Source organism: Roseateles sp. P1_C1_2, assembly GCF_056406535.1.
In genome coordinates, this window is record NZ_JBFUAB010000010.1 from 109,298 (window position 1) to 214,091 (window position 104,794).

99 protein-coding genes and 1 tRNA gene (1 of these 100 only partly in view) are annotated in these 104,794 nt (G+C 69.1%); 44 read left to right on the plus strand and 56 right to left on the minus strand.

Annotated features, from left to right (window positions below; translation table 11 throughout):
- Positions 1 to 215 carry the 5' portion of a protocatechuate 3,4-dioxygenase subunit beta gene (gene pcaH / locus AC1D2H_RS11635; protein WP_477932134.1) on the minus strand. Its footprint begins 478 nt before the window's first position, so 215 of the gene's 693 nt are visible here — the first part of the coding sequence; it begins with the start codon at positions 213 to 215; its stop codon lies beyond the left edge, outside the window.
- 26 nt (positions 216 to 241) lie between these two features.
- Positions 242 to 1,408: a 4-hydroxybenzoate 3-monooxygenase gene (gene pobA / locus AC1D2H_RS11640; RefSeq protein WP_477932136.1), complete on the minus strand. Its 1,167-nt coding sequence runs from the start codon at positions 1,406 to 1,408 to the stop codon at positions 242 to 244.
- Positions 1,409 to 1,516: 108 nt separating this feature from the next.
- Between pobA and AC1D2H_RS11645 the strand changes: the two genes are divergently transcribed.
- Entirely contained in the window at positions 1,517 to 2,398 is an 882-nt protein-coding gene (locus AC1D2H_RS11645) for a helix-turn-helix domain-containing protein (RefSeq protein ID WP_477932138.1), read from the plus strand.
- Positions 2,399 to 2,628: 230 nt separating this feature from the next.
- Positions 2,629 to 3,981, plus strand: a complete 1,353-nt coding sequence (locus tag AC1D2H_RS11650) for an amidohydrolase family protein (RefSeq protein WP_478011040.1) — start codon at positions 2,629 to 2,631, stop codon at positions 3,979 to 3,981.
- Positions 3,982 to 4,068: 87 nt separating this feature from the next.
- Here the strand turns inward: AC1D2H_RS11650 and AC1D2H_RS11655 are convergent, their stop codons facing one another.
- The 6 genes from AC1D2H_RS11655 to rsmB all read right to left on the minus strand — a co-directional run bounded on the left by AC1D2H_RS11655 (position 4,069) and on the right by rsmB (position 9,761).
- The gene (locus AC1D2H_RS11655) at positions 4,069 to 4,464 is read right to left on the minus strand and encodes a hypothetical protein (RefSeq protein WP_478011041.1); all 396 of its coding nucleotides are present in this window, start codon (positions 4,462 to 4,464) and stop codon (positions 4,069 to 4,071) included.
- A 274-nt stretch (positions 4,465 to 4,738) separates the two neighbouring features.
- A tRNA-Phe gene (locus AC1D2H_RS11660) sits at positions 4,739 to 4,814 on the minus strand.
- A 66-nt stretch (positions 4,815 to 4,880) separates the two neighbouring features.
- On the minus strand, positions 4,881 to 5,579 hold the full coding sequence (locus tag AC1D2H_RS11665; RefSeq protein ID WP_478011042.1) for a response regulator: 699 nt from the start codon (positions 5,577 to 5,579) through the stop codon (positions 4,881 to 4,883).
- Positions 5,580 to 5,585: 6 nt separating this feature from the next.
- The gene (locus AC1D2H_RS11670; RefSeq protein WP_478011043.1) at positions 5,586 to 7,874 is read right to left on the minus strand and encodes a sensor histidine kinase; all 2,289 of its coding nucleotides are present in this window, start codon (positions 7,872 to 7,874) and stop codon (positions 5,586 to 5,588) included.
- Complete coding sequence (locus tag AC1D2H_RS11675) at positions 7,871 to 8,431, minus strand: DUF4390 domain-containing protein (protein ID WP_477935255.1); 561 nt, start codon at positions 8,429 to 8,431, stop codon at positions 7,871 to 7,873. Before AC1D2H_RS11675 ends, AC1D2H_RS11670 begins: the two co-directional genes overlap by 4 nt.
- Before the next feature lies 1 nt (position 8,432).
- The gene (gene rsmB, locus AC1D2H_RS11680) at positions 8,433 to 9,761 is read right to left on the minus strand and encodes a 16S rRNA (cytosine(967)-C(5))-methyltransferase RsmB (RefSeq protein ID WP_478011044.1); all 1,329 of its coding nucleotides are present in this window, start codon (positions 9,759 to 9,761) and stop codon (positions 8,433 to 8,435) included.
- A 43-nt stretch (positions 9,762 to 9,804) separates the two neighbouring features.
- Between rsmB and folE the strand changes: the two genes are divergently transcribed.
- Positions 9,805 to 10,500 (plus strand): GTP cyclohydrolase I, encoded by a 696-nt coding sequence (folE, locus tag AC1D2H_RS11685; protein WP_477935259.1) that lies wholly within the window; start codon positions 9,805 to 9,807, stop codon positions 10,498 to 10,500.
- Between the two features lie 223 nt (positions 10,501 to 10,723).
- Here folE and AC1D2H_RS11690 read toward each other — a convergent pair whose 3' ends face one another.
- The 12 genes from AC1D2H_RS11690 to AC1D2H_RS11745 form a co-directional block, all read right to left on the minus strand.
- Positions 10,724 to 11,200, minus strand: coding sequence for a TlpA family protein disulfide reductase (locus AC1D2H_RS11690; protein ID WP_478011045.1), 477 nt, complete (start codon positions 11,198 to 11,200; stop codon positions 10,724 to 10,726).
- Positions 11,201 to 11,230: 30 nt separating this feature from the next.
- A complete protein-coding gene (locus tag AC1D2H_RS11695; protein ID WP_477935263.1) occupies positions 11,231 to 11,776 on the minus strand; it encodes a LemA family protein in 546 nt (181 codons plus the stop codon).
- Positions 11,773 to 12,477, minus strand: coding sequence for a 7-cyano-7-deazaguanine synthase QueC (queC, locus tag AC1D2H_RS11700; RefSeq protein WP_478011046.1), 705 nt, complete (start codon positions 12,475 to 12,477; stop codon positions 11,773 to 11,775). The genes AC1D2H_RS11695 and queC overlap by 4 nt, the downstream gene beginning before the upstream one ends.
- 44 nt (positions 12,478 to 12,521) lie before the next feature.
- On the minus strand, positions 12,522 to 12,983 hold the full coding sequence (locus tag AC1D2H_RS11705; RefSeq protein ID WP_478011047.1) for an N-acetyltransferase family protein: 462 nt from the start codon (positions 12,981 to 12,983) through the stop codon (positions 12,522 to 12,524).
- Positions 12,980 to 13,450: an MOSC domain-containing protein gene (locus tag AC1D2H_RS11710; protein WP_478011048.1), complete on the minus strand. Its 471-nt coding sequence runs from the start codon at positions 13,448 to 13,450 to the stop codon at positions 12,980 to 12,982. Before AC1D2H_RS11710 ends, AC1D2H_RS11705 begins: the two co-directional genes overlap by 4 nt.
- Positions 13,451 to 13,818: 368 nt before the next feature.
- Positions 13,819 to 14,196, minus strand: coding sequence for a DUF7674 family protein (locus AC1D2H_RS11715; protein WP_478011049.1), 378 nt, complete (start codon positions 14,194 to 14,196; stop codon positions 13,819 to 13,821).
- Between the two features lie 15 nt (positions 14,197 to 14,211).
- A complete protein-coding gene (locus tag AC1D2H_RS11720) occupies positions 14,212 to 15,462 on the minus strand; it encodes a glutamate-5-semialdehyde dehydrogenase (protein WP_478011050.1) in 1,251 nt (416 codons plus the stop codon).
- 29 nt (positions 15,463 to 15,491) lie between these two features.
- Positions 15,492 to 17,297 (minus strand): hypothetical protein, encoded by a 1,806-nt coding sequence (locus tag AC1D2H_RS11725; RefSeq protein WP_478011051.1) that lies wholly within the window; start codon positions 17,295 to 17,297, stop codon positions 15,492 to 15,494.
- A gap of 82 nt (positions 17,298 to 17,379) precedes the next feature.
- Positions 17,380 to 20,205 carry a M16 family metallopeptidase gene (locus tag AC1D2H_RS11730; protein ID WP_478011052.1) on the minus strand — a complete coding sequence of 942 codons (2,826 nt, stop codon included), beginning with the start codon at positions 20,203 to 20,205 and terminating at the stop codon, positions 17,380 to 17,382.
- Between the two features lie 333 nt (positions 20,206 to 20,538).
- Positions 20,539 to 21,522 (minus strand): AEC family transporter, encoded by a 984-nt coding sequence (locus AC1D2H_RS11735; protein WP_478011053.1) that lies wholly within the window; start codon positions 21,520 to 21,522, stop codon positions 20,539 to 20,541.
- Between the two features lie 6 nt (positions 21,523 to 21,528).
- Positions 21,529 to 23,397, minus strand: a complete 1,869-nt coding sequence (locus AC1D2H_RS11740) for an ATP-binding protein (protein ID WP_477935274.1) — start codon at positions 23,395 to 23,397, stop codon at positions 21,529 to 21,531.
- An 89-nt stretch (positions 23,398 to 23,486) separates the two neighbouring features.
- A complete protein-coding gene (locus tag AC1D2H_RS11745) occupies positions 23,487 to 26,078 on the minus strand; it encodes a DNA topoisomerase III (RefSeq protein WP_477935276.1) in 2,592 nt (863 codons plus the stop codon).
- Positions 26,079 to 26,196: 118 nt separating this feature from the next.
- Here AC1D2H_RS11745 and AC1D2H_RS11750 point away from each other — a divergent pair, with 118 nt between their 5' ends.
- The 3 genes from AC1D2H_RS11750 to AC1D2H_RS11760 are packed head-to-tail and all read left to right on the plus strand — an operon-like array spanning position 26,197 to position 28,068.
- Complete coding sequence (locus AC1D2H_RS11750) at positions 26,197 to 26,673, plus strand: SET domain-containing protein (RefSeq protein WP_477935278.1); 477 nt, start codon at positions 26,197 to 26,199, stop codon at positions 26,671 to 26,673.
- 4 nt (positions 26,674 to 26,677) lie between these two features.
- Positions 26,678 to 27,397 carry a biotin--[acetyl-CoA-carboxylase] ligase gene (locus AC1D2H_RS11755; protein WP_478011054.1) on the plus strand — a complete coding sequence of 240 codons (720 nt, stop codon included), beginning with the start codon at positions 26,678 to 26,680 and terminating at the stop codon, positions 27,395 to 27,397.
- Complete coding sequence (locus AC1D2H_RS11760; RefSeq protein ID WP_478011055.1) at positions 27,397 to 28,068, plus strand: hypothetical protein; 672 nt, start codon at positions 27,397 to 27,399, stop codon at positions 28,066 to 28,068. The genes AC1D2H_RS11755 and AC1D2H_RS11760 overlap by 1 nt, the downstream gene beginning before the upstream one ends.
- Here the strand turns inward: AC1D2H_RS11760 and AC1D2H_RS11765 are convergent.
- From AC1D2H_RS11765 to tkt, 4 genes are all read right to left on the minus strand, one after another.
- Complete coding sequence (locus AC1D2H_RS11765; protein ID WP_478011056.1) at positions 28,051 to 30,078, minus strand: S8 family peptidase; 2,028 nt, start codon at positions 30,076 to 30,078, stop codon at positions 28,051 to 28,053. The genes AC1D2H_RS11760 and AC1D2H_RS11765 overlap by 18 nt on opposite strands.
- A 132-nt stretch (positions 30,079 to 30,210) precedes the next feature.
- On the minus strand, positions 30,211 to 31,209 hold the full coding sequence (gene gap, locus AC1D2H_RS11770) for a type I glyceraldehyde-3-phosphate dehydrogenase (RefSeq protein ID WP_477935283.1): 999 nt from the start codon (positions 31,207 to 31,209) through the stop codon (positions 30,211 to 30,213).
- 80 nt (positions 31,210 to 31,289) lie between these two features.
- On the minus strand, positions 31,290 to 32,291 hold the full coding sequence (locus AC1D2H_RS11775; RefSeq protein WP_478011057.1) for a hypothetical protein: 1,002 nt from the start codon (positions 32,289 to 32,291) through the stop codon (positions 31,290 to 31,292).
- Positions 32,292 to 32,511: 220 nt separating this feature from the next.
- Positions 32,512 to 34,527, minus strand: a complete 2,016-nt coding sequence (gene tkt, locus AC1D2H_RS11780) for a transketolase (RefSeq protein ID WP_478011058.1) — start codon at positions 34,525 to 34,527, stop codon at positions 32,512 to 32,514.
- Between the two features lie 124 nt (positions 34,528 to 34,651).
- Between tkt and AC1D2H_RS11785 the strand changes: the two genes are divergently transcribed.
- Positions 34,652 to 35,263 (plus strand): hemerythrin domain-containing protein, encoded by a 612-nt coding sequence (locus tag AC1D2H_RS11785; protein ID WP_478011059.1) that lies wholly within the window; start codon positions 34,652 to 34,654, stop codon positions 35,261 to 35,263.
- Here AC1D2H_RS11785 and AC1D2H_RS11790 read toward each other — a convergent pair.
- The 3 genes from AC1D2H_RS11790 to AC1D2H_RS11800 form a co-directional block, all read right to left on the minus strand.
- On the minus strand, positions 35,260 to 38,331 hold the full coding sequence (locus AC1D2H_RS11790) for a P-loop NTPase fold protein (protein WP_478011060.1): 3,072 nt from the start codon (positions 38,329 to 38,331) through the stop codon (positions 35,260 to 35,262). The two genes, AC1D2H_RS11785 and AC1D2H_RS11790, sit on opposite strands and share 4 nt — an antisense overlap.
- 40 nt (positions 38,332 to 38,371) lie before the next feature.
- Positions 38,372 to 41,518, minus strand: coding sequence for a diguanylate cyclase (locus tag AC1D2H_RS11795; protein WP_478011061.1), 3,147 nt, complete (start codon positions 41,516 to 41,518; stop codon positions 38,372 to 38,374).
- A gap of 65 nt (positions 41,519 to 41,583) precedes the next feature.
- Entirely contained in the window at positions 41,584 to 42,564 is a 981-nt protein-coding gene (locus tag AC1D2H_RS11800; RefSeq protein WP_478011062.1) for a potassium channel beta subunit family protein, read from the minus strand.
- A 69-nt stretch (positions 42,565 to 42,633) separates the two neighbouring features.
- On the opposite strand from AC1D2H_RS11800, the gene AC1D2H_RS11805 reads away from it, so the two are divergent.
- The 9 genes from AC1D2H_RS11805 to AC1D2H_RS11845 all read left to right on the plus strand — a co-directional run bounded on the left by AC1D2H_RS11805 (position 42,634) and on the right by AC1D2H_RS11845 (position 48,388).
- Complete coding sequence (locus tag AC1D2H_RS11805) at positions 42,634 to 43,431, plus strand: substrate-binding periplasmic protein (RefSeq protein WP_478011063.1); 798 nt, start codon at positions 42,634 to 42,636, stop codon at positions 43,429 to 43,431.
- 7 nt (positions 43,432 to 43,438) lie between these two features.
- Positions 43,439 to 44,167, plus strand: a complete 729-nt coding sequence (locus AC1D2H_RS11810; RefSeq protein WP_477935292.1) for a substrate-binding periplasmic protein — start codon at positions 43,439 to 43,441, stop codon at positions 44,165 to 44,167.
- 15 nt (positions 44,168 to 44,182) lie between these two features.
- Positions 44,183 to 45,364 (plus strand): FAD-dependent monooxygenase, encoded by a 1,182-nt coding sequence (locus tag AC1D2H_RS11815; protein WP_478011064.1) that lies wholly within the window; start codon positions 44,183 to 44,185, stop codon positions 45,362 to 45,364.
- On the plus strand, positions 45,365 to 45,760 hold the full coding sequence (locus AC1D2H_RS11820) for a GNAT family N-acetyltransferase (RefSeq protein ID WP_478011065.1): 396 nt from the start codon (positions 45,365 to 45,367) through the stop codon (positions 45,758 to 45,760).
- A gap of 10 nt (positions 45,761 to 45,770) precedes the next feature.
- Complete coding sequence (locus AC1D2H_RS11825; protein WP_477935300.1) at positions 45,771 to 46,379, plus strand: hypothetical protein; 609 nt, start codon at positions 45,771 to 45,773, stop codon at positions 46,377 to 46,379.
- Entirely contained in the window at positions 46,376 to 46,837 is a 462-nt protein-coding gene (locus AC1D2H_RS11830; RefSeq protein ID WP_477935302.1) for a metallophosphoesterase family protein, read from the plus strand. Before AC1D2H_RS11825 ends, AC1D2H_RS11830 begins: the two co-directional genes overlap by 4 nt.
- Positions 46,838 to 46,864: 27 nt before the next feature.
- A complete protein-coding gene (locus tag AC1D2H_RS11835) occupies positions 46,865 to 47,362 on the plus strand; it encodes a GAF domain-containing protein (RefSeq protein WP_478011066.1) in 498 nt (165 codons plus the stop codon).
- Positions 47,359 to 47,766, plus strand: a complete 408-nt coding sequence (locus AC1D2H_RS11840) for a response regulator (RefSeq protein WP_478011067.1) — start codon at positions 47,359 to 47,361, stop codon at positions 47,764 to 47,766. Before AC1D2H_RS11835 ends, AC1D2H_RS11840 begins: the two co-directional genes overlap by 4 nt.
- 67 nt (positions 47,767 to 47,833) lie before the next feature.
- Positions 47,834 to 48,388, plus strand: coding sequence for a hypothetical protein (locus AC1D2H_RS11845; protein WP_478011068.1), 555 nt, complete (start codon positions 47,834 to 47,836; stop codon positions 48,386 to 48,388).
- Positions 48,389 to 48,408: 20 nt separating this feature from the next.
- Here AC1D2H_RS11845 and AC1D2H_RS11850 read toward each other — a convergent pair whose 3' ends face one another.
- The 7 genes from AC1D2H_RS11850 to AC1D2H_RS11880 form a co-directional block, all read right to left on the minus strand.
- Positions 48,409 to 48,966, minus strand: a complete 558-nt coding sequence (locus AC1D2H_RS11850) for a dihydrofolate reductase family protein (protein WP_478011069.1) — start codon at positions 48,964 to 48,966, stop codon at positions 48,409 to 48,411.
- A gap of 18 nt (positions 48,967 to 48,984) precedes the next feature.
- On the minus strand, positions 48,985 to 50,259 hold the full coding sequence (locus tag AC1D2H_RS11855) for an MFS transporter (RefSeq protein WP_478011070.1): 1,275 nt from the start codon (positions 50,257 to 50,259) through the stop codon (positions 48,985 to 48,987).
- Positions 50,256 to 53,612, minus strand: coding sequence for a S41 family peptidase (locus AC1D2H_RS11860; protein WP_478011071.1), 3,357 nt, complete (start codon positions 53,610 to 53,612; stop codon positions 50,256 to 50,258). The genes AC1D2H_RS11855 and AC1D2H_RS11860 overlap by 4 nt, the downstream gene beginning before the upstream one ends.
- Before the next feature lie 79 nt (positions 53,613 to 53,691).
- On the minus strand, positions 53,692 to 54,489 hold the full coding sequence (locus tag AC1D2H_RS11865; RefSeq protein WP_478011072.1) for a carbon-nitrogen hydrolase family protein: 798 nt from the start codon (positions 54,487 to 54,489) through the stop codon (positions 53,692 to 53,694).
- The gene (locus tag AC1D2H_RS11870; protein ID WP_478011111.1) at positions 54,486 to 55,562 is read right to left on the minus strand and encodes an aminotransferase class V-fold PLP-dependent enzyme; all 1,077 of its coding nucleotides are present in this window, start codon (positions 55,560 to 55,562) and stop codon (positions 54,486 to 54,488) included. The genes AC1D2H_RS11865 and AC1D2H_RS11870 overlap by 4 nt, the downstream gene beginning before the upstream one ends.
- Complete coding sequence (locus tag AC1D2H_RS11875; protein ID WP_478011073.1) at positions 55,562 to 56,002, minus strand: RidA family protein; 441 nt, start codon at positions 56,000 to 56,002, stop codon at positions 55,562 to 55,564. Before AC1D2H_RS11875 ends, AC1D2H_RS11870 begins: the two co-directional genes overlap by 1 nt.
- Positions 55,999 to 56,949: a quinone oxidoreductase family protein gene (locus tag AC1D2H_RS11880; RefSeq protein ID WP_478011074.1), complete on the minus strand. Its 951-nt coding sequence runs from the start codon at positions 56,947 to 56,949 to the stop codon at positions 55,999 to 56,001. The genes AC1D2H_RS11875 and AC1D2H_RS11880 overlap by 4 nt, the downstream gene beginning before the upstream one ends.
- A 31-nt stretch (positions 56,950 to 56,980) precedes the next feature.
- Here AC1D2H_RS11880 and AC1D2H_RS11885 point away from each other — a divergent pair, with 31 nt between their 5' ends.
- From AC1D2H_RS11885 to AC1D2H_RS11895, 3 genes are read left to right on the plus strand one after another with little or no spacing between them, the layout of a single operon-like run.
- Entirely contained in the window at positions 56,981 to 57,940 is a 960-nt protein-coding gene (locus AC1D2H_RS11885) for a LysR family transcriptional regulator (protein WP_478011075.1), read from the plus strand.
- 10 nt (positions 57,941 to 57,950) lie between these two features.
- Complete coding sequence (locus tag AC1D2H_RS11890) at positions 57,951 to 58,553, plus strand: alpha-ketoglutarate-dependent dioxygenase AlkB (RefSeq protein WP_478011076.1); 603 nt, start codon at positions 57,951 to 57,953, stop codon at positions 58,551 to 58,553.
- Between the two features lie 34 nt (positions 58,554 to 58,587).
- Complete coding sequence (locus tag AC1D2H_RS11895; protein ID WP_478011077.1) at positions 58,588 to 59,433, plus strand: substrate-binding periplasmic protein; 846 nt, start codon at positions 58,588 to 58,590, stop codon at positions 59,431 to 59,433.
- Positions 59,434 to 59,677: 244 nt separating this feature from the next.
- Here AC1D2H_RS11895 and AC1D2H_RS11900 read toward each other — a convergent pair whose 3' ends face one another.
- Positions 59,678 to 63,730, minus strand: coding sequence for a YhdP family protein (locus tag AC1D2H_RS11900; RefSeq protein ID WP_478011078.1), 4,053 nt, complete (start codon positions 63,728 to 63,730; stop codon positions 59,678 to 59,680).
- 37 nt (positions 63,731 to 63,767) lie between these two features.
- Here AC1D2H_RS11900 and glnE point away from each other — a divergent pair, with 37 nt between their 5' ends.
- The 3 genes from glnE to AC1D2H_RS11915 are packed head-to-tail and all read left to right on the plus strand — an operon-like array spanning position 63,768 to position 67,679.
- Positions 63,768 to 66,488, plus strand: a complete 2,721-nt coding sequence (glnE, locus tag AC1D2H_RS11905) for a bifunctional [glutamate--ammonia ligase]-adenylyl-L-tyrosine phosphorylase/[glutamate--ammonia-ligase] adenylyltransferase (RefSeq protein ID WP_478011079.1) — start codon at positions 63,768 to 63,770, stop codon at positions 66,486 to 66,488.
- Positions 66,467 to 67,054, plus strand: a complete 588-nt coding sequence (rrtA, locus tag AC1D2H_RS11910; RefSeq protein WP_478011080.1) for a rhombosortase — start codon at positions 66,467 to 66,469, stop codon at positions 67,052 to 67,054. Before glnE ends, rrtA begins: the two co-directional genes overlap by 22 nt.
- Positions 67,044 to 67,679: a hypothetical protein gene (locus AC1D2H_RS11915; RefSeq protein WP_477935337.1), complete on the plus strand. Its 636-nt coding sequence runs from the start codon at positions 67,044 to 67,046 to the stop codon at positions 67,677 to 67,679. The genes rrtA and AC1D2H_RS11915 overlap by 11 nt, the downstream gene beginning before the upstream one ends.
- On the opposite strand, the gene AC1D2H_RS11920 is transcribed toward AC1D2H_RS11915, so the two are convergent.
- On the minus strand, positions 67,676 to 68,833 hold the full coding sequence (locus tag AC1D2H_RS11920) for an NAD(P)/FAD-dependent oxidoreductase (RefSeq protein WP_477935339.1): 1,158 nt from the start codon (positions 68,831 to 68,833) through the stop codon (positions 67,676 to 67,678). The two genes, AC1D2H_RS11915 and AC1D2H_RS11920, sit on opposite strands and share 4 nt — an antisense overlap.
- Positions 68,834 to 68,851: 18 nt before the next feature.
- On the opposite strand from AC1D2H_RS11920, the gene AC1D2H_RS11925 reads away from it, so the two are divergent.
- Complete coding sequence (locus AC1D2H_RS11925) at positions 68,852 to 69,733, plus strand: DMT family transporter (protein ID WP_477935341.1); 882 nt, start codon at positions 68,852 to 68,854, stop codon at positions 69,731 to 69,733.
- A 16-nt stretch (positions 69,734 to 69,749) separates the two neighbouring features.
- On the opposite strand, the gene AC1D2H_RS11930 is transcribed toward AC1D2H_RS11925, so the two are convergent.
- Complete coding sequence (locus tag AC1D2H_RS11930) at positions 69,750 to 71,804, minus strand: hypothetical protein (RefSeq protein WP_478011081.1); 2,055 nt, start codon at positions 71,802 to 71,804, stop codon at positions 69,750 to 69,752.
- Positions 71,805 to 71,956: 152 nt separating this feature from the next.
- Here AC1D2H_RS11930 and AC1D2H_RS11935 point away from each other — a divergent pair, with 152 nt between their 5' ends.
- Together AC1D2H_RS11935 and AC1D2H_RS11940 are read left to right on the plus strand one after the other, a co-directional pair.
- Entirely contained in the window at positions 71,957 to 72,619 is a 663-nt protein-coding gene (locus AC1D2H_RS11935; protein ID WP_478011082.1) for a glutathione S-transferase family protein, read from the plus strand.
- A gap of 218 nt (positions 72,620 to 72,837) precedes the next feature.
- Complete coding sequence (locus AC1D2H_RS11940) at positions 72,838 to 74,313, plus strand: CYTH and CHAD domain-containing protein (RefSeq protein WP_478011083.1); 1,476 nt, start codon at positions 72,838 to 72,840, stop codon at positions 74,311 to 74,313.
- On the opposite strand, the gene AC1D2H_RS11945 is transcribed toward AC1D2H_RS11940, so the two are convergent.
- Positions 74,302 to 74,889, minus strand: a complete 588-nt coding sequence (locus AC1D2H_RS11945; protein WP_478011084.1) for a GNAT family N-acetyltransferase — start codon at positions 74,887 to 74,889, stop codon at positions 74,302 to 74,304. The genes AC1D2H_RS11940 and AC1D2H_RS11945 overlap by 12 nt on opposite strands.
- A 7-nt stretch (positions 74,890 to 74,896) precedes the next feature.
- Positions 74,897 to 75,217, minus strand: a complete 321-nt coding sequence (sugE, locus tag AC1D2H_RS11950; RefSeq protein WP_477934830.1) for a quaternary ammonium compound efflux SMR transporter SugE — start codon at positions 75,215 to 75,217, stop codon at positions 74,897 to 74,899.
- A gap of 177 nt (positions 75,218 to 75,394) precedes the next feature.
- On the opposite strand from sugE, the gene AC1D2H_RS11955 reads away from it, so the two are divergent.
- From AC1D2H_RS11955 to AC1D2H_RS11965, 3 genes are read left to right on the plus strand one after another with little or no spacing between them, the layout of a single operon-like run.
- On the plus strand, positions 75,395 to 75,601 hold the full coding sequence (locus AC1D2H_RS11955; RefSeq protein WP_477934832.1) for a hypothetical protein: 207 nt from the start codon (positions 75,395 to 75,397) through the stop codon (positions 75,599 to 75,601).
- Between the two features lie 40 nt (positions 75,602 to 75,641).
- Positions 75,642 to 76,172 (plus strand): CbrC family protein, encoded by a 531-nt coding sequence (locus AC1D2H_RS11960; protein WP_478011085.1) that lies wholly within the window; start codon positions 75,642 to 75,644, stop codon positions 76,170 to 76,172.
- Positions 76,173 to 76,217: 45 nt separating this feature from the next.
- Positions 76,218 to 76,961, plus strand: a complete 744-nt coding sequence (locus AC1D2H_RS11965) for a tRNA-uridine aminocarboxypropyltransferase (protein ID WP_478011086.1) — start codon at positions 76,218 to 76,220, stop codon at positions 76,959 to 76,961.
- Positions 76,962 to 76,972: 11 nt separating this feature from the next.
- Here AC1D2H_RS11965 and AC1D2H_RS11970 read toward each other — a convergent pair whose 3' ends face one another.
- Positions 76,973 to 77,326, minus strand: coding sequence for a DUF1428 domain-containing protein (locus AC1D2H_RS11970; RefSeq protein WP_478011087.1), 354 nt, complete (start codon positions 77,324 to 77,326; stop codon positions 76,973 to 76,975).
- 157 nt (positions 77,327 to 77,483) lie between these two features.
- On the opposite strand from AC1D2H_RS11970, the gene AC1D2H_RS11975 reads away from it, so the two are divergent.
- Entirely contained in the window at positions 77,484 to 78,542 is a 1,059-nt protein-coding gene (locus AC1D2H_RS11975; protein ID WP_478011088.1) for a DMT family transporter, read from the plus strand.
- Positions 78,543 to 78,545: 3 nt separating this feature from the next.
- On the opposite strand, the gene AC1D2H_RS11980 is transcribed toward AC1D2H_RS11975, so the two are convergent.
- Complete coding sequence (locus AC1D2H_RS11980; RefSeq protein WP_478011089.1) at positions 78,546 to 79,559, minus strand: Cj0069 family protein; 1,014 nt, start codon at positions 79,557 to 79,559, stop codon at positions 78,546 to 78,548.
- A 276-nt stretch (positions 79,560 to 79,835) separates the two neighbouring features.
- Between AC1D2H_RS11980 and AC1D2H_RS11985 the strand changes: the two genes are divergently transcribed.
- The 6 genes from AC1D2H_RS11985 to AC1D2H_RS12010 all read left to right on the plus strand — a co-directional run bounded on the left by AC1D2H_RS11985 (position 79,836) and on the right by AC1D2H_RS12010 (position 85,927).
- Positions 79,836 to 80,267: a hypothetical protein gene (locus AC1D2H_RS11985; RefSeq protein WP_478011090.1), complete on the plus strand. Its 432-nt coding sequence runs from the start codon at positions 79,836 to 79,838 to the stop codon at positions 80,265 to 80,267.
- Positions 80,264 to 81,730 carry an ATPase domain-containing protein gene (locus AC1D2H_RS11990; protein ID WP_478011091.1) on the plus strand — a complete coding sequence of 489 codons (1,467 nt, stop codon included), beginning with the start codon at positions 80,264 to 80,266 and terminating at the stop codon, positions 81,728 to 81,730. Before AC1D2H_RS11985 ends, AC1D2H_RS11990 begins: the two co-directional genes overlap by 4 nt.
- 44 nt (positions 81,731 to 81,774) lie before the next feature.
- Entirely contained in the window at positions 81,775 to 82,545 is a 771-nt protein-coding gene (locus tag AC1D2H_RS11995) for a diguanylate cyclase domain-containing protein (protein WP_478011092.1), read from the plus strand.
- A gap of 207 nt (positions 82,546 to 82,752) precedes the next feature.
- Positions 82,753 to 83,022, plus strand: a complete 270-nt coding sequence (locus AC1D2H_RS12000) for a hypothetical protein (RefSeq protein ID WP_478011093.1) — start codon at positions 82,753 to 82,755, stop codon at positions 83,020 to 83,022.
- A gap of 109 nt (positions 83,023 to 83,131) precedes the next feature.
- Complete coding sequence (locus AC1D2H_RS12005) at positions 83,132 to 85,519, plus strand: catalase (RefSeq protein WP_478011094.1); 2,388 nt, start codon at positions 83,132 to 83,134, stop codon at positions 85,517 to 85,519.
- Positions 85,520 to 85,609: 90 nt separating this feature from the next.
- Positions 85,610 to 85,927, plus strand: a complete 318-nt coding sequence (locus AC1D2H_RS12010) for a hypothetical protein (protein ID WP_478011095.1) — start codon at positions 85,610 to 85,612, stop codon at positions 85,925 to 85,927.
- A gap of 15 nt (positions 85,928 to 85,942) precedes the next feature.
- Here AC1D2H_RS12010 and AC1D2H_RS12015 read toward each other — a convergent pair whose 3' ends face one another.
- Entirely contained in the window at positions 85,943 to 87,253 is a 1,311-nt protein-coding gene (locus AC1D2H_RS12015; RefSeq protein WP_478011096.1) for an ATP-binding protein, read from the minus strand.
- A 152-nt stretch (positions 87,254 to 87,405) separates the two neighbouring features.
- Between AC1D2H_RS12015 and AC1D2H_RS12020 the strand changes: the two genes are divergently transcribed.
- The gene (locus AC1D2H_RS12020; protein ID WP_478011097.1) at positions 87,406 to 88,158 is read left to right on the plus strand and encodes a PRC-barrel domain-containing protein; all 753 of its coding nucleotides are present in this window, start codon (positions 87,406 to 87,408) and stop codon (positions 88,156 to 88,158) included.
- Positions 88,159 to 88,186: 28 nt separating this feature from the next.
- On the plus strand, positions 88,187 to 88,471 hold the full coding sequence (locus AC1D2H_RS12025) for a sll1863 family stress response protein (protein ID WP_478011098.1): 285 nt from the start codon (positions 88,187 to 88,189) through the stop codon (positions 88,469 to 88,471).
- On the opposite strand, the gene AC1D2H_RS12030 is transcribed toward AC1D2H_RS12025, so the two are convergent.
- Positions 88,455 to 88,745 (minus strand): BON domain-containing protein, encoded by a 291-nt coding sequence (locus tag AC1D2H_RS12030; protein WP_477934859.1) that lies wholly within the window; start codon positions 88,743 to 88,745, stop codon positions 88,455 to 88,457. The two genes, AC1D2H_RS12025 and AC1D2H_RS12030, sit on opposite strands and share 17 nt — an antisense overlap.
- A gap of 186 nt (positions 88,746 to 88,931) precedes the next feature.
- Between AC1D2H_RS12030 and AC1D2H_RS12035 the strand changes: the two genes are divergently transcribed.
- Entirely contained in the window at positions 88,932 to 89,084 is a 153-nt protein-coding gene (locus tag AC1D2H_RS12035) for a hypothetical protein (RefSeq protein ID WP_478011099.1), read from the plus strand.
- A gap of 6 nt (positions 89,085 to 89,090) precedes the next feature.
- On the opposite strand, the gene AC1D2H_RS12040 is transcribed toward AC1D2H_RS12035, so the two are convergent.
- Positions 89,091 to 89,951: a DUF6920 family protein gene (locus AC1D2H_RS12040; protein WP_477934863.1), complete on the minus strand. Its 861-nt coding sequence runs from the start codon at positions 89,949 to 89,951 to the stop codon at positions 89,091 to 89,093.
- Positions 89,952 to 90,097: 146 nt separating this feature from the next.
- Between AC1D2H_RS12040 and AC1D2H_RS12045 the strand changes: the two genes are divergently transcribed.
- Positions 90,098 to 90,601: a fasciclin domain-containing protein gene (locus AC1D2H_RS12045; RefSeq protein ID WP_478011100.1), complete on the plus strand. Its 504-nt coding sequence runs from the start codon at positions 90,098 to 90,100 to the stop codon at positions 90,599 to 90,601.
- 21 nt (positions 90,602 to 90,622) lie between these two features.
- Here AC1D2H_RS12045 and AC1D2H_RS12050 read toward each other — a convergent pair whose 3' ends face one another.
- The 3 genes from AC1D2H_RS12050 to AC1D2H_RS12060 form a co-directional block, all read right to left on the minus strand.
- The gene (locus AC1D2H_RS12050) at positions 90,623 to 91,345 is read right to left on the minus strand and encodes a Crp/Fnr family transcriptional regulator (protein ID WP_477934867.1); all 723 of its coding nucleotides are present in this window, start codon (positions 91,343 to 91,345) and stop codon (positions 90,623 to 90,625) included.
- Positions 91,346 to 91,397: 52 nt separating this feature from the next.
- Positions 91,398 to 92,129 (minus strand): Crp/Fnr family transcriptional regulator, encoded by a 732-nt coding sequence (locus AC1D2H_RS12055; RefSeq protein WP_478011101.1) that lies wholly within the window; start codon positions 92,127 to 92,129, stop codon positions 91,398 to 91,400.
- Between the two features lie 100 nt (positions 92,130 to 92,229).
- Positions 92,230 to 92,976 carry a trypsin-like peptidase domain-containing protein gene (locus AC1D2H_RS12060; RefSeq protein ID WP_477934870.1) on the minus strand — a complete coding sequence of 249 codons (747 nt, stop codon included), beginning with the start codon at positions 92,974 to 92,976 and terminating at the stop codon, positions 92,230 to 92,232.
- Positions 92,977 to 93,236: 260 nt separating this feature from the next.
- On the opposite strand from AC1D2H_RS12060, the gene AC1D2H_RS12065 reads away from it, so the two are divergent.
- Together AC1D2H_RS12065 and AC1D2H_RS12070 are read left to right on the plus strand one after the other, a co-directional pair.
- Positions 93,237 to 93,800, plus strand: coding sequence for a hypothetical protein (locus tag AC1D2H_RS12065; protein ID WP_478011102.1), 564 nt, complete (start codon positions 93,237 to 93,239; stop codon positions 93,798 to 93,800).
- Positions 93,801 to 93,805: 5 nt separating this feature from the next.
- Entirely contained in the window at positions 93,806 to 94,678 is an 873-nt protein-coding gene (locus tag AC1D2H_RS12070) for a transglutaminase-like domain-containing protein (protein ID WP_478011103.1), read from the plus strand.
- 59 nt (positions 94,679 to 94,737) lie between these two features.
- On the opposite strand, the gene AC1D2H_RS12075 is transcribed toward AC1D2H_RS12070, so the two are convergent.
- The 7 genes from AC1D2H_RS12075 to AC1D2H_RS12105 form a co-directional block, all read right to left on the minus strand.
- A complete protein-coding gene (locus AC1D2H_RS12075) occupies positions 94,738 to 95,022 on the minus strand; it encodes a hypothetical protein (RefSeq protein ID WP_477934876.1) in 285 nt (94 codons plus the stop codon).
- 89 nt (positions 95,023 to 95,111) lie between these two features.
- Complete coding sequence (locus AC1D2H_RS12080) at positions 95,112 to 95,258, minus strand: PEP-CTERM sorting domain-containing protein (protein ID WP_478011104.1); 147 nt, start codon at positions 95,256 to 95,258, stop codon at positions 95,112 to 95,114.
- Complete coding sequence (locus tag AC1D2H_RS12085; RefSeq protein ID WP_478011105.1) at positions 95,255 to 96,844, minus strand: SCO family protein; 1,590 nt, start codon at positions 96,842 to 96,844, stop codon at positions 95,255 to 95,257. Before AC1D2H_RS12085 ends, AC1D2H_RS12080 begins: the two co-directional genes overlap by 4 nt.
- A 7-nt stretch (positions 96,845 to 96,851) precedes the next feature.
- Entirely contained in the window at positions 96,852 to 97,868 is a 1,017-nt protein-coding gene (locus tag AC1D2H_RS12090) for a hypothetical protein (RefSeq protein ID WP_478011106.1), read from the minus strand.
- A 27-nt stretch (positions 97,869 to 97,895) separates the two neighbouring features.
- Complete coding sequence (locus tag AC1D2H_RS12095) at positions 97,896 to 99,137, minus strand: tyrosinase family protein (RefSeq protein ID WP_478011112.1); 1,242 nt, start codon at positions 99,135 to 99,137, stop codon at positions 97,896 to 97,898.
- A gap of 202 nt (positions 99,138 to 99,339) precedes the next feature.
- Positions 99,340 to 100,062 (minus strand): proteasome-type protease, encoded by a 723-nt coding sequence (locus AC1D2H_RS12100; RefSeq protein ID WP_477934884.1) that lies wholly within the window; start codon positions 100,060 to 100,062, stop codon positions 99,340 to 99,342.
- Positions 100,059 to 100,886, minus strand: coding sequence for a transglutaminase-like domain-containing protein (locus tag AC1D2H_RS12105; RefSeq protein ID WP_477934886.1), 828 nt, complete (start codon positions 100,884 to 100,886; stop codon positions 100,059 to 100,061). Before AC1D2H_RS12105 ends, AC1D2H_RS12100 begins: the two co-directional genes overlap by 4 nt.
- Before the next feature lie 190 nt (positions 100,887 to 101,076).
- Between AC1D2H_RS12105 and AC1D2H_RS12110 the strand changes: the two genes are divergently transcribed.
- From AC1D2H_RS12110 to AC1D2H_RS12120, 3 genes are read left to right on the plus strand one after another with little or no spacing between them, the layout of a single operon-like run.
- On the plus strand, positions 101,077 to 101,430 hold the full coding sequence (locus AC1D2H_RS12110) for a GntR family transcriptional regulator (protein WP_477934896.1): 354 nt from the start codon (positions 101,077 to 101,079) through the stop codon (positions 101,428 to 101,430).
- Positions 101,427 to 102,296 carry an ABC transporter ATP-binding protein gene (locus tag AC1D2H_RS12115; RefSeq protein ID WP_478011107.1) on the plus strand — a complete coding sequence of 290 codons (870 nt, stop codon included), beginning with the start codon at positions 101,427 to 101,429 and terminating at the stop codon, positions 102,294 to 102,296. Before AC1D2H_RS12110 ends, AC1D2H_RS12115 begins: the two co-directional genes overlap by 4 nt.
- 10 nt (positions 102,297 to 102,306) lie before the next feature.
- A complete protein-coding gene (locus tag AC1D2H_RS12120; protein ID WP_478011108.1) occupies positions 102,307 to 103,173 on the plus strand; it encodes a hypothetical protein in 867 nt (288 codons plus the stop codon).
- A 10-nt stretch (positions 103,174 to 103,183) separates the two neighbouring features.
- Here AC1D2H_RS12120 and AC1D2H_RS12125 read toward each other — a convergent pair whose 3' ends face one another.
- Together AC1D2H_RS12125 and AC1D2H_RS12130 are read right to left on the minus strand one after the other, a co-directional pair.
- Complete coding sequence (locus AC1D2H_RS12125) at positions 103,184 to 104,053, minus strand: ferritin family protein (RefSeq protein ID WP_477934901.1); 870 nt, start codon at positions 104,051 to 104,053, stop codon at positions 103,184 to 103,186.
- A gap of 528 nt (positions 104,054 to 104,581) precedes the next feature.
- On the minus strand, positions 104,582 to 104,794 hold a 213-nt coding region (locus AC1D2H_RS12130; RefSeq protein WP_478011109.1), incomplete at its 5' end, for a CorA family divalent cation transporter.

A 104,794-nucleotide genomic window follows, 5' to 3' on the forward strand; every position in this document is an offset into this window, starting at 1 on the left:
ACGATCTTTTCCCCCAGCGGCTCGGACTGCCCGTGCTGCGTCAGATCGGCATCGGCAGCCCTCAGCAGGCCCGGCGCCAGCGCAAGGCCGCCACCGGTGACGGCCGGCGCCCTCACCCGCACGGCGGGCTGGGAAGGGCCGCGGGAACGGGTCGATTTGTACGGCGGGTAGATCAGGCGGGGGTGAGTCCCCTCGGTGACGCCGGGAAATTCCATGGATGTCTCCGTTTGATTCTTGACGCTCAGGTCGGCAGCCCGACGTAGTTCTCTGCAATGGACTTGCGCCCCGCCTCGGAGCCGAGCAGGTAGTCCAGCTCGGACTCCTGCATGCGGACGTCGAAAGGGCTGTGGTCGGGGAATTTGTGCAGCAGCCCGGTCATCCACCAGGAGAAGCGTTCGGCCTTCCAGACCCGCTGCAGGCAACGGGCGGAGTAAGCCTCGACACCGGCCACGTCGCCCTTGTAAAAATCGCACAGCGCCTGCCACAGGTAGCCGACGTCGGAGGCGGCCAGGTTGAGGCCCTTGGCTCCCGTCGGCGGCACGATGTGCGCCGCGTCGCCGGCCAGGAACATGCGGCCGCAGCGCATGGGCTCGGCGACGAAGCTGCGCAGCGGCGCGATGCTCTTCTCGATGGCGGGGCCGCACCTCAGCGCGGCGGCCGTCTCGACCGGCAGGCGGCGCTTGAGTTCGGCCCAGAAGGCATCGTCCGACCAGGCTTCAGCGCGATCGGTGCTGGGCACCTGCACGTAGTAGCGGCTGCGCGTCAGGCTGCGCTGGCTGCACAGCGCAAAGCCGCGCTCGTGCCGGACATAGATCAGCTCGTGGGCCACCGGCGGGACGTCGGCAAGGACGCCCAGCCAGCCAAACGGATAGACGCGCTCGAAGGTGCGCAGCTTCTCCGCCGGGATGCTGGCCCGGCAGACGCCGTGATAGCCGTCGCAACCGGCGATGAAGTCGCACTCGATCTCGCGCAGCTCGCCTTGGACGCGGTATTGCACGCGGGGCTCGTCGGATTCCAGATCCAGCACCTGCACCTCTTCAGCTTCGTAGATCGTGGGCCGGCCGGCGTCGGCGCGCGCCTGCATCAGGTCGCGCGTGACCTCGGTCTGCCCGTAGACCGTCACATGCTTGCCGGTCAGCGCCTGCAGATCGATGCGATGGCAACTGCCGCCCGTGCACAGCTCGAAGCCGTGATGCGGCAGGCCTTCGCGGTGCAAGCGCCCGGCGGCGCCACAGGCTTCCAGCAGGCTGACCGTGATGGGCTCCAACACACCTGCCCGAATGCGGCCCAGGACGTGGTCGGCGCTCCGCTGCTCGACGATGACGCTGTCGATGCCCGAAGCGCTCAGCAACTGCCCCAAAAGCAGCCCTGCCGGGCCGGCGCCGACGATGGCAACCTGAGTTCTCATGGTCTGCCTCCTGATCGCCCGAAGATTAAGGGTTCGCGGCCTCCGGGCTCAATGCACTGAGCAGGCATAGACTTGCATATTTCGAACATCGCCACCCCCTCGTTCGCGATGAAATCCCCGCTTCCGACCTATTCCATCTACGGCGAGCATGGCCGCGCGATGGACGTGGACTGGTTGCACTGCGAATCCATCGCGGAGCGCAGCCGGCTGCACGAGTGGGAGATTCGCCCGCATCGGCACGAGCTGCTGTATCAGCTCTTCTGGATCGAGAAGGGCCGGGTCGTGGTGAGCTTGGACGGCAGCGACCAGCAGCTGAAGGGGCCTGGCGTGTTGCTCGTTCCACCGCTGGTGGTGCACGGCTTTCACTTCGAGCCGAATCTGCGTGGCCATGTCGTCACCGTGCTGGCCCAGCATCTGACGAAGTTGCTGGCCGAGGAGCCGGTGCTGGAGCAGCGGCTTTCGCAGCCGCGCGTCCAGCAGCTCGACGCCGCTCAGGCTGCACTGGTCGCGGCCGCCATGCGGTCGCTGCGCGAGGAGTTCGGCGATGCGCAGGACTGGCGGTCACTGAGCGTCGACAGCGCCCTGATCCGGTTGCTGGTGACTTTGGGACGCTGCCTGACGGCACCGGCCGATGCGGCTTCGCCGCAAGGGGCGCGCAGCCTGCAGCATGTCCAGCGCTACCGCGCGCTGATCGAGGAGCGCTACCGGCAGCAGCCGGCGGTATCGGTGCTGGCGGCGGAGATCGGCATCACGCCCACGCAGCTGAATCGCGTCTGTCAGTCGACGCTGGGCTGCTCCTCGGTGGCCGTGCTGCACGCCCGGCTGCTGCTGGAAGCGCAGCGGGAGCTGGCCTACACGACGATGAACGTGAAGCAGATCGCCGATCACCTGGGCTTTGCCGATGCGGCCTATTTCACGCGCTTCTACCAGCGCAAGACCGGACTCGCGCCCACGCAATGGCGGGCCGCCTGCGGCAAGGTCAATGCCTGACCGAACCGCGTGCCGTGGCGAAGGCAACTCGACGCGCTGAAGATCGGGCGCACCGAGCCGTGCGACGGCGCGCTGTGGATCGGGGCCCATCGCCACTCCGACGGCTTTGAGGCCGCATTTCGGGCCCCGAATCCCGCACGGTGTCGCGCCGCCGTTGTGGTTGTGGCAGCCCTGGCTAGCATCGTTTCTCACCGCATTCCACACCGCGCACCACGCCCGTCTCCTCGACCATGCGTCATCTCATCGCCACCCTCGCGTTCTGCCTCGCCACGCTGGCCAGCTTTGCACAGGCCGCGCCGCCCATCGCCTTCGTCCACGTCAATGTCGTGCCCCTCGCGACCGACGGTGTCCTGCCCGACCAGACCGTCCTCATCGTCGATGGGCGCATCCAGGCCGTCGGCAAGGATGTCGCCCTCCCTGCGGGCGCAACGGTCATCGACGGCCATGGCACGGCTTATCTGTCGCCCGGCCTTGCGGACATGCACGTGCACTCCGACACGCGCGCCGACATGGCCGTCTACCTGGCCCATGGCGTGACCTCGGTGCTCAATATGGGCGAGGCCTCGAACGGCTTCGTTGGCCGCACCAAGGTGCGAGCCAATCGCGCCGAGATCCCCTCGCCGCACGTCTACACGGCCTTTCGCATCGACGGCACCCCGAGCTATGGCAGCTTCGTGGTCACCACGCCCGACGAGGTGCGCGCGTCCGTGCGTCTGGCCAAGACCAATGGCCACGACTTCATCAAGGTCTACAACGACCTCACGCCCGAAGTGTTCAGCGCCCTTGTGGACGAGACCCGGCTGCAAGGGCTGCCCATCGTGGGCCACGGCGTCACCCGCGTGGGCCTGCGCAAGCAGCTCGCCGCGGGCCAGCTCATGGTGGCGCACGCCGAGGAGTTCCTCTACACCGTCTTCGACATCGACACGTCCAAGGACGACAACGCCGCGCCCGACGACGCGCAGATCCCTGCGGTCGTCGAGATGGTCAAGCGCAGCCAGGCCTTTGTCACCGCCGACCTCGCCACCTACGGGGCAATAGCCCGCCAATGGGGCAAGCCGGCCGTCGTGGAGTCGTATCTGAGGGCGCCCGAATCGCGTTACGTCTCGCCGCAGGATCGCATCGGCTGGAAGCTCGCAGGCTATGACAGCCGCACGGGCAGCCTCGACAAGCGTCTCGCCTTCCTCGCGCGCTTCGTCAAGGCTCTGAGCGACGCCGGCGTGCCGCTGATCACGGGCACCGACGCGCCTTCGATACCGGGCATGGCACCGGGCTTTTCCCTGCACGATGACATGGACCGCCTCGTCGCGGCTGGCCTGTCGCGCCAGCAGGTCCTCGCCGTCGCGTCACGCGCGCCGGGCGAGATGGTGTCCCGAGCTTTTCCGGCTCAGACGCGTTTCGGCACCGTGGTGCCTGGATCGCGCGCCGACCTGGTGCTGAGTGCGGGCAATCCGCTGGACGGCTTGGCGACGCTGCGCCAGCCGCTGGGGGTGATGGCGGGCGGGCGGTGGTACAGCCAGGAGGAATTGCAGGGCCTGCTGCTGGGGGTTGCGCGGCGCTACAAGGAGGCGGGGTTTCCGGAGTGAGTGAATCACGGCTGGCCTTGCTCGCCGGGCCTGCCAGGCACCCATGGTGCGCCGATGATTTCAGCTGTTGGGGCGAGGTGGGCCCGTTCAGCTCGCCGCTTCAACTTCGGCATGCGTCCTGTGCTCATGCCGAGCGCACAGCATCGCTGCCAATTGTTCGGGCACGTCGTTGTCAAAGCTCATCAGCAGTTCGGAAGACTGGCCCGCGGCAACGGCCTTCAGGACTTCAGCCACGCAGGTCTTTTGCGCGTCGGTGGCCGGCTGCTTGAGCTTGGCCTCCAGCAGCGCCAAGGTCTCGTCGCGCATGCGGGCTGAGCCCAGGACATGCCAGGCGTAGTCGACTTCGTAGCGCTCGACGGCGTCCTTCAGGCTCTCGCCATCCAACCGGGACTCTTGCGCAAAGAGGTTCAGCGTGCGGGTGCAGAGGGTCTTGGCGACGAGCGCCAGCAGTTCGTCGTGCATGGGGGTGTTTGCAGCGGCCATGGGTGGGTCCTTGATAGAGCACTCAACCCACGGGATCTGGAGTTGCCGAAGGTCCATGGGCGGACCTGCGCAGAGGTTGGCGTCTGGGCACCAGGGGCGGAATGCTCGGGATCGGTCGGACCGATCCCTCGGCCTGCGCGCAAAGCGCTCCGGCCCGTGGCTGGCGCCACGTCCAAGGCAGTCCACTGGACTGCCTTGAGCGAACCACTCGGTGGTTCTCATCCGCCCCAAACCCCCAAACGCAAACGGCACCCCGAAGGGTGCCGTTCTTGTCTGGTGGCCTGGGGCGGAATCGAACCACCGACACGCGGATTTTCAATCCGCTGCTCTACCAACTGAGCTACCAGGCCTTGATCTGTTCGTGAACGGCTAGCGCCGCTCAGCGAAGTCCATGACTATAGCACAGCGTTTTTGGCTCAGGCGCCGCTGCCGCGCTTGTTGCGGCTCAGGTCGACGCCCAGTTGCTTGAGCTTGCGGTAGAGGTGGGTGCGCTCCAGGCCGGTCTTTTCGGCGACGCGGGTCATGGAGCCGTTTTCCTTGGCGAGGTGGAACTCGAAGTAGCTCTTCTCGAAGGCGTCGCGAGCCTCGCGCAGAGGCCGGTCGAGCTCGAAGCTCTGCTCGGACGCCAGCGAGTTGCCGGGCATGTGGCTGTTGCCGGCGAGGCTGGCCGGCGCCGCCTGCAGCCCGGGGTTCATCTCGGGGCGGGCATAGCTGGGCAGGCCGGCGACGGCGGGCGCGGGGCGCGGCGGGGCCGTCTTGACCAGCGCCTGCTCGACGGCGCGCAGCAGCTTCTGCAGCGTGATGGGCTTCTCGAGGAAGGCGATGGCGCCGAACTTGGTCGCCTCCACCGCCGTGTCGATGGTGCCGTGGCCGCTCATCATGATGACGGGCATGGTGAGCAGGCCGGCGCTGCCCCATTCCTTGAGCAGCGTCACGCCGTCGACGTCGGGCATCCAGATGTCGAGCAGCACGAGATCCGGGCGCATGCGTTCACGCACTGCCCGCGCCTGAGTGGCGTTCTCGGCAAGCTCAATGGTGTGTCCCTCGTCGCTGAGGATTTCGGACAGCAGAGCACGAATGCCCAGCTCGTCGTCGACAACAAGAATCGTGGCCATGAATCCTTAGGTCTTGGCGGCCTGCCCACCGGGCTCGGTGGCAGGCGCCAGATTCGAAAATGATAGCGAAACTTGCGCCCCGATCACGACAGCCTCCTGTCCGCTTTCAAGGGGAGAACCCGCATCGGAAGCCGGATGCAGGTTGCGCAAGGAGATCCGGGCGCCGTGTTCATCGGCAATTTTCTTCACGACGGCCAGGCCCAGGCCGGTGCCTTTGGCCTTGGTCGTCACATAGGGTTCGAAGGCGCGCTTGAGCACTTTCTCGGCAAAGCCGGGGCCGTTGTCGATGATGTGCAGGCGCACCGAGCGGGGCGTGCCAGTGTCGTTCATCGACAGCGAGGAGCGCACGGTGACATGGCCGTCGACGCGGTCATGCACGGCGTCCAGCGCGTTCTGCACGAGGTTGTGGATGACCTGGCGCAGCTGGCTGGCATCGCCCTTGATGAGCGGCAGGCGGGGTGCCATCTCGGCGGTCAGGCGGCCTTTCTCCTGCGGCTCGGCGTAGAGGCTGAGCACCTCGTGGATGAGGGCGTTGAGGTCCAGCGGGTGCAGCTGCGCGGAGGGCAGGCGGGCGTAGTCGCGGAACTCGTTGACGAGCTGCTTCATCGCCTGCACCTGGTTGACGATGGTGGCCACGGAGCGCACCAGCATGGCCTGGTCGGCGCCTTCGAGCTTGGCTTCGAGCTTGTGCTGCATGCGCTCGGCCGAGAGCTGGATGGGCGTCAGCGGGTTCTTGATCTCGTGGGCGAGGCGGCGCGCGACCTCGCTCCAGGCAGCGGAACGCTGGGCCGACACGACCTCGGAGATGTCATCGAAGACGAGCAGGCGGGCGTCGTGCGGCAGCGGCGCGCCGCGCACCAGCAGGGTCAGCGGGTCCTGCTTGGGGTCGAGCTGGAGCTCGAAGGAGTCCTGCCAGAGCTCGCGGTCCATGTCGCGCTCGCCGCTGTCGCGGCCGATGTGCTGCTCGAAGCGCTGGTCCAGCGACGCGGCGAACTCGGCGAGGCCGGGCACGTCGGCCAGCGGCCGGCCCACGTAGGCGGACAGCGGCAGGCGCAGGATGCGCGTCGCGCCGGGGTTGACGGTTTCGAGGCTGCCGTCGGCGTCGATGACGAGCACGCCGGCGGTCAGGTTGTCGAGGATGGTCTGCAGATGGGTGCGGGCGGCGTCGAGCTCGGCCACGGTGCGCGAGACCTGGGCGCGCGCGTCGGCGAGCTGGCCGGTCATGTCGGCGAAGGAGCGCGTCAGACCGCCGAGTTCGTCGCGCGAGGCGAGCACCGGGCGCACGGAGAGGTCGCCCAGGGCGACCTGGCGCACGCCGTCGGCCAGCATCAGCAGCGGCCGCGCGAGCTGGTTGCCGAGCGTGACAGCCAGCAGCAAGGCCGCGAAGGTGGCCAGAATGAGCACCAGCGTCAGCGTGCCGAGGTACATGCGGCGCAAGCCGACGCGCTCCAGCGAGCGCTGCTGGTATTCGCTATTGGCCGTCTGCACCGCCAGCGCATTGGTCAGCATGCTGGGCGGGATGCGCTGGATGACCATCAGGTAGCGCTCCCCCAGCCCCAGGCGCAGCTCGGAGTTGGGCAGCAGCGCCAGCGTGCGGATCTGGGCGCTGCCTTGCAGGGCCGCGGCCTCGTCCTCCAGGCCTTCGAGCTGGCTGGCCACGTTGCCGCCACGGGCCTGGCGCAGCATGGTGCCGCTGGGGCGGTCGGGCGTCAGCTGGCGGGTGTCGCCGCCGCTTTCCAGCAGGATCTGGCCGTTGCCGCCCACCAGCGCGACGGTGCGGGCGCCGAGCTTGTCGCGCACCCGCTCCAGGCCGATCAGCTGGGGCGTGCTGCTCTCGGAAAGCTGGTCGGCGGCATCACGCGTCTTGGTGCCGAGGTCGGCCACCATGGCGTCCAGCGTGCCGCGGCCGAGGTTGAGGCCGGCCTCCAGCGCGCTGGCCAACCTGACGTCGAACCAGTTCTCGATGCTGCGGTTCACGAACTGGTAGGAGACGGCGTAGATCATGACGCCGGGCACGATGCCCACCAGCGCAAAGATGGCGGCCAGCTTGAACAGCAGCCGGCTGCCGAAGCGGCCCTGGCGCACGCGCACGACCAGGCGCACCGCGGCCGTCAGGATGACCAGGGTCAGCACCGCGGCCACACCGACGTTGACCCAGTAGAGCCAGTGGTAATGGCGCTCGAAGAAGCCGCGTTCTGAGGTGGTGCCGACGATCAGCACGAAGGCCAGCACGCCGATGACGCCCGTGAGGGTCACCAGGGTGATGACCCAGCCCCAACGCGCAACCTTCGTCATTTAAGGGAGAAATCGGGCGCGAAATTGCGCTTTTGATCGATGTTGAGCGCAAAACCCGACTGCAGGCCGATCTGCATGGGGCGCGGCAACTGGGTCACGTCGAGCTTGTAGCTGAACTCGAGGTAGTAGCTGCCGCTGTCCTCGATGTCCTTGGGCTCGGCGATGCGCCAGGCGCTCTGGCCGCGCAGCACGGTGAGGGCTTCGTCCAGCGTCGCGAAGCTCTGGTGCAGGCCGCCATTGGAGACGCGGTACTGCCGGGTCAGGGACTGCCAGGCCAGCCGCCAGGTGCGCTCGGCGCGGGCGACGCGGGCGTCGCGCCAGTACCAGCGGTTGCGCAGCACGGTGGCTTCGACGACGAAATACAGCGGCACGCCCTTGTGCAACGCGTCTTCGGCGGCGTGGCTGAGCTCGAAATGAGTCGTGAAGCTCAGGTCCAGGCCGTCATCGGCACGGCGCGTGGCCAGCTGGGACAGCTCTATGCCCTCGGCCTGCGCCGGCCCGGGGGTCAGGGCGAGCAGCGCGGCGAAGAAGGCGGCGATGGCGATCCGGGCGAACAAATCAGGGTTTGGTCAGCAGGGCGTAGAAGAAGCCGTCCAAGGGCGGCAAGGGTTGCAGGGCATTGTCAGCCAGGGGGAGCAGGTGCCCCGTGAACCCGGCCACGGCGTGGGACTTCGCGTCAGTCTGGCGTTGCAAAAACGCGTCGAGCTGGGCCTGGCCCTCGGCGCGGAAGACGGAACAGGTCGCGTAGACCAGCCGGCCGCCCGGCGCCAGCAGCGGCCACAGGGCGTCCAGCAGCTCGGCCTGGATGCGGGCCAGCGCGGTGATGTCGTCGGGCCGGCGCAGCCAGCGCACGTCGGGGTGGCGGCGCACGATGCCCGAGGCGCTGCAGGGGGCGTCGAGCAGGATGGCGTCGAAAGGCTGGCCGTCCCACCAGGTGGCGGTCTGGCGGGCATCGGCGGCCTTCAGCGTGGCGGCCTGGCCGAGGCGGTTCAGCGTGTCCTGCACGCGGGTCAGGCGGGTGGCGTCGGCGTCCAGCGCGGTGAGCTGGAGGTCGGGCTGCAGTTCCAGCAGGTGGGCCGTCTTGCCACCGGGTGCCGAGCAGGCGTCCAGCACCCGGGCGCCGGATTTGAGGCCGGCGCCGACGACGAGTGGAGCGGCAAGCTGGGCAGCGGCGTCCTGCACCGACACCAGGCCCTCGGCAAACCCGGGCAGGGCCGACACGGGCACGGGCTTGTCGAGCACGACGGCCTGGGGCGTGGGGGCGCCCAGGGCTCGCGCGGCAATGCCGGCGGCGGCCAGGCGCTCGACGTACTCGGCGGCACTGGCGCGCTGGGCGTGCACGCGCAGCGTCATCGGCGGCGGGCGGTTGTTGGCGGCCAGGATGGCCTGCCACTGCGCCGGCCAGTCCTGGCGCAGCTTCTCGACCCACCAGGCGGGGTGGTTGAAGGCGCCCAGCGGGCTGCGCTCGGCGGCGACGACGACGGCCTCGCGCTCGCGCAGGAAGCGGCGCAGCACGGCGTTGATGAAGGCCGCGCTGGCGGGCGCGCGCTGCTTGGCGGCCTTGACGGCCTGGTCGACCAGCGTGTGGTCGGTGTAGGCGGGATCGGGGTCGGGCCAGAGCAGGGCCAGGGCGGTCAGCAGCAGCGCGTCGACGCGCGCCGGCGGCGCCTTGGGCGCCAGCTGCTGGCGGGCCGCCTCGGCGCCCCCCAGGCGGCGCAGCGCCGTGAAGGCCAGGGCCTGGGTGCCGGGGCGCAGGTCGGCCGGCACGCGGGCCAGCAGTTCGGTCAGGGACTTGCCCTCGCGCACGCCCTGCACCGCGTCGGCGGCCTGGGACAGCAGCCGGTGCAGCGGGGCGCTCAGACCGGCCGATTGGGGGCTTTGGGACATGGGCGGAGTGTAGAAGTGGGCTTTCGGCCGAGAATCCGCGCCCATGAATGCACCTGCCGCCGACGCCCCCGTCTCCGAACGCATCCGCTACCGCCTCGTGTCGGCCGGCTGCCGCCACCACGCCAACGACAACATCGCCGCCTATGTCGAACCCGGTGAGCTGGACGCGCTGCAGGCCGAGGTGCAGGCGCGCATGCAGGACGTGCTGAAGAGCCTGGTCATCGACACCGACAGCGACCACAACACCCAGGAGACGGCCAAGCGCGTCGCCAAGATGTTCGTGCGCGAGGTCTTCGCCGGCCGCTATGTCCAGGCGCCCACGGTGACCGAGTTCCCCAACATCAGCCGCCTCAACGAGCTGATGATCGTCGGGCCCATCACGGTGCGCAGCGCCTGCTCCCACCACCTCTGCCCCATCATCGGCAAGGTGTGGATAGGCATCATGCCCAACGAGCATTCCAACCTGATCGGCCTGTCCAAGTACGTACGCCTGACCGACTGGGTCATGAACCGCCCGCAGATCCAGGAAGAGGCCGTCATCATGCTGGCCAATGAGCTGGAGGGCCGCGTCAAGCCCGACGGCCTGGCCGTCGTCATGGAGGCCGACCACTTCTGCATGCACTGGCGCGGCGTCAAGGACATCGAGGCGGCCATGACCAACAGCGTCATGCGCGGCGCCTTCCTGACCGACCCGAACCTGCGGCGCGAGTTCCTGTCGCTGATGCCGAAGAAGTCGTGAGCCCCTCGTCCAGCCTCGCTCTGCTGAACGCAGGCGAGCCTGACCGGGACCACGCTGCGGCCGGAGTCCGCAGCGCTTCGGCAGGCACGGCGAGTCCTCAGGACTCACCATGTCCGGCCTCAGCCCCCGAGGGGACGGCGATGCTCGCGGCGTCGAGCCGCGAGCACATCGCCCGCCGGGCCGGCTAGGGGCGGCCCGGCGCTCGGCCCGAAATCATTCAGGACTACGGCAGGAGCCCGGCCACGTCGTCCCAGGCCTCGGGCGCGATGCGCCCGGCATGCCGCGCGACGATGGCCCCTTTGGTGTCGATGACAAGGGTCAGCGGCACGGCGGCAGGTGCCGCCAATGGCGCGCCGAAGATCAAGTCACCCGACCACAACGCCGGCATCGCCGGGCCGTTCTTCTCGATGGCCTTGAGCGTCTGCAGATAGGCCAACGCATTGGCGCGATCGCGGTCGGTGCTGATCAGCACCAGCTCAAAAGGCTTGCCGCGCCAGCCCGCCGCGTTGGCGCGCAGTTCCGGCATCTTCTGTATGCAGGGCGTGCAGTCGGTGTTCCAGAAGAACAGCATGACGACCTTGCCGCGCAGGGCGTCCAGGCTGAAGCGCTGGCCATCCAGCGTGTTGCCGTTCAGCCGCGCCGGTTGGGCGGCGGCGGACAGGCTGACGAAGAGCAGGAGGGCGGTGATGAGCGGACGCATGCCGCTCAGTCACGCTGGCGACGTTCAACCTTACAGTGAACGCGCCTCGCTGAAGCCGTAGAGATTCGCCAGCACGCGCGTCGGGAACTGGTGCAGCGCCTCGTTGTACTGGGCCACGGCCTGGTTGAAGACCTGGCGGGCAAAGGCGCGCTGGCGCTCGATGAGCTTCAACTCGCTGACAAGGCCGTCAATCTCGGTCTCGCTGCGCAGTTCGGGCTGGTGGTCCAGCAGGGAAAGCAGCCGGGTCAGCGCCGCGGCGTGCAGCGCGCTGGCCACGGCCAGGCTGCCGACCGGGTCGGGTGCCCAGGGCTTGGTGCGCGAGGCCTGGGCCGCGGCCTGGGATTCCGCCTGAGCGCTGGCCAGCGCGTCGAAGGTGGCCTGCTCGCTGGCCAGGCGGGGTGCGACGGCCGCCAGCAGCTTGTCGCAGACCTCGCTGCGGTCCTTCAGGTGGGCATCGAGCTGCACAAAGGCTTCACCGATGACATTGCGCAGCGACATCAGCCGGTTGTAGGCGCCCACGCCCCAGAAGAACAGCAGCGCCGCCCCGGCGACGCCGGCCCAACCCCAGATCGTCATGCCGCCGCCCGGTAAGCAGCGAAGCCATTGGCCCGCAGCGTGCAGGCCGGGCAATGGCCGCAACCATGGCCCCAGTCATGCAGCTCGCCGCGCTCGCCGAGGTAGCAGGTGTGGGTGTCCTCGACGATGAGCTTCACGAGAGCCGCACCGCCCAGGCTCTCGGCCATGCGCCAGGTGGCGGCCTTGTCGATGAACATCAGTGGCGTGTCCAGCGTCATCGGCGTGTCCAGGCCCAGGCTGAGCGCCACCTGCATCGCCTTCATCGTGTTGTCGCGGCAGTCCGGGTAGCCGGAGAAATCGGTCTCGCACATGCCACCCACCAGCACCGAGGCGCCGCGGCGATAGGCCAGCGTCGCGGCAAAGGTCAGGAAGAGCAGGTTGCGGCCGGGAACGAAGGTGTTGGGCAGGCCATTGGCCTGCAGCTCGATGGCCCGCTCGCTGGTCAGCGCCGTGTCGCTGATCTGGCCAAGCAGGGAAAGGTCGAGCAGATGGTCGGCGCCCAGCTTGCCGGCCCAGTGCGGGAACTGGCGCGCGATCTCGGCGCGGACCGTGTTGCGGCAATCGAGTTCGATGCGGTGGCGCTGGCCGTAGTCGAAGGCCAGGGTCTCGACTTCGGCGAAGCGGTCCAGGGCCCAGGCCAGACAGGTGGTGGAGTCCTGGCCGCCGGAAAACAGCACCAGCGCTTTGCGGTTGTCGATCATGGACGGAATGCTACCCGGGCAGGCCTTGCCGACGAGGCGCGTTGCTAGGGGCTGGCAACCAGAAGCTCCAGCACCTCGTCACCGTTGTCGTCAAAGCTGCCGGTCGACACCCAACCCTGCTGGCGATAGAAGCTGTAGGAGCGCACCGCGGGGTCAGGCGAGCAGCCGAGAAAGAGGCGCTGGTGGCCGGCTTGGACAAGGACGTTCACAACCAGCGCCAACAGGCGTTTGCCGATGCCCCGACCTTCGTAGGCGGGCAGCAGCGCCAGCACCACCACCTCGCCGGTGGACTTGTCGCCAAAGCAGTAGCCGACGATGGCGGCTTCATCGGTGCAGACAAAGCCAGGCAGCTCGCCCGCAGCCACAGCACCCGCCCAGGACTCGGCCGTGATGCCCATGGCCTCCAACTGCGCGACCGAGATGGCGTTCTCGCGGGTGAGGCCGCGCAGGGTCACGCAGGCGGGAGCGTCGGCGGCGGTGGCGGGGCGGAAATGCAAAGGACTCACCCGGTTGAAGCCGGAAGGCCGATCGCCGCGCCACGCTCGATGACGCCGCTCGACAGCACATCGGCGCGCAGTCCGCCGCGATGCACAAACCGCTTCACGACCTGGGCGGCAGTGATGTCGGGCGATGAAAGCGCGTTGCCCATGCCCAGGCAGGGCTCGCACAGCTCCACGCCGCGCAGCCTGACCTCGCCGATGCAGAACTCGGCACCAACAAGATCGTTGAGCTTCACGCCGCGCGTCAGCAGATTGCGGTGGGTGATGGACAGGTCGTCGCCGCTCCGCTGCTCGCGCACGAAGGCCTCGACTTCCTCGATCTCGATCAAGGTCAGGTTCTGGCCGGGCTCGTCGTGGCGGCCGAAGTAGCGGTCGCCTTCGATGCCGGAGCCGGCGACGACGCGGATAGACGCCTGCTCGAGCTGGGCGCCGCCCGGCGTGGGCGAGGTGAAGATGCGTTCGACAACGGTCATGGCTGGCTCTCCCGTCCAGGCTCGGAGCGGTGATGCTAACTTTGCCGAGGGCGCGCTAAGGGCAGTTCGGCTGTTTCATCGCTCCCCCTTTGAGTCCCGCCGAGGAGCGCAAGGAGCTTGAGGCCGCGTGCGTCAGCACGCTTCAAGCTCTGACTCCGCGCAACTGTTTGACCAGAGCGTAGCGGCGGGAGTTTTGCGCGGGGCCTCAAGTTCTGCGCACCGCAGGGAACCCCTCGCTTGCGAGGGGCGGGCGGTTCGGGGGCGACTCTTTGCCTTCTTTCTGGTCGCTCAGAAAGAAGGTCGCCCGCCGGGGCGAACTCCCGGCTGGGCCTCTCGCGCCAGCCACGTCATCGCGTGGACAAGAAAATCTACGGATCGCGTCTATGAAAGTCTGAGTAGAGCTGCTTGAGCTTTGGAGGCAGGTGTTGCCAGTAAGGAGCGCACTTCACGCTGGCAACCTGCCAGAACAGGTTCTCTACGAAGGACGTGTCGACGCAACCCTGAACAGATTCTGAGCCCTGAAAGAACGCTCGCTCCATGAAGCGAAGCAGCGGCAGATGCACGGGGCAGGGAACCTCGCGCGCGATCTCTGCGTTGAGCGCGTCGGCCAAAGCCTCGAACCACGCGTATTCGAAGTCGGCATCGAGCGAGTCGCCCCAACGCTTCTCGTGGAAACGATCGGCCGACGCCGAGATCGTCGGAAATTCCTGCCGCACCGCAAGGTACAACTCCCTGTCAGTGTCCATCGCCGATGGCCCTCGTCAGCCCCTCACCTCACCCTGCCCCAACACCACCCACTTCATCGACGTCAGCCCCTCCAGCCCCACCGGCCCGCGGGCGTGGAATTTGTCGGTGGAGATGCCGATCTCGGCGCCCAGGCCGTACTCGAATCCGTCGGCAAAGCGCGTGCTGGCGTTGACCATGACGCTGGCCGAATCGACCTCGCGCAGGAAGCGCATGGCGTTCGGGTGATTCGTCGTCAGGATCGCATCCGTGTGATGCGAGCCATAGCGGTTGATGTGGGCAATGGCCTCGTCCAGCGAATCGACGACCTTGATGCTGATGATGGGCGCGAGGTATTCGGTGGACCAATCCTCTTCGGTCGCCGGCACGGCGCCGGGCACCAGGGCCAGCGTGCGCAGGCAGCCGCGCATTTCCACGCCCTTGGCCTTGAAGATGGCCGCGATGCGCGGCAGGAACGCCGGCGCCTGGGCCGCATGCACCAGCAGCGATTCGGTGGCGTTGCAGGGGCTGTACTTCTGCGTCTTGGCGTTGTCGACGACCCTGAGCGCCTGCTCCAGATCGACCTCGGCGTCGACATAGCTGTGGCAGTTGCCGTCCAGGTGCTTGATGACGGGCACCTTGGCTTCGGCGCTGATGCGCTCGATCAGCCCCTTGCCGCCGCGCGGGATGATGACGTCCACCCATTGCGGCGAACTGATCAAGAGCCCGACGGCGGCGCGGTCCGTCGTGTTGACGAGCTGCACGGCCGCGCGCGGCAGGCCGGCTTCTTCGAGCGAGGCGCCAACGATCTCGGCCAGCGCGAGGTTGGAGTGGATGGCCTCCGAGCCGCCGCGCAGGATGCAGGCGTTGCCGCTCTTGATGGCCAGCGACGCAGCCTCGATGGTCACGTTGGGGCGGCTCTCGTAGATCATGCCGAACACGCCCAGGGGCACGCGCATCTGGCCGACGCTGATGCCGGTGGGGCGGCGCTTGACGCCGGTGATCTCGCCGATGGGGTCGGGCATGGCGGCGATCTGCTCGCAGCCTTCGGCCACCGTGGCCAGCGTCTTGGCATCGAGCTTGAGGCGGTCGCGCAGCGGGCCGCTGAGCTCGGCAGCGCGCCCCAAGTCGCGGGCATTGGCCTCGGCGAGCACTGGGCCGGCCTCGCGCAGGCGGCGGGCCAGGGCCAACAGTGCGGTGTTCTTGGCGGCCGTCGGGGCGGCGGCCATGGCGGTGGCGGCGGCGCGGGCGGCGCGGCCGAGGTCGTCCATATAGGCGGGCAGGCTCATGTCCGCCATTTTCGTCGACGACCCTTGGCCTAGAGCTTCGTAAGGTCTGGCCCGCCCTCCGTGCCGAACCAAGCCTTGCTCAATGCCTGGCGAGCGCTCTTCTCGGCCGCCGCGTCGCCACGCTTCTTGTAGACCTCGGCCAGGGCCGCCAGCGCCCAGCCGTTGTTGCGCACGCGGGCGAGGGATTCCCGCAGGGCCTTCTCGGCCTCGTCCAGCCGCCCCTGGCGCAGGCGCACGGCGCCAAGGGACTGGCGCACCGGGTAGTACCAATAGGCCGGCTCGGTGTAAGCCAGGCCTTCCTCGATGGCGACGGCTTGCTCGAAGGCGGCAGCCGCACCGGCGAGGTCGCCCTGGGCATCGGCCAGGCGGGCCGTGGCAACCAACCGGGCCGTCTGCGTGATGGCCTGGGCCGGGATGCCCCAGGCGTCGAAGGGCTTGAAGTCGGCGCCCTTCTCCAGCGCCGCGATGGCTTCGATCTCGAGCCGGGCCGCGGCGGCGTCATGGCGAGCGGCCTGGGCCAGCGCTCTGGCGTAGTGGTACATGACGCGCACCAGCACCAGGTCGTCGGGCGGCGCAGCCAGCTTCAGGATGACGTCGGGCGCGCTGAACTGGGCGTGCGTCGTGTAGGGCGCGGCCTTGACGGGCTGCATGATGGGGAAGGCCTTGACGACGTCGACGGGCATGGAAGCGTCGAGCTTGGCCGCGGCGTCGATGGCCGTCTTGGCCGCGCCTCCCATCTGCGCCGACACCATCAGGAAGTGGATGTTGTGCGGGTAGTAGGCCGAGCGGTAGAGGGGGTCGGACGGCGAGGTCTTGAAATAGGCCTCGTCGACGGCGATGGCCTGCACATTGGCCTCCAGCGACTCGCGGTACAGGCCGACGCGGTAGTAGATGTGGGCCGGCATGTGCACGATGTGGCCGGCGCCAGGCATCTGCGCGGCCAGGCGGCGCGCGGGCTCCAGCGCGCGCTCCGGCCGCGTCGAGGCCTCCACGGCATGGATGTAGAGATGGATGGCGCCGGCATGGTTGGGGCGGCGCCTGAGCACGGTCTCCAGCGCGGCCACGATGTCGGCGGTGCGGCCCTTCGGCTTCGCGCCAGCGGCTTCCCAATAGTCCCAGGGCTGGGTGTCCATGGCCGCCTCGGCATACAGCACCTGCATCAGATCCTCGCCGGGGAACTGGGCCGCGACGCGCTTCATCGCGTCGGCATAGGCGGCGTCCAGCGGCGCGCGATCCTGCGGCGGCTCGGCCGCGTAGCGCTGCTGCAGGGCCTCGATGAGGACACGCTCGCGCGGCGGCAGCTTGTCCTTCAAATTGACGGCGCGCTGCAGCGCGGCCCAGGCGGGTGCGTTGGCCTCGGCCTGCATGGGCACATTGATGTTGGGGCCCAGCACCAGGGCTTCGCCCCAGAAGCACAGGGCACAGCCGGGGTCGAGCTTCTGCGCGGCCTGGAAGGCGCGCTGGGCCTCGGCGTGATTGAAGGCGAAGGCCAGGCGCAGACCCTGGTCGAAGTAGGCCTGCACCTTGGGCGAGGCATGCTCGAGCTTGAAGCTCATGCGGCCCAGGTCCTTGTAGACCGGCACGTCGCCCGGCGCGGCCTTCATGGGCGCGGGCTGGAAGGGCGCCGTTTCGGTCTTGGGCGTGGTGGCGGCTGCCGCCAGCAGGGCTTGCAGCAGCACGGGCTGGCCAGATGCCGTTGGCGCGCAGACACCACCGGGCGCGCTCAGCAGCGGGTCGAAGCCCGCAGCCGTTTCCGCACTGCTGGCGAGGGCCCCGAGGCCCACGGCCATGAGTGCCTGCAGCAGGCGGGTGATGGGCGGTTGACGTAGACGCATGCGGCCTCCAGCCCAGGCAAGGGCCCGGAAGGGCATGCTGGCACCGGCGGGGCCGGCGCGCAATCCGCAATCCGTATTCCGGCTAGGGCTGGGGCTTGCCCTCAGCGTCACGAATCTCGGCCTTGCGGCCGATGGCCTGCAGCTGCGGCACGATCTTGGCCTTGTCGCCCACCGCCACGACGATGAGTTGAGCGGGGTCGAGATGCTGCTGCGCGGCCTTCAGCGCCGTGGCGGCGGTGACGGCGCCGTACTTCCTGGGCAGGTCGGTGATGGCGTTCAGCGGCTGGCCCGCCGACCAGTTGCCCGCATAGCCGGAGACGACGGCGAGGTTGGTGTCGAACAGGCCCGGCAGCGACAGCAGCTGGGCATTGCGCACGCGGTTCAGCTCGGCCGCGCCCATGGGCTTGGCGCGCATGGCCACGATCTCCTTCCACATGTCGACCAGGGCCGGGCCCGTCACGTCGGTGCGCACGCTGCCGCGGATGCCGAACTGGCCACGCTCGCGGCCCATGGTGTAGCCCGAGCCGACGCCATAGGTGTAGCCCTTGACCTCGCGCAGCTGGTTGTTGATGCGCGACGTGAAGAGGCCGCCCAGGGCCGCGTTCATGACCTTGATCGCGGCGGCATCGGGTGTGGCGGCGAAGGGGCCGGGCGAGACGACGGCCAGGGCCGTCTGCGGCGCACCGGGCTTGTCGACGACGACGGTACGCGCCGCCACCGGCTTGGCCGCCGGCAGGGGCGCCGCGGGCGCGGCCTCGCCGCTCGGCTTCCAGGCGCCGAACAGCGGCTCGACGAGGGCTCGCAACTCGGCCTCACTCAGGTCGCCGGCGACGACGAGAGCCGCACGCTCGGGGCGGTAGTGGCCCTGCCAGAAGCCTCGCAGCGCGGCCGCGTCGATGGCCTTGATGCTGGCCTCGGTGCCCAGCGCATTGGGGCTTAGCGGGTGGCCCTCGCCATAGACGACGCGGTTGCCGACGGCATTGGCGAGCAGCGGCGCCTGCTCGCGCGTCTGCGCCAGCGCGGCCAGCCGCTCGGCCTTCTGGCGCTCGATCTCGGGCGCGGCAAAGGCGGGGTTGAGCACAAGGTCGGCCAGCAGGGCCAAGCCCTCCTTGGCGCCGGCCTTGAGGCCCGAGAAATCGATGCGGGCCTCTTCGCTGCCGGCCTGGGCGTTCAGCGTGGCGCCCAGGGCGGCCACGCTTTCGGCGATCTGCTGGGCGCTGCGCGTCGTCGTGCCTTCGGGCAACATGGCCGCGGTGAAGCCGGCGAGGCCGGGCTTGTCCGCCGGGTTGGCGCCCTGGCCGGCGCGCACCGCCAGGCTGGCACTGACCAGCGGCAGCCCGGGCTTGGAGGAATAGATGACGGTCAACCCGTTGGCCAGCGTGAAGCTCTGCGCGGCCGGCAGCGTCAGCGCCTTGGCCTTGGCGGCACCGGGCGGCTTGTTGCGCCAGGGCTCCAGGGCGTTCAGCGATTCACGCTCGCCCTTGGCGACCTTGGTGGGCGCGGGCGGCGTGGCCACCTCGGGCGGCAGCACCTGGTCGCCCGGCAGTGCCTGCACGACGACGCGGCGGTCCTTCTTCAACCACTGCGCAACGGTGGCGCTGACGGCGGCCGGTGTCGTGGCGGCATAACGCGCCAGGTCCTTGCCGACAAAACCGGGGTCACCGGCCATCTGGTTGTAGTGGTTGACCAGGTCGGCCAGCGACGTGACCTTCTCCATGCGCTGCAGCAGCTGGGTCTGGATGGTGGCGCGGGCCTGGCCCAGCTCGGCTTCGGAAGGCGGCGTGGTGGCCAGCTTGGCGATCTCGGCATCGACCAGCTTCTCGATGTCGTCCAGCGACGCGCCAGGGCGGGCGACGATCTCGATGTTGAACAGCGAGCTCAGCGACTGCGAGTCCTGGCCCACCTGCACGCTCTGCGCGAGCTGCTTGTCGCGCACCAGCAGGCCGTAGAGGCGGCTGGCATTGCCGCCACCCAGCACATGGGCGGCCACGTCCAGCTCGGCGTCGCCGACGGCGAACATCGACGGCGTGTGCCAGGCCAGGTTCAGGCGCGACAGCTCGATGCGGTCGGTCACGACGAGGCGGCGCTCCTTCGTGATCTCGGGCGTGGCGACCTTGACCTCCGGCACCTTGGCACCGGCCTTCAGCGACCCGAAGTACTTCTGCACCAGGACCTTGGCCCGCGCGGGGTCGAAGTCGCCGGCCAGCACCAGCGTCGCGTTGTTGGGCCGGTAATAGGTGCGGGCGAAGTCCTTCACGTCCAAGAGCCGGATGCCCTGGATGTCGGCATGCGAGCCGATGACGGCGGCGCGGTAGGGGTGGCCGGCGGGGTAGAGGGCCTGGTACATCGCCTCCTCGACGATGCCATAGGGGCGGTTCTCGAAGCTCTGGCGGCGCTCGTTGCGCACCACGTCCTGCTGGTTGGCCAGGGACACCGAATCGACCTCGTCGATCATGTAGCCCAGCATGTCGGACTTCAGCCAGAGGCCGAGCTCGAGCTGGTTGGACGGCAGCGTGAAGAAGTAGTTGGTGCGGTCGAAGTTGGTCGAGCCATTGCTGTCGGTGCCGCCGGCGGCGTCGACGAACTTGTCGAACTCGCCGCGCGGGATGTGCTTGCTGCCGGCAAACATCAGGTGCTCGAACAGGTGGGCGAAGCCGGTCTGGCCATTCGCCTCATTGCGCGGGCCGGCATGCACCCACAGGTTGAAGGCCACCAGCGGCAGGCGGTGGTCCTCGACGAAGATGACCTCGAAACCATTGGCCAGCGTCAGCTTCTCCTGGCGCACGGCGAGCTGGCCGGCCTCGATGCTGACGGCGCCCAGCGGTGCCGCTTCAATGGGCAGGGCGGCCGAGAGCGCACCGGCCAGGGTCAGCAATGCAACGAGACGGCGGGGAGCGGGAGCTTTCATTCGTTGGTTCTCTCGGACACGATCAGGTGAATTGGGCTTGCGCGACACACCACGCGACAAGTGCGGTAAGTCAGTTGGCAGCGATCCTGCAGACGACCCGACGTATTTGGGCCGAGCGCTGGGCCGCTCCCGAGCCGGCCCGTCTGGCGATGTGCTTGCGGCTCAATGCCGCAAGCATCGCCGTCCCCTCGGGGGCTTCGGCCGGACCCATTGCGCCCAGTGGGCGCGATGTGCCTGCCGAAGGGCTGCGGCGCCTGCCGCAGCGCGGTCTGCAAGACCGACCAGGCGCGCCTGCGTTCAGCGGCGCGGGACTGGGCGAGGGGCACTTCATTGTTACCAAGGCGACAACCATGCCAGCAAGGCCAGCCACAGCGGCGCCGTGGCGACGTAAAGAACGGTGGAGAGGACGGTGGCGGCCGTGACCTCGGGCTCCATGGTGCGGTAGCGCTGCGCGAAGATCAGCGCGTTGGAGCCGGTCGGCAGGGCGGCCAGCATGACGATGACGGCCAGCGGCATGCCATTCAGGCCCAGGCCCCAATGCGCGACGCCGAGGACGACGGCCGGGATCAGCAGCAGCTTGGCCGTCACCAGGCCGGAGAGGCCGTGCCAGGACTTGGGCCAGCCGTAATAGGCCAGCGACATGCCGATCAGCGTCAGGCACAGCGGCACGACGGCCGTGCCGAGGTTCTGCAGCACTTCGTCCAGCACCGCGGGGATGGGCCAGCCGGTGACATGCCAGGCCAAACCCGCCAGCACCGGCAGCACGACGGGATGGATGACGGTGTTGCGCACCGTCTGGGCCAGCGTCGAGCGGAAGCTGCGCGAATCGCGCCCGCGGGCCACGTCCAGCTCGACCAAGGCCGTCAGCAGCGTCAGGATGGTCAGCGAATGCAGGCTGACGACGGCGATGTGGATGGCCAGGCCGCGCTCGCCGAACACGCCGGCCGCCACCGGCACCCCCACCTGCAGCGTGTTGCCAAAGCCGGCCGTGATGGCCTTGACGCTGGGCGCCGTCACCGCCTCGCCGGGCTTGCGGCGCCAGCGTTCGAACAGATAGATCAGCGTGACGACGACCAGCACCGGCACGAAGAAGGCAAACAGAAAGGCCCAGGGCAGCGTCGCCGTGTCCAGCCGCGCCGTGGTGCGGAACAGCAGCGCCGGCACGAAGATGTAGAAGGCCGCGTTGGCCAGCACGCGCGCCGGATCGCTGTCACTGCCGGCCTCGCCGCCGCCCAGCCAGCGCATGCGGCCGACAGCCCAGCCGATGGCAACAGCGACCAGGATAGCTACCAGCTTCGCCGCAATCGCCCAGCTCATGCTTTGTCAGGCCAACGGTAGTCGGAGTTCAAAGACAAAACTGCTGCCCTGCCCCGCCGTGCTCTGCACCAGGATCTGGCTGCCCATCAGGCGCACCAGCTGCTGGCTGATGGACAGGCCCAGGCCGGTGCCGCCGAGATGGCGCGAGGCGTCGGACACCTGCTCGAAGGCCTGGAAGAGGCGCGCCTGCTGGGCCGGCGTCATGCCGATGCCGCTGTCGCTGACCTCGAAGCGCAGGCGCGTGTGCGTGGCATCGAGTTCGACGACGCGGGCGGCGAGCTGCACGCTGCCGCTGTCGGTGAACTTGACGGCGTTGGACAGCAGGTTGAGCAGCACCTGGCGCAGGCGCTGCCCGTCGGCCACGACCGTGGTCGGCAGCCGGGTGTCGATGTCCACGCCGAAGCCCAGGCCCTTCTGCTCGGCGCGCAGGCGCACGCTGTCGCAGGCCATGTCGACGAGGGCGCGCAGGTCCACCGGTCCGGCTTTCAGCGACACCTTGCCGGCCTCGATGCTGGCCATGTCCAGCACGTCGTTGATGAGCTCCAGCAGGTGCAGGCCGGAGTCGCGCATCAGCTGCAGCTTGGCCTGCTGGCCGGCGGGGATGGCGGCGTCCATCTGCATCAGCTGCGTGAAGCCCAGGATGGCGTTCAGCGGTGTGCGGAACTCGTGGCTCATCGTCGCCAGGAAGCGGCCCTTGGCCTGGTTGGCGGCCTCGGCGCGCAGCTTGGACTCGCTGAGCTCGGCGGTGCGCTCGTTGACGAGTTCCTCGAGATGGTCGCGATGGCGGGTCAGCTCGGCCTCGGCCTGGCGGCGCAGCGAGATGTCGCTGACCATGCCTTCGATGCGGCGCTGGCCGCCCTCCCCTTCGGCTGCGACCCAGTGCGCGTTCAGCTCGACCCACAGCGGCTTGCCGCCCGCGCCGCGCAGCTGCAGCTGGCATTGCTGGATCTTGCCCTGCTCGTTCATGACGACGGCCACGCGCTCCATCTCGTGGCGGTCGATGCCGGTCAGCTCGCGCAGGCGCCGGCCCACCGGGCTTTGTGAGCCCAGGCCCAGCATCTGCGTGAAGGCGCGGTTCATGCTGAGCACGCGGCCGTCGGCATCGGCCTGGAAGACGCCCTCGGTGGCGTTCTCGAACAGGCTGCGGTAGCGCGCCTCGCTGGCGCGCAGGCCCTCGGAACTGAGCTGCACCTGGTCGGCCGCACTGCGCAGCTTCAGGCTCATGGCGTTGAAACGCATCGTCAGCTCGCCGATCTCGTCGCCGCGCTCGACCATCTCCTGGGCCCCCAGGTCGCCCTTGGCGACGCGCTGGGCCAGGCCGCCCAGCCTCAGCACGGGCCGGCGCACCAGCCAGTGCACCAGCAGTGAGCTGGCGATGACGATGCCGACGACGACGACGGCGAGCAGCTCGACGACGAAGAGGCGGGTGCGGCGGATCTGGTCATCGACCAGATCGCGCGTGAAGGTGAGGACGGCCGACGCCACCTGGGTGCCTGCCGTGTCGGCCGCGGGCTGGTAGGTGACGGCGAACTCGCGCTTGAGCGGCCCGCTGGCCGGCACGTCGCGACTGCGCTTGGCCAGGCCACCGCGCAGGCCCAGGCCCTTGAGCTCGATGGCGTGCACCTCGGGATCGGCCATGACGGCGTCGAGCAGGTTCTCGATGGCGACGTGGTCGAGGTTCCAGATCGGCCCCGCGAAGCCGCGCTCGATGAGGCCGGCCATGCGCGCCTCGCGCTGGCGCAACGAGGCCATCAGCTCGTCTTCCTCGTGCGTCGTCCAGTACCAACCGACCGCCAGCACCAGCAGGCTCGCGACCAGCGCAATGCCGGCCGTCAGGCGCGTCTGTATGCCGATGCTGATCGGTGTCAACGCCATCCCTGCCCTCCTTGTCAGGCCTATTCAGCGAGCATAAGTCCAGTCGACGGCCCCGCCGGGCGCGGCGGGGTGCGCTCGCAACAGTGGGCTCAGGCCTTGGCCGCCGCCTTCTTGGCCGGGGTCTTCTTGGCAGCCGGCGCCTTGGCCGCGCGCGGCTCGAACTCGAAGACGACCTTGCCTTCCTTCTTGTCGTAGGCCAGGAAGGCCTTGAACTTGCGCCGCGTCTTGTTGGAGACGAAGTTCTCCAGCAGGTCGGTCTTGCCGTTGGCCAGCAGCTTGTGCACCTGGGCCGGCTCGATGGGCTGCGTCAGGATGACCTTGCCGGTCTTGAAGTCGCAGGTGACGTTGGCGCCGACCGAGTGCTCGCAGACGTAGTTGGCGCCATGCTCGTAGACATGACCCTGGCACTTGGGGCAGGCGCCCAGCGACGCCTGGCCGGAGAAGTCCACCGGCTCGCCGTCGTTCTCGGCCTTCTTGGCGTCTTCGCCGAAGTCGAACTCCAGCTTCCAGTTGGCGATCTCTTCGTCGTAGACCAGCGCCAGCTCGGCCGTGAAGGGCCAGCCCGCCTTGGAGCGGAATCCCTCCAGGGGACCGATCTTCTTGTTGGCCAGGAAGGCCTCGACCTCGGCCAGCTCGAAGCTGCGGCCGCCCGGGATCTTGCCGATGGAGAAGCCGCAGGCGTCGTCGCCGCTGCCGCTCTTGCCCGTGCAGGTGAAGCGGCGGTAGTTCTCCTTCACGATGCCGCCGCACTTGGGGCAAGGCGTCTTCAGCGTCGCGTAGTCGCCGGGGATGGTGTCGCGGTCATAGCCCTTGGCCTTGGCGACCATCTTCTCGGTCATGGCCGCGATCTCGGCCATGAAGACCTCGCGCTTGAGGCGGCCCTTCTCCATTTCCGAGAGCTTGAATTCCCAGTCACCGGTCAGTTCGGGCCGGGTCAGGTCTTCCACGTCCAGGCCGCGCAGCAGCGTCATCAGCTGGAAGGCCTTGGCCGTCGGGATCAGCTCGCGGCCCTCGCGCAGCATGTATTTCTCGCTGATCAGGCCTTCGATGGTGGCCGCGCGCGTGGCCGGCGTGCCCAGGCCCTTCTCGGCCATGGCCTCGCGCAGTTCGTCGTCGTCGATGAGCTTGCCGGCGCCTTCCATGGCCGACAGCAGCGTCGCTTCCGTGTAGCGTGCCGGCGGCTTGGTCTGCAGCGCCTTCACGTCCACGCTCTCGGTGCGCACGACTTCATTCGGCTGCACCGGCACGAGATTGGCGTCCTCGTCGTCGACGTCCTTGCCGTAGACGGCCAGCCAGCCCGGCTTGACCAGCACCTTGCCATTGGTCTGGAAGTGATGCTTGTCGTCGATCTTGCTGATGCGCGTCGTGACCAGGAACTCGGCCGGCGGGAAGAACACCGCCAGGAAGCGCTTGACGACCATGTCGTAGAGCTTGGCCTCGATCTCGGTCAGCGCCTTGGGCGCCTGCAGCGTCGGGATGATGGCGAAGTGATCCGACACCTTGGCGTTGTCGAAGACCTTCTTGGTCGGCTTGATATAGCCTTCCTTCAGCGACTTGGCAGCGTGCTGGGACAGCAGGGCCAGCGGGCCGGGCAGGTCCTCGGTCGCCAGCATCTTGGCGGTGTCCTTGGCCACGGCCACATAGTCCTCGGGCAGGAAGCGCGAGTCCGTCCGCGGGTAGGTCAGCACCTTGTGCTTCTCGTACAGCGCCTGGGCGATGGACAGCGTCGTCTTGGCCGAGAAGCCAAAACGCGAGTTGGCCTCGCGCTGCAGCGTCGTCAGGTCGTAGAGGCCGCCGCAGCTGGTCGTGCTGGGCTTGCTTTCCTCGCTGACGACGGCGGGCTTGCCCAGCACGGCCTTGGCGATCTCGTCGGCTTCGGCCTGGGTCCAGAGGCGGTCCGAACGACGCTCGGCGTCGTCGTTCTTCTTCCAGGCGGGGTCGAACCACTTGCCTTCGTACTGGCCGGCCTGGGCGTCGAAGTTGGCGCGCAGCTCCCAGTAGTCGCGGGCGACGTGCTTGCGGATCTTCTCCTCACGCTCGACGACGACCGACAGCGTCGGCGTCTGCACGCGGCCCACCGTGGTCAGGAAGAAACCGCCGTCACGCGAATTGAAGGCCGTCATGGCCCGCGTGCCGTTGATGCCCACCAGCCAGTCGGCCTCGGAGCGGCAGCGCGCGGCGTCGGCCAGCGGCAGCATCTGCGCGTCGCTGCGCAGCTTCTCGAAGCCTTCGCGGATGGCCGCCGGCGTCATGGACTGCAGCCACAGCCGCTCGATGGGCTTGTTGAGCTTGCCCTTGGCGGGCTGGGCGTACTGCTCGATGAGGCGGAAGATCAGCTCGCCCTCGCGGCCCGCGTCGCAGGCGTTGATCAGCGCCGTCACGTCCTTGCGGCGGATCAGCTTGGCCAAGGCATTGAGCCGGCCCTTGTTCTTGTCGATGGGGTTGAGGTCGAAGTGCGGCGGGATGACGGGGAGGTTGTTGAAGCTCCACTTGCCACGCTTGACGTCGAACTCCTCGGGCGCCGCGATCTCCACCAGGTGGCCCACGGCCGAGCTGACGACGTACTGCTCGTTCTCGAAGTGGTCGTCGTGCTTGTCGAACTTGCCAGCCACGGGCGTCAGCGCGCGGACGATGTCCTGCGCGACGGAGGGCTTCTCGGCAATGATCAGAGTCTTGCTCATCGGTCTTTCTCTAGCACCTGTGCACACGGCGGGGGACTCGAAATCCCCTGCCTACAATCCGGGCCTCGCGCGCACCTACGCACGCGCGCACCCATGAAATCACCGTACCACAGCGCCGATGACCGCTAAAACCCCACGCCGCAAGATCGAAGTCCGTGATTCCGGCGTGCATGGCCGCGGGGTCTATGCCGTGGCGCCCATCAAGGCGGGCACGCGCATCATCGAGTACACCGGCGAGCGCATCACCTGGGAGCAGGCGGTGGAGCGCCACCCCCACGACCCGGCCCAGCCCAACCACACCTTCTACTTCCACCTCGACGGCGGCCTCGTCATCGACGCGCTGATCGGCGGCAACAACGCGCGCTGGATCAACCACGCCTGCGAACCCAACTGCGAGGCCGACGAGGTCGACGGCCGCGTCTTCATCCAGGCCCTGCGCGACCTGGCACCGGGCGAGGAACTGTTCTACGACTACGGCCTGGTGCTGGAAGACCGCCACACCGCCAAGGTCAAGAAGCAGTTCGCCTGCTGGTGCGGCGCGCTGACCTGCCGCGGCACCATGCTGGCGCCCAAGACCCGGAAATCGGGGCGCTGAGCCGATGGAGCGGCGCCATCTCGCCGAATGCGGCTCGACCAACACCGAGGCGCTGGCCCATCTGCGTGACGGCGGCGGGCCGGTGATCGTCTCGGCCGACCGCCAGACCGCCGGCCGCGGCCGCATGGGCCGGGCCTGGCTGAGTGACGACGCGGCGCTGCCCTTCTCCATCGCGCTGTCGCTGCCGGCAGCGCTCGACCTCTCGGGCCTGTCGCTGGCCGTCGGCTGCACCGTGGCCGATGTACTGGACCCGCAGGGCGAGCGCATCCGCCTCAAGTGGCCCAACGACCTCTTCCTGGACGGCGCCAAGCTCGGCGGCATCCTCATCGAGACCGTGCCTTTGGCCGGTGAACGCCGCGGTGTCGTCATCGGCATCGGCCTGAACCTGCAGCCGCTGCCGCCCGAGGCCGACCTCCGCGACTTTGCAAGCGGCCATGCCGCGCTGCGGACCCTGGACCCGCAGGCCAGCGCCGCGGCGACACTGGACCGCCTGGCCCCGGCCCTGCAGGCCCTGCTGGCCGACTTCGAAACCCTGGGCTTTGCGCCCTGGCAACCCGCCTTCACGCACCGCGACCTGGCCATGGGCCGGCGCGTGCGCGTCGGCGAGCAAACCGGCGTTGCCTGCGGTGTCAACGAGCGCGGCGAGCTGCTGCTGGAAACCGCCGCCGGCCTCTTGACCTGCAGCGGTGGTGAACTGAGCCTGAGACTGGAGACCAGCCTGTGATGCGCATCGTCGTGGTTGTGCTGCTGGCGGTGAACGCCCTCTTCTTCGTCTGGTCACGCGGTTGGCTGGACGCCGTCAGCGGCCTGCCGGCCGAAGGAGGCCGCGAGCCGCAGCGTGTCGCGGCCCAGCAGCATCCCGAACGCATCCAGCCGCTGGCCGCCAGCGCGGCCGTCGCGGCGGCCCAGCGCAGCTGCCTGGAGCTGGGCCCGCTCGAGGGCGACGCCGCCCTGGCCGCCGCCCAGGCGGCGCTGAAGACGGCCGGCGCCGAAGCCCAGGTGCGCAGCAGCGAGCTGCCCGGCGTGTGGGTGGTGGCGACCATCAAGCTTGCCGACCCCGAGTTCCGTGCCCGCAAGGAAGCCACCTACAAGGGGCTGCGCATCAACTTCGAGCCGCTGGAAGGCCTGCCCGCCGAGCAGCCGGCCTTCGTGCTGAGCAAGCACGCCAGCCAGGCCGAGGCCAATGCCCAGGCAGAGAACTTCGACAAGCGCGGCCTCAAGGGCCTGCGCGTGCTGGCGCTGAAGGCGCCGACGAACCGCCACACGCTGGTCGTGCCCCAGGCCGACGGCCTGCTGGCGGCCAGGCTCAAGGCCAGCAAGGACGCGGCGCTGGGCGCCGGCTTCAAGGCCTGCAGCGCGGCGCCCGCCGCGCCCGCGTCAGCGGCCAGCAGCTGAGCGCCGCAGCGCCAACGCCGCCAGCAGCAGACCGGCCAGCCAGGCCGCGCTCGCCGCACCGCCGCCACCGCCACCGCTGGTGGCCGGCGGCGTCACCACCGGCGCCGCCGCGACGCTGATCGTCGCCGACTGGCTGTAGACGGCACCGGTGTTGTCGGTCACATCGGCGCGCACGGTGAAATTGCCGGCTGCCGTGGGCGTGATCGTCGCCGTGGCCGTGCTGGCGCCCGAGGCAAAGGCGGTCACGATGCCGCCCCCGTCCACCAGGACCCAGGTCGTCGACGCGACCGTGCGTCCCGTCGGCAGGCCGGCCGCGGCGGTCAGCGTCAGCGTCTGGCCGGCGGTCAGGCCGCTGGCGGGGCTCTGGGTGATGGTGACCACGCCGGCGCCGTTCAGGGCGGCCGCAGCGGCAACGGCCGCGGCGGCGTCCACCATGCCGGCGCCACAGGTCGACGTCGTGCAATAGCACTCGTCCTGCACGGTGGAACTCGGTGCCTTGCACACGGGCGGATTGCCATCGGCGGCGCTGCCACCGCCCGTCGTCGGGAAGGCGCGTGCCGTGCTCCTGAGGATCTGCGTCGCCTCGGCCGAGGTCAAGGTGGGTCGCACCGAGGCCATCAGGCCGACGATGCCGCTGACGATGGGCGCCGAGAAGCTGGTGCCCACCGAGGCGCCACTGCCGGTGTAGACGTCGCTGCTGGCCACCGGCGCCGTCGTGCCCGCATTGGTCGTGCTGACCATGGGGTAGAGACAGGCCTGGTTGCTGCCGGTGTTGATGCAGTTGCCACCGGGCGCGGCGACGGTCACCTCAGTGCCCAGGCTGGAGAAGCCGACCTTGGTGCCGACGTGGCGCAGCGCCGCCACCGTGATGACGCCGGGACAGTTGCCGGGCGACCCGACGGCCTGGCCCTCGGAGTTGCCCGCCGCGATGACGATGGTGGCGCCGGCGGCGTTGACCGCCGTGATGGTGTCCCGGTAAAGGGTGCTGCAACTGCCGCTGCCCCCCAGGCTGAGGTTGAGCACCTTGGCCTTGTTCGCGTTGGCCGGCAGCCCCGGCACGGCGATGCCGACAGCCCACTTCATGCCGGCCATGATGTCGCTGTCATAGCCGCCGCATTTGCCGAGCACGCGGATGGGCATGATCTTCAGCCCCCAGCCGACGCCGGCCATGCCCAGACCGTTGTTGCTGCTGGCGGCGATCAGGCCGGACACGCGGGTGCCGTGCCAGGAACTGTTGCCGATGTCGCTGCTGTCGCAACCGCTGCCCAGGGCGCCGCCGTTGATGTCGGCCTGGCTGACCCAGTCACCCGGGTCGGAGGGGTCGGTATCGGGGCCGGTGCCGTCGTTGGCGATGGCCACCGATTGGGAACTGCTGCCGGCGCCGAAGCCGATCATGTCGTAGCCGGCGACGAACTGACCCACGAGGTCGGGGTGGTCCATGCGCACGCCGGTGTCCAGCACGGCGACTATTGTTGTGGCCGTGCCGGTCGTGGTGTCCCAGGCGGCCGGCGCGTTGATGCTGGAGACAACCTGGCCCGGCGTAGCGCTGGGCTTCTTCAGATACCACTGGTCGATGGTGCGGGCCTGGATGCCGCCGACCGTCGACTCCGGGTTCACGTCCGCGCCGCCGAACAGCGGGTCATTGGGCAGGCGCGCGTGCTTGCGGCGCTGGTCCACCGCCACCAGTTCCACTTCACCGTCCGCCGCCAGCTTCTTGGCGAGCTGGGCACCCGTCATGCCGCGGGCGATGACCACTTGCGTGCGTTCGTCCAGGCTGATGCCGGCGGCCAGCCGGTGGCCGGTGCGCAGGCCCAGGGCCGTCGCCCGCGTCTGTGCGATCTCGCGCGCCTCGGCCCGCGTGGCCCGCAACGCCATGGCCTTGGCCCGCACGCTGTCGGCCTGGGGCTTGAAGCGAACGATGACACGGGCTTCGGTGTCCGCCGTCTGCGCCAGGACGGGGGTGGCCAGCACGGCCAAGGTGGCAAGCAGCAGCGGACGCAGGGACTTCATGAGGCGAGCTCGAACGGGGCGGGCAACCAGTTTATGTGTCCGTCATGGACAAGATCGCAAACAAATGTGCCGCGCAAGAAAGCAGAAAGCCCCGCCGGAGCGGGGCTTTCATCAAGTCTGAACAGCGAAAGATCAGCCGTTCACGACGCGGACCATTTCCAGGACCTTGTTCGAATAGCCCCACTCGTTGTCGTACCAGGACACCAGCTTGACGAAGGTGCTGTCCAGCGCGATGCCGGCTTCGGCGTCGAAGATGGAGGTGCGGGCGTCACCGCGGAAGTCGGTCGCGACGACCTTGTCTTCCGTGTAACCCAGCACGCCCTTCAGCGCGCCCTGGCTCTGGGCCTTGAACTCGGCGCAGATCTCGGCGTAGGTCGCTTCGCTGTTCAGCTCGACGGTCAGGTCGACGACCGACACGTCGCTGGTGGGCACGCGGAAGGCCATGCCGGTCAGCTTCTTGTTCAGCTCGGGGATGACCTTGCCGACGGCCTTGGCGGCGCCGGTGCTGCTCGGGATGATGTTCTCGAGGATGCCGCGGCCGCCGCGCCAGTCCTTGTTGCTCGGGCCGTCAACGGTCTTCTGCGTGGCGGTGGCGGCGTGCACGGTGGTCATCAGGCCGCGCTTGATGCCCCACTTGTCGTTCAGCACCTTGGCCAGCGGGGCCAGGCAGTTGGTCGTGCAGGAGGCGTTGGAGATGATGGCTTCGCCGGCGTACTTGGTGTGGTTCACACCGAAGACGAACATCGGGGTTTCATCCTTGGAGGGGGCCGAGAAGATGACCTTCTTGGCGCCCGCGGCCAGGTGCTTCTCGCCGCCGGCCTTGTCCAGGAAGATGCCGGTGGCTTCGATGACGATGTCGGCGCCGGCCTCGGCCCACTTCAGCTCGGAGGGGTCCTTGACGGCCGTCAGGCGGATGGGCTTGCCGTTGACGATGAGGGTGTTGCCGTCAACCGAAACCTCGCCGTCGAAGCGGCCATGCACCGAGTCGTACTTCAGCATGTAGGCCAGGTAGTCGGGCTCGAGCAGGTCGTTGATCGCGACGACCTCGATGTCCTTGAAATTCGCCACGGCGGCACGGAAAACCATGCGCCCGATGCGGCCGAAGCCGTTGATGCCGATCTTGATGGTCATGCGAGAGTCTCCAGAGGATAAGAATTCTGTGCGGGCGCGATTCTCGGCGATTCGCGGTACGGGGTGGTTTCAGCGTGATTTCAGCCGGCGCCGGCCGCGCCACCGCCTTGCAGGTCGAGAGTGCCGCAGGGCACGTCGATCTGCAACTGGCTGCCGAACAGGTCGTTGGCCATGTCGTCCGACTTGAAATCGAACTGCAGGGCCTGCAACCAGCTCAGGAAACCCATCTTGTTGGGATCGACCGGGCCAGGCACGGTGGCCTTGTTGGGATATCCGCCGTCGCCCAAAACAAAGTTCACCTTGAACGGGCACGCCATGGTTTTCAGGTCGAAATGCGCGCTCAACTTGCCCGGCTCCCGCGTCATGGCAAGGAATTCCTGCAACGGGAAACGCTCGCGCTTGAAGCCGAAGCGCTTCTTGTTGTCGGGGTACATGCTGAATCGCTGCTCGATGGTCCGCGGCTTGTCCTGCGCGCCGCGGCAGGGCATGCGGTACTCGGTCACCCAGTCACGTACGGCCTGCTCAAAGCGGGTCGAGGCCTTGGCGTAGACGAATTTCACTTCAGGCGCCTGCTGCGCGTCGCCCTTGAAGGTGATTTCGGCCACCAGGTGCTCGGCCTCGGGGCGGCCGATCGCGGCGCCCATGCGGTAGTCGAGTGCCCGCCGTGGCATCACGACGCACAGCGGCGCCCGGTCCTTGGCATCCGTCGGCATCGGCGTGGGATCCCGGTCGTTGTTCTGGAAGCTGAAATCCTGAACCGCCGTGACCACCCCATCCTCGGGCGTCAGGCAGGGCAGGCGGTAGCGCGCCACATACTCAAAGACCTGATCCTGCATGTCTTCGCGCGCCGAGTTGAACAGCACCTCGACAACGGGTTTGGCGTCTGGCTTGCTGAACTTCATCAACACCCGCATGGCACCGTATTCGCGATCCAGCTTGTTGCGCACCGGATAGCGCGGCGCACTCGCCGGCTTGGCGAGGCAGCCCAGGCGCTGCGCCTCGCTGCGGATCGGCACCTCGGTTTGCGCCGACGCGCCCAATGAACACGCGCCGAGCAGCCCGGCGGCGAGAAGTCTGCGCATCGAATCCCCCTGATTTTTTGATGCAGGCGGTTTGTAGCGCAGGTTCGCTGCTGGCCGCTGCCCGTCCGGCACCAGAAATCAGTGACGCCGAACCGGGCAACCGATGTGACCGCCGTGTCAGCCCGCGCCGCCCGCCCACAAGAAAAGGGCCGCAAGTGCGGCCCGGTACTTCCACATGCCTCACTCCCCGGCCGCATGCGGCCTGGAGCGGGCTGCGGCATCACTTCTTCTTCAAGACCGCCTTGACGGTGGCGGCGACGTTCTCGGGCGTGAAGCCGAAGTGCTTGAACAGCACGCCGGCCGGCGCGGATTCGCCGAAGGTGTCGATGCCGACGACGGCGTCGACACCGTACTTCCACCAGAAGTCGCTGACGCCCATTTCGACGGCCACGCGCGGCAGGCCCTTGGGCAGCACGCTCTTCTTGTAGTCCTTGTCCTGGCGGTCGAAGACGTTGGTCGACGGCATGGAGACGACGCGCACCTTGACACCCTGCTCGGCCAGCAGGGCCTTGGCGGCCATGGCCAGCTGCACCTCGGAGCCGGTCGCGATGATGACGGCCTGGGCCTTGCCCTTGGCCGGCTCGGCCAGCACGTAGGCGCCCTTGGCGATCTCGTCGACATTGGTCTTGGGCGAGTAGCTCAGGTTCTGGCGGCTCAGGGCCAGCAGGCTGGGGCGCTGGGCGTTGCCGATGGCCATGGTCCAGGCGACCACCGTTTCGGTCGTGTCGGCCGGGCGCCAGACGTCCAGGCCGGGGATCAGGCGCAGCGAGGCGACATGCTCGACGGACTGGTGGGTCGGGCCGTCTTCACCCAGGCCGATGGAGTCGTGCGTCATCACGTGGATGACGCGGGTCTTCATCAGCGCGGCCATGCGGATGGCGTTGCGGCTGTAGTCGCTGAAGGTCAGGAAGGTGCCGCCATAGGGGATGAAGCCGCCGTGCAGCGCGACGCCGTTCATGATGGCGGCCATGCCGAATTCGCGCACGCCGTAGTTGATGTGGCGGCCGTTGTTGGGCTTGCCATCGGCCTCGAAACGCAGCGCCGGCGTGGACGAGGTGTTGGTCAGGTTGGAGCCGGTCAGGTCGGCGCTGCCGCCCAGCATTTCGGGCAGGGCCAGCGTGAAGGCTTCGAGGGCCAGTTGGCTGGCCTTGCGGCTGGCGACGGTCTGCGACTCGGCATGGGCCTTGACGACGGCGTCGACGGCGATCTGCGCGAAGTTGGCGGGCAGTACGCCGGCCATGCGGCGCTGGAACTCGGCGGCCAGCTCGGGGTGGGCTTCGGCATAGGCGTCGAAGCGGCTGTCCCACTCGGCCTCAATCTTGTCGCCGCGCTCCTTGGCGTCCCAGGCCGCATAGACCTCGGCCGGCACGGAGAAGGGCTCGTGCTCCCAGGCAAGGGCCTCGCGGGTCAGCTTGATCTCTTCCGCACCCAGCGGCTCGCCATGGGCCTTGGCGGTGTTGGCGCGGTTGGGCGAACCCTTGCCGATGGCCGTCTTGGCGATGATCAGCGTCGGCTTGTCGGTGCTCTCCTTGGCCTTGCCGATGGCGTCGTCGAGGGCGTCGACCTCATGGCCGTCCACCGGGCCGATGACGTGCCAGCCATAGGCCTGGAAGCGCTTGGCGGTGTCGTCGCCGAACCAGGGCGCGACCTGGCCATCGATGCTGATGCCGTTGTCGTCGTAGATGGCGATCAGCTTGTTCAGCTTCCAGGCGCCAGCCAGCGAGGCGGCCTCGTGGCTGATGCCTTCCATCAGGCAGCCGTCGCCCAGGAAGACATAGGTGTGGTGATCGACGATCTCGTGGCCTTCGCGATTGAAGTCACGTGCCAACAGCTTCTCGGCCAGCGCCAGGCCGACGGCGTTGGTCACGCCCTGGCCCAGCGGGCCGGTCGTCGTCTCGATGCCGGGGGTGACGCCCACTTCGGGGTGGCCCGGCGTCTTGCTGTGCATCTGGCGGAAGTTGCGCAGCTCGGCTATGGGCAGGTCATAGCCCGTCAGGTGCAGCAGTGCATAGATCAGCATCGAGCCGTGGCCGTTGGACAGCACGAAACGGTCGCGGTTGGCCCAGTGCGGGTTGGCCGGGTTGTGCTGCAGATGGTGGCCCCACAGCGCGACGGCGATGTCGGCCATGCCCATGGGCGCTCCGGGGTGGCCGGAGTTGGCCGCCTGCACCGCGTCCATCGCGAGGGCGCGGATCGCGTTGGCCATGAGGGTGGGGGAGGCGGTCGATGCAGTCATGGCCGGGGCTTTCTTGGGCTGGAGGAGCAAAACCAGGGATTTTACGGGGGTGCCCTGAGTGGGCATTGCCGAGGCCTTGATCCAGCGCAACACCCGCCACCCCGCGAAGCGCGACGCTTGGGGCATGTCTGCCTCGCCCATGCCCCTGGCGGTGCGCGTCATCCGCGCCGAGCACGACGCCCTGGCCGCGATGCTGCGCACCCTGCCCCTGCTGCTCGATGCCCAGAAGCGCGCGGGCATACCGCCCGACTTCGCAGCGCTGCGGGCCATGCTGTTCTACGTCGACGAATTTCCGGAACGCTTGCATCACCAGAAGGAAAGCGAGCTGCTCTTCCCCAAGCTGCGCGCGCTGGCGCCCGAGCTGCGCGAGACGCTGGACGAGCTGGAGGTAGACCACGCCCAGGGCGAGCGCGCCATCCGCGAACTGCAGCACAGCCTGCTGGCCTGGGAGCAGATGGGCGACGGCCGGCGCGAGAAGTTCGAGCAGCAGCTGAAGGTCTACTCGGCACGCTATCTGCGCCACATGAAGCGCGAGGAGACGGCCATCCTGCCGCGGGCGGTGGCCCTGCTGTCCGCGGACGACTGGGCCGACCTCGACGAAGCCTTCGGCAGCCACCAGGACCCGCTGGCCCCGCGGGCCGGGCAGCCGGTGGACGAGGCCTATGCGCCGCTGCGGCAGCGCATCCTGGCGGTGTTGCCGGCGCCGTTCGGGTGGGGGCCGGCGCTGGGCGCTTAGAAGGCGGGATCGGGCAGACTGGCAGCGGCCGCCTCGCCACGCTCCCAGGCACGCAGCGTGAAACGAAAGCCCACGTCGTTGCGGATTTCCTGGCGACCTACCCCTCGCATCGACGCGGACCGCATTGCCGCCGGCGGATCGGCGAAAGAACCGCCGCGCAGCGACAGGGCCTCTGCGCTCGAGCCGTCGCGCCCCTCGAGCGAGGGCCAGTCGGCGCAGATTTCGGCCACATTGCCATGCATCTCGTACAGCCCCCAGGGATTGGGTGGCAGGCTGGCCACCGGCGCCGGCCCGGCGCTCAGCATGCGGACCTGGCCGGCATTCACGCTAACGCCAAAGGCCCAGGGCGTGATCGTGCCCGCCCGGCAGGCGTACTCCCATTCGACTGCACTGGGCAGTTGCACCCTACAAGGCGGCAGCAGCCGCGCGAGCCGACGCAGGAACTCGAAGACCTGTTCCGGAGCGACGCCCCTGACGGGCTCGTTGTCATCGTCTCCGTTGCGGCTCGGGGGCATCTGCTCGGGCATCAAGGTCCACCACAGCACCCGGGTGCAGGCTGTGTCGGCCATCCAGAAGCCGGTGTGCAGACTGGCCGGCGCCGGCAAGGGTTCGTCGGACATGCGGCCTGCCTCATCAGAGGGAGAGCCGCTCAGGAAACTGCCCGGCTCCATCCAGCGCAAGCGCTGCGTGACCGGGTGCGAGCCACTGTCACGCGTGATCGTCAGCAACGCGAAAACGCCGAAGCGGGGTTCCGCACCCGCTCTCAGCACCACCTTGTAGTCCTCCACGCGCTGGGACGAGATCTCCTCGATCGATGCCTGCCAGCCGCTAGGCACCTGCCAGGCCGCCGCCGCAGCGACGTCGCGCGTCGCCAGCGACACACGCAGGTCGCGGTCCAGCATCGGCGCCAGCACATAAGGCGACAGCGAATCCTCTTTTTCCACCCGGACCCGGCTCGCCCAGCTGGGTCGACGCAGCACCGCATGCAAGGGTGCGCCGAAGGCCCGCAGCAGCTCGATCGCCATGGCCTGCGACAGATGAGGCCGCAGCTCGCGCAGCACCTGCTCCACGGCACCCGGTGGCATGCCCTCCTCCATCCAGTCTCCGATGCGGGCGAACCACGGCGAGCTGCGCAGCAGCTCCCAGAACCCCACTGGCAGGCTGCGGCCGCGCAGCACTTCGCCCTCCTTGGAAAGCGCAAAGCGCACCAGCTCCAGGTTGCCCGAGACCAGGGCTTCGAGCAGGCCGCGCTCGTCCTCCAGCCTGACCTCGGCTGCTGCGGGTGAGGTGGAGGTGGCGGTGGGTGAAGCGGCAGCAGGCTCCGCGACGAACGACGGTTGAGCCGGCAGGGTGACCGCGGGAGCGACCAGCGGTTCGGTCGCCGCCGGCATCGCGACGACAGGCGGTTGCGGCGGCGCGATCGGCGTCACGACGACGCCCACCTCTGGCGGCATCTCGACCGGCTCCGGCGCCTTGTCCTCGGCCTTGGCCTCGGTGAAGGCCAGCAGGGCGCCGAGTTGTGTCGACGTCAGCGGCGCCTTCTGCCTCAGCTCGCCCACCTGGGCCAGCAGCTCCAGCAGGTCGAAGCCCGAGCGGTTCTGCAACGCCGCCGCGCAGAGGTCGGGCAGGCGCAACAACACGAGGCGGTAGTTCAGCTCGGCCGGCGACGCCACCGCGCGCACCTCGCTGGCCAGTTGCTCGCGCAGCGCATCGAGGTCGCGCAGGCGGGCGTCGGCGCGCCAGTCGGCCAGCGTCATCAGCAGCGTCGGGCCGCGCAGGCGCACGTAGCGGTAGAGCGCCGGCGTGAACAGCTGCAGCGCGCAGACGATGGCCAGCCAGTGCCGCCGCTCGGCGCCGTTCCCACCCACCGTCGAGGCGAGCTGGTCCGCCATCTCCAGCAGGTTGATCATGCGATGCAGCTTGCGCGGCACCGACGGCGTGATGGCCGCCACCAGCCGCGCCAGTTCGTTGGGCCGGCCGTCGATGGCAAACAGTTCGGCATGCCTGAACGCGAGGAAATCCTCGGCCTCGGCGCGCGTCGGCCGCGGCAGCCGCACCGGCAGGTGCACGAGCTTCTCGAGGTACTCCGCACCCGTGATGGGCGTCATGCCCTCCTTGCCCTGCAGCGCGTAGTCGCGGTAGCGGTGCGCGATGCCACGCTCGACGACCTCCTCGTCCAGGGCCAGCACGAAGGCGCAGCCTTCCACCTCCAGGAAGAGCTTGACCGCTTCCAGCACCTCGACAGCCTTGTCGGGCAGGCAGCGATCGAGGTCGTCAACGAGGAAGACGAGGTTGAGCCTGAAGTCCGCCTCCTGCGGCGACTCGCCGGTCATCACCCAGGCCCTCTTCGTGCGGAACCAGTATTGCGTGCGCGGCCACCAGCCGGAGCCGCCGTATTTGAGCCGCTCACGATGCAGGGCCAGGGCACTGGGATTGCGGCCGGTCACCGCCTTGAGATGCTCGAGAAAGTCGTAATAGAGGCTGTGCAGCTGATCGCCCGGCAAATCGAGGCGGCGGGCGCGCTTCAGTGCCTTGCCGTGCTCCGACCAACGCCGCCAGACCGACGGCTTGGCCTGGCCGGCTTCGGACTTCAGCTCGGGCAGCTTGAGGACGACACCCTGCGTGGCCAGCGCCGTCTGCAGCAGTTCACGGCCACCGTGCTGATAGACGGTTTGTGCCAGCTCGCCGAGCAGCAACACCCGGTCGGACAGCTTCTCGCTGCGACGCGTGGGTTCGTCGACGCTGTCGTCCAGCGCCTTGCGCAGGCATTGCTGGGCCACCCGCAACAGCGGCACCAGCAGATGCTCCTCACGCTCGTAGCGCCAGGCGTTGAAGGGCACGATGACGTTGAGGAGCTGCTTGCCGTCTCCGGTCGGCAGCGCTTCGGCCACCGCCTGCAACAGCCGGCTCTTGCCCGCACCCCATTCGCCGAAGACACCGATGACCAGGGCCGGCTCGGTGCTGCTGCCGGCGCCGGGCTCCAGGCTGGCCGACAGCTCGTCGACGAGGCGCCCGGCCAGCGCCGCATGGCCGAAGGACAGGGGCGGGGCGGCGGCAGGTGGCAGCATGGCGGCGATATTAGGGATCGCCGTCAGCCAAGGCCAGCCCTCAGGCGCGCCCTGACCGCAGCAGCGTCAGCCGCCCGCTGGCAGCCCAGCTGTCGAGCGGCCGGCGGATGTCCTGGCGCAGCTCATCCTCGCTGCCGGCCTCGGCATCGAGCAGGCCGACCCAGGCATTGCGGCCGGTGTCCTTGGCGTCGTACAGCGCCGCGTCGGCCAGGTCGATGGCGGCATGCCAGTCCAGCGCACGCGGCAGGCTGGCGCACAGCGGGAAGGCCGAGAAACCGACCGAGCAGGTCAGCACCAGGCGCAGTTCCCCGCCGAGCTCGAAGGGCTGGGCCACGATGGCCTGGCGGGCGCGCTCGGCCAGCTCGGCCGCACGGCGGCGCGGCGTGCCGCGGGCGACGATGAGGAATTCCTCGCCGCCCCAGCGCACCAGGTAGTCGGTGGCGCGGAAGACCTGCTCCAGCCGGCCGCGCATCTGCATCAGCACGGCGTCGCCGGCCATGTGGCCATGGGCGTCGTTGATGCGCTTGAAGTGGTCGATGTCGATGAGGAAGAAGAGCAGGTCCTGCTCGTTGTCACCCTCGTTGCGAGCGGCCATTGCATCGGCGTGCGGCTCGTAGTGGCGCAGCGTGAGCGCCGCGTCGGCGGGCATCTGGCGATCGAGGAAGCGGCGGTTGCGCAGGCCGGTCAGCGGGTCGGTGAGGCTGGCCTCCTCCAGTTCGAGGGACTTGGCCGTCAGCGCCGCCGTGGCGGCCTCCAGCGCCTCGGTGCGTTCCTGCACGCGCGCCTCGAGCACGCGGCGGTGGCGCAGCAGCAGCCGCGTACGCATGCTGACGATGCAGGCGACCAGGCCGACGGCGGCGATGACGGCCAGGGCCAGGGCCCAGCGCGTCTGCCACCAGGCCGCGCGCACGTCGACGCCGATCTTCAACTCGTTGGGGCTCCAGGCGCCGTCGCGGTTGCTGCCCTGCACCAGCAGCTGGTAATGGCCGGGCGCGAGGTTGGTGTAGGCCGCCGCGCGGCCCAGCGGGCCGGCGTCGATCCAGCCGGCGTCCAGGCCCTGCAGCCGGTAGCGGTAGCGGTTGCGGCCCGGCTGGCTGTAGTCCAGCGAGGCGAAGGCCAGGCTCAGGCCGCGCTCGCCGGGCGCCAGCACGATGTCGGCGCCGCTGGCGGGCAAGGGGCGCTCCCCGCCATCGATGCGCAGTTCTGAAACGACCAGCGGCGGCTTGTAGGTCCAGGGCGCGAAGCGTTCGGGGTCGATGACGAGCAGGCCGCGGGCGCCGCCGAACATCATGCGGCCGTCGTCCAGCTTGGCGTAGGAGCGGAACCAGCCGGTGCCGAGGTCGGCGCCATCGGCCGCACCCAGCTCGCGGCGTTCGCCGCTGTGCGGGTCGTACATATTGCGCTGCGACCAGATGCGGCCCTGCTTGTCGAACAGCAGGTTGGCGCCGAAGGCCCCGCCGATGTCGGAGGCGCCGACGACCTCGAAGCGCGCCTTCTTGCCGTCGCTGTCGATGAGGCGGTGCAGGCCGGTGCCGGTATCGACCCAGAGCCGCCCGGCCAGGTCGACGGCCATGCCGAGCACGGTCTGGCCGGTCAGGCCCACGGGCTCCACCCATTCGGCCACGGGCTCGTCCGAGCCGGGCTTGGCAACGCGGAACAGGCCGGCCGCGCCGCCGGCCCAAAGGCTGCCGTCGGGCAGCGTGGCGAAGGCATTGACCTCGCCGGTGCCGCCCACCAGGCCGCCCGTCGGGATGGGGCGCATCTGCGGGTGCTGGGGCGTCCAGCGCATCAGGCCGTCCAGCGTCGCGATCCACAGCGCGCCGTCTTCGGTCGGCTGGAAGCGCCGCGGCACCGCGTTGCCGCTGCGCAGGGTTTCCTTCCAGCGGCCCTGGCTGTCGAAGCGCAGCAACTGGGTGTCGATGGCGACCCAGACGGCGCCGTCCTTGGTCTGCCCCAGCGCGTTGACGCGGCCCGGCGGCAGGCCACCGCCGCCCTGAGCGACCAGGCCGAGCGGCATCAGGTCGCGGTCGCGGCGTTCGATGCCGCCGGCCAGCGTGCCCAGCCAGATCTCGCCGTTGTCCAGCTGCAGGATGCTGCGCACGTCCAGGCCGCCGGAGACCGAGCCGACCGCCTCGCGCACCATGGACAGGCCGGGCAGCGACGGCACATGGCGCATCAGGCCGCCGCCATAGCTGCCGGCCCAGACGGTGCCCGAGGGGTCGCGCATCAGCGCGCGCACATCGCTGCGCGGCGCGGTGCCGGCGCCGGTGGCGGGCAGGCGCTCGATCAGCGCGCCGTCCGTCGCACGCCGGCGCGAAACGCCCGAGGCGTCGCCGAACCACAGTTCATCGGAGTCCGGCTGGGCCATGGCCATGACCGGCCAGGCCCCCGAGGTGGCACCCGGCTGGGCGCCGGGGCTGAAGGGCAGCGGCTGGCCGCTGGGCGACAAGGCGCGCAGGCGGCCCTGCGCCGTGCCGATGATGATGCGGCCGTCGACGGCCTCGCTGATCATCGTGATGAGCTGGTCGCCCACGCCGACGTCCAGCGTCTCGATGGGGCCGTCGGCCGCCTTGCGGGCCAGGCCGCGCCAGGTGCCTATCCACAGCGTGCCTTGGCGGTCGACGAGCAGGGTCTGCACGCGCGTGTCGGGCAGGCCGTCTTCCTTGCCGCGCTGGTGGGTGAAGCGCTGGTTCTTGACATCGAAGCGGTCCAGGCCGCCGCTGCCGCCTATCCACAGCGTGCCGTCCTTCTCCAGCGCGAAGGTGCGCACGGTGTTGGCGGCAGGCGCCGTCTCGTCGGCCGACTTGCCGTCGCGCGCCCAGCGGTCCCAGCGGCCGGTGGCCACGTCCAGGCGCACCAGGCCGCTGTTGCCGGCGGCCACCCACATCCAGCCGCGCGGGTCGGGCAGCATGGCGCGCACGAACTGCTCGGGCAGCAGCTGGCCGTCGGGGCCGCTCAGGGGGTAGCGGCGGAAGGCATAGCCGTCGAAGCGCAGCAGGCCCTCGGGCGACCCGGCCCACAGCAGGCCGCGGGCGTCCAGCGCCAGCGCCGAGACCACGTTGTCCCGCACCGCACCCGGCTCCCCGATGGGTTCGAAGCGCGGCACGACGGCATGCGCCATCGAGGCCAGCAGGCTGGCAGCGATCAGCAGGGTTGCAGCGCACCCTTTTGTTATCAGGACCCTCATACCGGCATTCTCAGGCACCGAAAGGGCCCTCATTGCCGGGTCTTGCCCTCAGAGAACGTGAATGATCACTGCGCCAAGGGTTTGGCGATGGCGTCGATGCGTTCCAGGATTTCCGGCGTGAGCTTGGGCGTCACCGCCAGCGCGCCGAGGTTGTCGTGCAGCTGCTCGATGCGGCTGGCGCCCAGGATGACGGTGGACACGCGCGGGTTGCGGTTGATCCAGGCGATGGCCAGCTGGGCCGTGTTGCAGCCGAGTTCGGTGGCGATCTCGGCGAGCTTGCCCACGGCGTCGTTCTTGGCCTTGTCCTGCAGCTGCTCGCGCATCCAGGCCATGTTCTCCAGCGCGCCGCGGCTGCCTTCGGGAATGCCGGCGCGGTATTTGCCGGTCAGCAGGCCCGAGGCCAGCGGGCTCCAGGTCGTCAGGCCCAGGCCGATGTCGTCATACAGGCGGGCGAACTCCTGCTCCACCTTGCGGCGGTGGAAGAGGTGGTACTGCGGCTGCTCGACGACGGGCTTGTGCAGATGATGGCGCTCGGCGATCTCCCAGGCGGCGCGGATGTCGGCGGCGCTCCACTCGCTGGTGCCCCAGTACAGCGCCTTGCCCTGGCGAATGATGTCGCTCATGGCCCAGACGGTTTCCTCGATGGGCGTGTGGGGGTCGGGGCGGTGGCAGTAGATGAGGTCCAGGTGCTCGAGCTGGAAGCGCTTCAGCGACGCGTCGACGGCCTGCATCAGGTATTTGCGGTTCAGCGTGTCCTTGCGGTTCACCGTCACGCCGTCACGCGCCAGGCCCCAGAAGAACTTGCTGGAGACGATGTAGTCGAGCCGGTTCCAGCCCAGCGCCTTGAAGGCCTGCCCCATGACGACCTCGCTCTCGCCTTGGGCATAGACCTCGGCGTTGTCGAAGAAGTTGATGCCGGCGTCGAAGGCCGCGGCCAGCATCTCGGTGGCGGCCTTGGTGCCGACCTGGTTGTGATACGTGACCCAGGAGCCGAGGGAGAGTTCGGAAACCTGGAGGCCGGCGCGGCCGAGACGGCGGTATTGCATGAAGTGGTCCTGGGGGGCGGAGTGCGGAAAAGCGACAGCTTAAGCCGGCCTGCCCAGGCTTGCCGGCGCATGGCCACAATGCCCTCGAGCGTGCCGGGGGCGGCGCGCAACGGGATGAAGACGATGGCGCGGATGTCGAGGCGCGGCCTGCTGCTGGGCCTGGCTGCTGCCGGTGTGGCGGCCGGGCCGGCGCGCGCCGACGACCCGCCGCTCTTCGTGCTCATCGACGGCAGCATCGAGATGCCCCAGGCCCTGTTCAAGGACGGGCGGCCCGTCGATGGCCTGCAATACCTGCTCGCGCTGGAGCTCGGCCAGCGCCTGGGCCGCAGCGTGCGCTTTCGCCTCGTGCCGCGGCGGCGCATCGCCCAGCTGCTGGGCGAAGGCCAGGAGGCCGACCTGATCTGCAACTACATCCCCGGCTGGCTGCCCGGGCAGCTGCAGTGGAGCCGCCCCTACCTCGACGACGCCGACATGCTGGTCACCGCGGCCCGCCGCCCGGCCCCGGCCCAGTTGCAGGACGTGACCGGCCGGCGCATCGGCACGGTGTCGGGCTTCCTCTACCCGGAGACCGAGACCGCGCTGGGGTCGAGCTTCATGCGTGATGACGCGCCCAACCTGATCACCAACCTGCGCAAGCTCGCCTCGGGGCGCATCGACCACGCCATCGTCGGCCGCGTCACCTTCGAGTATCTGCAGCGCCGTGGCGAGGTACCGCTGGAGCTGCACCCGCCGCTGGTCATCGCGCGGCTGCGCACGGCCTGTGCGCTGTCACCGCGCAGCAGCCTGCCCCTGGCCCAGCTCGACGCGGCACTGGCCGCCATGCAGGCCGACGGCGGCCTGACGCGCATCCTCGAACGCTTCCGCTGAGGCCCGCATGCGGCTGACACGGCGCCACCTGTTGCTGGCCCTGGGCGCGCCAGCCGTCGCGGCTGCGGACGAGGCGGCCCTGGTCGTGCTCATCGACAGCAGCGTGCAGATGCCCCAGGCCCTGATCCGCGACGGCCAGGTCGTCGACGGGCTGCAGCACGACATCGCGCTGGAGCTGGGCCAGCGCCTGCACCGCGCGCTGCGCTTTCGCGTCGTGCCGCGCCGCCGCGTCGGCCCGCTGCTGCTGGCCAGCGACGAGGCCGACATGATCTGCACCTATCTGCCCGCCTGGCTGCCCGGGCCGCTGCAATGGAGCCGGCCTTTTCTCGACGACGGCGAACTGCTGGTCACGGCCAGGCGCCGGCCGGCGCCGGCGCGGCTGCAGAACGTCGCCGGCCAGCGCATCGGCACCATCGCAGGCTTCGAGTACGCCGAGGTCGCCGCCGCGCTGGGCGCCGGCTTCGTGCGCGACGACGGGCCCAATCTGGAGAGCCTGCTGCGCAAGCTGGCCCTGGGCCGCGTCGACCACGCCCTGGTGGGCCGCGCCAGCTTCGAATACCTGCTGCGCCGCGGCGAGGTGCCGCTGGCCCTGCACCCGCCGCTGGTCGTCACGCACTGGCGCACCTGTTGTGCACTGTCGCCGCGCGCCGCCGTGTCGCTGACCGATCTGGACGCCGCGCTGGCGGTCATGCAGACCGACGGCAGCCTGGCCCGCATCGTCGACCGCTACCGATGATCTATCGTTGAGGGCATGAAGTTCGCCGTCATCGGCGCAGGCCCCGCCGGCCTCGCCCTCGCCCTGCTCGCCGCCGAACGCCTCGCGGGCGCCGAAATCCACCTCTTCGACACCCGCGCCCTCGACCGTGACATCAGCGGCGACGCGCGCACGCTGGCCCTCAACCTCGGCAGCATCCGGTTGCTGCAGCGCCTGAACGCCTGGCGGCCAGAAGACGCCCAGGCCATCCGCACCGTGCACGTCAGCCAGGCCCCGCCCGCGCCCATCGCCGGCGAGGTGCGCATCAGCGCCGCCGAACAAGGCCTGCCCCAGCTCGGCGCCGTGCTGCCCTATGGCGCCCTCGTCGCGCCGCTGCAGCAGCGCTGGCTGGATTTGGCGGAGACGCAACGCGAACGGTTGTTCACGCGCTTTGCGACGCCGGTGCACGCGATCCGCTCCGATGCGACGGGCGTGGAGCTGGACTGCGGCGAAGGGCCGGTCGTGGACCGTTTCGACCTCGCCGTCGTTGCCGAGGGTGGTGTGTTCGCCGAGCAGGACAGGAAGTCCATCACCAGCGACTACCACCAGAACGCCTGGGTCGGCCAGGTGCGCCTCGCGCCGCCCGGCCTGCAGGGCCTGGCCATCGAGCGCTTCACGCGCAACGGGCCGCTGGCGCTGCTGCCCCTGCCCGACGACGCCCAGGGCCCACGCGCGGCCCTGGTCTGGTGCCTGCCACAGGCCGAGGACGACATCGCCACGCTGAACGACGCCCAGCGCCTCGTCGTCATCCAGCAGCAGCTGCCGGCCGCGGCAGGCCAGTTGACCGGCATCTCGCCACTGAAATGCTTCCCTCTCGGCCTCAACGCCGAGACGCGGCTGCTGCAAGGCCGGGCCCTGCGCATCGGCAACGCGGCCCAGACCCTGCACCCGGTCGCCGGCCAGGGGCTGAACCTCGGCCTGCGCGACGCCCAGGCCCTGGTGGACGCGCTGCGCGAGGCCGCCGAGACCGGCCAGGGCCTGGACGCCGTGCTGGCCCGCGTCGACTGGCAGCGCGCCCCCGACCGCTGGCCCATGATCGCCGCGACGGACTTCCTCGCCCGCAGCTTCGCCTGGCGGCTGCCGGGGCTGCCGGCGCTGCGCGGCCTGGCGCTGGCCGGTCTCGAGCTGGCCACGCCGCTGAAGAAAGCGCTGGCCCATCGCATGATGTTCGGGGGCTGAATGCAGATCCGACCCATCCAGCCTGACGAAGTCGAAGCTGCACGCGAGCTGCTGGTTGCAAACCAATGGGGGCCGCGCGTGGCCGATGCCGCCGTCTTTGCCGAACTGGTCCGACGCTCCCAGCTTGCCCTGGCCGCCGTGGACGACGATGGCGAGGTGATCGGCTTCCTGCGCGCCATCACCGACGGCCTCTTCAACGGCTATATCTCCATGGTCGTCGTCGCGGATTCGCACCGTGGCCGCGGCATCGGCAGCGCCCTCGTCAAGGCTGCCATCGGCGACAACGACGAGATGACCTGGGTGCTGCGCGCCGGCCGCGGCGGCGTGGCGGCCTTCTACGAGAAGCTGGGCTTTCAGGTCTCCGAAGTGGCCATGGAACGCAAGCGCAAAACCTGAAGCAAGACTGATGCGACACGCCCTCACCCTGGCCCTGCTGCTGGCCGCCGCCCTGCCGACGCAGGCCCAGCTCATTCCTGCGGCCAAGCCGATTGCCGGCGCCACGCAGGAGGAATGGTCCAAGCGCTGGTGGCACTGGGCCATGTCCTTCGAGGAAGAGGACAGCCCCGTGGCCGACCGCGATGGCAGCCTGTGCGCCAGCGGCCAGTCCGGGCCGGTGTGGTTCCTGGCCGGCACCTATGGCACGGCGCGCACCGTGCGCCGCTGCCGCATCCCGGCGGGCAAGACGCTGTTCTTCCCCCTCGTCAACTTCATCACCTTCCCGCCCGACGACGAGCGCGAAGCCTGCGCCTCGCTGATGCTGCGCGCCGAAACGCTGACCGAGGCGCCCGCGGCCCTGGTACTGGAGCTCAACGGCCGGCGCTTCCCCGGCCTGGAAGCGCACCGCCAGGCCACCAAGGGCTGCTTCCTCGTCGCGCCGGACGACGACGCGCCGGCCGCCGCCAACGGCTACTACGTGGCGCTCGGCCCGCTCAAGGCCGGCCGCTACACGCTGAACTTCGGCGGCATCCTGCCCAGCCTGTCGCAGGCGGTGACCTACACGCTGGAAGTGAAGTGATCCGGGTCGGCCTGATCTCCGACACCCACGGCCTGCTCAGGCCCGAGGCGCTGGCCTGGCTGCAGGGGTCGGACTTCATCGTGCATGCCGGAGACATCGGCGACCCGGCCGTGTTGGAGCGCCTGGCGCAGATCGCACCGCTGACCGTCGTGCGCGGCAACAACGACAACGCGCCCTGGGGCCGGGCCTTGCCCGAAGCGGCGCAGCTGCATGCGGGCGGCCTGACCCTGCATGTGCTGCACGACCTGGCCGAGCTCACGATCGATCCGCGCGCGGCCGGCATCGCCGCCGTCATCACCGGCCATTCGCACCAGCCCCACATCGAGACCCGCGACGGCGTGCTCTTCGTCAACCCGGGCAGTGCCGGCCCGCGGCGCTTCAGGCTGCCCATCGCGGCGGGCGAGCTGCGCATCGCCGACGGCCGGGTGCAAGCCCACACCACGGTGCTGGCGGCCTAAACTGCGCCTAACCGTCCCACCCACCGCATGACGCCCGCACCCATTCCCGCCAATGACGCCGAGCGCCTGCGCGTGCTGCGCGAGCTGCTCATCCTCGACACGCCACCCGAGGAGCGCTTCGACCGCATCGTCAGCTTCGCCGCCGAAGAGTTCGACATGCCGATCGCGCTGATCAGCCTCATCGACGAGCGGCGCCAGTGGTTCAAGGCCCGCGTCGGCCTGGATGCCTGCGAGACCTCGCGCGAGATCTCCTTCTGCGGCCACGCCATCCTGCAGCCCGATCTCTTCGAGGTGCTGGATGCCGCGCTGGACCCGCGCTTCGCCGACAACCCCCTGGTCGTCGGCGCACCCTTCATCCGCTTCTACATCGGCGCGCCGCTGGCACTGCCAAGCGGCGCAACCATCGGCACCCTCTGCCTCATCGACACCAAGCCGCGCCACTTCGACGTGCTGGACCGCGCCATCTTCGGCACGCTGCGCGACCTGGTCGTCGCCGAACTGGTCGGCCAGGGCGAAAACCCATGACCGCCGTCACGCCCAGCGGCCGGCTGCTGCTGCTCGAGCCGCAGTTCGTGCTGCGCCGCACGGTGTCGACCATGGCGCGTGAAATGGGCTTGGCCGATGTGCAGGAGGCCACCAGCACGGCGATGGCCGGGAAGCTGTTGTTCGAAAGCCGCTACGACGCGCTGCTGATCGCCATCGACGAGGAGGGCGAGGCGCTGGAGCTGTTGCGCCGCCTGCGCGCCGGCGAGGCCTCGCATCCGGCCAACGTGCCGGTGGCGGCGACGGCCGCCTCCTGCGACGTCGAGCTGGCGCTGCGATTGAAGCAGCTCGACGTCTGCCGCCTGCTGCTCAAACCCTTCAAGGTGCGCGGCATGCTGGAGGTCATCTCCGCCCTCGGAGCGCCCGAGCCGCTTGCCGAGCACTGAATAGGCCGGCGCGACCGGCGCTTTTAGGCCCATCGAAGCCACCGCTTCGGCCTAGCATGGGCTACCCATGCCTCGCCTTGCCCTGATCTCCACCACATTGCTGGCCGCGTTGCTGGCCGGCTGCGGCACGCCCAGCCAGCCTCTGCCCATGGCCGTCACGGCGGCCAATGCGCTGCAGATCCGCGGCTGGGTGCCGGATGCGCTGAGGGGCCAAATTGGCGTCGCCACCGTCCAGGGTGGCCAGGAAACCAATCGCTGGTGGGGCTCCAAGGTCAGTGCCGTGGCGCTGCAGCAGGCCCTGGATGAATCGCTGTTCGCCGTCGGCATGAAGCCGCTGTCGCCCGAACCGGCGCCGCGCTTCGAGCTGCAGGCCGAACTGCTGCAGCTGGACCAGCCCCTGGTGCCCGCGCTGGGCGTGACCGTGGGAACCGCCGTGCGCTACACCCTGGTTGACAAGGCCAGCGGCAAGACGGTCTACCAGCGCCGCATCGCCAACACCGACGAGGCCGGCTTCAGCGAGGCCATCGTGTCGCCCAACGAGAGGCTGCGCATCGCCAACGAACGCGCGCTGCGGGCCAATATCGACCTGCTGCTGCGCGATCTGGTCACGCTGAGACCGTAGACGCCTGGCGGGTGTTGCGCCTAACGCGCGCACCGGTAGTGCATGGCGACCGCACCACATCGCAGCGGCTTCGCCGAGACCAACTCGAGTCGTCGCGTGCTGGGCAGCCCGCTCTCATACAGCGTCGGGCCGTGGCCGGCGATCCTGGGGTGGACGAGCAACCTGTACTCGTCGATCAGATCCAGCCGGTCCAGCTCGGCCGCGAGCTTGCCGCTGCCGAGCAACACACCGTTTGGGGTCGCATCCTTGAGCTTCTGCACACCCATGCGCAGATCGCCCACGATGGGGTGGCTGTGGGTCCACGGGAAGGCCTTTCGCGTTGACGACACCACGTATTTCGGCTTGGCCTCCAGCTTGAGCGCCCACTCCCGCATCGCCGGTGGCGCTGCCACGTCGCCGCGGGCGACCGCCGGCCAGTAGCTCTCCATCATTTCGTAGGTGACGCGGCCCCACAGCATCGCCCCGCATTCATCCATCAGGCCCGTGAAGAAGGCATGCGTCTCGTCGTCGGCGATGCCTTCCTGGTGGTCGACGCAGCCGTCGAGGGTGACGTTGATGCTGAAGATCAAGAGCCCCATGGTGTGCTCCGCCTTATCTCAAGCCTTGATCTCGTGCCGCGCCCGCCCCGCCGTCGCCCACAGCAGCAGCGCGAAGACGCAGCCCGCCACGCTGGTGAGGCCGAAGAACCACATCATGTCGCTGTAGCCGGCCGGGTTGGTGGCACTGGCACCGGCCCGGTCGTTGAGCCAGCCCGCCACCAGGTTGGCGCCGCTGATGCCGGCGTTCTGCACCACCCACATCAGGCCGATGGCCGTGCCGAAGCGATTCGGCGCCACGAGGCGGCTGGTCAGCGGCCACATGACGGCGGGCACCAGCGAGTAGCTGACGCCGATCAGCGCCGTCGGTATCCACAGGCTCCAGTGCGTCAGCGCCAGCACGGCCAGCGCGATGGGCAGCAGCAGGGCGCCCAGCGCCAGGAAGGGCGCATAGCGGCGCAGGCGGTCGCACATCCAGCCGAAGGCCGGTGTGGCGAACACGGCGGCGAGGAAGACATAGCTGTTCATCTCCCCGGCCGCGGCCAGGTCCAGCCCGTGGGCATGCTGGAAATACTTGATGGAGAAGGTGCTGCGGAAGGCCAGGATGACCGAGTACCAGAGCACGCACAGCAGCAGCAGATACCAGTAGGCCTTGCCGAAATGCAGCAGGTCGCGCCAGGCGAATTTCTCGGCCGCCGTGTTGCCCGCGGGCAGCAGGCCGGCGCGGCGCGGGCCGCGGTCCACCCACCAGTAGGCGAAAGCCGCCACGAAGGCCGAGAACGCAATGGCGGCGGCGATGACGAGGGGCGGCTGCCAGCCTTGCGCGTAGGAACCGGCAAACCAGGTCGGCGACATGTCGGCGCCATAGGAGCCCATGCGGCCCACGGCCAGCTCCGCGCCCATGGCCAGCGCCAGGCTGCGGCCACCAAAGTAGTCGGCCACGGCGGCCAGCGTCGCGATGTTGAAGGTCTCGGCGCCGATGCCGAACAGCAGCCGGCCCGCGGCCATGCCGGCGAAGCTGGGGCTGAAGGCGGTCAGCGCCGCGCCGAGGGCGCAGATGCCCGCCGTGATCAGCGTCATGCGCGCCGCACCGAAACGGTCCACCAGCACGCCGCCCACCAGGATGAGGACGACGTTGGGCAGGCTGTAGATGGCGTTCAGCAGCGCGATCTGCGAATCCGAGAAGCCGCGCTGCTGCTGCAGCAGGTCGGCCACGGGGCCGATGGAGTCGTAGACGTAGAAGTTGCCGAACAGCGAGATCGCTACCAGCACGGCCACGACCCAGGCCACCGTGCGGCCCGGCTGCGCAAGGGGCATGACGCCGACGGCGCTCACTTGCCGAGCAGCGATTTCACGGCCGCTTCCAGTTGTTGATCGTCACCGGCGTCGAGCTTCGCCTTGTCATTCGGCACGACAACATCCGGCGTCACCAGGGCCCTCTCCATGAAGTCGCCGTTCTGGGCCCGGAAGCCCACCTGAGGGATGCCGAAGACGGTGGCGCCGTCCTGCATGGTTTCCCACCACACGGCCGTGCCGGTGCCGGCCACCGGCATGCCGATGAGCTTGCCGATGCCCAGATGCTTGTAGGTCCACGGGAAGAGGTGGGCGTCGGAGTAGTTGCTCTCGCTGATCAGCACCGCCGAGGGCTTGACCCATTTGCCGCCCGGCTCCCAGCCCAGGCTCTGGCCGCGCGGCATGAACTCCAGGTATTTCTTGCCCGACAGCAACGTAGCCAGTTCGTCGTGCAGATTGCCGCCACCGTTGAAGCGGGTGTCGACGATGAGGGCCTCCTTGCCGCTGGCGCGGCCCAGGGCCTCGGAATAGGTCTGGCGGTAGCTGCCGTCGTCCATGCCGCGCACATGCACATAGCCCAGGCGACCGCCCGACAGCTTGTCCACCAGGGCACGCTCCTTGCGCACCCAGCGTTTGTAGAGCAGCTCGCGCTCGGCACCCTGGCTGATGGCCTTGAGGGTCTGCTCGAAGTGCTTGCCCGTGGCCGGGTCCAGCACCTCCAGCACGACCTGCTTGCCCGACTTGAGGTTGAGCATGGAGTCGAACTCGGCACCAGCCGCAATGGCTTCGCCGTCGATGGACTCGATGACCATGCCGGCCTTGAGCCGGGTGGCCGCCGTGTCCAGCGGGCCGCCCTCGATGACCTCGCCCACCTTGACGCCGGCGCCCTTGTGGGCCGGGTCGTAGAACAGGCCCAGGGCGGCCGTCGCGTCACCGCGCGAGGCGGGGCGGTAGCTGCTGCCGGTGTGAGAGACATTGAGTTCCCCCAGCATCTCGCTGAGCAGCTCGGCGAAGTCGGCGCCATCGGCCACGAAGGGCAGCTGGCGCTCGTAGACCTTGCGATAGCCGGCCCAGTCCACGCCGCCCATGTCGCTGACGTAGAGCTTCTCGTAGGTCTGGCGCCAGACGTGGTCGAACATCTGAGCGCGCTCGGCGGTGTGGTCGATGCGCAGCTCGGCCGTGAACTTGAGGCCTTCGGTCTTCACATCGCCCTTGCCGTCGTCGCCGGGCACCTTGAACTTCTGCACCTTGCCGCCGGTCATGACGAAACCGTTGGCGCCCTTGGCGTCCAGCACCAGGCTGACGGCCTCGATGCGGCCACCCGGCAGCGAGGCCACGCGGCGGCCTTCCTTGTCGCGCAGGCGTACCTGCCACAGCTCATGGCCTTCGCCGGTCTTGATGACGTAGAACAGCTGCTCGCCGTCCGGCGTCAGCGCATAGTCCTTGATGTCGCCCGACACCGTGGTCATGCGCACCGTGCGGTTCTCGATGCCCTCCTGCTCGATGACGACGGGCTTGGGCGGCTCGGGCTTCTTCTCTTCCTTCTTGTCGGCTTCCTTCTTCTCGTCTTTCTTCTCGGCGTCCTTCTTCTCGGCCTTCTTGCTGTCGTCGTCCTTCTTGTCGCTGTCCTTCTTCTCGTCCTCCTCGCGCTTCTTCAGCTGGGCGTATTCGGCCTTGTCGAGCTGGTAGCGGTCGAAGGCCGCGCGGGTCAGGAACATCGCATAGACGTCGGCGTCGGTGCGCGAACCGCCGCCATTGCCGTGCAGGCCGTGGCGGTCGGAGGCCCAGACCAGCATCTGGCCCTGGCGCGCGAACATGGGCCGAATGTCCTCGTAGCCACTGTTGGTCAGGTTGACGAGCTTGCCGCTGCCGTCGGCCGGCACCACCCCGACTTCCTGGCCCCAGCGATTGCGGTCGACGAACTGCACCGCCAGGCTCTTGCCGTCGGGCGCCCAGTCGAACCACTGGTCGCCGTCTTCATACGAGTAGTTGAAGTCGGCCGACAGCACCTCGCGGGTCTTGCCGCTGGCGATGTCCAGCACATGCAGGGCCGCCCGGTCCTGCAGATAGGCGACCTGCTTGCCGTCGGGCGAGTAGCGCGGCTGGAAGTTCTGGTGGGCGTCCTGCAGCAGCACCCGGGTCGTCACGCGCGGCGCGTTGAAGAAGCTGGGCACGGCCTTCTTGTCGCCGGCAATCGCCGCCTCGCACAGGCTCCACTGGCCATTGACCTCGCAGGCATAGAGCAGCCTGCGGCCATCGGGGCTGAAGCTGACCGAGCGCTTCTGGCCCGGGCCTTCGGTGATGCGGCGGGTGTTGCCGAACTCGGCGGACGAGACGAAGACCTGGCCGCGCACGATGACGGCCACTTCGCCGCCATCAGGGCTGACGGCCATGTCGGTGGCGCCTTCGGCCAGCTTGAGGTTCTCGATGCGCGGCTGCATCGCATCGGCGGCGATGCCGATGCCGACCTTCTGCGGCGTGGCGGCGTCGCCGGCCATGGTGTAGAGCTCACCGTCGAAGCCGAAGGACAGCGTGCCGTCGCCGGCCACGCTCAGGAAGCGCACCGGATTCTTCGTGAAGCGGGTGATCTGCTGCGCCGCCTCGGGGCGGTCCAGAGGCATCTTCCAGACATTGAGGGAGCCGCTCTTCTCGCTGAGGTAGTAGACCGACTTCTCATCGGCCGACCAGACCGGGTTGCGGTTCTCGCCGCCGGTGTTCGTCAGCTTGCGGTGCTGGCCGGTCTTGGCGTCCCACAGCCAGATGTCGCGGGCTACCGGCGAGATGTGGTGCTTGCGGAAGCCGTTCTCATAACCCTTCCAGTCCTCGTAGACCAGCTGGCTGCCGGCCTTGTTGTAGCGGCCGGCCATGGCCGGCGCGCTGAACAACTGCTCGGGGCGACGCCCCCCGTCGATGCCGACCTGGTAGAGCTCGCCCAGGGCCGGCGACGGGAAGGCCATGCTGGTGCGGGCGTCCTGGCGCGAGGCCGAGAACAGCACCGCTTTGCCATCGGGCGTGAAGGCGATGGGCGTCTCGCCGGCCGAATGCGCCGTCAGCCGGCGCGACGGGCCGCCCTCGGCCGAGACGAGGAAGACGTCGTTGTTGCCATAGAGGTCGGCCGCATACGCCAGCAGCTTGCCATCGGGCGACCAGACCGGCGCCGCGATGTGGTTGCCATTGGCCACCAGCAGCCGCGCGGTGCCGCCGGCGGCGGGCACGATGTAGAGATTGCCCTGGAAGGTGAAGGCGATCTGCCGGCCATCCGGCGAAATGCTGGACTGGCGCAGCCACAGCGGGTTGGTCACGGGGCCGAGGGGGGCGCTCGGCGCTGCGAAAGCGCTGAAAGCCGAAAAAGCGGTCGACAGCGCCAGAACGGCGCCCGCGAGTTTGAAACGCATGGCAGGGCAGGCTCGGGATGACTGAAGCGAACGAGTCTAGAAGCCTCGCTTCGCCGCGCAGGAAGTCACCTCCCCAGGATTACCCCAGCTTGCGATGCGCCAGGGCCGGCAATTGCTGGCGCACCTGGGTCAGGCGGGCCGGATCGACGTCCGCCATGACGACGCCCTCGCCCTCGGCCAGCACGCTGAGCACCTGGCCCCAGGGGTCGATGACCATGCTGTGGCCCCAGGTGCGGCGGCCGTTGGCATGCTGGCCGCCCTGGGCGGGCGCCACGACATAGCATTGGTTCTCGACGGCGCGGGCGCGCAGCAGCAGCTCCCAATGGGCCTGGCCGGTCGTGTAGGTGAAGGCGGCCGGCACGGCCAGCAGGTCGACGCCGGCATAGCCGCGGTAGAGCTCGGGGAAACGCAGGTCGTAGCAGACCGACAGGCCGACCTTGATGCTGCCGGTGTCGAAGCTGGTGGGCTGGCTACCCGGCTCCAGCACGCGGCCCTCGTCATAGCTCTCGCGGCCGTTGTCGAAGGCGAAGAGATGGATCTTGTCGTAGCGCGCGACGCGCTCGCCATCGGGCGAGAACACCAGCGTCGAGTTGCGCACCCGCTCGGCCGTCGTCGACTTGATGGGCAGCGTGCCACCGATGATCCACAGGCCCAGGTCGCGCGCGGCGCTGGCCAGCATGGCCTGGATGGGTCCTTCGCCCTCGGCTTCGGCCAGCGCCAGCTTGTCGCTGTCGTGCATGCCCATCAGGCAGAAGTACTCCGGCAGGGCCGCAAGCTGGGCGCCGCGGCGGGCCGCGTCCTCCAGCAGGCGGCGCGCCGCGCCGAGGTTGGCGGCCACGTCGGGGCCGGAGACCATCTGGAGGGCTGCGATCTTCATAGCGCGGATGCTAGCCGCTCAATGTCCGCTGGGTTGTTAAGCCAGGAAAACGATGCGCGGACGATACCGTCGAGACCTCGCGCCTGCATGTCCAGCGGCGTGTAGGGCACGCCGTTGGCGCCGACATGGATGCCCTGCCCGGCCAGACGTATGCGGGTCGCCAGCGCCGCTTCGCCTTCGACGGTGAAACTGACCAGGCCCGAGCGCGGGCCCTCACCGAGGTCGTGCAGGCGCACATGGGGCAGCTTGCCGAGGCGCTCGCGCAGCAGGGCGGCCAGGCCTTGCACATGCGCAGCAATCCGGTCGATACCGATCTCCAGCGCTTCGGCAATCGCCACCTGCAGCGCCAGCCTCAACGCCACCGGCTGCTCCGACGTCTCGAAGCGGGCGCCCGAGACGTCCACCCAGGGCGGCTCCAGCCGATCCGCAAAATCCTTGCGCACGTACAACAGCGCCGTGCCGCGTGGCCCGCGCAGATGCTTGCGGCCGGCGCTCTTCAGCACATCGCAGCCCAAGGCCTGCACGTCCACCGGCAACTGGCCCACGGCCTGGCCGGCGTCGATGAAATACGGCACGCCGGCCGCACGCGCCACCCGCCCCAGGGCGGCCGCGTCGTTGATGAGCCCGCCGTTGGCGGGCAGCCAGGTCAGCGAGATCCAGCGCACCCGCTCGTCGATCAGTGCCGCAGCGGCCTCGACATCGACGCTGCCGTCGGCACGGCAGGGCAGCACCTCGACCGTCGCGCCGCTGCGTTGATAGGTCGCGAGATTGCCACCCCACTCCTGGCGGCCGACGAGGATGCGGTCGCCCGCGCGCAGCGGCGTCGTGTGCGTGAAGGCCGACCAGGCCGCGCCAAAGGCCGCCGAACCGCTGCCGAGGAAGGCGATCTCGTCGCTGCCGGCGTTCAACAGCCGGGCGGCGTCTTCACGCAGGCGCTGCAGTTGCGGCGCGACCTGCTCGCCCGCCTCCATCGGCCCGAGGCGGGCCTCCAGCGCCAGATGCGCTTGCAGGGCCGCGAGCGCCGCCGCCGACAGCGGCGAGGCGCCGGCATGGTTGAGCAGCAGCGGCGCCATCACGACACCAACTCCACCAGGGCCTCGACCTCCACTGCCGCGCCCGCCGGCAGGCTGGCCACGCCGATGGCCGCACGCGCATGCCGGCCGCGCTCGCCGAGTGCGGCGACGACGAGGTCGGACGCCCCATCGGCGACCGTGCTGTGCTGGGTGAAGCCCGGCCCCGCCGCGACAAAGATGCCCAGGCGCAGCACCTGGCGAACACGGCCGAGGTCGCCGCCGACTGCGGCGTCCAGCACGGCCAGCAGCTTGAGTGCCGCGATCTCGGCTTCGACCCGCGCAGCCGACGCCTCCAGGGCGCCCAGGCCCGGCGTGCCGATCTGGCCGGCGATGACGAGGAGGCCCCCACCTTCGCGGTGGTGCAGATAGTTGGCAGCGGGCGAACCCAGTTCGGGCAGGGTGTGGCCGAGGGCGGCCAGGCGGTCTTTCAGAATGGTCATGGCTTGAGGAGAAGCTTGCCCTGCGTCGCACGCGACGCCAGCAGTTGATGGGCACTGGCCACATCGGCCAGCGGGAATTCGGCGTGGATGCGCAACTGCACGGCGCCGCTCAGCACGGCATCGAACACCGTCGCAGCGCGCGCACGGCGCTTGGCGGCGTCGGGCAGGAAGTGGGGCAGTACCGGCCGCGTCAGCGTCAGGCTCTTCTTCTGCAGCGCGAGCACATCGACCGGCTCGGGCTGGCCGCTGGCCGCGCCGAAGAGGACGAGATGGCCACCCAAGCGCAACGCCTCCAGGCTGCCGGCCAAAGTGCTGCGCCCCACCGAATCGAAGACGACGGCGACGCCGCGCGCGGCCGGCACCCAGTCGCTGTCGGCCAGCAGCGGCACCGCGCCGAGGCCGCGCAGCCAGTCGGCCTTGGCCTGGCTCGACACCGTGCCGAAGACGGCATGGCCGCGCGCGATCAACCACTGCACCAGCCAGCCGCCGACGCCACCGGCGGCGGCATGCACCAGCACCGGCTCGCCGGGCGGCAGCCGCGCGACGTCGTCCAGCAGCATGGCGGCCGTCAGGCCGTGTTCCAGCGCCGCCGCGGCATCGCGCAGCGACAGCGCATCGGGCACGCGCACCAGGTGCTCCAGCGGCACGGCCAGATGGCTGGCGTAAGCGCCCTGCACGCCGGTCGTGAAGGCGACGCGATCACCGACCTGGAACTCGGCGCCGGGCGCGACGTCGACGATCTCGCCCGCGCCCTCCAGGCCCAGGCGCCAGGGCAGGCTGATACCCGGATAGCGGCCCTCGCGCTGGTAGAGGTCGACGAAGTTGATGCCGGCGTATTCGAGTCGCACGACGGCCTGGCCGGATGCAGCCTGGGGCGTGGGCAGGGATTGCAGCTCCAGCACTTCGGGGCCGCCGAACTGGTGGACGAAGATGGCTTGCGTGGGCATGGCTTTGGCCTCCGGCGTTAACGTGGCGCCAATGTCCGCCTCAGGCGCACGCCGCGCCAGCGAGGCTTTCGCACACCGGCTGTGCCGATTTCTCAACACCATGCGCGAGCGCCTGCCACCCCTGTTCTCCCTGCAAGCCTTCGAGGCCGCCGCCCGCCTGGGCAACTTCAGCCGTGCGGCCGCCGAGCTGCACCTGACCCCCGGCGCCATCAGCCGCCAGGTGCGCCAGCTGGAGGACTGGTGCGGCCAGACCCTGTTCGAGCGCGTCGGCAACCAGATGCGGCTGACGGCCGAGGGCCGCGAGCTGCTGGCCCGGCTGGGCGGGCCGCTGGCGGCCCTGCACGAAGCCGTCTATCCCGAACCGGATGCTGCGCACACGACGCTGCAGATCGCCACCCTCGGCTCGCTGGCACGCGCCTGGCTGCTGCCGCGGCTGGACCGCTTCATCGCGTTGGCGCCGCAGGTGCGCCTCATCGTGCAGACCGACTACGCCCTGGTGCGCCCACCGCCGCGCGTGGCCCTGGTGGCCTTGCGCCATGGCCGGCCCGAGGATGGCGGCGAGATCCTGTTCGGCGACCGCCTGCTGACCGTTGCCACGCCGGCACTGGCCCGCGAACTGGGATCCGACGCCGCACGCTGGCCGGCCGCCCGTCTGCTCAGCCATGTGACCGGCGACGCACCGCTGTGGCAGGCCGCGGCGGGCGCCACCGCGCAGGCCGAAGGGCCGGCCTTCAACGATGCCGCCGTCACGCTGGACGCGGCCGAAGCGGGCTTGGGGCTGGCGGTCACGCGGCTGTCCCTGGCGCTGCCGCGGCTGCTCGCGGGCAAGCTGGTGCAGGCGCATCCACTGCTGCTGCCGTCGCCGCGCGCCAATCTGCTCGTCATCCGCGAAGACGCCGCCGCCCTGCCCGTCGTGAAGCGCTTCGCGGCCTGGGTGCGCAAGGAGGCCGCCGCCACGGCCGCCGACTTGAAGGCCTGGGCGCCGGCCTGACTTGATCGCCATGCAGTCTGGCCTGTTCGACGACCTCCCGCCTTCGCCGGGCGCCTTGCCGCCGGGCCTGCGCTACGAGTCGGCCTTTCTGTCAGCACAGGAAGAAGCCGCGCTGACGGCCCTCGTGCAGCAGCTGCCGCTGCGCGAGGCGAAGTACAAGAGCTACACCGCCCGCCGCCGCGTCATCAGCTACGGCGGCCAGTTCGACTACGACAGCAACGAGCTGCGGCCGTCGACGCCGTTGATCGACGAATTCCATCCGCTGCGCGAACGCGTCGCGCATTGGGCCGGCGTCGACGCGCAGGCCCTTGTGCACGTGCTGGTCGCCGAATACTCACCCGGCACGCCGCTGGGCTGGCATCGCGATGTGCCCGACTTCGAGGACGTCTTCGGCGTGTCGCTGGGCAGCGCGGCGCTGCTGCGCTTCAGGCCCTATCCGCCGCACAACCCGAGGCGTGAAGATGTCGTCAAGCTGAGCGTCCAGCCGCGCTCCGTCTATGCGTTGCAGGGCGAGGCACGCTGGGGCTGGCAGCACAGCGTCGCGCCGGTGGACGCGCTCCGCTGGTCGATCACCTTCAGGACTGCGCGGCAGAAGTCACGACCGCCGGCATGACGCCCCGGACCCATGGGATGAGAATCGGACGGCCATGCCGTCTCCCTCTCGTCTGCGTCGCCAGCTGCTGGCGCTGCCCCTCGCCGCGGCGCTGCCGTCGGCCCGTGGCGCCGGCACGCCGCAGACGCTGCGCCTGCCCGACCCCAATGCCTACAGCGCCCATGGCGGTTTCTTCATCGAGGCCCTGAAGCTGGCCCTGAACAAGACGGCCGACGGCGAGCCCCTGCCCACCCTCGTCCATGCGGCGCCCGACCTGCCGCGCCCACGCATGCGCCAGATGCTGCAGGACGGCCACCTGGACCTGATGTGGAGCACCACCACGCCCGAGCGCGAGGCCCAGGCGCTGGCGGTGCGCTTCAATCTGCTCAAGGGCATCAACGAGCTGCGCTTCCTGCTCGTGCGCGCCGCCGACCTGCCCACGCTGCGCCCGCTGCGCACGCTGGAGGCGCTGCGCAAGCTGCGAGCCGGCGCGGGCACCTACTGGAGCGATGCGCAGATCCTGAAGGCCAATGGCTTCAACGTCGAGACGGCCACCAAGTCCGACCTGTTGTTCCGCATGCTCAAGGCCGGCCGCTTCGACTTCATCCCGCGCACCCGCGAGGAGATCGACGAGGAGCTGCTGCACTACGCCGACCAGGGCTTCGCGGAGCTGCCGGGTGTGGCCCTGCAATACAAGCAGCCGCTGTATTTCTTCGTGACGCGCGACAAGCCGCAGCTGGCCGAGCGCCTGGGCCGCGGCCTGGCGATCGCGGCCGCCGATGGCAGCTTCGACGCCCTCTTCATGGCTGAACCCGGGCTGAAGACCGCGTTGAACCAGCTACGGAGCTATACGGGCGTGCGGTTGCAGCTGAAGGCGCTGGAGACCGAAGCCTCGCGCTGAGCGGCGTCCACTGGAAACAGACACTCGGGCCGAGCGCCGGGCCGCTCCCTAGCCGGCCCGTCTGGCGATGTGCGTGCTGGTTGATCCGGCATGCATCGCCGTCCCCACGGGGGCTGAGGCCGGGCACGGCAAGTCCTGTGGACTTGTCGTGCCTGCCGAAGAGCAGCCGCTTTGTCGGCTGCGCGGTCTGCAAGACCGACCCGGTGCACCCGCGTTCAGCGCGGTGCGACGGGGCGAGGGGTCCTCAATTCACTGCACTCGCCGCCTTGGCCGGCAGCGCTTCCACCTTCTCCACCTTGGGGTCGTCCCAGGTGCCGGTGATGTGGAACTCGCGCGTGTTGGCCGCGGCCACCGGGCGGCTCAGGATGAGCTGGGCCAGGAAGGCGCCCAGCGCGATGGCCGGGTTGATGGCCGCGTAGGCCAGCGACGCGCCGCCGGCCGAGACCTCGGGCACGACGACGACGCGCAGCTTCTGCGTCTCGGCTGCCAGGTCGGTGCTGCCGTCCACCAGCACGGCCGCCTGCAGGCCGCGGATGCGGATGTTGTCGCTGCGGGCGATGCCGGCGGTGATCTTGACGTCGCCGGTGACGCCGTCGAAGACAAAGCCCTCGGCGAAGACGTCGCGGAAGTCCAGCAGGAAGCGGCGCGGCAGCGACTGCAGGCTGAGCACGCCGAGCAGGCGCCCGACACCGGGCTCGGCCTTCAGGAAGGTGCCGGTGTCGAGCTGCACATTCAGCGCGCCGGCCATGCTGGCGTAATGCGGCGCCAGCGGCGAGCCGTCCCAGCCCACCTGGCCGGCCAGCACGCCCTTGCCGCCGCGCAGCACCTGGCCCTGGCCGAGGCGCTCCAGCAGCTTGCCGGCATCGGCGATGTCGAGCTTCCAGTCGAGCTGGGTGCGGCGCTTGGCGCCGGCCTCGCCGCCCCAGCGCCCGCTGGCGTGCAGCGTCGCATCGGGCGACTGGATCTGCAGCTTCTCCAACTTCCAGTCACGCGCGGCGGCCGGGGCCTGAGCCAAGACTTCCAGGCGGCCCAGGCGCTTGCCGCGCAGCTCGAAGTCGTCGACCTCGATGTCCAGCGACGGCAGCGGGCTGCTGTTGGCGTCGGCCTTGCCCGGGTCGATGAGCTCGCTGACCGAATCGGCCTCCTGGCGCGGCAGCGACAGGCGCGACAAGCGGGCCTGCACGGCCTCGATCTGGCCGCCCTTGACGCCCTTCAATTCGATGCGGCCGGAAATCTGCTCGGCGTCGACATTGACGCGCCAGTTGGCGCCATCGCGCGCCACCAGCGCCGTCGCACGGCCGAGCTGGCGGCCACCGATCTTGAGGGCCTGGCTGCGCAGCGCGATCTGGCTGGGCAGCAGGCCGGCGTCGTCGGCACCCTCGCCACCTCCAGCGCCGCCCGCCAGACCACCCAGGCGCTGCTGCCAGGCATCGAGGTCCAGGGCCGCGACATTGACCTGCAGCAGCACGCCGCTGGCGGGCAGCGCAGGCAGCTTGTCCTGCACGGCCAAGGCGCCGCGCAGCACCTGGGAGCTGGGGCCGGAGATGTCACGTTGCAGCTGGGCCTGAAGCAAAGGCGCCGCGGGGGTGCCCACTTCGAGACGAAGCTCATCACGGCCCGCCGCGGTGGGCGTCATCAACAGGCGCAGCGGCAGCACCGCATCGGCTTCCTTGCGCCCGGGCGCGGGCAGGTCCAGGGACAGCCCCTGCAGATTGCTGGACACGCTGAGTTCGCTCTGGCCGTCCTTGGGAATGGCGAGCTGGAAACGGTAGGCCGTCTGGCCGCTGGCGGCCTGGGCGAGGCGGGTCACGGCACCCAGCTCGGTGGCGCGGCGCAGGCCGTCGGCGGTGGCCTGGCCCTGCACGGCAAAGCGCATGCCGCCGCCCGCTTGCGTGCCGCCTTCGATGCCGGCGTCGCCGCCCAGCAGCCGGGCCGTCACGCCGACGAGCTGCAGGCCCTTGCGGTCGAAGTCGATGCGGCCGCGCACACCCGCCAGCGGTGGCAGTTCGGGGCGCAGCTTGACGTCCACGCCGGCGGGCTGAAGCTGGCCCTTGACGGTGGTCTCCTTCACGTCGTCCAGCGGAATGCCGATGCCGAGCTTGAGCGCGACCGGGCCCTGGGCCGTGGCGGTGCCCAGCGCATGGCCCAGCCATTCGTCCAGCGGCGAGGCGCGCACGAAGCGCAGCAGGTCGGCGCCCGCGCCGCGGCCATTGCCGTCGAGCTGCAGCAGGCGGCCATGGTGCAGGTCCTTGATGCCGCCGTTGACGTCGCTGAGCTCATAGCCCAGCACCTTGGCGTGGCCGTCCTTGATGAACATGCCGGCGCGCTCGAAGACGAGCTCGGCGTCCACGCCTTCCATGGCTGGCCAGTTGGTGCCGTTGTCGCTCGGCGGCACATAGGCCAGCGTGACGCCCTGGGCATGGGTGACCACCTTGAAGATGCCGGTGGATTTGGGCGCGTCGAAGGGGAAGTCGGCCAGCTCGCCCTTGAGCCTGACCGTGGTGTTGTGCGCTTCGCCGCCGAGGATGGCGCGGGCCACATAGCTGCGCGTGTTCACCAGACGCGCCGGGATGTAGCGCGCCACGCGCGTCGCCTCCACACGCTGCAGGCGGCCGTTCAGATCGATATAGCCCGGCGTGGTGGCGCCGGCCTGGCGCTTCCAGCTGACGTCGAACTCAGCGCTGACGTCGGGTGTCTGCAGCTGCAGCTCGCGCAGCTTCAGCTCGACGTCACCGGGCGACTTGCCGTTGGCCTGGGGCAGTTGCCAGAGCATCTGCGTGGACAGCCGCGTGATGGGCAGATGCGGGTCTTCGAACAGCCCCGGCAGCTCGACCTCGCCGTCGTGCACGGCCAGCTTGGCGGAGCCGCCGCGCTCGCTGGCGTCCAGCTCCACGCTGGCGCCGCGCAGGCCGGGGCGGCCGATATGGCCGTCCTGCTCGGCAGGCCGCGCGGCAATCGCCAGGCCATCGATCTGGGCCTTGACGCGGTAAGTGCGCGGCGCGTCCAGCGTGCCCTGCCACTGGCCGCTCAAGGCCGTCAGCACGCCGCGCGGCTCCAGCTCGGTCAGCAGCTTGTGCGCGCGCTCGCCCAGGGGCAGGCGCTGGCCGATCTGGGCCATCAGCGCGAAGTCCAGGCGCTGGGCATTGAGCTCGCCGCCCAGCACTTCGTCGGCCTTGCCGAGCTGCAGCACCACGCCCCAGTCCGAGCGCGGCCAGGCCACGACGCTGCCGTCGGTGTCCCGGCTGACGAAGCCGAGCTGGCGGGCCTGCAGGCTCAAGCGGTCCTTGGCGCGGGCCAGGTCGAGCCGGCCTTCGATGTGGTCCAGGTCCAGCTCCTGCGCGGAATCCAGCAGCTTGAGCCGCACCGAGCGCAGGGCGAGGTCCAGCGTCGCGGCCGTGGGGCTGCCGTCCTTGATGTCGGCCCAGGCGCGCACGGCGCCATCACCTTCGCTGAGCTGGAAGGGCAGGTCGACATGGCGCTTGAGCTGGCTCAGGTCGGCGCGCGGCAACTCGGCATAGGCCTGGCCGCTCCAGTGCTGGAACTCGCCGGGGCGCTTCAGCAGGCTCTGCGTGAACTGGCCGCGCAGCGTGAAACGCCGGCCCCAATCGGGCGGCGGCGTCGCGTCCAGGCGCAGCGAATGGCGGCGCAGGCCGTTGCGCATGATGAAGTTCAGCTCGGACAGCTCCAGCGGCCGGGCATCGGCACGCTTCTCGTCCACCCAGCGCACGCGGCCGTTGACGATGGCGAGCTCGGGCTGGCTGAACAACCAGTCCATGCCGGCCTCGGTGGTGCCGGCGTCGGTTTTCTCGGCCTCGTCCAGGCCCAGGCCGGCGATGAAGATGCGGCCCTGGGCGTCGCGGCGGATGGTGAGCTCGGGCGCGTCGACCAGCAGCTGGGAGAAGCGCGGCTCCAGCGCGAGCAGGGACTGGGCAGACAGCACGGCCGCCACGCGCGGCAGCCGCAGCGCCGGGCGGCCGGCGGTGTCCAGCACCTGCACATCGCCCAGTTCCATGCGCGGCATCCAGCCACCGGATTCGACCGTGATGCGGCCGATGCGCAGTTCTACCCCCAAAGCCTTTGAGGCTTCCTTTTCCAGCCAGGGGCGCCAGTCATTGGCGTGCGGGAGAATGGCCCAGTGCAATACAGCCCAGGCCATCACCCCCAAAGCCCACAGCAGGGCCAGCACCAGCACGGCCCAGCGCAGGCTGTGCCAGCACAGGCGCAAAGGCCAGCGCGAAGCGCGTGTACAGCGGTGGAGGGCGGCCGAGAAGAAGTCAGACACGGTGTCTTGGGGCACGTGAAATGTCGGCCGGCAGTCAATCTAGCACAGGGTCATGAGCGCACTGTTTCCCGTTCTTGCTGAGCACAGCCGCTATGTGCAGCGGGTTCGCCGCCGATATGCGGCGGAGTTGCCACTGTTGCAACCGGGCCTGCCCGACCGGGGCGTCATTGCCGCACTGATCGAGACTTTGGCCACGACCCGGCCGTTGGCAAGCAGCCTGCGCGTGGCCCGCCACCTGGTGCTGGAGCGCCTGGCGGTGCTGGATATCGAACAGTGCGCCACTGTGGAAGATGTCACGCTGGCCATGACGCATCTGGCCGAGGTGACGCTGGACAAGGCCCTGGCCGCGGCCCGCACCGAGCTGGACGCCATCCACGGCGAACCCCGCACCGCGGAGGGTGGCGACATCGCCTTCTGGGTGCTGGGCATGGGCAAGCTGGGCGCCCGCGAGCTGAATGTCTCGTCGGACATCGACCTCATCTACGTTTACGAAGATGACGGCCAGACGCAAGGTTCGAGGCCTGTCAGTGCCCACGAATACTTCTCCAGCGTCGCCAAACGGCTCTACGCGCTGATCGGCGACGTGACCGACGACGGCCAGGTCTTTCGCGTCGACCTGGCGCTGCGGCCCAATGGCAAGAGCGGCCCGCCGGTCGTCAGCCTGGGCATGCTGGAGGAATATTTCCTCGTGCAGGGCCGCGAGTGGGAGCGCTTCGCCTGGCTGAAGAGCCGCGTCGTCGCACCGCTGTCGGGCATGGGCGGGCCGGGCGATACCCGCACCCTGCAGCTGCGCAACCTTGTCACGCCCTTCGTCTACCGCCGCTACCTGGACTACGGTGTCTTCGAGGGCCTGCGCCAGCTGCACGGCAAGATCCGCAGCGAGGCCAAGGCCCGCGCCGCCGGCCGGCCCGAGCGCGCCAACGACGTCAAGCTGTCGCGCGGCGGCATCCGCGAGATCGAGTTCATCGTGCAGCTGCTGCAGGTCGTGCGCGGCGGCCAGTTCCCCGAGATCCGCACCCGTTCCACCGTCAAGGCGCTGGCCCAGCTGGCGGCCGGCGGGCTGATGAAGGCCGAGACCGCAGAGAAGCTGACGGCCGCCTATGTCTTCCTGCGCCGCGTCGAGCACCGCATCCAGTTCCTGGACGACCAGCAGACCCATTGCCTGCCGCAAGGCGACGCCGACCTAGCCTGGATTGCCGCGTCGCTCGGGCTGAAATGCTCGCGCGAAGCCTGCGAGCTGTTCGAGCAGCTCGGCGAGGTGCGCGAACTGGTCGCGACCGAGTTCGACGCCTTGCTGCACGAGGGCGGCAAGCCCCAGGGCGGCTGCAAGGGCGGCCAATGCGGCGGCCCCAAGCCGGCCGTCGATGGCGAGGACTTCCTGAACGGCCTGCCGCCCGAGCTGGCCGCCGCCGTGCGCGCCCTGGCCGACACGCCGCGCGTGCAGGGCCTGCGCGAGGAATCGCGCCAGCGCCTGGCCAAGCTCTTCCAGCGCGCGGCCCAGGCTGTGGCGGCCAACGAATGTTCGCTGGATGCGGCCCTGCGCTTTGTCGACTGGGTCGGCCCGCTGCTGCGCCGCGAGAGCTATCTGGCCCTGCTCGTCGAGCGCCCCGCCGTGCAGCAGCGCCTGCTGCGCCTGCTCGGCCTGGCGCGCTGGCCGATGCGCTATCTGATGCAGCACCCCGGCGTCATCGACGAACTCGCCGACCCGCTGCTGCTGACCGCCCGCTTCGACCGCGAGGCCTTCATCACCGACTTGGCTGGCCGCGAACAGGGCTGGGTGCGCAGCGGCGAGGCCGACGAGGAAGCGCTGCTGGACACGCTGCGCCGCGCCCACCACGCCGAGGTCTTCCGCACGCTGGTGCGCGACGTCGAGGGCCGCATCACCGTCGAGCAGGTGGCCGACGACCTGTCGCTGCTGGCCGACGCCGTGCTGCAGATCGCCATCACCTGGGCCTGGGCGCGCTTTGGCAAGGCGCATCGCCCCGATCCCCGCCTGGCCGTCATCGCCTACGGCAAGCTCGGCGGCAAGGAGCTGGGCTATGGCGGCGACCTGGACGTGGTGTTCGTCTTCGACGACGAGGACGAGAACGCCAGCGAGATCTACGGCGCCTTCGTTCGTCGTTTGATCACCTGGCTGACGCTGCGCACCGCCACCGGCGAGCTGTTCGACATCGACACCGCGCTGCGGCCGAATGGCAATTCGGGCTTGCTGGTCACGTCGCTGGCCCACTTCGAGGCCTACCAGACCGGTCGAGGCAGCAACACGGCCTGGACCTGGGAACACCAGGCCATCACGCGGGCGCGCTTCTGCGCCGGCAATGCCGAACTGGCCGAGCGCTGCGAAGGCGTGCGCCGCCAGGTGTTGACGTCACCTCGCGACGCCGCCGCGCTGAAGACCGAGGTGCAGGCCATGCGCGAGAAGGTGCGCGCGGCGCGGCCGGTGCGCGAAGGCCTCTTCGACGTGAAGCACAGCGAGGGCGGCATGATGGACGCCGAGTTCGCGCTGCAGACGCTGGTGCTGGCGAATGGCGCCGACCATCCCGAGCTGCTGGACAACCTCGGCAATATCGCGCTGCTACAGCGTTGCGAGGCCGTCGGGCTGCTGCCGAGCGGCGTGGGTGTCGGCGCCGCCAATGCCTACCGCGAGCTGCGGCGCGTGCAGCACAAGGCCAGGCTGGATGAGCAGTCCACCGCGCTGGATGCCGAGGCTGCCGCGCCGCTGCAGATTCATCGCGATGCCGTCCAAGCGCTGTGGCAAGCCGTCTTTGGCTGACGCTGTGCGCGGCGCTGGCCGCGCTGTCCCTGCTGGCCTGGCCGCTGCCGCGCGAGGTGCTGGACTGGCAGCCCGCTCTCCTTGCATCGCAGCCCTGGCGCGCCATCAGCGCCGCCTTCGTGCACTGGACGCCGCTTCACCTCGCCGCCAATCTCGCCGGCTGCGCGGTTCTGGCCCTGCTCGGCTGGCGTGCCCACCTGGGCCCGCGTGAAGCCCTCGCTGCCCTCATTGCCCTGCCGCTGACCCAGCTCGGCCTGCTGCTGCGCCCCGAGCTGGCGCACTATGCCGGCCTGTCGGGCGAGCTGCATGCGCTGGCGGCCATTGCCGCGTTGGCGCTGTTCACGCGCCGCAGCCGGGAGCACTTCGTCGGTTCGGCCATCGTGGTCGGCCTCGTCATCAAGCTCGTGCTCGAACATCCGCTGGGCCCGGTGCTGCGCGACACGCCCGGCTTCGACTTCGCCGTGGCCCCTTTTGCCCATCTGAGCGGCGCCGTCGCCGGCGCCCTCGCCTGGGGGCTGACAATGCGGGCAACATCAAGATCACCGAGGACCCGGCATGGGACGTGAAGCCAGTTGTACCGCCCGCGTGGGCACCGAGACCGCCGAGGTCACCGCCCTGCTCGAATCGACCACCGTCGTGCTGCGCGGCGCCATCAAGCGCAAATGGGAGATCGCCGCGCTGCAGAACCTGCGCATCGACGGCGAGGAATTGCGTTTCGAGGTGGGCGAAGAAGCCGCCGCCCTGGTTTTGGGCGAAAAGGAAGCCGGCAAGTGGCTGAAGAAGCTGCAGACGCCGCCGCCCACGCTGGCCGCCAAGCTCGGCGTCAGCGCCGAGAACCCGGCCCTGCTGATCGGCCCGACCGTCGGCGCGCTGGACCCGGCCCTGGCCGAGGCACTGGCCGGCGGCATCACGACCAATCTGCGCGAAGCGCGCATGCTGGTGGCCGTGCTGAGCAAGGCGTCGGAACTGCCGCGCATGGCCGAGTTCCATGCCGACATGATCTGCAAGACGGTCTGGGTGGTGCACCCCAAGGGCCCGGATGCCGACCCTTCGGACGCCGAGGTGCGCGTGGCGATGCGCGGCTGGGGCTATGTGGACAACAAGACCAGCGCCGTGTCGGACGCGCTGACGGCGACGCGCTGGGTGCGCAGCGAACCGCCGCCGCCCAAGAAGCGGGTGCGCAACCGCTAGATGACGTTGGCCTCGATGAGGGGCCGGTTGTCGAGCAGGCGCTGCGGCGTCAGCGCGGCGATCAAGGGGGCCTCCAGGCCAGCGATCAGCCGGGCCATCGAATGGCCCACGGCCGGCGACTGCTGCATGCCGTGGCCCGAGAAGCCGCAGGCCGTGAACGCATTCGCGTAACCGGGCAAGCGGCCGGCCAGGCCGTTATGGTCGAAGGCATTCATCTCGTAGTAGCCGGCCCAGGCCGAACGCACGCGCAGCGCCTCCAGCGCCGGCACGCGCGCGGCGAGCGTGGGCCAGAGCTGCTCGTCGAAGAGGCCATGGTCGATGTCGTGCAGCGGCGCTTCGTCGGGGTCATCGCCACGCGGCGGGCCGCCGGCCAGGATCAGCGAACCCTCGGTGCGAAACCAGAAGCCGCTCGGGTCGATGACCAGCGGGCAGCCGGGCAATGAGGCTGGTGTCTCCAGCACGAAGACATCGCGCTTCTTTGCGTGGACCGGCAGTTCAACACCGAGCGCTGAACCCAAGGGCGCACTCCAGGCGCCGGCCGCGATGACAAAGGCGTCGCCGCCCACGAGCGAGCCGTTGGCGCAGCGCACGGCCGTCACGCGTTCGCCGGCCGTGTCGAAACCCACCACCTCGGCATCGATGACGCGCACCCCACAAGCCTTGGCCTTGCGCCGGAAGGCCCGATGCAAGGCCGGACCGTCGAACCAGCCTTCGCCGCTCAGGCCGAGCGAGCCCAGCGTGAGATCGCCAACGGCCAACCAGGGGAAACGCGCCGCCAGTTCGGCAGGGCTCAGCAGCGCGACGTCGACGCCTTCCGCGCGCTGCACGGCGTGCACCTCGCGCAGCGTCGCCTCCCCTGCTGGGGTGGCGAGGTAGAGATAGCCCGGCTCGACGAGACCGATGGCGGGGCTGTCATCCGCCGTCGCCAGCTCGTCCGCCGCGCGACGCAGGAACTCGACGCTCCACCGCGACAAGGCCATGTTGGCCGGCTGGGAGAACTGCTGGCGGATGGAGCTCAGCGACAGCGAGCTCGACGCCCGCGAATAGCTGGGATCGCGCTCGATGACGGTCACCGTCGCGCCATGGTCGCGGGCGAGAAAGCAGGCGGTGGCGGCGCCCATCACGCCGCCGCCAATCACGGTCACTTCGAACATGCTGGCAGCATACGCAGCATGCGACAGACCCAACTTGATCCCCGCGCCATCGCCCTGCTGCTGCTGTGCTGCCTGCTCTGGGGCATCAACCAGGTGGCCGCCAAGGCCGCGCTGACCGAGATTGCGCCGCTCTGGCAGGCCGGCCTGCGCTCCGCCGTGGCGGGCGTGCTGGTCTGGCTCTGGTCGATGTCGCGCGGCATCCGCCTGTTCGAGCGCGACGGCAGCCTCTGGGGCGGCCTGATCGCGGGCCTGCTGTTCGCGGCCGAGTTCGGCTGCATCTTTGTCGGCCTGCAGTACACCAGCGCCTCGCGCATGGTCGTCTTCATCTATCTGGCGCCCTTTGTCGTCGCCCTGGGCATGCCGTGGATCGCGCGCGGCGAGGCGCTGTCGGCGCGGCAATGGATCGGCCTGGTGCTGGCCTTCGGCGCCATGGCCTTTGCGTTCGCGGAAGGCTTCTCGGCGCCGGGCACACCCATGCAGTGGTGGGGCGACGCGCTGGGCGTGGCCGCCGCCGTGCTGTGGGGCGGCACGACGCTGGCCATCCGTGCGACCAAGCTGAGCAGCGCTCCCGCCGAGAAGACGCTGCTCTACCAGCTGGGGGTGTCCGCCCTGACCTTGTGTGCAGCGGCCGTCTTGACGGGAGAGGCCCTGCCCCTGCACTGGTCGCCGCGCCTCATCGGCCTGTTCGGTTTCCAGGCCGTCGTCGTCACCTTTGCCAGCTATCTGGTGTGGTTCTGGCTCATTCGCCACTACGCGGCCACCAAGCTGTCCGTCTTCACGCTGAGCACGCCGCTGTTCGGTCTGCTGGCGGGCGCCCTGCTGCTGGGCGAAGGCATCAGCGCCCGCCTGGTCGCGGCGCTGGCGGCCCTCGCCGTGGGCATCGTGCTGGTGAACCGCTAAGCGGCGCGGCCTTGGCTCACGAATCCCCCGCGGCCGATGCCGCCGGCTTGGCCTTGTCCGCCGCGTCGTCTTTCTTCTTCTCGGGTGGCGCCGCCTTGACGAAGATCTGCACGCTTTCGCTGAAATCCCCGGTCGAGTCGGTGGCCTGCAGGACGTAGCGCCCCTTGGCCTTCTTGCCGAACTGGACCTTGGCTTGCAGGCCGGCGGTGCCCAGAGAGGTCGTCGTCAGCGAACCCAGATCCTCACCCAAGGCCCCCTGCAGCATCGCGACCGGAGAACCCACATTGGGTTGGGTCACGACAAAGCTGTAGGTCTCTCCGGCCTGGACAACGATGCTCTCGCTGGGCGTGACCCGGATGCCTGAGTCGCTGGGGCAGCCGGCGACACGCCTGACCACCTTGGTCTGCGCCCTGAAATGCAGGACCGTCGCAGCGACCGGGCGACGTGCGGCATAGAGATCCTCGATGCTCAGTGCCAGTTGTTCCGTGTCGCAACGCGCCCGACCTCCTTTGACCCAGCAGACCTCTCGAGGCTTGGCCAGATCTTCGAACTTGCTCTTGTAGCCGCCGATGAGCTTCTCCTGGGCTTCCTCGGCCTGGCGTTGCCTGGCCTGCTTCAGCGTGCTCTCGATCAGGCCCTGCAGCTTTTCCAGTTCCTCCATCGTCAGCTTGGCGGGAGCCGGCGGCTTGGCGGGCGGGGGCTTGGGCGCGGGAGGCGGTGCGGCTTTCACGCCGGAAGCCGCAGCAGCCGGCGCCGAGGCCGCGGCTGCGGGCGCTGACGCGGCCTGCTGAGCCGCAACGGCGTTGGCAGCCATGACGGCCGCGAGCGAACTTCCCATCATCGACACGCCCGGACCACCCAGCACGGCCCAGCGCTGCGAAGCACGTGGCGCGGCCATGGCGGCGAATTTCCGTGCATCGAAGGCGGCCGGAAGACTGCTGCTACTGCTGCTGCCGTTCGTGGTATCGGCCTGGTCTTCGGCGGTATCGCTGCCGATCTTCTTGAAGCCCGACACGATGTCCTGGGCGCTGGACAGCGACACATCGGCCGCCTTCAGGTCGGGCTGGGCCGCGCGGATCAGCCCGTTGACGGTGCTGACGATGGAGTGAGCCCGTTCCTGGATCTCACGCCCGGAACCGACCACCGCCTGCAGCAGCTTCTTGCCGTCTTCCAGGGTGCGGCGGGCATAGCCCAGCGCCTTCTCGGCATCGCGGATGGTGCGAGGCAGATGGGGGCGCTTCTCGATCTCGGGAGGCAAGGTCGTCGTGAGCTTGCCGACCGCTGCCGACAATTCCTCGGGGCTCAGCTTGGCGGGCTGCGCTGGCGCCACGCCTGGCTTCTTGGCCTTGCCGGACTTGTCGGCCGCCGCAGGCTTGTCGGGCAGGGCATCGTTGGCGGCGATCAGGGCCCTGACGGCGTCGGCTTCCCACTGCTGCGCATGCACCTGCCCCTCGGCCACGCCGACGCGGGCCGACGCCACGGCCCGCTCCAGAGCGTCGATCTCCTTGGACAGCTTCGCCAACGCATGCTGCAGGGTCTGGACGTTGTCGGCTTCCACGACATCCGCCTGCTTGTACAGCGGCATCAGCAGCGGTGCCGACTGGCGCAGCAGGCAGGTCAAGGCCTGGTAGCCGACGTTGTAGGCCGACTCCTGGCCCTTGTTGAGCGCGTACTCGCTCAGGCCCAGCGACGTGGCCAGCACGGCACCGAGGGCCACCGTGGTCCGCTTGGTCTCGAAGCTTGGTTCGGTCGCCCCGGGAGGGTTGGGCTTGAGCGTGTTGTAGAGGGCGTAACCCGTGATGACCGTCGCCCCGGTGGCGAAGGCCGCCCGCGTGGCCCCGATCTGCCGCATACCGCTGAAGTACTCCTGCCGCACGGCCTCGACCTGCGCAATGGCCTGGTTGGCCTCACCGGCAAACTGGATCTTGTCGCGCTCCGCGCCCTCGGTCTTGGCCGGCTTCATGCCGACATACGGATCGAAGAAGGCGCAGCCCGCCACGCTGGCTGCAGCCGCCGCCACCACGAGCAACCGGGGCAGGCGCACCGGACGAAGATGGACACCTTGGCGCATGACCGCCTCCCTCGACTGTTGATATGTGCGCGCACGTTAAGGGGGCCCAACCCGGAAGGCATCCCCAAAAATGATGTCCTGCCTCCTGTCGCCACTGCGCTAGGAGCACCGCGCCGCCCTGCATAGACTGCGTCATTCACCAGGAGACCTCCATGATCACCCTCTGCGGCATCCCGCTCTCGAACTACTACAACAAGGCCAAGCTGGTCCTGCTGGAAAAAGGCATCCCCTTCACCGAGGAATACGTGAAGACGCATTCCCATGCCGAGGAGGTGCTGAGCTGCTCGCCGCTGGGCAAGGTGCCCTTCATCAAGACGCCGCATGGCGCGCTGTGCGAGAGCCAGGCCATCGTCGAATACCTGGAGGCCGCCTATCCCGAGACGCCCAGGCTGATCCCCGCCCACCCCTATGAGGCCGCCAAGGTGCGCGAGCTGATCACCTATGTGGAGCTGCACCTGGAGCTGGTGGTGCGCGAGCTGTACCCGGAAGCCTTTTTCGGCGGCCAGGTCAGCGACGGCACCAAGAAGCGCGTCGCCCGCGTGCTGCCCGAGAACATCGCTGCCTTCAAGCGCCTGGCCAAGTTCGGGCCTTATCTCGCCGGCGACACGTTCACGCTGGCCGACTGCGCCGGCTGGGTCAGCCTGCCGCTGGTGGCCATGTCCACCAAGGCCATCTACGGCGAAGACTTGCTGGCCGCTGGCGGCGTGGACTGGAAGTCCTATGCCAAGCTGATCGGCGAGCGCCCGCATGCCATCAAGGTGGCGGCCGATCGCAAGGCGGACCAGGATAAATCTCTGGCCGCCAACCGCGCCTGACATGAAGCCCCTCGTCCAGGGAAGGCCCTGGCCGGGACCGCGCTGCGGCCAGTGCCCGCAGCGCTTCAGCAGGCACGACAAGTCCACCGGACTTGCCGTGTCCGGCCTCAGTCCCCGAGGGGACGGCGATGCTTGCCGGCTCAACCGGCAAGCACATCGCCAGTGCGGGCCGGCCAGGGAGCGGCCCGGCGCTCGGCCCGCAGGTTTCATCTGCCTCGATGGCTGATAACGCCGAGATCGAACTGAAGTTCCTCGTACCGGCGGCGGCCCGTGTGGCGCTGGCGGCCGAGCTGACGGGACGCGGCACCGCGCAACGCGTCGCGCTGATCGATGCCTATTTCGACACGCCCGACCAGCGCCTGGCGCGCGCCGGTCTGGCCTGGCGCATGCGCCGCGAAGGCCGCCGCTGGGTACAGGGATTGAAGGCCGCACCGGCGGGGGCGCTGGAGCGCTTCGAGCATGAGGTCCTGCGTCCCGATGCCCATCCCGACCCGCAGGCGCATGACGAAACCGCACGCGGCCGGCAGCTGGCGGAGCTGTTGGAGAAGGCCCATGCCGAGGGCCAGGACGTCGGCCTGCGCTTTCAGGTCCAGCAACGCCGCCTGCTGCGCCGCGTGCGCACGCGCGGCGCCGTTGTCGACATCGCGCTGGACGAGGGCCGGCTCACGGCCGGCGCCCAAGCGCTGCCGCTGCGCGAGATCGAGTTCGAGCTGGTGTCGGGCTCGGTGGTAGCGATGCTGGGGCTGGTCGAGCGTTGGCGACAGCGCTTCGGCCTCGTCTACGACCCGCGCAACAAGGCGGAGCGTGGCCACCGGCTGGCAGAGGGCTCGCCCCATCCGCCGCTGCGCAAGGCCAAATCGCCCCGCTATGACAAGGCTTCCAGCACGCTGGATGCCTTCGGCGCCGTGTTTGACGAATGCCTGGCTCACATCAGCCGCAACGCCATCGGCCTGGCTGAGGGCGACCCCGAGTTGCGCGCCGAGCATGTGCACCAGGCTCGCGTCGGCATCCGCCGGCTGCGCAGCGCGCTGCGAGCCTTCCGCGGCTGGGTGGCCGAGGCGCCGGCCGAGTTGGTGGAGGGCCTGCGCGCGCTGTTCGCCGAACTCGGCAAGGCGCGCGACAGCGATGTGCTGGGCAGCGGTGTCGTCGCCGAACTCCAGCGGGCCGGTGCACCGCCGCTGGCCCTGCGCGCAGACGGCAACGCGCCCGACCTCGCCGCATTGATCCGCAGCGACGCCACGCAGCACCTGCTGCTGGCCTGGATCACCTGGCGCGCCGCCCTTCAGCCCCTCACGGAGCCGCTGGATCCTCTGAAGCGCCTGGCGCGCAAGCGGCTGCGCGGCTGGCACAAAGGCCTGGTGGACGGCTGCCACCGCTTCGACGAACTCGAGCCCACGGCCCTGCATGCGCTGCGCAAGCACGCCAAGCGACAGCGCTATGCGCTCGAATTCTTCGCGCCGCTGCTGCCGCGCAGGCAGGCGGCCCGGCATCTGCAGGCCCTGGCCGCGGCCCAGCAGGCATTGGGTGAGATCAACGACCTCGTCGTCGCCCGCGACCGCTATCAGGCCCTGGTGGCCAGCGACCCCGCCGCCTGGTTCGCCGTCGGCTGGCTGACGGCACGCTTGGCCGAAGCGCGGGAAAAGGCACGCGGCGACCTCGGCCACCTGGCGGCCATCGAGAACCTAGCGCGCTAGCCTCAGCCTCAGCCTCACGATGGGCCGCGCCGGCTTGCGCCTTGCGACCTCCTCGAAGCCCAGTTCATCGAACATGGCCAGCGAGCCGAACCAGGGCGCGTCCGGTGCGCCGTCCTGCGCCTTGTCGACCGGGTAGGCCTCCACCAGCTTCACGCCGCGTGAACGGGCGTAGTCCACCGCGCCCCGCAGCAGCGCCCGCGCGACGCCCTGCTTGCGGTGCTCCGACGGCACGACGAGGCAGACGATGGACCAGACCGGCTCGTCGTCCACCGCCTTCATGGCCGGCGAGTTGCGCAGCTTGGTGTAGTCCTCGCGCGGGCCGAGCGACACCCAGCCCACCGGCGTGTCGCCGTGGTAGCCGATCAGGCCGGGCGGTGGGTCGTGGGCCGCGAGCCCCTGCAGCGCGTCATGAGCCCGTTGGCGCTGCGCATCGCTGAGCCGCGTGTAGGCGCCCTTGCCGCTGACGCGGTAGTACATGCACCAGCATCCGCGCGCCACCGAGCAGCCGCGCGCCTCGAAGATGGCCTCCAGATCGGGCCAGCGCTCGGGCGTCAGCGCATGCACGGCGAGCTCCACGGCGGTCTCAGCTCGGTGAGGACAGCTTCAGCCCGACGATACCGGCCACGATGAGAGCGACGCTGAACAACCGCGCCGGGTTGGCCGGCTCACCGAGCAGGAAGATGCCCAGCACGACGGTGCCGACCGCGCCGACGCCTACCCAGACGCCATAGGCCGTGCCCACCGGCAGCGACTTCATCGCGATGCCGAGCAGCCACAGGCTGGCGATCATGCAGGCCGCCGTCGCCACGCTGGGCCAGGGGCGCGTGAAGCCCTCGGTGTATTTCAGGCCGATGGCCCAGCCGACCTCGAGCAGGCCGGCAATGACAAGAACGATCCAGGCCATCCGTCTTCCTTCCGCAATGCCCGGGTCATCGCCAAGGCCTCGGCAGGATTCTGGCCGGGCCGGAATTCCCGGTCCTCCGTGGGGCTGCCTCCCAGCCGCCGCGGACTCTCGCGCTGTCCTACACACAAGCACCTGGATACGGCAAAAACTCGACACGACGACGGCCAAGGAGAGCACATGGAAATGCCGCAAACCCACTCATTGAGCGAAGGCTGGTCCCAGGGCTGGATGGTGCTGAGGGTGAAGCTGGAACCGCCCGGCGACTTCGTCAGCTTCCATGCCCATGCCGCCGAGGCGCAGGCCGACGCCCGGCAGCGCGGCGCCGGCCATCAGGTCTTCCATGGGAGCTATCGCGCCGGCACCGGTGAGTTCATCGTCGACTAGCGCGGTTCTGCGCACACCCTCGCTCTGGTAGCGTCGCGGCATGGACCTGCCCCTCTTCCGCTACCACCCCGATCCCCTCGCGACCGGCGCCATCGAAAAGCGCAAGGTCGAATGCGTCTGTTGCGGCCAGCAGCGCAGCTTCGTCTACGTGCAGCCGGTGTATGCCGTCACCGACCTGGACGAGAAGCTGTGCCCCTGGTGCATTGCGGACGGTTCCGCGGCGAGCAAGTTCTCGGCGAACTTCTCGGACCCGCTGCCCCTCGCGAAGGCCAGTGTGTCGCAAGAGATCGTCGACGAGGTGAGCCTGAGGACGCCGGGCTACTCCTGCTGGCAGCAGGAGGAGTGGCTGGCACATTGCGACGACGCCTGCGAGTTCCACGGCGATGCGTCCGTGGAGGACGTCGAGGACGCGAGCGCAGCCACGAAGGCGGACTGGTTGCAGCGCTACGGGCGGGCCGAGAAGGACTGGGCCCGGGCAACGGCCGACTACGAGCCCGCGGGCGACAGCGCCTTCTACAAATTCGTGTGCCGGCATTGCGGCGCGGTGCGGCTGGGTTGGGATTGCTCGTGAATTGAGCGCCATCGAGCCCCGCTTGCCTGCCCGGACAATCGGGGCATGTCTCATGCCGTGTCTCTTCTGCGCGCCGCGCGCCTGGCGAGTGCCACCAAGCCCTTCTCGGCTCGCGGTGGCTTCAAGCGGGAGCGCTGCGAAGGCTGCCGGCTGGTGCCGACGCACTGCATGTGCGCCTTGCGCACCTCGGTGGCCACGCGCGCCGCGGTGTGCCTGCTGATGGCCGACATCGAGCCGCTGAAGCCGACCAACACCGGTTGGCTGATCGCCGATGTGGTCGCCGACACCTTCGCTTTCGGCTGGTCGCGAACTGAGCCCGATCCCGCCCTCCTCGCGCTGCTGAGCGATCCGGCCTGGGACTGCTACGTCGTCTTCCCGGGCCAGTACGCCGCGCCGGAGCGCGTGGTGCAGGCCCTCAGGCCGCAGGCGCCAGGCCAGGGCAGCATCACCAGGCGGCCCCTCTTCATCCTGCTGGACGGCACCTGGTCCGAGGCGCGCAAGATGTTCAGCCGCAGCCCCTACCTGAACCACATGCCGGTGCTCAACCTGGCGCCCACCGGGGCCTCGCAATACCGGCTGCGCCGCTCACGCTGCGACGACCATTTCTGCACCAGCGAGGTGGCCGCGCGCTGCCTGAGCCTGGCGGGCGACGAGCGCGCGGAGAAGACGCTGGACGCGTATCTGGGCGTCTTCACCCATCACTACCTGCAGGCGAAGAACCAGTTGCCCGTCGCCTGGGAGGGCGCGGCGCATCAGCGCCTGCACGAGGCGATTGCCCGGCAGGCCTAGCAAGTCGGCGATCAGGCCTCCACGATCACCTCGAAGCCGCCGAAGATCATCCGCTGCCCGTCGAACGGCATGCCTTCCGGCCCCTTCTTCATGCTCGGGTCCTCCATGACCATCTTCATGCCCGCGTTGCGCGCCTGCTTGGAAGGCCAGACCACCCACGAGAAGACGACGGCCTCATCGGCCTTGCGCTGCACGGCCAGTGGGAAGGAGGTGAGCTTGCCTTCCGGCACGTCATCGCCCCAGCACTCGACCACCTGCAGGGCGCCGTGCTGCTTGAACAGCGCGGCCATCTCCAGCGCCAGCTGGCGATAGGTCTCGCGCTTGGCCACGGGCACAGGGATCAGATATCCGTCGACATAGTTCATGGTGTCTCTCCATCGGGGGACGGCAACAACGCCGCCTCATGGGCGACGAGGGAGCGGGAGCGATCTCGACAAGATCGGCCGCCGGACATGTAAGTGCATGTGCGGAGGGGCTGCGCCCCCGTATCGTCTGCCCTCCGAACTCGACTCCATTTCCGGCATGACCCACCCCCACTTGCACGGCCTGCCCGCACTGCGCGGTGGCCTGCTGGCCCTGCTGGCCGCGGCGCTGTTTGGCATCAGCACGCCCTTGGTGCAGCGGCTGGGCATGGGCCTGGGACCGTTCACGACAGCGGCCTTGCTCTATGCAGGGGCCGCCGTCATCGGCGCGCTGCTGCGCCAGCGGGTGGAGAAGGAAGCCCGGCTGCTGCGTTCGGACCTGCCCCGCCTGCTGGCTGTCGCCTTCTTCGGCGCCTTGCTGGGGCCCGTGGCCCTGGCCTGGGGCCTGCAGCGCACCAGCGGCACCGGGGCCTCCCTGATGCTGACGCTGGAAGCCCTCTTCACTGCCGTGCTGGCCTGGCGCCTGTACGGCGAGACCCTGGACAGGCGCGTGCAGGCCGGCATGGGCCTGCTGCTCGCCGGTGGCGTATTGCTCGTGCTGGACCAGGGGCCGGCATCGGGTGGCCCATGGCTCGGACTGCTGGCGGTGCTGGCAGCCACAGCGGCCTGGGGCATGGACAACACCTTGTCGCGCGCGCTGGCCGAGCGCGACCCCGCCCAGGTGGTGCTGGCCAAGGCCGTGCTGGGCGCCACGGCAACGACGGCACTCGCCGTCGCTTCAGGCGAGCCGCTGCCCTCGGCCGGCGTCGTCCTGGGCTTGCTGGCCGTGGGCGCCGCCGGCTACGGCCTGAGCCTGCGCTTCTATCTGCTGGCCCAGCGCGAGTTTGGCGCTGCGCGCACGGGCTCGGTCTTCGCCTTCGCCCCCTTCATCGGCGCCGCATTGGCCTTCGCGCTGGGCGATCGTTCGGCCGGCTGGGGCATGGCGCTGGCCGGCATGTTGATGCTCGCCGGCGTCGCCCTGCATCTCGCCGAACTGCACGAGCATCAACATGAGCACGAGGCCCTGGATCACGAGCACGCCCATCGACATGACGATGGCCACCACGACCATCACCACGACACCCTGCCCGAGGGCGCACACAGCCACCCGCATCGGCACCGGCCCATGCGCCACAGCCATGCGCACGTGCCGGACGCGCACCACGGCCACGACCATTGAGCGCTAGGACAGCCGCCGCTTCACCGCCGCCACCAGCGGCTCGATCGCCGAAGGTGGAAACGGCGACACGCTGCTGGCGTTGATCTCGCACAGCACGTGGCTGCCCGGCTGCTCGCCGAACAGGAAGTCGCAGTCCCACAGCAGCGGCAGCTGTTCTCGCGTGAGGCCCACGCGCTCGCGCAGCAGCTCCACCCAGCCGCCCTCCAGGCGCTCGCGCAGCGCCTGGAACTGCGGCAGGTCCGCCGGGTGGTAGAGGCGCGTGGTGGTGGCGGGCGGCGGCGCGCCGTCGGTGGCCGGGTACAGGGCATTGATGTGCTGGTGGCCGAAGCCCGCCACGCGGTCGCCGACGAGGTAGGCGCGCACCATGCCGTCCACCAGGCGCGGCTGCCAGGCCTGGTCCACCATGTGGCCGCCGGCCTCGGGCTCGAAATACGGCGCCAGGCGCTGCAGCAGCCCGTCCATGTCCAGGGTCTCTTCCTGCGCGCCGCGCTGGGCATGGCGCACCGTCATCAGCGGCGAAGCCTGCACCGACTCCACGCGCCACACGCCGTTGCCGCTCTGGCCCCGGTACTGCTTCAGCACCCGCGCGCCGTGCCGCAGCCGCTGCGGCAGCGCCGCCGCCAGCTGCGCCAGGCTGTCCACACGCACCGCATCGCTGCCGAAGGGCAGATCCCTCGTCTCAACGAGCACGTCCTTGGTGCTCAGCCTGAGGAGGGTGTCGGGGTGGGTGCTGACGAGCACGCCGGCCCCAGCCACTTCGCGCAGCAGCCTGTCCAGGCGATCGCGCCGCCGGCCGCCCTCGATGGGGTTGCACCAGACGAGCACGGCCTGCACGCGCCGCAGCTGCGCGGCCACTTCATCGGCGAAGTCGTCGTGATAGACGGCCGGCTCGGCGGGCAGGCCGGCGGCCTTGAAGGCATCGAAGAGGGCCGCGAAGCGGCTCTGCGCCGGGTCGCTGCGGTCACGCGCGGCGCGGTCGCCCGGGTAGAGCAAGGCGATGGTGGGCTGGCCTGGCATGCAAGCTCCTGGGGCGTCAGAGGTGGGCAAGCGGACAGAGCACCAGCCCCGCGATGGCGACGGCGACAACGATGGGCTCCGGCACTCTCATGGTCCGGTTCACCGGGCGGTGAACAGGGCGCACTCGATTGATTCATGTCGCGAAGAATGCATTGATGTAGAGCTCGATACAAGAATTCGACCCTGGGCCTGCGGAGATTCAGCCGAGGCAACCCCGCGCGTCGATTGCCGCGGAGGCCTACACTCCGCCGCACATCAGCTCCAAACCCTCCGCCCATGGACAGCCGAGAGAGCAGCCGGTTTACGGCTCCTCTGGCCCAACGCGTGGCAGAGGGTGCCGGCTCCCTGCAGATTGCCGACGCGATCGGCGCGACGTGGACGGACATCCAGTTCGCCCTGCAACCCGTGCTCGGGCAGCGTGGTGTCGCCGCGCTGTTCAGGCGCACGCTGCACCTGACGGCCACACACCACCCCTGCCTTGCACCGCTCAAGTCAGGCGGCATCGACGCCACGACCGGGTTGGTCGAACTGACCACCCTCTTCGCTGCACAGCAACCGGCGGTCGCCATGGAGGCGGGCAGTGCCCTGTTCATGAACTTCCACGAGCTGCTGACGACCTTGATCGGCGCTCCGCTGACCGAACGGCTTCTACAGGCCGTCTGGTCGACCCCTTCGAGCGCTGCCCCGGCGCAGGATCCCAAGCCATGACTCCCAAAGTGACGATCAACAGCCTGTCAACGGGAGTGCCCGGGCTGGACGACCTGCTCGGCGGTGGCTTGCCGGAGTTCTCGTTCAATCTCATTGCCGGCCAACCCGGCTGCGGCAAGACGACGCTGGCGCACCAGATCATGTTCGCGCTGGCCACCGAGGCGCGCCCGGCGCTGTACTTCACCGTGCTGGGCGAGCCGCCGCTGAAGATGCTGCGCTACCAGCAGCAGTTCAGCTTCTTCGACCCTGCGGCCATCAACCGCAGCGTGCGCTTCGTCAACCTCTGCGAGGAGGCGATGGCCGGTGACCTGGACCAGGTGCTGGCGCGCATCACCGAGGAAGTCGCCGCGCACGAGCCGGCACTCGTCTTCGTCGATTCCTTCCGCTCCGTCGTGCTGGCCACCGATGCAGGCGGCCACGCGCACAACCACCTGCAGCGCTTCATGCAGCAGCTTGGCATGCTGATGACAAGCTGGCAGGCCACCACCTTCCTGATCGGCGAGTACTTCACCGACACCGACGCCAACCCGGTGTTCACGGTGGCGGATGGGCTGATCTGGATGCGTCAGAGCGTGCAGCGCAACGCGATGGTGCGCAGGATGGAGATCATGAAGATGCGCGGCCAGCCTTCGCTGCCGGGCCTGCACTCGTTTCGCATCAGCGGCGACGGCGTGCACGTCTTCGTGCCGGCATCGGCTCCGCCGCCGACGACGACGGGCGCCAGCACCGCGCCACGCGCGTCCATGGGCGTGCCTGGTCTGGACGAGATGATGGATGGCGGCCTGCCGCGCGGCTACTCGCTGCTGCTGGCGGGCCCGTCCGGGTCGGGCAAGAGCATCCTGGCGGCGGCTTTCCTGGACGCCGGCGTGCGCAACGGCGAGACCGGCGTCATCGCTGCCTTCGAGCGACGCCCCCATCGCGTGCACAACAAGGCGCTGGCGCAGTACATCGCGGATGGCCGCATCGGCCTCGTCGAGAGCCACGCGGCCGACATCTCCATCGAGGAGGTCATGCAGATGCTTGCCACGGAGATCCGCCAGCGGGGCGCCAGTCGCGTCGTCATCGACTCGCTGTCAGGGTTCGAACTGGCGCTGGGGCCGTCGTTCAAGGAGGATTTCCGCGAGTCCTTGCTGCGCCTGGTCACGTCGTTGGCCGGTCTGGGCGTCACCGTGCTGATGACGTCGGAGCTGGAGGACCGCTACACCGATCTGCGCTTCAGCCCCTACGGCACGGCCTTCATGACCGACGCCATCATCGTGCAGCGCTACATCGAGGTCGAAAGCCGGCTGCGCCGCGTGCTGGCGGTCGTGAAAGTGCGCGACAGCAGACATTCGGATCAGCTGCGCGAATACAGCATCGGCGACAGGGGCATCGAGATCGGCACGATGCTTGCTGGACAGGAGGGTCTGCTGGGCGGTCGCCCGGCGACCCGGCCCCGCGGCGTCGCCGTCGGCGAGGCCTAGCAACGCGCTGCCATCCCGGCAGGGCAATATTTCAGGGGCGCGGCATGGCCACGGTTCCCGACGCACCGGACCCGAACGCACTGCAGGCGGAGCTTGCCGCGCTGCGGGTGCAGACCGTCGAGGCGAAGGCGGAACTGGGTCGCGTCCGCGCCGACCTGGTCGAGGCCCGGGAGCAGCTGGGCAGCCACACCATGCACCAGTTGCTGGAGGCCAACGAGCAACTGGTGATGGACGCCGTGCGCTCGCGCGACATGGCCGACTCCACGGCCTTGCTGGTGGCCGAGCTGACGCGATCCAGCGAGCTCGATTCGCTGACGCGGCTGCCCAATCGACTGTTGCTGATCGATCGCTTCTCTCAGGGCCTGACCCATGCCAGGCGCCATGAGGGCAGGCTCGCCCTGCTGTTCATGGATCTCGACGGGTTCAAGCAGATCAACGACGCGCTGGGCCACCAGATCGGTGACGCCGTGCTGCGCGCGGTCAGCCTGTGTCTGGTCGGCTGCGTGCGCCAGATCGACACCGTGTGCCGCCTGGGCGGCGATGAGTTCATCGTGCTGTTGCCGGAGATCACCGACGTCGACGACGCCGGGCTGGTGGCGCAGAAACTGATGGACTCATTGGCGCAGCTGACGCAGGTGGGCGGCGTGCGGGTACGGGTATCGGCCAGCATCGGCATCAGCGTCTACCCCGACGATGCCGAGGGCATCGAGGCGCTGGTCGACTGCGCGGACCAGGCGATGTACCGCAGCAAACATGCCGGCGGCGGCGGCTACAGCTTCTTCTCGACACGCGGCCCGGGACCGGGCCATGGTTGAGCGCTTGCCGAATATCGGTAAAAGCGGACCGCGGGCCCTGGGAATCGGCTGCGTTTACCGCCCCTCGTCTGGGTGGCCAGGCCGGCGCCCTGCACTGCCAGCGCCCCCTACGCCCGGGACACCGGCCTGACGCACCGCGAACGCGCGCCTGGGTGCGGACCTTGCCGCCTGAGCGTCACCGGATCTCCGGGGATTTGAAGGTCAAACATGAGCAGCAATCCATCGCAGGGGCAGGGTCAGCGGCCGCCTGCTCAAGGCAACATCCTGTCGCCGCCGGCCGCGGACAGTGGCGGCAGCCCGCCGGAGCGGGGTGACAACAACCGCTCGCCACGACAGGAGCAACAGGCGCCTGGCAGGCCGCCTCAGCGGCAACAGAGCGACGCGTCACGACAAGCCTCCCTCGACGAGGACGACGAGGAAGCGATCGACACGCAACCGAACACCGCCATCGGCGCCGACTCCAAGAGCCCCACCTGATTGCCGTCGAGGACGGCATCAAGACGGGCCTTCCTGAGGCCTACGCCCGGCATGGCGCGCCGTTTGCCAGGTGCCGGCGTCGCGCCCACCTCGATCCCTGGAAGCCCCCATGCCCACCTCCCGCAAGACCTCGGCGGCAGCCGCCGCCGCCCGCAATACCGACAGCGCACCTGCCCACCCGGGCCAGCCCACCGACCAGGCTTCCCGCAAGACCGCCGAGACCGGCGACATGGCCGCCGCCATGCCCTTCAACGCCAACAAGGCTGTGGAGCATGGTGAGCAGCCGCAAGCCCCTGTCGGCGCCACCGTCGCGCCGCCATCGCGCCTCCCCACGGGCAGCACGCTGACGGAAGCGACGGCGACAGGCAAGGCCGGCGGCGCGGCACAGGACGGCGTCAACCCCACGACGGCTCCGCTGGATCGCGTGCGCGTGGACAGCGGCAGCCAGCGGCTGACGACCAACCAGGGCGTGCCCATCGCCGACAACCAGAACTCGCTGAAGTCCGGCACGCGCGGCCCCACGTTGCTGGAAGACTTCATCCTGCGCGAGAAGATCACCCACTTCGACCACGAGCGCACGCCTGAGCGCATCGTGCATGCGCGCGGCTCGGCGGCGCATGGTTTCTTCGAGGCCTACGACGCCATCCCCCAGTTGACCAAGGCGGCGCCTTTCCAGGAATCCGGCAAGGTCACGCCGGTGTTCGTGCGCTTCTCCACCGTGGCCGGCGAGCGCGGCTCCAAGGACACGGCACGCGACGTGCGCGGTTTTGCCGTCAAGTTCTACACCGACGAAGGGAACTGGGACCTGGTCGGCAACAACATGCCGGTGTTCTTCATCCAGGATGCGATGAAGTTCCCCGACCTCGTGCATGCCGTCAAGCCCGAGCCCCACCACGGCATGCCGCAGGCCGGCAGCGCCCACGACACCTTCTGGGACTTCGTCTCGCTGATGCCCGAGTCCACTCACATGCTGATGTGGGTGATGAGCGACCGGGCCATCCCGCGCAGCTACGCGACCATGCAGGGCTTTGGCGTGCACACCTACCGGATGGTCAATGCCGAAGGTGTCTCGGTGTTCGTCAAGTTCCACTGGAACCCCAGGTTCGGCACCCATTCGCTGTGCTGGGACGAGGCCGTGAAGATCTCCGGCGCCGATCCCGACTACCACCGCCGCGACCTGTGGGAGCGCATCGAGGGCGGCGCCTTTCCCGAGTGGGAGCTGGGCCTGCAGGTGTTCACCGAAGAGCAGGCCAACGATTTCAGCTTCGACATCCTGGACGCCACCAAGCTGATCCCCGAGGAACTCATCCCCATCCAGCCCGTCGGCCGCATGGTGCTGAACCGCAACCCCGACAACTTCTTCGCCGAGACCGAGCAGGTCGCCTTCTGCACCGCCAACATCATCCCGGGGCTGGACTTCTCCAACGACCCGCTGCTGGCGGGCCGCATCCACTCCTATGTGGACACGCAGATCACACGCCTGGGCGGGCCCAACTTCCACGAGATCCCGATCAACTCGCCCCTCGCGCCGGTGCACAACAACCAGCGCGACGGCATGCACCGCCAGGCCATTCACCGTGGCCGCGTGGCCTACGAACCCAACTCGCTGGGCGGCGGCTGCCCCTTCCAGGCCGGTGCGGCCCAGGGCTTCACGTCGGTCGCGACAAGGCTGCAGGTCCAGGACGAGCAAGGCAAGGTGAGGGCCAAGCCCGAGCTCTTCGCCGAGCATTTCAACCAGGCCGCGCTGTTCTTCGACAGCCAGACCGCGGCCGAGCAGGCCCACATCGCCGCGGCCTTCCGCTTCGAACTGAGCAAGCTCACGGTGCCGGCCATCCGCCAGCGCGTCGTGTCCATGCTGCGCAATGCGTCGGAGGCGCTGGCCGCCAAGGTGGCCGAGGGCTTGAACATGTCACCGCTGCCGGACGCCATGCCGCGAGCGCTGCAGCAGCCGGTCAAGCCGGAGATCACCGTGTCGCCGGCGTTGTCGCTGATGGCGCGCCCGGGTGACGGGTCAGTCAAGGGGCGCAAGGTGGCCGTGCTCGTGGCCGATGGCTGCGTGGGCCAGAGCGCCTTGGACCTGCATGCCCTGCTGTTCGAGGCCGGTGCCGTGCCGCGCTTCGTCGCGCCGCGCATCGGGCCCGTCGCCACCGAGGACGGCGTGGCGCTGCAGGCGGATGCCTCGCTGGAGAACGAACCCGGCTTCCTGTTCGACGCGCTGGTGCTGCCGGACGGCGCCGCTGCCGTGGTTGCGCTGGTCGGCGACGGCCACACGATGGAATGCATCCGCGATCAATACCGCCACGGCAAGACCATCGTGGCGCTGGGCACCGGCGCCGACCTGCTCGACCTCGCCGGCGTGCCGGACGAACTGCCCGGTGGCGGCACGGACCCCGGCATCAGCGTCACACCCGACGCGCCGACGGGCGCCGAGGCGCTGCTGCGCGGCCTGGCGCGCCATCGCCACCCTGAGCGCGAGACCGATCCGCCGGCCCTTTGACACGGCTTGACACCATTGCGGCGCAGGACCGGCACGTGCCTTGCCGCTTCTGTGCGCCGCAGCCCGCCGGCAAACATCAAGGGATCAGCGATGAACAACCCTTTGTCTCACGTCGGCCAGACGGCTCGGCCCGAAGGTGCCTCGCCCATCGCGAGTGCCCTGACCGACGTTCACCTGGGCGTGCGCTTCAGGGCCGAAGCCATTGCCCGCAATGAGCTGTACGAGGGTCGCTTCACCCTCCTCGAGGAGGGCATGGGAGGTGGCAGCGGCCGCGACGACAGCTACCGCCCTACCACGGACAACGCCTGGGCGACGCCCACCGAAGCGCTCACCTATGCCACCGAGGCCGCTCACCATGCCATCGAGGGCATCCCGCCTTTCACCAAGGGGCAGCCATCGGGCAAATGAGGCAGGCGGGCGGTGTCACGGGCCGGCGCCATAGCTGCGCGGCAGCAGGATGCGGAAGGCCGTGCCCACGCCGATGTCGGACTCGAGCTCGGTGGTCGCGTCGAGCAGGTCGCACAGGCGCTTGACGATGGACAGCCCGATGCCCTCGCCGACCTGCTGGCGCACCGGGCGCCTGTCCGCGGGCGATGCCTGCGCCTCGGCGAGGTCGACATTGACGTGGGTGATCGCGCCGGTGGCATGGTCGCTCGCGACCTGCCTGGATTGATCGGTGGCTTCCTCGAGGGCGCCGGCCAGTTGGGAGCCCGGGCCGGCATGGAAGCCCGGGCCGGTGTCCCTCACCTCGAAGAACCAGCGCTCCCGATCGCTGGAGACGCCGTCGCCACAACGGACGGTGATGCCGCCCGTATGGGTGTACTTGATGGCATTGATGACCAGGTTCTGGGCAATGCGCCGGATCTTGACCACGTCGCCCTCGACGGGCAGTGCCGTCGGGCCCTCGAAGCGCAGGTACAGGCCGCGCTCCTGCGCATGCGCTTGCAGGTCCTCGCACAAGGTGCCGAGCAAGGCGACGGCATCGACAGCCTCCAGATGGCGGTGCTCCAGCCCGCCCTGCAGTCGGGCCAGGCTGGTCACGTCATTGAGCAGATGGCTCAACGAGCCGACATTGCGATCCAGCAGGCGCAGGAAGCTGCTACGCGTCAGCTCGGAGGCCTTGGGCGAGGCCAGCCCCGCGGTCGCCGTGGCGACGACGCCGAGGTTGCCGCGCAGGTCATGCGCCGCCTGCTGCCACAGCCGTGCGCGCTCCTGCTCCAGCTCGCGCACGGATTGCAGCGCCTGCTCAAGATCACGGATGTGGCTGGTCGCCTCGATCTGCTGCAGCTGGAAATACTGCGACACGCTGGCGCTGATGGCATCGCCGCATTGCTGGGCCCAGATCCGGCGCGCTTCAGCCATGACGGCCGGACTCAGGGCGGGGTTGTCGACCGCGTACGCTTCCAACTCCACGACAACGCATTCGTTCAGCCGACCGAGTTCGCGGGTCACCTCGGCCAGGTCGAATCCCTGCTGCCAGCGATGCAGGCCATGGGCTGCCGCGTCCCCCTGCTGGCGCTCCTCATCGTCGGCCGCCGCCATCCCACCGCCGGCGAGCCTGCGCTCGAAGTCGACCAGCAGCGCGGGAATGTGGTCATGCAACTGGGCGCGGGGCAGTGCGGCCCCGGTGGTGAGCGCCGGGTCCGCCGTCACGGCGACGCGCCATGCCTGCAGGATGACGCCACGCCGCCGCTTCAGATATGCGCTCAGTGCCAAATGCTCGACGGCTTGCATCGGCGCATCCTTGTCCAACGAAATCAGGGCTCCATTCTGGGCTCAAAAGCCAGGCCGGCGTGAAGTTCGCTTGAGAGCGACGGCCACGTGCGCAGCCGCACGGACGGGCGCGCAATACCTTGTCAGCATGGGAGCCGTACCCAGGAGCCCGCATGTTCTACAGCGTCAGCCACGTCACCGCGGCCCATGTGAAGGCCGTGGACGGCGATATCGGCCCCATCGACGACGCGCTGTTCGACGACCACCACTGGGTCATCCGCTATCTCGTCGTGGATGCGGGCAGCTGGCTGGCCGAACGCGATGTGCTGATCTCGCCCTACTCCGTCAAGCAACCGGTGGGGCACGACGGCGTGATCAACGTCGCACTGACGCGCCGGCTCATACGCAGCAGCCCGCCGCTGGACATCGAACGCCCGGTCTCACGCCAGCAGGAGCAGGCGTTCGAGCGCCACTACCACTACCCGGCCTACTGGGACGGCGGTGGCCTGTGGGCGCTCGGCGCCATGCCTTATCCATCGGTCGCGCCGCGGCTCGATGCCGATCAGCAGATGGTTGGCAACTACCCGGCAGACATGCAGTTGCGCAGCACCGAGCAGGTGTGCAGCTACGAGGTGCAGGCCACCGACCACGGCATCGGCCAGGTGCAGGACTTCGTGTTCGACGACGAGAGCTGGCAGATCCGCTACCTGGTCGTGGACACCCAGAGCTGGTGGCCCGGCGGACGCAAGGTGCTGATCGCACTGCCCTGGGTGGACCGCATCGACTGGGCCCGCCAGCGCATCCACGTGTCGCTGACGCGGGAGCAGGTCAAGCGCAGCCCGGTCTACCAGGATGTCGCCACCATCCATCGCGACTACGAAGTCCTGCTGCACGCGAACTATCAACGCCCGGGCTATTGGGCCTGAGCCTTCAGCGCCATCGAAAGGCATGACCATGACCGCACGAGAAACCTATGTCGAGAACATCAAGCTTGAACTCGATGGTCTGAACGATCAGCTCAGCTCCTTCGAAACCAAGGTGACCCACGCCAGGCAGGACGCGCGCGAACGCTACGCCGCCGAGCTGGCCAAGCTGCGCGTGCATTCACATGACGCGCTGCTGAAGTGGGAGGCCTTGCAGACGTCCAACGAGGCCTCGTGGCACCAGTGGGTGTCCGACATGGACCACACGCGCGACGCCTTCATCCACGCCTTTCACGATTTCAAGGAGCGCCTTTGAAGCCGGCAGTTGCAGGGCGGTGGGCAGGGCGCAGCGTGATGTCGTTGCTGACGCCGGCCAATCCGGGCAGATAACGCACGCACTCGGCGGCATCCTGGCGTTGGTAGTTCCACAGCACTTCGCCCGACAGGGTCAGCCAGCCGGCCGTGGCGCTGGCCCTGACGCCGCAAGGGAGCAGCTCACGGTTCCAGGTCAGGGCACTCTGCGCCAGGTAGGCGAGCTCCGCGTCACAGAGCATGGGCAAGGCAGGTTGGCGGGGTGCGTTGGCGTTCATGCAAGGCTCCGCGGTGAATGATGTGCTGAGGCTGCGCGCCGCCACCGTTCGCGTCTGTGCGGCAGCCCACCTCGCACCCGACGCAGGCGTGCGCTGGCGCACCGTCAAAAGTCCCATGTCGCTCTAAGGTCGAGCCCGTCGCGGCCAGAAATCCTTCGACGGCCGGACGTTGATCCAGGAGCTCCCATGAAGAAGTTGATGAAGTCCAAGAGCAAACCCGCCGAACCCGCCGGCCACCCGCCCGTGCTGGACATCAAGCCGGAAGGGCCCAAGGTATCGGCTCCCACGCCGGAGCGCCACAAGTCTTCCGGTCGCCGAGGCCAGAAGGGCGGACGCTGAACGCCGTCAGCCGCTGAAGCGGTAGCGCAGCTTGCTCAGGCGGCCGTGCCAATAGGTCCGGCGCCCGTCCAGCAGCAACCAGGCCCACTCGCCGGCGAGCGGAACGCGCATGCCGTCCCGTATCGCCCAGTCCTTCCAGCGTCCCTCCCAGCGTGTCATCACCATGGCCCGGCCCACCCTGCGGCCGCGCGCCTCGGAGCGCACGGCCTCCACCAGGCCCGCGTCGCCGAAGCTAAAGCGCAGCGTCACCGACACCGCGCCATCCGTCAACGTGGCATCGGCACGCCGCGCGTCCACCGCGACCCATTGCACGCCCTGGCTGGGCAGCAGCGCCGTGGGGTACCAGGGGGCCTCGGCCAGGAAACGCATCAGCTCCGCGCGCGCCAGCTCGCCCTCACCTTGTTGGCGGGCCATGTCGATGAAACCCAGCAGCACCGCATGCAACAGGCCCGCGCCGGCCAGATAGCCGTCGTGCAGGCGCACGCTCAGCCCGGCGAACACGCCCACGCGGGCATTCCACAGAAAGCCCGGCCCGCGGGTCGCCACATGCTGCTCCGCCGTGAAGGGCTGGGAGCGCCCGCTCGCGGGCGACAGGCTGAGGAAGCCGCTCTGCGTCAGGTGCACGCCGCTCACCATGGGCTGGCCGGCGGTCAGTGCAGCGCGCAGATAGCGCTGCACGGGCGCCGGCAGGTCGTTCAGTTCGGCAGGATCGAAATGCGTCACGCCGGCCGGCCCGGGTTCGGCGCCGAGCCGGGCCGTCAACGCGCTGGACCGTGAGCACCACAGTCGATGGCCTCGCGCACCCAGCAGGGTGATCACGGCCGCCAGGGCCGCCACAAGAAGCAAAGCAGCGAGCAGCCAGAGCATGCGGGTGGCCGGTTTCGTTGAGTGAGGGGTCGTGCAGGCTCGCCGGCCCCAGGGGCACCGTCTGTGCGTTGGCGAACGCAGCCACCGCACAGACCGCGATGGGTTTCGCGTGCAGCCTTGGCCAGGAATCCTCTGCGAAAGCTGTCATGACCTCCGCCAACACCACCGCCACCGCCTCGGTCATGCCGAGCTTCACCGCCGCCAGCCCCGCGCCACCTCCCCCGACCGCGCCGCTGGAGAACCTGATGGACACGCTGCACAGGACCGGCCACTTCAAGCACTTGATCGCCGCCATCAAGGCCACCGGCCTGACCAGCCCATTCAATGCATCGGGCCCGCATACCTTGTTCGCACCCAACGACTTCGCGTTTGGCAAGCTGGCCAAGGAAGTGCTGATCGACCTGTACAAGCCCGAAGGCAAGGCCAGGCTGACCGCCATCCTGAGGCTGCACCTGGTGCCCCGCCGCGTGAAGGCGGCCGCCGCCGGCGACGCGCCCGCGCCGCTGAAGTCGCTGCAGGGCGACGAGCTCGCCATGAACACGGCCCAGGGCTTGAGGGTGAACGAAGCCCGCATCGTCGAGCGCGATCTGGAGGCGTCCAACGGCCTCATCCACGTGATCGATACGGTGCTGATGCCTGCTTCAGGCTGAACCCCGAGGTCCGCGCCGCCGTCAGTGCGCCACGCCACCCAGGGTGGCGTCCGGCGAGAACTTCATGCCCAGGCGGTAGCTCCTGCGGTCCTGCAGATAGCAGATGCAGGCTGCGCCTTCCAGACCGGCGCGATCGCTGACCGTGATCCAGCCCCGGTGATAGCGAATCAACCCCGCCGCCTGCAGGCAGCCTGCCGCCACGGTGACGCCGACGCGGCGCACGCCCAGCAGATGGGCCATGGCTTCCTGCGTGACCGCGAAGCCGTCGCCCAGGCAACGGTCCTGGCCCATCAGCAACCAACGCGCCAGCCGCGCCTGCAGTGCATGGAAGTGCAGGCAGGCCGACGCGGTGGCCGATTGCCGCAACTGCACATGCAGATAGCGCATCAGCAGCCGGCGCAACCCCGGGCTGGCGGGCAGCTCCTGGCGCAAGACCGAGGCGGGCATGGCCCACGCCTGCCCCTCCTGCTGCACCAGCACGGTCACCGGGCTGGCGGCCACGCCCAGCAACAGCTGGGCACCCAGCACACCCTCGCTGCCCACCATGCCCACCTGCAGCAAAGGATGGGCATCCAGCGGCGTGAGCAGCGATATGCAGCCGTGCAGCGGAAACAGCAGCGTCCGCGCGGGCATGTCCTGGACGGCAAGCCGCTGGCCACTGCGCAAAGGCACCTGGATGCTCTGCTTCAGCAGGCGTGTCTGCTCGGCGGCGGGCAGGTGGGCAAGCAACTGGTTGATGGCCATGTGCCAGTCTGGGCGCGACCCGCCCGCGGCGCTGTGCGCCAACGCACGCTGCCTAATGAGGTGGCAGCGGTCGGTTCAGCAGCCGGTCGTATTCATCCTTGACGACGCCGTAGCACTCGCAGCTGCGCTTTTCGAGGCCCAGGCGGTCGATCACCGTGATGCGGCCACGGGCGTAGTCGATCAGACCGAGCTTTTGCAGCTTCAGCGCCGCCTCGGTGACGCCTTCCCGACGCACGCCCAGCATGTTGGCAATCAGCTCCTGCGTCATCACCAGCTCATCGCCGGCGATGCGGTCCAGGCTCAGCAGCAGCCAGCGGCACAGCTGCTGCTCCAGCAGATGGTGGCGGTTGCAGACGGCCGTCTGCGCCATCTGCGTCAGCAGCGCCTGGGTGTAGCGCAGCAACAGGTGCATGCCCACGCCGTAGCGGTTGAACTCGATCTTGATGGTCGCGGCACTGAGCCGGTAGCAGCCCCCCGCGCTCTGCACGACGGCCCGGCTGGGCGTGGTCTCGCCGCCCATGAAGAGCGACACGCCGACGACGCCTTCGTAGCCCACCACGGCGATCTCGGCCGAGCCACCGTCCTCCAGCACATAGAGCAGCGACACGATGGCCGTGGTGGGGAAATACACATGGCTTTGCGGCCGGCCGGACTCGTACAGCACCTGGCCGAGTTCCAGCGGCACGCACTCGAGCTGGCCCGACCACCGTGCCCATTCCTCGTCGGGCAGGGCCGCCAGCAGGCGGTTGCTGCGGGGTGAAAGAGCGTCTAGCGGTGCAGGCATCTATCCCTTGTGCTGGTCACGGACAAATTGTGACTCTAGCCAGGGCGCGGCCGTCCGTGTGTTCGTTAGCGCACATAAGCCGCCACCCGGGGACGGCATGTCACTGCGTCAGCGCCAGCAGCACGTCGGCATACCAGGCCAGGTTGAGCCCCAGGGAAGCATCCGCGGTCGCGTCGCGCGTCTTCATGTCCATGCGCGACGCGTGCACGCCCAGGAGCTGCCAAGGCAGGCTGGGGTCACCCTCGGGGTCGTGGCGCACCACCGGCGCGCCGCTGCTGCCGCGATGCAGGGGCGCATCGGTGACGAAGCAGCCCTGGCCCTGGAAACGCACGCCGAAGGCCGAGGCCACGACGGCGCTGCGCACGACCGGCAGGTGGTGCAGCGTGTCATGGAAGCCCAGTGGAAAACCCGCCACCAGCAGCGCCTGGCCCAGGCGCACCGCGTGCATCTGCACCTGGATGTGGCGGGTGCCGAAGGCGCAGAACTGCGCGCCGCGAGGCATGGCCATGCCCGGAATCTCCAATGCCGCGACGTCGACGTCGCCCCCGCTGTCGCTGGCCTGGCGCCATTGCGGTATGCCATCGTCATACAGCGGCAACGAGATGCGGTGCTGATGCGTCAGGTCGATGCCGGCCGCATGCAGGCAGAACTCGACACGCTGCGGGCGGTGGTCCGAGCCGATATCCAGCAACACATGCCGGCTGGTGATCAGGAACAGATGGGGGCCACGCTGGAAGAAGAAACCGCTGGCAGCCGTCAACACGCGCGGGCCGATGAAAGTCTCCACCTGTGCGCAGGCGAGCAGCAGGGGATCCACGCTGTTGGCGCGCGACTGGACGGCATACATGGCGACTCCGGCAAAGTGGCGCCGCCGACCAGCGCAAACCGGCCCGGGCAGACCGGGCAAGGTTCCCGAGCTCTCGGTTCGCGGGGCCGACGGCGGCGCCATGCTGCGTGCACGATTTGCAGGCGTCGGTGCGCTGCCGCACGTAGCGGTGCACGGTCCGCAAGCGCCCCTTGAAAGCGTTCAGTGCGCTATCGAACCGACACGGCGGCGCAAAGCTGTCAAGCTGGTCACACCGAGGACCCGCCATGAAGATCTCTTTGATGAACGGCCCGCCGCCGCGCGCGCGCGCTGTCGGCCGGCTTGTCGCGGCCGGCATGCTCACCGCGCTCTGCGCTGCCCCTGTCCACGCCGAACTGATCGGCCTTGCCGACCTCCATGCCGGCTTCGCACGCGCCACCGCCGACCTCGCCGCCGACAGGACGGCCTGCGATCAGCGAGTCGGCAACCCGCGCGACGTCTGCCGCGAACAGGCCCTCGCCAAGGAAAGGGTGACCCGCGCTGAACTCGTGGTGGCAAGCACCGGCACACGCAAGTCACAGGACTACCTGGCTGCCGTCAAGCTGGATACCGCCTACGACGTTGCCCGCACGCAGTGCAACGACAAGACCGGCGATGCCAAGCGCGCCTGCACCCGGCAGGCCCAGGCCATGCGCAGCAAAGGCCTGGCCGCCCTGAAGCCGGACCCGCACATGACCGCCGCCCCGGTCGATGAGCACCGTGGGGCCGATGACAAGGCGGCTGCCGAGAAATGCAGCGCGTTGGCCGCCGACGCCCGCGCCCGCTGCATGGCTGCCGCCAAACCCCTCAAGGGTGGCAAGACCTGAGCCGCATGATTCGCATCGAACTGGAAGTCCAGCTGAAGTACGAGGTCAGCGCCCCGGGTGCCGACTTCATCTTCAACATCCACCCGGCGTACACGCCGTGCCAGAAGGTCTTCGCCGAGGACCTGCAGGTGAACCAGGGCGTCGAGTTGAATATTCAGACCGACCCCAGCACCGGCAACCGGCACCTGCGCCTTCAGGCGGCTCCCGGGGATCTCGAGATCCGCTATCAGGCCACCGTGGACCTGTCCCATCGCATGGATCACCCGGCGGACCTGCCCGAAGTCGCGGTCCACCAGCTGCCGCTCGACGTGCTGCAGTACATCTATCCCAGCCGCTACTGCCAGTCCGATCGCCTGATCAAGCTCGCGAGGGCCGAGTTCGGTGAGATCGCGCCAGGGCACAGCCGCGTGCAGGCCATCGCGGAGTGGATACGGAGCCGGGTGTCGTTCACGTCGAACACGTCGACCTCGACCACGTCGGCGGTCGACACCCTGATCGAGCGCAGCGGTGTCTGCCGCGATTTCACGCACCTGATGGTCGCGCTGTGCCGGGCCTTGAACATCCCCGCCCGGTTCGCGACCGGCACGGACTACGGCGCCGATCCTGCACTCGGCCCACCCGACTTCCACGCCTATGCCGAGGTGTATCTCGGCGGGCGCTGGTACATCTTCGACCCCTCCGGCACCGCGATCCCGATGGGCCTCGTGCGCTTCGGCACGGGGCGCGACGCCGCCGACGTCGCCTTCGCCACCATCTTCGGCACCGTCAACTCATGGGCACCGTGGATACGCACGACCGCCCACGAAGACCCTGCCGCCGGCCTGGTGCTGCCGCATCACAGCGACATGGCACTCTCCACGGATGCCAGCGCGGCCTGACGGTCGAGCGCGGCCAGCCACTGGGCTCCGGGCGAGCCGACAAGGTTCGAGCCCCGGCCTCACTCGCCAGCTGGCGCGACAGGCTCGGCGTGGCGGCAGAGCCAGGAGAAGTAGGCAATCTTGCCGCGCGGCCTGCTGTAGCGCTGCTTCCTGAACGTCAGGCGCACGCGTCCCGTCGGTGCGGCATCGATCTCGACGCACATCTCGTCGTCGAGTGCGCAGGCCGGATCCGGCAGGGATTTGCTGGCCTGGGCGATGTACTGGCCCGGCACGCGGGCCAGGATGCCGTTGTGATCAGCTGGGGCGAAACGTGACGGCACGCTGGGGTTGAGGGCTTCGGTCATGCCGCCATCGTGTCCGGGGGCAGGCTCACCAGGTGAGCCTGCCCAGAAACTCGACGGCCGTTGCGCGTACAACGCGTCAGCCACCGCTGTCACGAGCGCGTACGACGCCTTGCGACCCACCCCATCAGGGCCAGGCCGGACATCAGCAGCGCCGTGCTGCTCGCCTCGGGAACCGGGCTCGCGGCGCTGACGCCGGCCACGCGCGCGTTGAGCGTCCACAGCCCATCCAGCGTCATGTCGGACTCGTTGGCGAGGTTGACTGGCCGTCGCCAAGGGTCAGGCCGGCACGGCCGGCACCTGAGCGCCGCACACCCAGCACGGCGAGCAGCGAGCCGATGGCCGTCAGCGCGGCACCGCCGATGAGGCCGGCCTGCTGGCCGAGGGCGAGACCTGCGATGACGAGCAGCAGGGTGCCGGCCACCGTCCAGGCCAGCGGGCCCCAGTGCCGGCGCACGCGTGCGATCCAGGCCATGGCGCTGAGGTTCACGATCAGGGCGAGCAGCAGCAGCGGCCAGTACCGCTCCCAGCCGGGCACTTGGGGCAACGCCATCAGCCCCGTGGTGCTCAGGTAAGCAGCGCCGCAGACGGGACACTTGGGCAGCAGCGCCAGCAGCAGCGCCCACAGCGTGGGTGCAGCGCCAGCCACGGTCGCCGCCCTGGGCCGGGCGGGTTCGGCGGCCGGCGCGGCCACCGTGAGCTGCTGAATCTCGGCGGCAATCTCGGCTGGATCCCAATCCAGGCGCTCATGGGCTGCACGGATGCGACCGCTGGCGTCGAGCAGGTAGACCTCGATGCGGTGCCGGTTGACCAGCGAGCCCGCGAAGCCCACGCCGAGGCCGAAGTGGACCTGCAGTGCACCAAGCCCCCCGGTGGAGCGCAGCAGCCGGCAGTGCGGTCCCGGCACGAGGCCGCGGCTTTCGGCGTAGCCGCGCAGGCGATGCGGCAGGTCGAACTCGGGGTCGTAGGTGATGGCCACCAGGTTGACGGCCGCGTCGGCGCCTGCCAGCAGCTTCTGCAATTGGGCCAGCTTGGCGACGGTGAGCGAGCATTTGCGCTCGTTGTCGCAACGCGTGTAGAAGAAGGCCACCACGCTGGGTCGGCCGACAAAAACGTCGTTCCACGCATGGGCGGCGCCATCCTGGTCTTCGAAGCTCACCGATGCCGCCGGTGCGGCGAGGCTGGCCTCGCGCGCACGGCGGCGCCACAGCGGCGGCAACGCGCAGCAGTTGGCCTCCTCTTCATCGTCAGCCGCATCGGGCAGTGCCTGAAGGATGCCCGCCAACGCCTCGCGATGGTCGTCGGCCAAGCCGGCCGACTCGGCGGCCAACGCTGTCAGCGCGGGCTTGATGCCCTTCGCCTGCGGGCCCATCCAGCGCAGCGTGTCGAGGGCTTCCGCCAAGGCGGTGCGGGCGTCCATGGTGGCTGCCGCGCCGCCCCATTGGTCCAGGTCCACGAAGTCGTCACGGCGGGCCAGGGTTTGCAGTGCACGCAGCAGGCAGCCTGCAAACGCCGGCTGAGGCTGGCCTGCGCTGCGCAGGGCGCGGGCCGCCGCCGCGAGGACGTAGGGCTGGTGGCCGGTCTGCATCTCCTCCAGCACCAGGGGCAGGGCCGCGTCGCCCAGTGGCTCGCGGCCGAGGGCCACCAGCACCCAGCCGCGCCGGCGGGCCACCTCGGCCGAGCTGCACTCGGCATAGGCGATGTGCTCTTCCTGCAGCAGCGCCACGAGCGCCTGCGTGCGCGACCCGGCAGTCTCCAGCGCGCAGGCAGCCAAGACCTCCGCCTTCAACCGCTCCGGCGTCCATGGCAGCGAAGCGGTCGACACGGTGGCCTCAGCTGTAGCGGCCCTTGAAGCTCAAGACGGCCGTCTTCAGGCCGGCGTCAGCGGTGTTCTGGCCGAGGGTCTCGACCTTCTTCATCAGCGTCGCGTCGGACGCGAGCGCCGACTCTTCGCCGAACTGGGACAGCGCCGTGAGGCCGACGGCTCTTGCGTCATCGCTGTCGGAGTCGTCCATCGCGATGAGGCGCGCGCACTGCTGCATGCGCCGGGGCGCGAGGTGGTTCAGCGCGCTGGCGGCAATCTGGCGCAGCTCCATGGATTCCTTCTTGTCCTTCAGCACGCCCTCGAACAGGTCCACCGAGTTGCCGTCGGCGGCCAGCACGCGCAGTGCCTCGCGCCGGGCCAGTGCATTGGGGGGCTGCTTCTCGATCTTCCTCGCCACCGCGTAGGCGCCGGCGTGGGGGTCGTAGCTGAGGAGCTGCAGCGCCTTCTCGGGCGGCAGCAAGGCCCTGGCGGGGTTCTCCAGGCCGTCCAGCAGCAGGGCCTGGGTGTCGGCGTCCTGCTCGCGGGCCAGCAGGCCGAAGGCGCGCTGGCGCATCTCGGGGTCGGCGTCGCCGCGCAGCTCGCGCAGCACGGCCAAGTAAGTGGCCCGGTACTTGGCGAACGTGACGGGATCGAAGGCCGCGGCCTGCAAGGCCATCAGTGCCGCGTTGCGCAGCTGCGGGTTGCCGCCGCCATCCCGCAGCAGCTTGCAGACCGCGTCAAAGCTCCTCTTGCTGCCGGTCACGTCCGGGCCGAGGCGGATGAGTGCGGCCAGGCGCTGCTTGAGCGTGGCGCCAGCATCGGACAGCGCATCGGCCGCCGACATCGGCCTCGGGAGCGCGGCCCTCTTCACGACCGCCTTCACGATCGCCTTTTTGACAGCCTTCTTGACGGTCACGGCGGGCGTCGCTTTCGGCGCAGCGCTCTTGAGATGCGCTGGATTGCCCGAGAAGGCGGTTTTTGCCGCGGGCTTCTTGCGGGCCGTCGTCTTGGCCCCCGTGCGCTTTGCGGTCTTGGCAGTCACCATGATGTTGCGCTCCGAATGCAGGGGGTGTCAGGCCGCGGCGACGTCGTCGTACGCAAAGCCCAGCTTGGCGCCGCTGTTCGCAACGCCTTGGAAATCGAGCATATCCCTGACCCGCGGCACGGCGCCGGGCGCCGAGACGCAGGCCGAGCTCGCCATCGCGCCGCCGGGCGCCGTCGATGGCCGCGGCGGCGTCACGTCGCCGCCCCAGGGCCACAGCGAGTCCGGCAGGTTGTGGCCGATGAGCAGGTTGCCAGCAGGGGTTCCGGGGTCGTAGGCCGTGGCCTCCGAATCCTTGTAGCGCCGCACATCCTGCGCCTGCCACCTGGCCCACAGGCGGTCGACATTGCAATGCAGCAGGAAGAACAACGGGTCCTTCGCCGCGGTGGAGATGGACGAGATGCTGCCGCTGAAATAGCTGACATGGGCACTGCCGTGGGGATTGCCCTCCAATGCCTTGAAAAGCCGGTAGGTGTTGCCCAGAGCCAGCGTCTGCGCCTCGGTGCGGACTGAGGGGCTGGAGGCACTGCCGGGGCTGGCACCGAGCTGGCGCCGCGCGATGCCCTGCACGCCGTCGGTCGCCCAGAACTGCAGCGGGTTGGACGGGCTGAACTGCACGGTGCCGAGCGAGTCGGGCACACCGATGAAGTCCCGGGTGAACAGGTTGGGGGACGCCTTGTCGAAGCGCCAGTACGGCAGCGTCACGGAGCGGTCGATGGCCTGCAGTTCGCGCTCCAGGTCCAGCAGGTAGGCGCGATGCCAGGGCAGGAAGCCCGACGCGCCGTGGGCCTGGTCGCTCGCCGCTCCCGCCACGTGCATATTGCGGAAGTCGGCAAAGCGCCCGGTGCCCTTGTTGTTGAGCTTGGCCATCGCGCCGATGAAGCGGGCGCGCTCGCCGGCGGTCAGCAGGTCGGCGTTCCTGCGCACCCTGACCATCACCGGCAGGCGACCGACCTCGGTGTCCAGCGTGGAGACGACGATGCTGACGTCGCGGTCCGCCTTGCTGGGGGAACCGAACTTGCCGCGCACGTAGACGGTCTGCGACGTGCCGTTGGTGGGCAGCTTGACCTTGAGCGTCGTCGTGAACGTGCCGTCCGGCGTGGCGCAGAAGCGGATCGAGCCGCCGTCGGGCTGCCGCGCCTCCGACAGCGTCACCTGCACGCCCACGCCGATCGGCGCCTCCAGCAGCCGCAGGCGCAGCGGCGACGGCGCCCACGTGAGATAGCGAGCTGACTCGCTTGCGCTGTTGTTGACGTTGAAGTCGATGCGCATGCCGCCTTCCTCCCTGTGCACGACCACGGTGTTGTCCGGGCCTTGTTGCGCTGCATCCTAGGAGGGGACTGAGACGAGGGCATCCACACAATCGTGGAGAACCGCGAGGGAAACCGCGGCGACCGTGCCTGCACGCCATGACTATCCCAAAGGCGACGGCCATGCGGCTCGGCGTGCCCGGTGTGAAGTCAATCGCCCCAGCTCACCACACCAATGCAGGCAGTTCGTGAAAGACCCGGCGGGTGCCGGCAATCCAGTGGCGCTTGAGCACCTCGAAGTAGGGGTCGCCGGCATCGAAGCGGCGCTTCATGCTGACGTTGAGTGAATCGCGCGCGTAGCACAGCAGGTCGATGGGCATGCCCACGGACAGATTGCTGAGCATCGTCGAGTCGTAGGAGACGAGCACGCATTTGGTCGCGTCTTCCATGCTCGCGCCGTGCGTGACCGCGAGGTCGAGGATGGGCTTGCCGTACTTGGCCTCGCCCGTCTGCAGGAAGGTGGTCTCGGTGCCGGCCTCGATGAAGTTGCCTTCGGCGTAGATGCGGAAGAGGCGCATGTCCTCGCCGGCAATCTGCCCACCGAGGATGAACGAGGCGTTGAACTTGAGGCCGCCGCTTTCCAGGAAAGGCCCGTCACGGCGCTCGATGTCGCGCATCGCGTCGGCGACCAGGTTGGCGACATCGAACATCGACGTCACCGACCAGATGTGCGGCGCGCCCGCCGCTGCCCGCTGCCGCAGCACACCGATCACCGCCTGCGTGGCGGCAAGGTCGCCCGAGCTGAGCAGCACCAGCACGCGGTCGCCAGCGCGCTCGAAGACGGTCATCTTGCAGAAGCTGGCGTAGTTGTCGACACCGGCATGGGTGCGGGAGTCGCTGGCGAAGATCAGGCCGTCGTCCAACTTGACGCCGACACAGTAGGTCATTGCGCGCCCGCCTCGGCGGCCTCGACCACATCGGCCCACACCCGGAAGCTCTCCAGCCGGTTGGGGCCGAAGGTGCTCGACAGTGCGACGTCGCTGGCGTCACGGCCACGCGCGATCAGCACCCGCCCGATGCGCGGCACGTTGTTGCGGGCGTCGAAGGTGTACCAGCGGTCGCCCAGGTAGGCCTCGAACCAGCCGGCAAAGTCCATCGTGCCCCAGGGCTGCGGCGTGCCGTAGTCGCCGAGATAGCCGGTGCAGTAGCGCGCCGGGATGTTCATGCATCGGCACAGGGCGATGGCCAGATGCGCATAGTCGCGGCAGACGCCCTCGCCTTCGTTGTAGGCCTCCAGCGCCGTACGGGTGCGGCGCGCATGCTCGTAGCCGAACTCGATGTGCCCGTGCACGAAATCGCAGATTGCCTGCACGCGTGCCCAGCCCGTGGGGCCGTCGGCGAAGCGCTTCCAGGCGATCTCTGAAAGTTGATCGGTCTCGCAGTAGCGGCTGCCCAGCAGATAGACCAAGGTCGACTCCGGCAGCGTCTCGACGGGGTTCTGTTGCGCGTCGGGCGCCACGATGTCGGCCAGGCCGCTGTCGTTGACGATGGCATCGGTGCTGAGGGTGAAGCGCCCTGCGGGAGCAACGAGGCGGCTGCACCAGTTGCCGAACAGGTCGCGGTAGGCAGTGACCGGCACGGAGGGACTGGTCAGCAGATGGTCGGGGCGGACCAGGTCCGACGCGCGGGAGTAGTGGATGCTGAGCTGCAGGATCATCGGCGTGGGCTGTTCGCAGTGATGAACCATCTCGAATCCGACGCGGAACTGCATGCTGGGTCCTTGGCAAACGACAAGGATGACCGGCCATCGTCCGGCCGTCTGTCTGGCAGCGTACACAGCGCGCAGGACGAGTCACCGGAACGGCTCATCCCCCCAAATCTGCAGTCTGTCGCGCCGCGCTAGGTCCCCCCCGGGGGCGGAGATATGGTGTGCTACATCAGCAACACACCTCGGAGCTCCCATGACTCCCACCTGGACTGACCAGGCGCCGATCTACCAGCAGCTGGCCGACCGTCTGGCCGTGCAACTGCTCGACGGCAGCCCCCCGGAAGGCGAGGCCCTGCCCTCTGTGCGCATGCTCGCCAGCCAATACGTCATCAACCCGCTGACGGTCACGCGGGCGCTGCAGGCGCTCAGCGATCACGGCCTGATCGAGTCGCGCCGCGGCCTGGGCATGTTCGTCATGACGGGCGCCCGCGAGCGCCTGCTGCGCCAGGAACGCGAACAGTTCCTGCAGAAGGACTGGCCGGCGCTGCGCGCCAAGCTCAAGCGCCTGGGCCTGAATGCCAAGGATCTGAACTGGGAGTCGACATGAACCTCATCGAAGTCAAGAACGTCTCGCTGCGCTACGGCAAGAAAACCGCGCTGAACGACGTCTCCGTCACCGTGCCCAAGGGCCGGGTCGTCGGCCTGCTGGGCCACAACGGCGCGGGCAAGACCTCGCTGATGAAGGCCATGGTCGGCCTGCTGCCGGTGCAGGGCGAAATGAGCGTGCTGGGCATGGAGCCCACCAAGCACCGCCAGCAGCTGCTGACCGAGCTGAGCTACATCCCCGACGTGGCCGTGCTGCCGCGCTGGGCACGCGTGCATGAGCTGATCACGCTGATGACGCGGCTGCAGCCCAAGTTCTCCGCCGAGCGCGCCCGGGCCCTGCTCAAGCGCACCAGCGTCGGCGAGGGCGACAAGGTCAAGAGCCTGTCCAAGGGCATGGTGGCCCAGACCCACCTGGCACTGATCGCCGCCATCGACGCCAAGCTGATGATCCTGGACGAGCCGACGCTGGGCCTGGACGTGGTGTCGCGCAAGAGCTTCTACGAGATGCTCATCGACGAGTGGTGCGATGGCGAGCGCAGCGTGCTGATCTCGACCCACCAGGTCGAGGAGGTCGAGGCGCTGCTGAGCGACGTGATCATGCTGGACGAGGGGCGCGTGGCGCTGTCCATCAGCCTGGAGGACATCGACCGCCGCTTCGTGGCGCTGAACCACGACCCGGCCGCCGCCGATGCGATGGCCGCCGCCCACCCGCTGCTGCGCTACCGCGAGCAGGGGCGCACGACGTCGCTGTTCGACGGCGCGCCGCCCGAGCACATCACGAGCCTGGGCCAGCGCGTGCGCCCCAGCCTCGTCGACCTCTTCATGGCGCTGACCCGCAACCCGGCGCTGAACGGCAAGCAAGCCTGAAGGAAACGTGATGAAAACCCATATCCCCACCCTGCTGCTGCGCGAGTGGATGCAGCACAAGCTTGGCTGGCTGATCGCCGCTTTCGCGCCCCCCATCCTCTTTCTGGGCATGCTGCCGTTCGGCCACATGGACGGCAGCCCCAGCATTCCCCCGGAGCTGATTGCGCTGATCGTGCTGGTGGCCAGCGGCTGCATCGTCTACGCGATCTGCCTGCTGGTGGCGCTGTTCCAGTTGCCCGGCCTGGCGCGGCGCGACGCGCAGGACCGCTCCATCGAGTTCTGGCTGTCACTGCCCGGGCGGCCCAGCGAGAGCATCGTCTCCACGGTGCTGGCCCATGCCTGGCTGGCCCCGGTGGGCGGGGCCATCATCGGCACGCTGTTCGGGCTGCCGATCGCGCTGACGGGCCTCGGCATCAAGTTCGGTTGGGGCAGCGCGTTCGGACTGAACTGGGGCGAAGTGCTGGCGGCCGCCACACCGCTGCTGCTGCGCGGCATGGTTGGCACCGTGCTGCTGACGCTGTGGCTGCTGCCGGTGATCATGGTGCTGATGGCGGCTTCGGCCTGGCTCAAGCGACTGGGCGTGCCGCTGGTGCTGGTGGGCGGCGGCGTGGCCACTGCCGTGATGCACAACGTCTATGGCATCGACTGGCCGCTGAATGCGCTGATGGACCTGAACCAGCACATCAACCACTCGCTGGTGTACGACGGCCATGCGCTGATGCGCACGCTGCAGTCCGAGGACAGCCTGGGGGCCGCGATGGTCGCCGACCTGGGCCGGTCGCTGGCGGAACTGGCCTCGCTGTCGTTCGTCGGCTGGATGGCCGTGGCCGCCGCGGGCTTCGCCCTGGTGGTGGTGAAGCGCTCGCGCGGTGGCTGAACGAGGCTGATCAGGCCGGCTTGCCGGCCAAGCCTTCAGCCGATAGCGGCACGATGCGTGCCGCCATTTCCTTGCGGAAGCGGTTGAGCTCCTGCACGGTCGCGAAGCTGCGGTCCATCAGCAGGCTCATGTTGTGCAGGATGCGCTCGACGACCTTGTTCTCCCAGACGGAGTCGAACTGGATCTGCGTGTCCAGCCAGCGCTCCAGCCACTCGGGGTCGGGCAGGCGGCTCTGGATGGTGTCGCGCGGGAAAAGCTTGGCGTTGACGTGCAGATTGGTCGGATGCAGGGCCTGGGCCGTGCGGCGGGCGCTGGCCATCAGCACACCCACCTTGGCGAAGGCGGCGCGCGCCTCATCACCGAACTTGACCATAGCGCGCTTCATGTAGCGCAGGTAGGCGCCGCCATGGCGGGCCTCGTCACGCGACAGGGTCTCGTAGATGGCCTTGATGACCGGCTCGTTGTGCCATTCGGAGGCGCGGCGGTACCAGTGGTTCAGGCGGATCTCGCCGCAGAAATGCATCATCAGCGTTTCCAGCGCCGGGGCGGGGTCGAAGTCGAAGCGCACTTCGTGCAACTCGGCCTCGGTGGGCACGAGGTCGGGGCGGAAACGCTTCAGGTACTCGATCAGGACCAGGCTGTGCTTCTGCTCCTCGAAGAACCAGACCGACATGAAGGCCGAGAAATCGCTGTCCTCGCGGTTGTCGCGCAGGAACATCTCGGTGGCGGGCAGGGCCGACCACTCGGTGATGGCGTTCATCTTGATCGTCTGGGCCTGTTCATCGGTCAGCTGGCTGGCGTCGAACTTGTCCCAGGGAATGTCCTTGTCCATGTTCCAGCGCACGGCTTCGAGTTGCTTGAACAGTTCGGGGTAAAGCATGTCGGGTCCTCGTTTAGACGTGGGATTCTAAAAGTTCGCGCCGGCGTGTCATTTCCGGCCCTACGGCGCCAAGGCCATCCAGGCAGGCACGCCCTGCGGTAACCCCGGCAAACGCAGTGCCTTCCCGCCTTGGCGCAAGCCGCAGCCCAGGACACGGCCAGAAATATTCGACAAAGCGGCTTACACGTCCTACTGTTTGTAATCCTGCCATCGCGGCGCGCAGGGGTGCAAGACAGCCCATGGCGACGACAACAATCGTCACAGGAACCCGGTACAGCGCCTTGGAATTCCGCACTCGGTGCCCACTCTCAAGCTACACACCCAGTGAAAACCCGAGTCCACCTCGACTCGTACTGTCCGTTCAACCAGGAATTTAGGTCGCGCAACCTCTCTGATATTCAGAGCTGCAATCTCGCAAGCCGTTCTCCTCCTCCTCCCTCCCTCCCTCGTTGGCTTCGAGGCGTTCTGCGACCGCTTTTATGACCCAAGGCTCGCGTCATCACGACGCGGGCCTTCTTTTTGGCAGGCCTATTTCAGCCAGCCCTTGCGGCGGAAGTAGATGAAGGGGGCGGCAACGGACAGCAGCATCAGCACGAGGGCGAAGGGATAGCCCCAGCTCGACTCCAGCTCCGGCATGTTCTTGAAGTTCATGCCGTAGATGGATGCGATCAAGGTGGGCGGCAGCAAGGCGACGCTGGCCACCGAGAAGATCTTGATGATCTTGTTCTGGTTGATGTTGAT

Excerpts from the sequence above, each read along its gene's own strand:
- pobA (WP_477932136.1), bottom strand. The coding sequence starts at position 1,408 with ATGAGAACTCAGGTTGCCATCGTCGGCGCCGGCCCGGCAGGGCTGCTT.
- AC1D2H_RS11645 (WP_477932138.1), top strand. The coding sequence starts at position 1,517 with ATGAAATCCCCGCTTCCGACCTATTCCATCTACGGCGAGCATGGCCGC.
- AC1D2H_RS11650 (WP_478011040.1), top strand. The coding sequence starts at position 2,629 with ATGCGTCATCTCATCGCCACCCTCGCGTTCTGCCTCGCCACGCTGGCC.
- AC1D2H_RS11655 (WP_478011041.1), bottom strand. The coding sequence starts at position 4,464 with ATGGCCGCTGCAAACACCCCCATGCACGACGAACTGCTGGCGCTCGTC.
- AC1D2H_RS11665 (WP_478011042.1), bottom strand. The coding sequence starts at position 5,579 with ATGGCCACGATTCTTGTTGTCGACGACGAGCTGGGCATTCGTGCTCTG.
- AC1D2H_RS11670 (WP_478011043.1), bottom strand. The coding sequence starts at position 7,874 with ATGACGAAGGTTGCGCGTTGGGGCTGGGTCATCACCCTGGTGACCCTC.
- rsmB (WP_478011044.1), bottom strand. The coding sequence starts at position 9,761 with ATGTCCCAAAGCCCCCAATCGGCCGGTCTGAGCGCCCCGCTGCACCGG.
- folE (WP_477935259.1), top strand. The coding sequence starts at position 9,805 with ATGAATGCACCTGCCGCCGACGCCCCCGTCTCCGAACGCATCCGCTAC.
- AC1D2H_RS11690 (WP_478011045.1), bottom strand. The coding sequence starts at position 11,200 with ATGCGTCCGCTCATCACCGCCCTCCTGCTCTTCGTCAGCCTGTCCGCC.
- AC1D2H_RS11695 (WP_477935263.1), bottom strand. The coding sequence starts at position 11,776 with ATGACGATCTGGGGTTGGGCCGGCGTCGCCGGGGCGGCGCTGCTGTTC.
- queC (WP_478011046.1), bottom strand. The coding sequence starts at position 12,477 with ATGATCGACAACCGCAAAGCGCTGGTGCTGTTTTCCGGCGGCCAGGAC.
- AC1D2H_RS11710 (WP_478011048.1), bottom strand. The coding sequence starts at position 13,450 with ATGACCGTTGTCGAACGCATCTTCACCTCGCCCACGCCGGGCGGCGCC.
- AC1D2H_RS11715 (WP_478011049.1), bottom strand. The coding sequence starts at position 14,196 with ATGGACACTGACAGGGAGTTGTACCTTGCGGTGCGGCAGGAATTTCCG.
- AC1D2H_RS11720 (WP_478011050.1), bottom strand. The coding sequence starts at position 15,462 with ATGAGCCTGCCCGCCTATATGGACGACCTCGGCCGCGCCGCCCGCGCC.
- AC1D2H_RS11725 (WP_478011051.1), bottom strand. The coding sequence starts at position 17,297 with ATGCGTCTACGTCAACCGCCCATCACCCGCCTGCTGCAGGCACTCATG.
- AC1D2H_RS11730 (WP_478011052.1), bottom strand. The coding sequence starts at position 20,205 with ATGAAAGCTCCCGCTCCCCGCCGTCTCGTTGCATTGCTGACCCTGGCC.
- AC1D2H_RS11735 (WP_478011053.1), bottom strand. The coding sequence starts at position 21,522 with ATGAGCTGGGCGATTGCGGCGAAGCTGGTAGCTATCCTGGTCGCTGTT.
- AC1D2H_RS11740 (WP_477935274.1), bottom strand. The coding sequence starts at position 23,397 with ATGGCGTTGACACCGATCAGCATCGGCATACAGACGCGCCTGACGGCC.
- AC1D2H_RS11745 (WP_477935276.1), bottom strand. The coding sequence starts at position 26,078 with ATGAGCAAGACTCTGATCATTGCCGAGAAGCCCTCCGTCGCGCAGGAC.
- AC1D2H_RS11750 (WP_477935278.1), top strand. The coding sequence starts at position 26,197 with ATGACCGCTAAAACCCCACGCCGCAAGATCGAAGTCCGTGATTCCGGC.
- AC1D2H_RS11755 (WP_478011054.1), top strand. The coding sequence starts at position 26,678 with ATGGAGCGGCGCCATCTCGCCGAATGCGGCTCGACCAACACCGAGGCG.
- AC1D2H_RS11760 (WP_478011055.1), top strand. The coding sequence starts at position 27,397 with ATGCGCATCGTCGTGGTTGTGCTGCTGGCGGTGAACGCCCTCTTCTTC.
- AC1D2H_RS11765 (WP_478011056.1), bottom strand. The coding sequence starts at position 30,078 with ATGAAGTCCCTGCGTCCGCTGCTGCTTGCCACCTTGGCCGTGCTGGCC.
- gap (WP_477935283.1), bottom strand. The coding sequence starts at position 31,209 with ATGACCATCAAGATCGGCATCAACGGCTTCGGCCGCATCGGGCGCATG.
- AC1D2H_RS11775 (WP_478011057.1), bottom strand. The coding sequence starts at position 32,291 with ATGCGCAGACTTCTCGCCGCCGGGCTGCTCGGCGCGTGTTCATTGGGC.
- tkt (WP_478011058.1), bottom strand. The coding sequence starts at position 34,527 with ATGACTGCATCGACCGCCTCCCCCACCCTCATGGCCAACGCGATCCGC.
- AC1D2H_RS11785 (WP_478011059.1), top strand. The coding sequence starts at position 34,652 with ATGTCTGCCTCGCCCATGCCCCTGGCGGTGCGCGTCATCCGCGCCGAG.
- AC1D2H_RS11790 (WP_478011060.1), bottom strand. The coding sequence starts at position 38,331 with ATGCTGCCACCTGCCGCCGCCCCGCCCCTGTCCTTCGGCCATGCGGCG.
- AC1D2H_RS11795 (WP_478011061.1), bottom strand. The coding sequence starts at position 41,518 with ATGAGGGTCCTGATAACAAAAGGGTGCGCTGCAACCCTGCTGATCGCT.
- AC1D2H_RS11800 (WP_478011062.1), bottom strand. The coding sequence starts at position 42,564 with ATGCAATACCGCCGTCTCGGCCGCGCCGGCCTCCAGGTTTCCGAACTC.
- AC1D2H_RS11805 (WP_478011063.1), top strand. The coding sequence starts at position 42,634 with ATGGCCACAATGCCCTCGAGCGTGCCGGGGGCGGCGCGCAACGGGATG.
- AC1D2H_RS11810 (WP_477935292.1), top strand. The coding sequence starts at position 43,439 with ATGCGGCTGACACGGCGCCACCTGTTGCTGGCCCTGGGCGCGCCAGCC.
- AC1D2H_RS11815 (WP_478011064.1), top strand. The coding sequence starts at position 44,183 with ATGAAGTTCGCCGTCATCGGCGCAGGCCCCGCCGGCCTCGCCCTCGCC.
- AC1D2H_RS11820 (WP_478011065.1), top strand. The coding sequence starts at position 45,365 with ATGCAGATCCGACCCATCCAGCCTGACGAAGTCGAAGCTGCACGCGAG.
- AC1D2H_RS11825 (WP_477935300.1), top strand. The coding sequence starts at position 45,771 with ATGCGACACGCCCTCACCCTGGCCCTGCTGCTGGCCGCCGCCCTGCCG.
- AC1D2H_RS11835 (WP_478011066.1), top strand. The coding sequence starts at position 46,865 with ATGACGCCCGCACCCATTCCCGCCAATGACGCCGAGCGCCTGCGCGTG.
- AC1D2H_RS11840 (WP_478011067.1), top strand. The coding sequence starts at position 47,359 with ATGACCGCCGTCACGCCCAGCGGCCGGCTGCTGCTGCTCGAGCCGCAG.
- AC1D2H_RS11845 (WP_478011068.1), top strand. The coding sequence starts at position 47,834 with ATGCCTCGCCTTGCCCTGATCTCCACCACATTGCTGGCCGCGTTGCTG.
- AC1D2H_RS11850 (WP_478011069.1), bottom strand. The coding sequence starts at position 48,966 with ATGGGGCTCTTGATCTTCAGCATCAACGTCACCCTCGACGGCTGCGTC.
- AC1D2H_RS11860 (WP_478011071.1), bottom strand. The coding sequence starts at position 53,612 with ATGCGTTTCAAACTCGCGGGCGCCGTTCTGGCGCTGTCGACCGCTTTT.
- AC1D2H_RS11865 (WP_478011072.1), bottom strand. The coding sequence starts at position 54,489 with ATGAAGATCGCAGCCCTCCAGATGGTCTCCGGCCCCGACGTGGCCGCC.
- AC1D2H_RS11870 (WP_478011111.1), bottom strand. The coding sequence starts at position 55,562 with ATGGCGCCGCTGCTGCTCAACCATGCCGGCGCCTCGCCGCTGTCGGCG.
- AC1D2H_RS11875 (WP_478011073.1), bottom strand. The coding sequence starts at position 56,002 with ATGACCATTCTGAAAGACCGCCTGGCCGCCCTCGGCCACACCCTGCCC.
- AC1D2H_RS11880 (WP_478011074.1), bottom strand. The coding sequence starts at position 56,949 with ATGCCCACGCAAGCCATCTTCGTCCACCAGTTCGGCGGCCCCGAAGTG.
- AC1D2H_RS11885 (WP_478011075.1), top strand. The coding sequence starts at position 56,981 with ATGTCCGCCTCAGGCGCACGCCGCGCCAGCGAGGCTTTCGCACACCGG.
- AC1D2H_RS11890 (WP_478011076.1), top strand. The coding sequence starts at position 57,951 with ATGCAGTCTGGCCTGTTCGACGACCTCCCGCCTTCGCCGGGCGCCTTG.
- AC1D2H_RS11895 (WP_478011077.1), top strand. The coding sequence starts at position 58,588 with ATGCCGTCTCCCTCTCGTCTGCGTCGCCAGCTGCTGGCGCTGCCCCTC.
- glnE (WP_478011079.1), top strand. The coding sequence starts at position 63,768 with ATGAGCGCACTGTTTCCCGTTCTTGCTGAGCACAGCCGCTATGTGCAG.
- AC1D2H_RS11915 (WP_477935337.1), top strand. The coding sequence starts at position 67,044 with ATGGGACGTGAAGCCAGTTGTACCGCCCGCGTGGGCACCGAGACCGCC.
- AC1D2H_RS11920 (WP_477935339.1), bottom strand. The coding sequence starts at position 68,833 with ATGTTCGAAGTGACCGTGATTGGCGGCGGCGTGATGGGCGCCGCCACC.
- AC1D2H_RS11925 (WP_477935341.1), top strand. The coding sequence starts at position 68,852 with ATGCGACAGACCCAACTTGATCCCCGCGCCATCGCCCTGCTGCTGCTG.
- AC1D2H_RS11930 (WP_478011081.1), bottom strand. The coding sequence starts at position 71,804 with ATGCGCCAAGGTGTCCATCTTCGTCCGGTGCGCCTGCCCCGGTTGCTC.
- AC1D2H_RS11935 (WP_478011082.1), top strand. The coding sequence starts at position 71,957 with ATGATCACCCTCTGCGGCATCCCGCTCTCGAACTACTACAACAAGGCC.
- AC1D2H_RS11940 (WP_478011083.1), top strand. The coding sequence starts at position 72,838 with ATGGCTGATAACGCCGAGATCGAACTGAAGTTCCTCGTACCGGCGGCG.
- sugE (WP_477934830.1), bottom strand. The coding sequence starts at position 75,217 with ATGGCCTGGATCGTTCTTGTCATTGCCGGCCTGCTCGAGGTCGGCTGG.
- AC1D2H_RS11955 (WP_477934832.1), top strand. The coding sequence starts at position 75,395 with ATGGAAATGCCGCAAACCCACTCATTGAGCGAAGGCTGGTCCCAGGGC.
- AC1D2H_RS11960 (WP_478011085.1), top strand. The coding sequence starts at position 75,642 with ATGGACCTGCCCCTCTTCCGCTACCACCCCGATCCCCTCGCGACCGGC.
- AC1D2H_RS11965 (WP_478011086.1), top strand. The coding sequence starts at position 76,218 with ATGTCTCATGCCGTGTCTCTTCTGCGCGCCGCGCGCCTGGCGAGTGCC.
- AC1D2H_RS11970 (WP_478011087.1), bottom strand. The coding sequence starts at position 77,326 with ATGAACTATGTCGACGGATATCTGATCCCTGTGCCCGTGGCCAAGCGC.
- AC1D2H_RS11975 (WP_478011088.1), top strand. The coding sequence starts at position 77,484 with ATGACCCACCCCCACTTGCACGGCCTGCCCGCACTGCGCGGTGGCCTG.
- AC1D2H_RS11980 (WP_478011089.1), bottom strand. The coding sequence starts at position 79,559 with ATGCCAGGCCAGCCCACCATCGCCTTGCTCTACCCGGGCGACCGCGCC.
- AC1D2H_RS11985 (WP_478011090.1), top strand. The coding sequence starts at position 79,836 with ATGGACAGCCGAGAGAGCAGCCGGTTTACGGCTCCTCTGGCCCAACGC.
- AC1D2H_RS11990 (WP_478011091.1), top strand. The coding sequence starts at position 80,264 with ATGACTCCCAAAGTGACGATCAACAGCCTGTCAACGGGAGTGCCCGGG.
- AC1D2H_RS11995 (WP_478011092.1), top strand. The coding sequence starts at position 81,775 with ATGGCCACGGTTCCCGACGCACCGGACCCGAACGCACTGCAGGCGGAG.
- AC1D2H_RS12000 (WP_478011093.1), top strand. The coding sequence starts at position 82,753 with ATGAGCAGCAATCCATCGCAGGGGCAGGGTCAGCGGCCGCCTGCTCAA.
- AC1D2H_RS12005 (WP_478011094.1), top strand. The coding sequence starts at position 83,132 with ATGCCCACCTCCCGCAAGACCTCGGCGGCAGCCGCCGCCGCCCGCAAT.
- AC1D2H_RS12010 (WP_478011095.1), top strand. The coding sequence starts at position 85,610 with ATGAACAACCCTTTGTCTCACGTCGGCCAGACGGCTCGGCCCGAAGGT.
- AC1D2H_RS12015 (WP_478011096.1), bottom strand. The coding sequence starts at position 87,253 with ATGCAAGCCGTCGAGCATTTGGCACTGAGCGCATATCTGAAGCGGCGG.
- AC1D2H_RS12020 (WP_478011097.1), top strand. The coding sequence starts at position 87,406 with ATGTTCTACAGCGTCAGCCACGTCACCGCGGCCCATGTGAAGGCCGTG.
- AC1D2H_RS12025 (WP_478011098.1), top strand. The coding sequence starts at position 88,187 with ATGACCGCACGAGAAACCTATGTCGAGAACATCAAGCTTGAACTCGAT.
- AC1D2H_RS12030 (WP_477934859.1), bottom strand. The coding sequence starts at position 88,745 with ATGAACGCCAACGCACCCCGCCAACCTGCCTTGCCCATGCTCTGTGAC.
- AC1D2H_RS12035 (WP_478011099.1), top strand. The coding sequence starts at position 88,932 with ATGAAGAAGTTGATGAAGTCCAAGAGCAAACCCGCCGAACCCGCCGGC.
- AC1D2H_RS12040 (WP_477934863.1), bottom strand. The coding sequence starts at position 89,951 with ATGCTCTGGCTGCTCGCTGCTTTGCTTCTTGTGGCGGCCCTGGCGGCC.
- AC1D2H_RS12045 (WP_478011100.1), top strand. The coding sequence starts at position 90,098 with ATGACCTCCGCCAACACCACCGCCACCGCCTCGGTCATGCCGAGCTTC.
- AC1D2H_RS12050 (WP_477934867.1), bottom strand. The coding sequence starts at position 91,345 with ATGGCCATCAACCAGTTGCTTGCCCACCTGCCCGCCGCCGAGCAGACA.
- AC1D2H_RS12055 (WP_478011101.1), bottom strand. The coding sequence starts at position 92,129 with ATGCCTGCACCGCTAGACGCTCTTTCACCCCGCAGCAACCGCCTGCTG.
- AC1D2H_RS12060 (WP_477934870.1), bottom strand. The coding sequence starts at position 92,976 with ATGTATGCCGTCCAGTCGCGCGCCAACAGCGTGGATCCCCTGCTGCTC.
- AC1D2H_RS12065 (WP_478011102.1), top strand. The coding sequence starts at position 93,237 with ATGAACGGCCCGCCGCCGCGCGCGCGCGCTGTCGGCCGGCTTGTCGCG.
- AC1D2H_RS12070 (WP_478011103.1), top strand. The coding sequence starts at position 93,806 with ATGATTCGCATCGAACTGGAAGTCCAGCTGAAGTACGAGGTCAGCGCC.
- AC1D2H_RS12075 (WP_477934876.1), bottom strand. The coding sequence starts at position 95,022 with ATGACCGAAGCCCTCAACCCCAGCGTGCCGTCACGTTTCGCCCCAGCT.
- AC1D2H_RS12080 (WP_478011104.1), bottom strand. The coding sequence starts at position 95,258 with ATGACGCTGGATGGGCTGTGGACGCTCAACGCGCGCGTGGCCGGCGTC.
- AC1D2H_RS12090 (WP_478011106.1), bottom strand. The coding sequence starts at position 97,868 with ATGGTGACTGCCAAGACCGCAAAGCGCACGGGGGCCAAGACGACGGCC.
- AC1D2H_RS12095 (WP_478011112.1), bottom strand. The coding sequence starts at position 99,137 with ATGCGCATCGACTTCAACGTCAACAACAGCGCAAGCGAGTCAGCTCGC.
- AC1D2H_RS12100 (WP_477934884.1), bottom strand. The coding sequence starts at position 100,062 with ATGACCTACTGTGTCGGCGTCAAGTTGGACGACGGCCTGATCTTCGCC.
- AC1D2H_RS12105 (WP_477934886.1), bottom strand. The coding sequence starts at position 100,886 with ATGCAGTTCCGCGTCGGATTCGAGATGGTTCATCACTGCGAACAGCCC.
- AC1D2H_RS12110 (WP_477934896.1), top strand. The coding sequence starts at position 101,077 with ATGACTCCCACCTGGACTGACCAGGCGCCGATCTACCAGCAGCTGGCC.
- AC1D2H_RS12115 (WP_478011107.1), top strand. The coding sequence starts at position 101,427 with ATGAACCTCATCGAAGTCAAGAACGTCTCGCTGCGCTACGGCAAGAAA.
- AC1D2H_RS12120 (WP_478011108.1), top strand. The coding sequence starts at position 102,307 with ATGAAAACCCATATCCCCACCCTGCTGCTGCGCGAGTGGATGCAGCAC.
- AC1D2H_RS12125 (WP_477934901.1), bottom strand. The coding sequence starts at position 104,053 with ATGCTTTACCCCGAACTGTTCAAGCAACTCGAAGCCGTGCGCTGGAAC.